Source organism: Rhodococcus baikonurensis, assembly GCF_040489275.1.
Classification (GTDB): domain Bacteria; phylum Actinomycetota; class Actinomycetes; order Mycobacteriales; family Mycobacteriaceae; genus Rhodococcus_F; species Rhodococcus_F baikonurensis.
On record NZ_JBEUOQ010000004.1, the window covers coordinates 1 to 113,481 of the forward strand.

Annotated in this window: 108 protein-coding genes, 3 pseudogenes and 1 riboswitch (1 of these 112 only partly in view); of the genes and pseudogenes, 68 read left to right on the top strand and 43 right to left on the bottom strand. The window is 62.6% G+C overall.

From position 1 onward, the window contains the following. Positions 1–753 (top strand): acetyl-CoA C-acyltransferase (locus ABWI03_RS10815; protein WP_353804323.1); only part of this gene is annotated, 753 nt, incomplete at its 5' end. A 71-nt stretch (positions 754–824) separates the two neighbouring features. On the opposite strand, the gene ABWI03_RS10820 is transcribed toward ABWI03_RS10815, so the two are convergent. After that, on the bottom strand, positions 825–1,040 hold the full coding sequence (locus tag ABWI03_RS10820) for a BldC family transcriptional regulator (RefSeq protein WP_095971307.1): 216 nt from the start codon (positions 1,038–1,040) through the stop codon (positions 825–827). Between the two features lie 111 nt (positions 1,041–1,151). Between ABWI03_RS10820 and ABWI03_RS10825 the strand changes: the two genes are divergently transcribed. Continuing rightward, positions 1,152–1,559, top strand: a complete 408-nt coding sequence (locus tag ABWI03_RS10825; RefSeq protein ID WP_296556560.1) for a RidA family protein — start codon at positions 1,152–1,154, stop codon at positions 1,557–1,559. A gap of 22 nt (positions 1,560–1,581) precedes the next feature. Here ABWI03_RS10825 and ABWI03_RS10830 read toward each other — a convergent pair whose 3' ends face one another. Next, positions 1,582–1,851 carry a DUF4235 domain-containing protein gene (locus ABWI03_RS10830; RefSeq protein ID WP_007734706.1) on the bottom strand — a complete coding sequence of 90 codons (270 nt, stop codon included), beginning with the start codon at positions 1,849–1,851 and terminating at the stop codon, positions 1,582–1,584. Between the two features lie 189 nt (positions 1,852–2,040). Between ABWI03_RS10830 and ABWI03_RS10835 the strand changes: the two genes are divergently transcribed. Next, on the top strand, positions 2,041–2,256 hold the full coding sequence (locus ABWI03_RS10835) for a hypothetical protein (RefSeq protein ID WP_095971309.1): 216 nt from the start codon (positions 2,041–2,043) through the stop codon (positions 2,254–2,256). Between the two features lie 7 nt (positions 2,257–2,263). On the opposite strand, the gene ABWI03_RS10840 is transcribed toward ABWI03_RS10835, so the two are convergent. The 4 genes from ABWI03_RS10840 to ABWI03_RS10855 form a co-directional block, all read right to left on the bottom strand. Next, the gene (locus ABWI03_RS10840; RefSeq protein ID WP_095971466.1) at positions 2,264–3,421 is read right to left on the bottom strand and encodes an AI-2E family transporter; all 1,158 of its coding nucleotides are present in this window, start codon (positions 3,419–3,421) and stop codon (positions 2,264–2,266) included. Between the two features lie 64 nt (positions 3,422–3,485). After that, on the bottom strand, positions 3,486–3,962 hold the full coding sequence (locus ABWI03_RS10845) for a hypothetical protein (RefSeq protein ID WP_003945539.1): 477 nt from the start codon (positions 3,960–3,962) through the stop codon (positions 3,486–3,488). A gap of 136 nt (positions 3,963–4,098) precedes the next feature. Beyond that, complete coding sequence (locus ABWI03_RS10850) at positions 4,099–4,254, bottom strand: DUF6131 family protein (RefSeq protein WP_003945564.1); 156 nt, start codon at positions 4,252–4,254, stop codon at positions 4,099–4,101. 164 nt (positions 4,255–4,418) lie between these two features. Then, entirely contained in the window at positions 4,419–4,820 is a 402-nt protein-coding gene (locus ABWI03_RS10855) for a nuclear transport factor 2 family protein (protein WP_095971467.1), read from the bottom strand. Positions 4,821–4,920: 100 nt separating this feature from the next. On the opposite strand from ABWI03_RS10855, the gene ABWI03_RS10860 reads away from it, so the two are divergent. Then, positions 4,921–6,276: a DUF1254 domain-containing protein gene (locus ABWI03_RS10860; protein WP_298779763.1), complete on the top strand. Its 1,356-nt coding sequence runs from the start codon at positions 4,921–4,923 to the stop codon at positions 6,274–6,276. A 52-nt stretch (positions 6,277–6,328) separates the two neighbouring features. Here ABWI03_RS10860 and ABWI03_RS10865 read toward each other — a convergent pair whose 3' ends face one another. Next, positions 6,329–7,120: an SDR family NAD(P)-dependent oxidoreductase gene (locus ABWI03_RS10865; protein WP_283384802.1), complete on the bottom strand. Its 792-nt coding sequence runs from the start codon at positions 7,118–7,120 to the stop codon at positions 6,329–6,331. Positions 7,121–7,598: 478 nt separating this feature from the next. Between ABWI03_RS10865 and ABWI03_RS10870 the strand changes: the two genes are divergently transcribed. From ABWI03_RS10870 to ABWI03_RS10890, 5 genes are all read left to right on the top strand, one after another. Next, the gene (locus ABWI03_RS10870) at positions 7,599–8,456 is read left to right on the top strand and encodes a siderophore-interacting protein (protein WP_298779701.1); all 858 of its coding nucleotides are present in this window, start codon (positions 7,599–7,601) and stop codon (positions 8,454–8,456) included. Between the two features lie 40 nt (positions 8,457–8,496). Next, a riboswitch (cobalamin riboswitch) is annotated at positions 8,497–8,677 on the top strand. A 58-nt stretch (positions 8,678–8,735) separates the two neighbouring features. Then, positions 8,736–9,749, top strand: a complete 1,014-nt coding sequence (locus ABWI03_RS10875; protein WP_166813304.1) for an ABC transporter substrate-binding protein — start codon at positions 8,736–8,738, stop codon at positions 9,747–9,749. Next, the gene (locus ABWI03_RS10880; RefSeq protein ID WP_095971314.1) at positions 9,750–10,502 is read left to right on the top strand and encodes a class I SAM-dependent methyltransferase; all 753 of its coding nucleotides are present in this window, start codon (positions 9,750–9,752) and stop codon (positions 10,500–10,502) included. After that, the gene (locus ABWI03_RS10885; protein WP_298779696.1) at positions 10,499–11,539 is read left to right on the top strand and encodes a FecCD family ABC transporter permease; all 1,041 of its coding nucleotides are present in this window, start codon (positions 10,499–10,501) and stop codon (positions 11,537–11,539) included. Before ABWI03_RS10880 ends, ABWI03_RS10885 begins: the two co-directional genes overlap by 4 nt. Further along, positions 11,536–12,309 carry an ABC transporter ATP-binding protein gene (locus ABWI03_RS10890; protein WP_298779693.1) on the top strand — a complete coding sequence of 258 codons (774 nt, stop codon included), beginning with the start codon at positions 11,536–11,538 and terminating at the stop codon, positions 12,307–12,309. The genes ABWI03_RS10885 and ABWI03_RS10890 overlap by 4 nt, the downstream gene beginning before the upstream one ends. 15 nt (positions 12,310–12,324) lie before the next feature. Here the strand turns inward: ABWI03_RS10890 and ABWI03_RS10895 are convergent, their stop codons facing one another. After that, positions 12,325–14,685, bottom strand: a complete 2,361-nt coding sequence (locus tag ABWI03_RS10895) for an arylsulfatase (protein WP_298779690.1) — start codon at positions 14,683–14,685, stop codon at positions 12,325–12,327. A 177-nt stretch (positions 14,686–14,862) separates the two neighbouring features. Between ABWI03_RS10895 and ABWI03_RS10900 the strand changes: the two genes are divergently transcribed. From ABWI03_RS10900 to ABWI03_RS10910, 3 genes are read left to right on the top strand one after another with little or no spacing between them, the layout of a single operon-like run. After that, a complete protein-coding gene (locus tag ABWI03_RS10900; protein ID WP_298779687.1) occupies positions 14,863–15,840 on the top strand; it encodes an HAD family hydrolase in 978 nt (325 codons plus the stop codon). A gap of 12 nt (positions 15,841–15,852) precedes the next feature. Next, positions 15,853–16,719: a hypothetical protein gene (locus tag ABWI03_RS10905; protein WP_298779684.1), complete on the top strand. Its 867-nt coding sequence runs from the start codon at positions 15,853–15,855 to the stop codon at positions 16,717–16,719. A gap of 55 nt (positions 16,720–16,774) precedes the next feature. After that, positions 16,775–17,188, top strand: a complete 414-nt coding sequence (locus tag ABWI03_RS10910; RefSeq protein WP_166813316.1) for a PPOX class F420-dependent oxidoreductase — start codon at positions 16,775–16,777, stop codon at positions 17,186–17,188. An 18-nt stretch (positions 17,189–17,206) separates the two neighbouring features. On the opposite strand, the gene ABWI03_RS10915 is transcribed toward ABWI03_RS10910, so the two are convergent. After that, entirely contained in the window at positions 17,207–18,583 is a 1,377-nt protein-coding gene (locus ABWI03_RS10915; RefSeq protein ID WP_298779679.1) for a WS/DGAT/MGAT family O-acyltransferase, read from the bottom strand. Between the two features lie 279 nt (positions 18,584–18,862). On the opposite strand from ABWI03_RS10915, the gene ABWI03_RS10920 reads away from it, so the two are divergent. After that, the gene (locus ABWI03_RS10920; RefSeq protein ID WP_298779676.1) at positions 18,863–19,735 is read left to right on the top strand and encodes a hypothetical protein; all 873 of its coding nucleotides are present in this window, start codon (positions 18,863–18,865) and stop codon (positions 19,733–19,735) included. Between the two features lie 12 nt (positions 19,736–19,747). Here the strand turns inward: ABWI03_RS10920 and ABWI03_RS10925 are convergent, their stop codons facing one another. After that, positions 19,748–20,206 carry a MarR family winged helix-turn-helix transcriptional regulator gene (locus ABWI03_RS10925; protein WP_206029898.1) on the bottom strand — a complete coding sequence of 153 codons (459 nt, stop codon included), beginning with the start codon at positions 20,204–20,206 and terminating at the stop codon, positions 19,748–19,750. Positions 20,207–20,269: 63 nt separating this feature from the next. On the opposite strand from ABWI03_RS10925, the gene ABWI03_RS10930 reads away from it, so the two are divergent. Next, entirely contained in the window at positions 20,270–21,148 is an 879-nt protein-coding gene (locus ABWI03_RS10930; RefSeq protein WP_298779670.1) for a haloalkane dehalogenase, read from the top strand. A 144-nt stretch (positions 21,149–21,292) separates the two neighbouring features. Then, positions 21,293–21,931, top strand: coding sequence for a PAS and ANTAR domain-containing protein (locus tag ABWI03_RS10935; RefSeq protein WP_166813324.1), 639 nt, complete (start codon positions 21,293–21,295; stop codon positions 21,929–21,931). Between the two features lie 156 nt (positions 21,932–22,087). Here the strand turns inward: ABWI03_RS10935 and ABWI03_RS10940 are convergent, their stop codons facing one another. Next, complete coding sequence (locus ABWI03_RS10940; protein WP_166813326.1) at positions 22,088–22,234, bottom strand: hypothetical protein; 147 nt, start codon at positions 22,232–22,234, stop codon at positions 22,088–22,090. A 179-nt stretch (positions 22,235–22,413) separates the two neighbouring features. Between ABWI03_RS10940 and ABWI03_RS10945 the strand changes: the two genes are divergently transcribed. From ABWI03_RS10945 to ABWI03_RS10960, 4 genes are all read left to right on the top strand, one after another. Further along, positions 22,414–23,601, top strand: coding sequence for a zinc-dependent alcohol dehydrogenase (locus ABWI03_RS10945; RefSeq protein WP_283377451.1), 1,188 nt, complete (start codon positions 22,414–22,416; stop codon positions 23,599–23,601). Positions 23,602–23,713: 112 nt separating this feature from the next. Next, entirely contained in the window at positions 23,714–24,241 is a 528-nt protein-coding gene (locus ABWI03_RS10950) for an SRPBCC family protein (protein WP_298779663.1), read from the top strand. Between the two features lie 51 nt (positions 24,242–24,292). Beyond that, on the top strand, positions 24,293–24,880 hold the full coding sequence (locus ABWI03_RS10955; protein WP_166813330.1) for a TetR/AcrR family transcriptional regulator: 588 nt from the start codon (positions 24,293–24,295) through the stop codon (positions 24,878–24,880). Further along, positions 24,877–25,647 (top strand): glucose 1-dehydrogenase, encoded by a 771-nt coding sequence (locus ABWI03_RS10960; protein WP_095971327.1) that lies wholly within the window; start codon positions 24,877–24,879, stop codon positions 25,645–25,647. The genes ABWI03_RS10955 and ABWI03_RS10960 overlap by 4 nt, the downstream gene beginning before the upstream one ends. 46 nt (positions 25,648–25,693) lie before the next feature. Here the strand turns inward: ABWI03_RS10960 and ABWI03_RS10965 are convergent, their stop codons facing one another. Both ABWI03_RS10965 and ABWI03_RS10970 read right to left on the bottom strand, forming a co-directional pair. Continuing rightward, positions 25,694–26,179, bottom strand: a complete 486-nt coding sequence (locus ABWI03_RS10965; RefSeq protein WP_200313501.1) for an RNA polymerase subunit sigma — start codon at positions 26,177–26,179, stop codon at positions 25,694–25,696. 51 nt (positions 26,180–26,230) lie between these two features. Continuing rightward, positions 26,231–26,575: a hypothetical protein gene (locus tag ABWI03_RS10970; RefSeq protein WP_298779657.1), complete on the bottom strand. Its 345-nt coding sequence runs from the start codon at positions 26,573–26,575 to the stop codon at positions 26,231–26,233. Between the two features lie 287 nt (positions 26,576–26,862). Between ABWI03_RS10970 and ABWI03_RS10975 the strand changes: the two genes are divergently transcribed. From ABWI03_RS10975 to ABWI03_RS10985, 3 genes and pseudogenes are all read left to right on the top strand, one after another. Continuing rightward, positions 26,863–27,750, top strand: a complete 888-nt coding sequence (locus tag ABWI03_RS10975; protein WP_283377446.1) for an SAM-dependent methyltransferase — start codon at positions 26,863–26,865, stop codon at positions 27,748–27,750. A 184-nt stretch (positions 27,751–27,934) separates the two neighbouring features. Further along, a pseudogene (locus tag ABWI03_RS10980) lies at positions 27,935–29,341 on the top strand (serine hydrolase). Between the two features lie 1,165 nt (positions 29,342–30,506). Next, entirely contained in the window at positions 30,507–31,685 is a 1,179-nt protein-coding gene (locus ABWI03_RS10985) for a carboxylate-amine ligase (protein WP_298779654.1), read from the top strand. Here the strand turns inward: ABWI03_RS10985 and ABWI03_RS10990 are convergent. Beyond that, positions 31,679–31,834, bottom strand: a complete 156-nt coding sequence (locus tag ABWI03_RS10990; RefSeq protein WP_095971469.1) for a DUF6131 family protein — start codon at positions 31,832–31,834, stop codon at positions 31,679–31,681. The genes ABWI03_RS10985 and ABWI03_RS10990 overlap by 7 nt on opposite strands. A 145-nt stretch (positions 31,835–31,979) precedes the next feature. Between ABWI03_RS10990 and ABWI03_RS10995 the strand changes: the two genes are divergently transcribed. From ABWI03_RS10995 to ABWI03_RS11005, 3 genes are all read left to right on the top strand, one after another. Continuing rightward, positions 31,980–32,183: a hypothetical protein gene (locus tag ABWI03_RS10995; protein WP_003945456.1), complete on the top strand. Its 204-nt coding sequence runs from the start codon at positions 31,980–31,982 to the stop codon at positions 32,181–32,183. Positions 32,184–32,260: 77 nt separating this feature from the next. Next, positions 32,261–33,343 (top strand): M48 family metallopeptidase, encoded by a 1,083-nt coding sequence (locus tag ABWI03_RS11000; protein ID WP_166813362.1) that lies wholly within the window; start codon positions 32,261–32,263, stop codon positions 33,341–33,343. 201 nt (positions 33,344–33,544) lie between these two features. Then, positions 33,545–34,579, top strand: coding sequence for a baeRF2 domain-containing protein (locus ABWI03_RS11005; RefSeq protein ID WP_298779647.1), 1,035 nt, complete (start codon positions 33,545–33,547; stop codon positions 34,577–34,579). Positions 34,580–34,617: 38 nt separating this feature from the next. Here the strand turns inward: ABWI03_RS11005 and ABWI03_RS11010 are convergent, their stop codons facing one another. Both ABWI03_RS11010 and ABWI03_RS11015 read right to left on the bottom strand, forming a co-directional pair. Continuing rightward, entirely contained in the window at positions 34,618–35,784 is a 1,167-nt protein-coding gene (locus ABWI03_RS11010) for a MinD/ParA family ATP-binding protein (protein WP_124568702.1), read from the bottom strand. Between the two features lie 309 nt (positions 35,785–36,093). After that, entirely contained in the window at positions 36,094–36,801 is a 708-nt protein-coding gene (locus ABWI03_RS11015; RefSeq protein WP_124568703.1) for a hypothetical protein, read from the bottom strand. Between the two features lie 218 nt (positions 36,802–37,019). On the opposite strand from ABWI03_RS11015, the gene ABWI03_RS11020 reads away from it, so the two are divergent. From ABWI03_RS11020 to ABWI03_RS11035, 4 genes are all read left to right on the top strand, one after another. Continuing rightward, complete coding sequence (locus tag ABWI03_RS11020; RefSeq protein ID WP_029254615.1) at positions 37,020–37,550, top strand: hypothetical protein; 531 nt, start codon at positions 37,020–37,022, stop codon at positions 37,548–37,550. A gap of 108 nt (positions 37,551–37,658) precedes the next feature. Continuing rightward, positions 37,659–39,089 carry a PepSY-associated TM helix domain-containing protein gene (locus ABWI03_RS11025; protein ID WP_298779642.1) on the top strand — a complete coding sequence of 477 codons (1,431 nt, stop codon included), beginning with the start codon at positions 37,659–37,661 and terminating at the stop codon, positions 39,087–39,089. Between the two features lie 24 nt (positions 39,090–39,113). Continuing rightward, positions 39,114–39,614, top strand: a complete 501-nt coding sequence (locus tag ABWI03_RS11030; RefSeq protein ID WP_019747182.1) for a copper chaperone PCu(A)C — start codon at positions 39,114–39,116, stop codon at positions 39,612–39,614. Further along, complete coding sequence (locus ABWI03_RS11035) at positions 39,607–40,824, top strand: Dyp-type peroxidase (protein WP_298779638.1); 1,218 nt, start codon at positions 39,607–39,609, stop codon at positions 40,822–40,824. Before ABWI03_RS11030 ends, ABWI03_RS11035 begins: the two co-directional genes overlap by 8 nt. Before the next feature lie 80 nt (positions 40,825–40,904). On the opposite strand, the gene ABWI03_RS11040 is transcribed toward ABWI03_RS11035, so the two are convergent. Both ABWI03_RS11040 and ABWI03_RS11045 read right to left on the bottom strand, forming a co-directional pair. Further along, positions 40,905–42,041 (bottom strand): GIY-YIG nuclease family protein, encoded by a 1,137-nt coding sequence (locus ABWI03_RS11040; protein ID WP_095971339.1) that lies wholly within the window; start codon positions 42,039–42,041, stop codon positions 40,905–40,907. A 45-nt stretch (positions 42,042–42,086) separates the two neighbouring features. Then, positions 42,087–42,674, bottom strand: a complete 588-nt coding sequence (locus ABWI03_RS11045) for a TetR family transcriptional regulator (protein ID WP_234036657.1) — start codon at positions 42,672–42,674, stop codon at positions 42,087–42,089. 178 nt (positions 42,675–42,852) lie between these two features. Here ABWI03_RS11045 and ABWI03_RS11050 point away from each other — a divergent pair, with 178 nt between their 5' ends. The 3 genes from ABWI03_RS11050 (at position 42,853) to ABWI03_RS11060 (ending at position 46,058) form a co-directional block, all read left to right on the top strand. Then, positions 42,853–44,418 (top strand): LVIVD repeat-containing protein, encoded by a 1,566-nt coding sequence (locus ABWI03_RS11050; protein ID WP_298779633.1) that lies wholly within the window; start codon positions 42,853–42,855, stop codon positions 44,416–44,418. After that, on the top strand, positions 44,415–45,071 hold the full coding sequence (locus ABWI03_RS11055; RefSeq protein WP_235171429.1) for a DUF305 domain-containing protein: 657 nt from the start codon (positions 44,415–44,417) through the stop codon (positions 45,069–45,071). Before ABWI03_RS11050 ends, ABWI03_RS11055 begins: the two co-directional genes overlap by 4 nt. A gap of 63 nt (positions 45,072–45,134) precedes the next feature. After that, positions 45,135–46,058 carry a DUF2797 domain-containing protein gene (locus ABWI03_RS11060; protein WP_298779628.1) on the top strand — a complete coding sequence of 308 codons (924 nt, stop codon included), beginning with the start codon at positions 45,135–45,137 and terminating at the stop codon, positions 46,056–46,058. Positions 46,059–46,065: 7 nt separating this feature from the next. Here the strand turns inward: ABWI03_RS11060 and ABWI03_RS11065 are convergent, their stop codons facing one another. Continuing rightward, entirely contained in the window at positions 46,066–46,536 is a 471-nt protein-coding gene (locus ABWI03_RS11065) for a hypothetical protein (protein ID WP_095971344.1), read from the bottom strand. 251 nt (positions 46,537–46,787) lie between these two features. Here ABWI03_RS11065 and ABWI03_RS11070 point away from each other — a divergent pair, with 251 nt between their 5' ends. The 3 genes and pseudogenes from ABWI03_RS11070 to ABWI03_RS11080 form a co-directional block, all read left to right on the top strand. Beyond that, a complete protein-coding gene (locus tag ABWI03_RS11070; RefSeq protein WP_095971345.1) occupies positions 46,788–47,609 on the top strand; it encodes a roadblock/LC7 domain-containing protein in 822 nt (273 codons plus the stop codon). A gap of 111 nt (positions 47,610–47,720) precedes the next feature. Next, a complete protein-coding gene (locus ABWI03_RS11075) occupies positions 47,721–48,086 on the top strand; it encodes a pyridoxamine 5'-phosphate oxidase family protein (protein WP_296555903.1) in 366 nt (121 codons plus the stop codon). 78 nt (positions 48,087–48,164) lie between these two features. Continuing rightward, positions 48,165–48,908, top strand: a pseudogene (locus ABWI03_RS11080) (HNH endonuclease family protein); the annotation flags it as partial. 16 nt (positions 48,909–48,924) lie between these two features. On the opposite strand, the gene ABWI03_RS11085 reads toward ABWI03_RS11080, so the two are convergent. The 4 genes from ABWI03_RS11085 to ABWI03_RS11100 form a co-directional block, all read right to left on the bottom strand. Beyond that, on the bottom strand, positions 48,925–49,095 hold the full coding sequence (locus ABWI03_RS11085) for a hypothetical protein (RefSeq protein ID WP_166811684.1): 171 nt from the start codon (positions 49,093–49,095) through the stop codon (positions 48,925–48,927). 343 nt (positions 49,096–49,438) lie between these two features. Beyond that, complete coding sequence (locus ABWI03_RS11090; protein ID WP_298779623.1) at positions 49,439–49,807, bottom strand: Rv1352/Rv1906c domain-containing protein; 369 nt, start codon at positions 49,805–49,807, stop codon at positions 49,439–49,441. Positions 49,808–50,095: 288 nt separating this feature from the next. Further along, complete coding sequence (locus tag ABWI03_RS11095) at positions 50,096–51,214, bottom strand: Ig-like domain-containing protein (RefSeq protein WP_298779620.1); 1,119 nt, start codon at positions 51,212–51,214, stop codon at positions 50,096–50,098. 55 nt (positions 51,215–51,269) lie between these two features. Further along, entirely contained in the window at positions 51,270–52,484 is a 1,215-nt protein-coding gene (locus ABWI03_RS11100) for an Ig-like domain-containing protein (RefSeq protein WP_298779617.1), read from the bottom strand. A 297-nt stretch (positions 52,485–52,781) separates the two neighbouring features. Between ABWI03_RS11100 and ABWI03_RS11105 the strand changes: the two genes are divergently transcribed. From ABWI03_RS11105 to ABWI03_RS11115, 3 genes are read left to right on the top strand one after another with little or no spacing between them, the layout of a single operon-like run. Next, complete coding sequence (locus ABWI03_RS11105) at positions 52,782–54,281, top strand: SulP family inorganic anion transporter (protein ID WP_298779760.1); 1,500 nt, start codon at positions 52,782–52,784, stop codon at positions 54,279–54,281. Between the two features lie 35 nt (positions 54,282–54,316). Next, on the top strand, positions 54,317–54,742 hold the full coding sequence (locus ABWI03_RS11110) for a MerR family transcriptional regulator (protein ID WP_298779614.1): 426 nt from the start codon (positions 54,317–54,319) through the stop codon (positions 54,740–54,742). 26 nt (positions 54,743–54,768) lie between these two features. Then, on the top strand, positions 54,769–55,389 hold the full coding sequence (locus tag ABWI03_RS11115; protein ID WP_003945756.1) for an L-threonylcarbamoyladenylate synthase: 621 nt from the start codon (positions 54,769–54,771) through the stop codon (positions 55,387–55,389). Positions 55,390–55,397: 8 nt separating this feature from the next. Here the strand turns inward: ABWI03_RS11115 and ABWI03_RS11120 are convergent, their stop codons facing one another. Beyond that, positions 55,398–56,357, bottom strand: coding sequence for a helix-turn-helix domain-containing protein (locus ABWI03_RS11120; RefSeq protein WP_298779610.1), 960 nt, complete (start codon positions 56,355–56,357; stop codon positions 55,398–55,400). Positions 56,358–56,520: 163 nt separating this feature from the next. Between ABWI03_RS11120 and ABWI03_RS11125 the strand changes: the two genes are divergently transcribed. Next, complete coding sequence (locus ABWI03_RS11125; protein WP_298779757.1) at positions 56,521–57,633, top strand: NDMA-dependent alcohol dehydrogenase; 1,113 nt, start codon at positions 56,521–56,523, stop codon at positions 57,631–57,633. Between the two features lie 115 nt (positions 57,634–57,748). On the opposite strand, the gene ABWI03_RS11130 is transcribed toward ABWI03_RS11125, so the two are convergent. The 3 genes from ABWI03_RS11130 to ABWI03_RS11140 all read right to left on the bottom strand — a co-directional run bounded on the left by ABWI03_RS11130 (position 57,749) and on the right by ABWI03_RS11140 (position 61,557). After that, the gene (locus ABWI03_RS11130; protein ID WP_298779607.1) at positions 57,749–59,662 is read right to left on the bottom strand and encodes an alkyl/aryl-sulfatase; all 1,914 of its coding nucleotides are present in this window, start codon (positions 59,660–59,662) and stop codon (positions 57,749–57,751) included. A 99-nt stretch (positions 59,663–59,761) separates the two neighbouring features. After that, positions 59,762–60,325, bottom strand: coding sequence for a TetR/AcrR family transcriptional regulator (locus ABWI03_RS11135; RefSeq protein WP_298779604.1), 564 nt, complete (start codon positions 60,323–60,325; stop codon positions 59,762–59,764). Beyond that, the gene (locus ABWI03_RS11140; RefSeq protein WP_298779601.1) at positions 60,322–61,557 is read right to left on the bottom strand and encodes a cytochrome P450; all 1,236 of its coding nucleotides are present in this window, start codon (positions 61,555–61,557) and stop codon (positions 60,322–60,324) included. Before ABWI03_RS11140 ends, ABWI03_RS11135 begins: the two co-directional genes overlap by 4 nt. Before the next feature lie 113 nt (positions 61,558–61,670). Between ABWI03_RS11140 and ABWI03_RS11145 the strand changes: the two genes are divergently transcribed. After that, positions 61,671–62,510, top strand: coding sequence for a glycosyltransferase family 92 protein (locus ABWI03_RS11145; protein ID WP_298779753.1), 840 nt, complete (start codon positions 61,671–61,673; stop codon positions 62,508–62,510). Between the two features lie 109 nt (positions 62,511–62,619). Here ABWI03_RS11145 and ABWI03_RS11150 read toward each other — a convergent pair whose 3' ends face one another. Continuing rightward, positions 62,620–62,775 (bottom strand): hypothetical protein, encoded by a 156-nt coding sequence (locus tag ABWI03_RS11150; protein ID WP_298779598.1) that lies wholly within the window; start codon positions 62,773–62,775, stop codon positions 62,620–62,622. Positions 62,776–62,980: 205 nt separating this feature from the next. Between ABWI03_RS11150 and ABWI03_RS11155 the strand changes: the two genes are divergently transcribed. Beyond that, a complete protein-coding gene (locus ABWI03_RS11155) occupies positions 62,981–63,742 on the top strand; it encodes an SDR family NAD(P)-dependent oxidoreductase (protein ID WP_298779595.1) in 762 nt (253 codons plus the stop codon). Here ABWI03_RS11155 and ABWI03_RS11160 read toward each other — a convergent pair. Next, the gene (locus tag ABWI03_RS11160; protein ID WP_185564881.1) at positions 63,724–63,861 is read right to left on the bottom strand and encodes a hypothetical protein; all 138 of its coding nucleotides are present in this window, start codon (positions 63,859–63,861) and stop codon (positions 63,724–63,726) included. The genes ABWI03_RS11155 and ABWI03_RS11160 overlap by 19 nt on opposite strands. Before the next feature lie 221 nt (positions 63,862–64,082). On the opposite strand from ABWI03_RS11160, the gene ABWI03_RS11165 reads away from it, so the two are divergent. Then, on the top strand, positions 64,083–65,027 hold the full coding sequence (locus ABWI03_RS11165) for an alpha/beta fold hydrolase (RefSeq protein WP_095971357.1): 945 nt from the start codon (positions 64,083–64,085) through the stop codon (positions 65,025–65,027). Here ABWI03_RS11165 and ABWI03_RS11170 read toward each other — a convergent pair. After that, the gene (locus ABWI03_RS11170; protein WP_298779592.1) at positions 65,017–66,021 is read right to left on the bottom strand and encodes an AsnC family transcriptional regulator; all 1,005 of its coding nucleotides are present in this window, start codon (positions 66,019–66,021) and stop codon (positions 65,017–65,019) included. The two genes, ABWI03_RS11165 and ABWI03_RS11170, sit on opposite strands and share 11 nt — an antisense overlap. A gap of 70 nt (positions 66,022–66,091) precedes the next feature. Here ABWI03_RS11170 and ABWI03_RS11175 point away from each other — a divergent pair, with 70 nt between their 5' ends. From ABWI03_RS11175 to ABWI03_RS11185, 3 genes are all read left to right on the top strand, one after another. After that, positions 66,092–67,249, top strand: a complete 1,158-nt coding sequence (locus ABWI03_RS11175; RefSeq protein ID WP_298779589.1) for an amidohydrolase — start codon at positions 66,092–66,094, stop codon at positions 67,247–67,249. 143 nt (positions 67,250–67,392) lie between these two features. Then, positions 67,393–68,166 carry a VOC family protein gene (locus ABWI03_RS11180; RefSeq protein WP_298779586.1) on the top strand — a complete coding sequence of 258 codons (774 nt, stop codon included), beginning with the start codon at positions 67,393–67,395 and terminating at the stop codon, positions 68,164–68,166. Positions 68,167–68,301: 135 nt separating this feature from the next. Further along, positions 68,302–69,456 carry an alkaline phosphatase family protein gene (locus ABWI03_RS11185; RefSeq protein WP_095971360.1) on the top strand — a complete coding sequence of 385 codons (1,155 nt, stop codon included), beginning with the start codon at positions 68,302–68,304 and terminating at the stop codon, positions 69,454–69,456. Here ABWI03_RS11185 and murJ read toward each other — a convergent pair. The 4 genes from murJ to ABWI03_RS11205 form a co-directional block, all read right to left on the bottom strand. Then, positions 69,442–71,070, bottom strand: a complete 1,629-nt coding sequence (gene murJ / locus ABWI03_RS11190) for a murein biosynthesis integral membrane protein MurJ (RefSeq protein ID WP_298779582.1) — start codon at positions 71,068–71,070, stop codon at positions 69,442–69,444. The genes ABWI03_RS11185 and murJ overlap by 15 nt on opposite strands. A 97-nt stretch (positions 71,071–71,167) precedes the next feature. After that, complete coding sequence (locus ABWI03_RS11195) at positions 71,168–72,196, bottom strand: beta-ketoacyl-ACP synthase III (protein ID WP_298779579.1); 1,029 nt, start codon at positions 72,194–72,196, stop codon at positions 71,168–71,170. A gap of 161 nt (positions 72,197–72,357) precedes the next feature. Continuing rightward, positions 72,358–72,999, bottom strand: coding sequence for a response regulator transcription factor (locus ABWI03_RS11200; RefSeq protein WP_050655523.1), 642 nt, complete (start codon positions 72,997–72,999; stop codon positions 72,358–72,360). Further along, complete coding sequence (locus ABWI03_RS11205) at positions 72,987–74,225, bottom strand: sensor histidine kinase (RefSeq protein ID WP_298779575.1); 1,239 nt, start codon at positions 74,223–74,225, stop codon at positions 72,987–72,989. The genes ABWI03_RS11200 and ABWI03_RS11205 overlap by 13 nt, the downstream gene beginning before the upstream one ends. A gap of 109 nt (positions 74,226–74,334) precedes the next feature. Between ABWI03_RS11205 and ABWI03_RS11210 the strand changes: the two genes are divergently transcribed. The 4 genes from ABWI03_RS11210 to ABWI03_RS11225 all read left to right on the top strand — a co-directional run bounded on the left by ABWI03_RS11210 (position 74,335) and on the right by ABWI03_RS11225 (position 80,179). Further along, positions 74,335–75,117: an ABC transporter ATP-binding protein gene (locus tag ABWI03_RS11210; RefSeq protein WP_019747152.1), complete on the top strand. Its 783-nt coding sequence runs from the start codon at positions 74,335–74,337 to the stop codon at positions 75,115–75,117. Continuing rightward, positions 75,117–77,600 (top strand): FtsX-like permease family protein, encoded by a 2,484-nt coding sequence (locus ABWI03_RS11215; protein ID WP_298779568.1) that lies wholly within the window; start codon positions 75,117–75,119, stop codon positions 77,598–77,600. Before ABWI03_RS11210 ends, ABWI03_RS11215 begins: the two co-directional genes overlap by 1 nt. 21 nt (positions 77,601–77,621) lie before the next feature. After that, positions 77,622–78,254, top strand: a complete 633-nt coding sequence (locus ABWI03_RS11220; protein ID WP_166811659.1) for a class I SAM-dependent methyltransferase — start codon at positions 77,622–77,624, stop codon at positions 78,252–78,254. 89 nt (positions 78,255–78,343) lie between these two features. Then, positions 78,344–80,179, top strand: a complete 1,836-nt coding sequence (locus tag ABWI03_RS11225; RefSeq protein ID WP_007734578.1) for an acyl-CoA dehydrogenase — start codon at positions 78,344–78,346, stop codon at positions 80,177–80,179. Between the two features lie 86 nt (positions 80,180–80,265). Here the strand turns inward: ABWI03_RS11225 and ABWI03_RS11230 are convergent, their stop codons facing one another. Then, a complete protein-coding gene (locus ABWI03_RS11230) occupies positions 80,266–80,898 on the bottom strand; it encodes a hypothetical protein (RefSeq protein ID WP_235171413.1) in 633 nt (210 codons plus the stop codon). Positions 80,899–81,077: 179 nt separating this feature from the next. On the opposite strand from ABWI03_RS11230, the gene ABWI03_RS11235 reads away from it, so the two are divergent. Both ABWI03_RS11235 and ABWI03_RS11240 read left to right on the top strand, forming a co-directional pair. Further along, positions 81,078–81,800 carry an ATP-binding cassette domain-containing protein gene (locus tag ABWI03_RS11235; RefSeq protein ID WP_353798732.1) on the top strand — a complete coding sequence of 241 codons (723 nt, stop codon included), beginning with the start codon at positions 81,078–81,080 and terminating at the stop codon, positions 81,798–81,800. A gap of 5 nt (positions 81,801–81,805) precedes the next feature. Then, complete coding sequence (locus ABWI03_RS11240; RefSeq protein ID WP_058039138.1) at positions 81,806–83,818, top strand: YhgE/Pip domain-containing protein; 2,013 nt, start codon at positions 81,806–81,808, stop codon at positions 83,816–83,818. On the opposite strand, the gene ABWI03_RS11245 is transcribed toward ABWI03_RS11240, so the two are convergent. Further along, complete coding sequence (locus ABWI03_RS11245; protein ID WP_298779552.1) at positions 83,815–84,393, bottom strand: nucleotidyltransferase family protein; 579 nt, start codon at positions 84,391–84,393, stop codon at positions 83,815–83,817. The two genes, ABWI03_RS11240 and ABWI03_RS11245, sit on opposite strands and share 4 nt — an antisense overlap. Before the next feature lie 65 nt (positions 84,394–84,458). Here ABWI03_RS11245 and ABWI03_RS11250 point away from each other — a divergent pair, with 65 nt between their 5' ends. The 3 genes from ABWI03_RS11250 to ABWI03_RS11260 all read left to right on the top strand — a co-directional run bounded on the left by ABWI03_RS11250 (position 84,459) and on the right by ABWI03_RS11260 (position 86,258). Beyond that, positions 84,459–84,704 (top strand): helix-turn-helix transcriptional regulator, encoded by a 246-nt coding sequence (locus ABWI03_RS11250; RefSeq protein WP_007734566.1) that lies wholly within the window; start codon positions 84,459–84,461, stop codon positions 84,702–84,704. Then, positions 84,701–85,189, top strand: coding sequence for a hypothetical protein (locus ABWI03_RS11255; protein WP_235171410.1), 489 nt, complete (start codon positions 84,701–84,703; stop codon positions 85,187–85,189). Before ABWI03_RS11250 ends, ABWI03_RS11255 begins: the two co-directional genes overlap by 4 nt. Positions 85,190–85,274: 85 nt before the next feature. Then, positions 85,275–86,258: an LLM class F420-dependent oxidoreductase gene (locus ABWI03_RS11260; RefSeq protein WP_235171409.1), complete on the top strand. Its 984-nt coding sequence runs from the start codon at positions 85,275–85,277 to the stop codon at positions 86,256–86,258. A 4-nt stretch (positions 86,259–86,262) separates the two neighbouring features. Here the strand turns inward: ABWI03_RS11260 and ABWI03_RS11265 are convergent, their stop codons facing one another. Both ABWI03_RS11265 and ABWI03_RS11270 read right to left on the bottom strand, forming a co-directional pair. Continuing rightward, positions 86,263–88,536: a VanW family protein gene (locus ABWI03_RS11265; protein ID WP_298779546.1), complete on the bottom strand. Its 2,274-nt coding sequence runs from the start codon at positions 88,534–88,536 to the stop codon at positions 86,263–86,265. Positions 88,537–88,830: 294 nt separating this feature from the next. Further along, positions 88,831–90,186, bottom strand: a complete 1,356-nt coding sequence (locus ABWI03_RS11270) for an acetyl-CoA C-acetyltransferase (protein WP_095971367.1) — start codon at positions 90,184–90,186, stop codon at positions 88,831–88,833. A 130-nt stretch (positions 90,187–90,316) separates the two neighbouring features. Here ABWI03_RS11270 and ABWI03_RS11275 point away from each other — a divergent pair, with 130 nt between their 5' ends. Next, positions 90,317–91,663: a 3-oxoacyl-ACP reductase gene (locus ABWI03_RS11275; RefSeq protein WP_298779542.1), complete on the top strand. Its 1,347-nt coding sequence runs from the start codon at positions 90,317–90,319 to the stop codon at positions 91,661–91,663. Next, positions 91,663–92,526, top strand: a complete 864-nt coding sequence (locus tag ABWI03_RS11280) for a MaoC/PaaZ C-terminal domain-containing protein (protein ID WP_200317995.1) — start codon at positions 91,663–91,665, stop codon at positions 92,524–92,526. The genes ABWI03_RS11275 and ABWI03_RS11280 overlap by 1 nt, the downstream gene beginning before the upstream one ends. Before the next feature lie 101 nt (positions 92,527–92,627). Here ABWI03_RS11280 and ABWI03_RS11285 read toward each other — a convergent pair whose 3' ends face one another. Further along, on the bottom strand, positions 92,628–93,227 hold the full coding sequence (locus tag ABWI03_RS11285; RefSeq protein ID WP_003945885.1) for a TetR/AcrR family transcriptional regulator: 600 nt from the start codon (positions 93,225–93,227) through the stop codon (positions 92,628–92,630). A gap of 72 nt (positions 93,228–93,299) precedes the next feature. Beyond that, entirely contained in the window at positions 93,300–94,478 is a 1,179-nt protein-coding gene (locus ABWI03_RS11290) for a glycoside hydrolase family 3 N-terminal domain-containing protein (protein WP_298779539.1), read from the bottom strand. 101 nt (positions 94,479–94,579) lie between these two features. Between ABWI03_RS11290 and ABWI03_RS11295 the strand changes: the two genes are divergently transcribed. From ABWI03_RS11295 to ABWI03_RS11310, 4 genes are all read left to right on the top strand, one after another. Beyond that, positions 94,580–95,047 carry a universal stress protein gene (locus tag ABWI03_RS11295; RefSeq protein WP_003945900.1) on the top strand — a complete coding sequence of 156 codons (468 nt, stop codon included), beginning with the start codon at positions 94,580–94,582 and terminating at the stop codon, positions 95,045–95,047. Positions 95,048–95,092: 45 nt separating this feature from the next. Then, positions 95,093–96,181 (top strand): isochorismate synthase, encoded by a 1,089-nt coding sequence (locus ABWI03_RS11300; RefSeq protein WP_298779537.1) that lies wholly within the window; start codon positions 95,093–95,095, stop codon positions 96,179–96,181. A gap of 129 nt (positions 96,182–96,310) precedes the next feature. Continuing rightward, positions 96,311–96,484: a DUF2613 domain-containing protein gene (locus tag ABWI03_RS11305; RefSeq protein ID WP_003945488.1), complete on the top strand. Its 174-nt coding sequence runs from the start codon at positions 96,311–96,313 to the stop codon at positions 96,482–96,484. 43 nt (positions 96,485–96,527) lie between these two features. Further along, a complete protein-coding gene (locus tag ABWI03_RS11310) occupies positions 96,528–100,862 on the top strand; it encodes an alpha-(1->3)-arabinofuranosyltransferase (protein WP_353798729.1) in 4,335 nt (1,444 codons plus the stop codon). Between the two features lie 23 nt (positions 100,863–100,885). On the opposite strand, the pseudogene ABWI03_RS11315 reads toward ABWI03_RS11310, so the two are convergent. After that, a pseudogene (locus ABWI03_RS11315) lies at positions 100,886–101,935 on the bottom strand (acyltransferase family protein); the annotation flags it as partial. A gap of 216 nt (positions 101,936–102,151) precedes the next feature. Between ABWI03_RS11315 and pgfA the strand changes: the two are divergent. Both pgfA and ABWI03_RS11325 read left to right on the top strand, forming a co-directional pair. Beyond that, the gene (gene pgfA, locus ABWI03_RS11320; RefSeq protein WP_095971372.1) at positions 102,152–103,285 is read left to right on the top strand and encodes a cell envelope lipid trafficking protein PgfA; all 1,134 of its coding nucleotides are present in this window, start codon (positions 102,152–102,154) and stop codon (positions 103,283–103,285) included. A gap of 171 nt (positions 103,286–103,456) precedes the next feature. Further along, positions 103,457–104,413, top strand: coding sequence for an ABC transporter substrate-binding protein (locus ABWI03_RS11325; protein ID WP_298779530.1), 957 nt, complete (start codon positions 103,457–103,459; stop codon positions 104,411–104,413). Here ABWI03_RS11325 and ABWI03_RS11330 read toward each other — a convergent pair. Beyond that, positions 104,394–105,620 carry a lipopolysaccharide biosynthesis protein gene (locus ABWI03_RS11330; protein ID WP_116057169.1) on the bottom strand — a complete coding sequence of 409 codons (1,227 nt, stop codon included), beginning with the start codon at positions 105,618–105,620 and terminating at the stop codon, positions 104,394–104,396. The two genes, ABWI03_RS11325 and ABWI03_RS11330, sit on opposite strands and share 20 nt — an antisense overlap. A gap of 33 nt (positions 105,621–105,653) precedes the next feature. On the opposite strand from ABWI03_RS11330, the gene ABWI03_RS11335 reads away from it, so the two are divergent. Further along, positions 105,654–107,393: an MmpA family trehalose lipid delivery protein gene (locus tag ABWI03_RS11335; RefSeq protein WP_298779512.1), complete on the top strand. Its 1,740-nt coding sequence runs from the start codon at positions 105,654–105,656 to the stop codon at positions 107,391–107,393. Here the strand turns inward: ABWI03_RS11335 and ABWI03_RS11340 are convergent. Next, complete coding sequence (locus ABWI03_RS11340; protein ID WP_063314955.1) at positions 107,340–108,554, bottom strand: glycosyltransferase family 4 protein; 1,215 nt, start codon at positions 108,552–108,554, stop codon at positions 107,340–107,342. The two genes, ABWI03_RS11335 and ABWI03_RS11340, sit on opposite strands and share 54 nt — an antisense overlap. A 173-nt stretch (positions 108,555–108,727) precedes the next feature. Here ABWI03_RS11340 and ABWI03_RS11345 point away from each other — a divergent pair, with 173 nt between their 5' ends. From ABWI03_RS11345 to ABWI03_RS11365, 5 genes are all read left to right on the top strand, one after another. Beyond that, positions 108,728–109,498: a class I SAM-dependent methyltransferase gene (locus ABWI03_RS11345; RefSeq protein ID WP_003945692.1), complete on the top strand. Its 771-nt coding sequence runs from the start codon at positions 108,728–108,730 to the stop codon at positions 109,496–109,498. A gap of 4 nt (positions 109,499–109,502) precedes the next feature. Continuing rightward, positions 109,503–110,390 carry an ROK family protein gene (locus ABWI03_RS11350; protein WP_298779489.1) on the top strand — a complete coding sequence of 296 codons (888 nt, stop codon included), beginning with the start codon at positions 109,503–109,505 and terminating at the stop codon, positions 110,388–110,390. 139 nt (positions 110,391–110,529) lie between these two features. After that, positions 110,530–111,717: a phosphotransferase family protein gene (locus ABWI03_RS11355; RefSeq protein WP_298779486.1), complete on the top strand. Its 1,188-nt coding sequence runs from the start codon at positions 110,530–110,532 to the stop codon at positions 111,715–111,717. A gap of 1 nt (position 111,718) precedes the next feature. After that, the gene (locus ABWI03_RS11360) at positions 111,719–112,888 is read left to right on the top strand and encodes an Rv3169 family protein (RefSeq protein ID WP_095971378.1); all 1,170 of its coding nucleotides are present in this window, start codon (positions 111,719–111,721) and stop codon (positions 112,886–112,888) included. Positions 112,889–112,892: 4 nt separating this feature from the next. Beyond that, on the top strand, positions 112,893–113,481 hold the 5' end (the start) of the coding sequence (locus tag ABWI03_RS11365) for an aldehyde dehydrogenase (RefSeq protein WP_003945530.1). Its footprint extends 857 nt past the window's final position; the window shows 589 of its 1,446 coding nt (coding positions 1–589); the start codon lies at positions 112,893–112,895; the stop codon falls past the right edge of the window.

Genomic DNA, 113,481 nt, shown 5'->3' on the forward strand with positions numbered 1-113,481 from the left:
CTCCACGACATCTTCACCGACCAGGCCATGGGCCTGCTCACCGAACAAGTCAACCAACAAGACTCCGCCCACATCACCCGCGAAGAACAGGACGCCTTCGCCGCCGCCTCACACCAGAACGCGGCCCGCGCCTGGAAAGACGGCTACTTCGACAACGAAGTCGTCCCCGTCTCCATCCCCCAACGCAAAGGCGAGCCGATCGTCTTCGCGCAGGACGAAGGCATCCGAGCCGACACCACCACCGAATCGCTCGGCAAGTTGCGCCCCGCGTTCAGCAAGGACGGCACCATCACCGCCGGCTCCGCCTCCCCGATCTCCGACGGCGCCGCCGCCGTGATCGTGATGAGCAAAACCAAAGCCGAAGAACTCGGCCTGACCTGGATCGCGGAAATCGGCGCCCACGGCGTCGTCGCCGGACCCGACTCCACCCTCCAGTCCCAACCCGCCCGCGCCATCGCCAAAGCCTGCGCCAAGGAAGGCATCGACCCCACCGACCTCGACCTCGTCGAAATCAACGAAGCATTCGCCGCCGTCGGAATCGCCTCCACCCGCGAACTCGGCCTCGACCCCGCCAAGGTCAACGTCAACGGCGGCGCCATCGCCGTCGGACACCCCCTCGGCATGTCCGGCGCCCGCATCGCCCTGCACCTCGCCCTCGAACTGCAACGCCGCGGCGGCGGCATCGGCGCAGCCGCACTCTGCGGCGGCGGCGGACAAGGCGACGCACTCATCATCCGCGTCCCCAAGGCGTAATCAGTTCCTGCTGACCAGATAGGTCGCCGAGCCCTCATCGTGCTCGGCGACCTGTCTGCTTCACGCCGGAGTCACGTCGGATCGAGTGTCGTCGAGCGGTTACGCAACAACTTCTCGATCTCCGACCGTCGGTATCTCCGATGTCCGCCAAGCGTTCTCAGCGTTCCGACTTTGCCCTCCCTCGCCCATCTCGATACCGTCGTCCGGTCGACGTGGAACAGTGCCGCAACCTGTTTGGTCGTCAGCCACTCGTCGACTGGTGCTGTGTGCTCTTCTTCTCGGCTCATTGACAGGCATTCGTAGCCGCAGCCCGGATGGACGGGTCCGATAACGAATTGGCTACCCCAGGTGCGCTGTGAAAGACTGGCTGCAAAACTTTACTATTCCTTGGGGAAACTATGTCGAAGTCGGTAACTCTGATCCGTTCCACATCGCTCTCTTCGGTCGCTGAATATGCTTATGCAGCAACGGCTCCCACCGAAGCCAGACTGATCTTCCTCGCAGGATCTTGCCCGTTGAACGAGGACGGCTCTACTGCCGCCGTCGGCGATTACGCGGGGCAAGCAGCCAAGGCCGTCGACAACCTGAGAACAGCTCTCTCGGACGCCGGCGCGTCGATCACCGATGTGATCAACACCCGCGTTCTGGTGGCGTCGAGCAGTCAAGAAGACCTCGTTGCGGCGTGGGAGGTAGTCCGCGACGCGTTCGGCGATCATGACGCCCCGAGCACTCTGATGGGCGTGACCGTTCTCGGCTACGACGATCAGTTGGTCGAGATCGAGGCAATCGCGGCCGTCGTCGACTGAACTCGAACCGAACCGGACGCTCCTACCGGGGATCTTCGTGAGCCAGCGCCTGGTAGCCCTTTGCCCCCGCACGATCGACTGCGGCTCGCACAACAGCGAATATGGCCCCCTGTAGGGCTGCGGCGATCAGGACTTCCTTGCTCGACCTGCTCAAGTCCTTCGGCTCGGGCGCATTCTTGTCGTCACCGATGCGCTTCCACACCTGCTGGAAGACGGCGCCGGCCAAAATGCCGCCGAGGACGCTCGTCGCCAGTGAGAGTGGCTTGTACATCGCTTTCGATACTGCGCTCATTGCGCGGATCCTCCATGGTTCGATTTCGTACCGCCTGAGCGGGCTGACCGACTCTCACTACCCCGCAGGCGAACTGCCGAAACATTGCACCGGCGCGCCGCGAAGTCGACTGTCGCACGTTATGTTCCACGGGTTTGCCACTTCGCGGGCCGGGTAGGATCGTCTTAGCGAAAGAAGGTTGTGTAAGTCATGGAAAACTACAGAATCGAACTACCGGACGGTACAACGGTGATGGAAGATTTCGTCTCGGATCGCGCCGCAATCGCATACGCGGTCGATCTGAATCACGGGTGCAGCGAGAAAGTATCGGTATTCCGTATCACCGACGAAGGGGAAACCATCCCGACTCGGATGTGCCCCAAGCCGAATCCTGGTTCGCGGCGTCGCGCGCGAAGCGCCCGATAGAGGCCGGTCAAGAAGCGTCGAGGCGGGGGAAGAGTGTTTCTCTTGCGAGCAGCAGCAGGGCCGCAGCAACCGGAATCGCCAGCAACGCACCGACAATACCGAGCAGCGCTCCGCCCAACAGAACCGCGACAACGGTCACCAGTGCCGGGACCGCCACTGTCTTCCCGATGATCTTCGGAACAAGCAGGTAGTCCTCGAGCAGGCGCAACGCGATGAAGAACGCAACTGTCGCCAATGCCGTTGGGACAGAGACTGTCAGGGATACCAAGGCGACGATGACCCCTGCGATCGTGGAACCGACTATCGGGATCAGATCGAGCAGGGCGACCAGCAGCGCCAGTATCAACGGGTACGGCACGTCGAAGATCAACAACCATGCGAAGGTACATCCTGCGGTGATCACGGAGATCAGAACATTGCCGAGGACGTACCCACCCACGCCTGCCAGTATCTGATCACCGATGGCGATTGCTCGTGGCCGCCGCGAATGTGGCACCAACCGATACAGATTCGTGCGGATTCGTGGATAGTCGATCAAGAAGTACGTGGTCAGTACAGCAACGATTCCGGCGTCGGCGACTGCGCTGAACACCGCCCGCCCGGCACCGAGCAAACCCGTTGCGAGCGCAGAACCCGAACCGTCCAGTTGCGTGGTGAGGTGCTGCTCGAGGTGATACTTCTCGTCGAGGTCGCTGACGATGGGATACCGGTCCCGAATGTGCGTCAGAAGTTCTGGAGCGTGCGATGCGAACTGACGCCCCTGCTCGACCAGCGGGGTGATCGCAGCAACGAGAAACAGCGCCAACATCACGGCAATCCCGAAAAGCACCACGGTGACCGCGATCCAGCGTCGGAAATTTCTCCGCTCCAGCCAGACGATCACCGGTTCTATGCCCACCGCGAGAAACAGGGCCACCACGATCAGGATCAGCATGCCTCGCGCCGCAAGCAGCACTTCGATCACCGCGTAAGTCACGGCAACTCCGGCAGCGGCGGTCAGACCGATGAAGAACGGTGAACGACGATCGAACCTCGGTCCGGGTTCACCCAGCGGCCGGACGGGCGTCGCCAATGCGGCGGCTTCGCGTTCGGCCACCGCCATCGGATCCGGAGCTTGGACTTCGCTTTCGGGGTCGGGTGACGTGTCCGCGGAATTGGGATCCATCCAAGCCACCTCACGATCCGCGCGACTTCCCGGCTCGAGGGTGAGTACCCGTGCCGTAGTCGGATCAACCTCGAGGCTTCTCCGCTCCACTTCGTGTCAGCGCGAGCCCGGTTCCCACAACTCCGATGATCGACACAGCGATGGCGATGCTCGGCCAGCCGTCACTCTGCCAGTAGACGTCGTCGAGAGTGATCAGTAACGCGGCCTCGTCGACGATGAGTCCGAGCGCAATGCCCAACGCGATGCCCATCCATGTTCGTGCGCGAGGGCTTCGGTCGACGAGTCCGAAGATCGCCACCCCCGCCAACAGGAGAATTCCCCACAAGTAGTGGTGCAGATGAGTGCCGCCGGCACTGATGTCGCCGACATCCCTGGTGTCGATCTGGATCAACCACGTCACCAGACGTGCTCCGCCGAACGTCAGCGTGAAGGCCACCCACGCCAACACCAAACCGCGACGTGATTCGTCAACTTGATTCCATCTGCGAGGGAATCTGAATCTCTCGGCAGATTTCTCTTCGTCATGATCTCGAGAAAGCATGCTTCATGTTTACCCGACGCCGAACAGAGTGATGATATCGGGTAGAGACACCGAAAAGCTATTGAAGAACGAAAAAGCGGTACTCGATCTCCGAAGAGACCAAGTACCGCCTTCTCAGCTACTCGCCCAGTATCGATCAATACCAGACTTTTCGTCCGCCCACTGCACGCCCGGTAGCACCGAGGATGGACAAAACTGCACCTACGACGACCAAGATGATGCCGACGGTGGTCAGAATACTCAACCCCGTGAAGAAGCCGATCAACGCCAGAATAATGCCGAGAACAATCATGTGAGAACCTCATCCGGTATGCGTATAAAAATGATCTACTCATCTGACGCTACTACAAAAACATCACATTCTATAAATCCGATAATTGACGTCGTAAATACTGAACTCGTATTACTACCCAATAGTCTCGACGTTAAAACATCAGCGTTTCTTCGCATTCTCGTTCACGGTTCCGCGTCCTCGATCTTCGCCTCGACCGCCGGCGTGATGTGGCTCAACACGCAGCGCCAGCGACCTTCTCGCCGGGCGAACACGTCGGTGGTCCACTCGTCGGCGTCGTACTGCCTGCCGTCGTAGTGCGCAGTATTGGTGATCCGTGTGGTGAACAGTGCAACGTCACCGAAGAAGCGCACGCGAGCGTTCCCGACACGGTCCATCGCCGAATGAGTCAGGTCGCCTGAGGCCACGAAGGCCAGAAACTCCGCTTTGGTCGAGACCCCCGATTCCGAAACGATGACCCAGTCGTCGGTCATGAAGTCGCCGATCCGTTCGGCGTCGTTCGAGCACATCGCGACGTTCCATTCGTCTGCGGTCGCTGTCAACGCCGCTTTCTCCTGATCCGACATGTCCACTCCCTCCCCGCCGTCACCCCTTGCGGGTGATGCCGCGACGACAGGGTTCCCGCAAGGTGGACCTCGAACCGACGTGAACGACGAGAGGGCACCGATGACCAGCACCACCCGCACCGAGCTTGCAGCTCAGGCGTACATCTACGGATTTCCCCTCGTTTTCAATCTCGACCAGGTCAATCGGTACGTTCACGACGGTGTCGGGGCAAACCCGGCCGCACCTTTCAACACCTTCAGCCACGCCCGCACGCTCGCCGGCCCGGCCGACACCTTCGTCACGATCAACAACGACACCGTGTACTCGATGGCGCAGATCGACCTCTCGGTCGGCCCCGTCGCGCTGCACGTCCCCGATACCGATGGCCGTTACTACGTCCTCCAATTCGTCGACGCCTGGACGAACAATTTCGCTTACGTCGGGCACCGTGCCACCGGCACCAAGAGCGGAGACTTCCTTCTCGTCCCGCCCACCTGGACCGGAACCCCGGCGGCCCAGACCACGGTGATCAGATTTCCCACGACTGTTGCATCGATCGTCGGCCGGTGGGCGTGCGGTGGCGACGACGACCTCCCCGCCGTGCACGCCTTGCAGGACGCCACCACCCTGACCGTCGTCGACTCCGCCGGGGCGCCGGCAGGTCTCCCGGTCCCCGACTCCGAAGTCAGCCAGGACCTCCTGTTCCTCGAGAAACTCCGCATCTGGTCGCAGGCCTTTGCGCCTGCACCGCGCGACCGAGAGCTGCAGGATTCGTTCTCGGCGATCGGAATCAACGAGCGCGGGCCCTCGCCCTACACCTCGCCGTCTGCCGACTCGCTGTCTGACGACGAGGCAGCCGCACTCGCCGACGGATTGAGGATCGGTGAGAAGAACTTGCTCGAGGCCCTCACCAAAGGCTCCAGTCCCGAAGTCAACGGATGGAAACTCACCTTCCACGCTTTCGACTACAACCTCGATTACTTCGAGGTCGGCGCAATCGACGATCCACAATTCAAAATCGCCGATCCCAGGTTGCGCATCGTCGAACGTGCCGCGGCGGCCAAGGGCGGGCTCTGGGGCAACCATCCCTACGAAGCGGCGTACATCATGACCTACGTCGACGATCAGAGAGAGCAACTGAACGGAAACCGCACCTACACAATCAGACTCGACCCCACTCCACCGGTGAGCGCGTTCTGGTCGTTGACGATGTACTCGGTGCCCGACTTCTTCCTCGTGGCAAACCCGGTCGACCGATACTCGATCGGCGACCGCACTCCAGGTGTCGTCCACGACCCCGACGGTGCGTTGACGATCACGATCAGCCACGAGGAGCCGAAAGATGCCACAGCGAAAGCGAACTGGCTCCCCTCCCCGCCCGGAGACTTCCGACCGGTCCTGAGAATGTACGAGCCTTCGCCCGCCGTACTCGATCAGTCCTACGTCGTCCCCGCTATCACTCGCTCGCGAGAATGACGGCTCGCGTCTGACGGCCTGCCCTGGGGCAGGCCGTCAGACGGACGCAGAATCAGGCGTGTGTGCCGCCGTCGACCCGGATCTCCGTGCCGGTGATGAAAGCACCATCCTCGGAAGCCAGCATCGCGATAACTCCCGCAACACTTTCCGGCCCCGCCATGGGGGCGCCGCCGGACTCCAGATCAGTGCTCAGAATCGGCGACAGCTTGCCGAAGAGCGACCAGTCGGTGTCCTCCGGCAGATACGACGCCGTTGTGTCGGTGATCCCGCTCTTCACACTGCCCGGAGCTACCGCGACGGCGCGCAGACCTTGCTTGCCGTATTCGAGAGCCAGTGCGTGAGTGAAGGACTGGATTCCTCCCTTACTTGCCGCATATGCGGCCATGTACGGGTGCGCGAAGGCTGCGGAGGTGGAGCTGAAATTCACCACTACTGCGTTGCCCGTGGCCAGGAGAGCTGGCAGTGCCTGACGAGTGACGAGGAAGGTGCCGGTCAAGTTCACGGAGATCACCTGATTCCACAAGTCCAGTGAGGTCTCGTGGGTGTGCCCGCCTCGCAGTATCCCGGCGGCGTTGACCAGTACATCCAATCCGCCGAGGTTCGAAATCGCCTGACCCACAACATCGATCACGGAATTCTCGTCTCCGATATCGACGACGACGGTGTCGAGACGACCCTCCGTCGAGGCATGTTCAGCCGACTTCCGGGTGTCTGCCAGACCCTTCTCGGAGATGTCGACAGCGACCACACGGCCACCTTCGGCGAGCAACCGCAGCGCGGTGGCCTGCCCGATTCCAGATCCTGCGCCGGTGACGAGAATACGACGACCTTCGAAACGATTCATTGCTGAGTACCTTTCACGAAAACGAGTTGGTTGGTAATCCAGGCTCGGCGGCGCCGACACACAACCACCCGACACAGAACTTCGGTACGGGAAAAGCGCAGCACGGCAACAGGTGTGGTGCTGCGAAGTCACGGCAAGGCGATGCCCGCCGCAGTGGCGAATGTCAGACGGATCCGGCCGGTACGGCCAATGTTCTTTCGATCCAGACGAGACCGGAGGGGCGGCGGTCGATCGCCTTACGCCCCCGTCGGAAAGTCGCTACGCCGAATCGGGCCGTGCGCAGTGCACGGCCGGAAGCGAGAGAACAGCGGCGTATGGACATCACGAGCACGGTAGCAGTGCGAGTACAAATCGCTCAAACGCGTTGTTCGCTGCGCCAGTTCATTCAGGTAATCAGATGTCACTTCTGGACAAATCTGTCGACTTAGGCAGTACTAACCTGATCGCATCTCGAAAACCCGATCCAGGAGCACAGTCGATGACACATGCAGACGCCACGAGCACAACAACTCCCCCGACGACCGTCCTACGCACCGCTGACCACAATCGCGGACTCAACGACGTTCGCGCGGTCGTAGAAGCACTGGAGCGACCGAGCGACCATCTGCTGCGGATCACGGCCCGTTTGACGGAGTCGACCGACGATCCGGCCTGGTCACGCCCGAACGTCACCGTACGCATGAATCTCGGGCCTTCCTTCGACGACGCTTCGCGCGTGTACACGGTGCGTTCCTACGATTCCGCCACCGGATCGATCGTCATCGACGTGGTCCTGCACGGACAGACCAGCCCGATGATGAGGTGGGCAGCGGCGTTGACCATCGGTGACACCTTCGGTCTCACCGGTCCGCGACCACACTTCTTGGTCCCCGACGTTCCAGGTCGACGGATCGCACTTTTTCTGGACGGCACCGCAATACCTGCGCTGTACTCGATCATCGAGCAGCTACCTACCGACGTGGTCGGAATCGGCTGGGTCACAACAGATGACGAGGTCGCATTCGACGAACTTCCCACCCTCCCCGGCCTGGAACTTCATCGCGTGAGCGCCGATCCCGCCGAGTCCGACGGCCCTCTGACAGCACGAGCACGCGAGCTCGCCGATCCCGAGAGTTACGTCGTGTGGGGAGCCGGTGAACGCAACGAGATGCGCTCAATCCGGAAGCACTTTCGATCGACCGTCGGACTCGACAAAGACGACGTCGCGATATTCGGATACTGGAAGCACGGCGTCAGCAACACCGAAATCGACCTCCGCCGGCGCGAGAACTACGAGCGCATCCTCGCCGACGGTGGAACCCTGACCGACATCGACGACCTGGCGATCGAGATCTGATCGCCCTCACCGGCCGACCTGACCGGTTGTGCACTGCGGTGATAAGTTCCTCTGTGCCAGCAGACCTCCACACAGGGGGTCAGGGAATCCGGTGTGAATCCGGAACTGACGCGCAGCGGTGAGGGTGACCGCCCGGGCTTACGCCACTGGATGAGAATCTGGGAAGGCGCTCGGGTGGAGTGATCTCGAGTCCGAATACCGGCTGGCAGCAGGGGCCAACAGGCGCCTGTTCACACGGTAACGGGCTCCGCGAACGAGCCCCTGCGAGAACGAGATTCCATGCGTCTGTCCACACTTCGCGTATCCGCCGCTGCCGTCGCGGCTCTGTTGGGTGCATCGTTGGTTGCCTGTTCCTCCGAAGACAGTGCTGCCGAACAATCCAACTCTTTCGAACAATCCGGCGCCACTGTTCAGAACTGTGGCCGAGACGTCACGGTGGAGCGACCGATCGAACGAGCGATCGCGGTAAATCAGCCTGCCGCCGAGATGCTGTTCGCGCTGGGAGTGCAGGACCGGATGGCCGGCTACGCCATGAGCGATGACGATGTCCTCCCCGAACTGCGTGAGGCGCGCGGTCAGGTCCAGGCCTTCGACACCGAGTTCCCGTCATTCGAGAGTGTCCTCGAACGCGAACCGGACATGGTTTACACGACTTTCAATTACACGTTCACTTCGGAGGGCATCGCCGACCGAACCAAGTTCACTGACCTCGGTGTCGCGACATATCAGTCACCCAGTGAGTGCACCGGCCAGGACGCAGAGCAGAACAAGGCTCTCACACTCGACGACCTGTATGACGAAATCGGGGACGTGGCAACACTGTTCGATGTCAAGGACAAAGGTGCCGAGCTGACCGAGAGTTTGAAGGATCGCGCGGCCACCGCCACGGCGTCACTGGGAGCCGAGAATGTGACACTGGCGTGGTGGTACGCCGCCACGAAGACCCCGTACTTCGCCGGGTGCTGCGGCGCACCGGGAATCATGACCGACGCGGTGGGCGCAAAGAACGCCTTCGACGACAACAAGCAGTACTGGCCCGAAATCGGTTGGGAGAGTGTGCTCGACCGGGACCCCACCGTGCTGGTGCTCGCTGATCTCGACCGCGGCGGAGACGGCGACAGTGCGGCGGCCAAGATCGCGTTCCTCGAATCGGACCCGGTAGCCAGCAAGCTCACCGCAGTGAAGAACAAGCGATACATCATCCTCGAAGGCACGACGATGGATCCCTCGATCCGCAACGTCGGTGGCATCGAACAACTCTCCGACGGCCTGCGCCGGTTGGGCGTGGTCTAGATGTCCACGGAAGTCAGCGAACTGGTGCGTCAATGGGACGACCAGCAGGCGGCATACATCGCCGATCGCGAGAAGCGCTTCGACGTGATTCTCGACGTTCTCGAATTGCAGTACGCGCACGCTCCGTTCACAGTCGTCGACCTGGCCTGCGGACCTGGTTCGTTGAGCGTCCGGATCCTCGAGAAGTTCGGGCACGCGAGCGTTGTGGGGATCGACTACGACCCGATGTTGCTGGAAGTCGCCCGCCAGTCGTCGACTCGTTTCGGCGACCGAATGCAGCTGGTCGACGCAGACCTGCTGAGTACCGATTGGCCGACTTCGGTGACTGCGCCGGTTCAGGCGATCGTGTCGACGACCGCGCTGCACTGGTTGCAACCGCAGCAGCTCGTCGAGGTGTACCGGCAGTGCCGCGAACTGCTGAGCCCCGACGGCGTTCTGCTCAACGGTGATCACTTTCGCTTCGACGGTCGCTCCCCTGTCATCGGACGGTGGGCGAAGGCGCACGACGAGCAGACACAACGCTCCGCTTTTGCTGCCGGGGCTCCCGAGTGGGACAGCTGGTGGGACGAGTTGCGGGCCACCCCCGGGATCGGGGCACTGACCGACGAGCGTGAGCGCAGATTCGCCGGTCGCGACGCCACCGCGCCCACCGCCGTCGATTTCCAATTGGCGGCGCTCGCGCAAGCAGGTTTCCGGGAGTCGGGTACGGTCTGGCAACTGTTCGACGACTACGTGGTCTACGGCGTGAGATGACGACAAGAGTTCGGCTGCGTGACAACCCGACTGCCGTCAGCCTGCTGTGGGTGATCGGTGTTGTCACGCTGGCCGGGTCGGCCGCCGTGGCGATCACGTTGGGGCCGGCGGGCCTGTCGGTCGGTGAGGTGACCTCGATCCTCGTCGGGCACCTCGGAGGTACCGCGGCGGACGTCACACCTATCCGCGACGGCATCGTGTGGGATCTCCGTCTGCCGCGTACTCTGCTCGCCGCGCTCTGCGGTGCCGGTCTCGGGTTGTGTGGAGCGATCATGCAGTCGCTGCTTCGCAATCCACTGGCCGATCCGTTTGTCCTCGGCATCTCGTCCGGCGCCTCGACCGGTGCCGTACTGATCGTGATCCTCGGAGTGGGGTCGGGAGTGATCGGCCTGTCGAGCGGCGCCTTCATCGGCGCGGTGATCTCCTTTGCCCTTGTGCTGCTGCTCGCCCACGCGGCCGGCGGCACGCCGGATCGGGTGATCCTGGCCGGTGTCGCCGCGACCCAACTGTTCTCCGCGCTCACCTCGTTCATCGTCATCACCTCGGCCGATCCCGAGCAGACCCGCGGCGTGATGTTCTGGCTCCTGGGCTCACTCGGTGGCGCCGACTGGCTCGACGTCGCGCTCTGCGCTGCGGTGGTCGCAGTCGGCCTCGTGGTCTGTCTGACTCACTCCCGCGCACTCGACGCCTTCGCCTTCGGTGAAGACGCGGCGGCGTCACTGGGAGTGAACGTGTGGCGGGTGCGCGTGACCCTTTTGTTGGCAACAGCTTTGATGACCGCGGTGATCGTGAGCGTCGCTGGCGCCATCGGCTTCGTGGGCCTCGTCCTCCCTCATGCGGCACGGGCCCTCGTCGGGTCGAACCACCGCCGACTCCTGCCCGCGTCTGCACTGATCGGCTCCATCTTCCTGGTCTGGGTCGACGCTGTGGCACGCACAGCCATTGCACCGCAGGAACTCCCGGCCGGCGTGGTGACCGCACTGGTCGGTGTGCCTGCGTTCGCCGTCATACTCTGGAGACGGAAGGCCAGGCCATGACACTCGAAGCAACCGGTGTCAGCTGGCGGGTCGGCGAGGCGCTCATAGTCGACGACCTCGACGTGTCCCCCATCGTCGGAAGCACGGTAGGACTCCTCGGCCCCAATGGCTCGGGTAAGTCGACACTGCTGAAACTGCTTGCCGGGCAGAACCGTCCGACGTCCGGTGTGGTGGCTCTGGACCGAACTCCGTTGCCTGACTGGAAACGCCGCGATGTCGCGCGCCGGATTGCCACCGTCGATCAGCACAGCAACACCGAGATCGACCTGACGGTAGCCGAGGTCGTCGAACTCGGACGCACACCGCATCGCGGACTATGGGGCGGGCAGTCGGATTCCGACCGCGACGCCGTCCGCGCTGCGATCGAACACACCGATCTCGGCGGCATGCTGGACCGTTCGTGGCACACGCTCTCGGGTGGGGAGCGCCAACGCGTCCAGATCGCGCGCGCCCTCGCTCAGGAACCTCACGAGCTGCTACTCGACGAGCCGACCAATCACCTGGACATCAACCACCAACTCGAATTGCTCGCGCTCGTGCGACGCCTGCCCACCACCACGATCATGGCTTTGCACGATCTGAATCTGGCCGCCATGTTCTGCGATTCGATAGTGATGCTGAACCGTGGATCCATCGTGGCCCACGGAAGCCCGACCGATGTCCTCACCGCCGACCTGATAGCCGAGGTCTACCAGGTCGACGCCGAGGTCCGCTTGGACGGCCCCGGCGGCATACCCACCGTGAGATACCTTCCACCCAGCTCGGATTAGACGCGCTCGGATCTGTCATTCACGCGAGAGCATCGCCACTGCTTCGCGTTCGAGGTCGACGTACGGTTCACCACTGACGTCGATCGCCACTCGGTTGAGCGTTCCACCGGTAAACGCCCAAGGTGACGTACCCGGGTAATCGTCGGTCACAGGCTCCCCGCTGTCACGGCCTGCGTTGAGCCCTTCGCCGCCGCCGATGCTGAACTTGCCTGGCTGAGTGCGGATTCTGCCCTCACCGACTTTCCGGTCGCCGTAGTAGAGACCGAGCACCCCGTGCGCAGTGCCCGGCGGGTCCTCACCTTCCTTCTCGAAAGTTGCTGCCAAGATCACGTTTTCGCCGATCGGAAGGTCTTCGGTGGCATCGATCTTCTGCTGTTCACTGCCGAGGAAGTTGTACACGTAATGCAGTCGGTTGTCCTTGACGTACAGCGAATGACCGCCGAACCTGCCGCCATGCGAGAACAGCACGCCGGCCGCACCCGGTTCGGCCAAGTCGACAACTGCTCCGATCGAAAAGGAACGATTACGAAGGTTGACGGCGACGGCCTCCGGTACCTCGGCTCCCCCTGGACGGTAGACGTACCGGTTGCGCGGCGGAGCGAGCTGGGGGCGAGGCGTGGTGAGGAGTTCGACACCGGACCGATCGTCCAGTGGCAGAGCTTGATTGGCACCGGCCTCGTGGAACCACAACCCCACGAGCTCGGCCAGCCTGCCGGGTTCTTCATCCGCAAGGTTCCGGAGCTCGGCTCGGTCGACCTCCGTGTGGTAGAGCTCCCAGGTGTCTTCCGAGAAATGGCCCCACCCGCTCAGAGTCGGGTGCGTGGTGACTGCCTTCCAGCCGTCATGCCAAATCCCTCGTCCTCCGAGCATCGAATAGAACTGGGTGTGCTTGGCGGTGGGGATGTTGCCGGCGTCGAAGCTGTACCGCATGCTCACGCCTTGGATCGGGTGCTGGGTGTATCCCTTCACCGTGTCGGGCAAGTCGACGCCGACGCAGTCGAGCAGAGTCGGGACGACGTCGATAGCGTGGTGGTACTGATCTCGAATCTCACCACGGGCGTCGATGCCTTCCGGCCACGAGATGATGCAGGGGTCGCAGGTTCCACCGTTGAACGAGTACCGCTTCCACATCTTGAATGGAGTGTTGAACGCCATCGCCCACCCGTTGGGGTAGTGATTGTATGTCTCGGTGCTGCCCAACTCGTCCAGCTTTGACAGGTTCTCGGCGAGGTCGTCGGGTACGCCGTTCGCAATCTTGTTCTCGTTGACGGATCCGTCGGGTCCGCCTTCACCGCTGGCACCGTTGTCGGAGACCACCACGATGATCGTGTTGTCGAGCTGCTCGATTTCTTCGAGGTATGCGAGCAGGCGTCCGATCTGATCGTCGCAGTGCGAGAGGAAGCCCGCGTACACCTCCGCCATCCGTGAGAACAGTCGTTGCTCGTCAGCGGAGAGAGTGTCCCATGGTCGAGTGAAATCCAGCGGCGGGAACGGTTCGCCGTCAGGTCCGGTGCGGGTGTCAGGAGTGCCTATCGGGTTGAGTGAGGGCAGAGTCGTGTCGTTCGGGACGAGTCCCATTTCCTTCTGCCTCGCCAGAATCTCATCACGCATGGCTTCGTACCCCGCGTCGAACCTTCCTGCGTAGCGATCGGCCCATTCGCGGGGCGCGTGATGTGGAGCGTGTGCGCACCCGGGGGCGTAGTAGAGAAATACCGGCCGTTCCGGAGCTATCGACTTCACGTCACCGATGTACTCGAGCGCCCGGTCTGTGATGTCGACACTGAAGTGGTATCCCTCTTCCGGCGTCGACGGCTGTTCGACGGGATGGTTGTCGTGAACGAGGTCGGGATACCACTGATTGGTCTCGGCACCGAGAAAGCCGTAGAACCGCTCGAATCCGCGACCGACCGGCCAATTCCGTTTTGTGGAAGCAAGATTCATCTCGTCTTCGGCGCAGAGGTGCCATTTCCCGACCATCGCGGTACTGAACCCCTGCTCGACCAGAACCTCGGCGAGCGTGGCACATTCGGGAGGGATGTGACCGTTCCCGCCGGGAAACCCGACCGCGCACTCACTGATGCAAGCCATTCCGTTGGTCGTGTGGTTCCGGCCGGTGAGCAGACACGATCGCGTCGGTGAGCACAGCGCTGTGGTGTGCCACTGCCCGTACCGCAATCCGTTGCCCGCGATGCGGTCGATGTTCGGCGTCTCGATCGGTCCCCCGTAGCAACCCAAGGCGCCGAATCCGACGTCGTCGAGAACGATGTAGAAAATGTTCGGCGTGCCGGCGGCAGCCTTCGGCTGCTCGTATGGGCTCCAGTCGGGAATCGAATCGCGAATATCGAGGTTGACGACGCCTTTGAATGCGTTGGCCATGACCTGGCTCCTTGTAGGTGATCTGAATGCCAGCCTCTACGGCCGCATGGTCAATCGCATACCCCGATTGTGCTCACCGAAGCGCTGTCGCCCGAAATGGGCGATGCCATCTTCGGCAGGAAGTCCGAGTATGAAAGTGCCGGGTCTGTCATCACCTCACTGGAAGCCAGAGACCACATGAACAATCACTTCGTCGAACCCTCCGACTCCGGTAGCCCTGACCCGCTTCCGAGCTGGCAGGACGGCACGTCGAAACAAGCCATCCTGCAATTCGTCGAACGCGCGACGACGGAGGGAAGTCCGGACGAAATCGCACCGGAAGACAGGATCGCGGTCTTCGACAACGACGGAACCCTGTGGTGTGAGAAACCGATGCCGATCCAGCTCGACTTCATCTTGCGCCGCCTCGTCGAGATGACCAACCAGGATCCGACTCTTCGCAACCGTCAACCGTGGCAGGCGGCGTTCGAACAGGACTACGCCTGGTTGAACGATGTGATCTCGAAGCACTATCGCGGCGACGACAGCGCACTGAAGGTGCTCGCGGCCGGTGTCCTGGCGGCATTCGCCGAAGTCACAGTCGACGAATTCGAGAACCACGCCGATACCTACCTGCGCACTGCTTCGCATCCCACTCTCGATCGCAAATATTTGCACTGCAGCTATTCGCCCATGGTGGAGTTGCTCGATTACCTTGCAGCCAAAGGATTCTCCAACTACATAGTGTCCGGCGGCGGACGCGACTTCATGCGGCCGATCAGCCAGGAGGTCTACGGCATCCCCCGAGATCGCGTCATCGGCAGCGGCGTGGCTCTGACGTGGAAGGACGACGGTCACAGCGGCACGATCCTTCGTCAGCCTCAAACGGATGTCGTCGACGACGGGCCGGCCAAGCCCGTCCAGATCTGGAACCGAATCGGTCGACGACCTGTTCTCGCGGCCGGAAACAGCAACGGTGACGTACCTATGTTGAAGTTCGCCGACCACCCGAACGTTCCCGCACTTCGCCTTCTCGTGCTCCATGACGATCCGGAACGCGAGTTCGACTACGTGGACGGGGCCGAGCACGCGCTCGACACCTCGCGCAGAAACGGGTGGACCGTGGTGAGTATCAGAAACGACTGGAAGACAGTCTTCGAACCACCCGCCGAATGACAGTATGGATACGTGACCCTCGATGATGTCGCCGACGAACTGTACGGCCTCGACCCCGGCGAGTTCGTCGAGGCGCGTACGAAGCATGCGAAGGCTGCGCGGGAGGGCAACGACCGCGCACTGGCCACGGCTATCGGAAAACTTCGAAAGCCGACCACCGTAGGCTGGTTGGTCAATCTCATTTCGCGCGATCTGCCTGAAGAGCTGGAAGCACTTCTCGCGCTTGGTGAATCGCTACGCGACGCCCAGCGACATCTCTCGGGCGCGGACCTGCGCAAACTGACGACACAGAGGCAGCAGGTGGTGCGCAGCCTCGCCCACAAATCCGGTGAGATCGCGGCCTCACGGGGAAAGAGTGTCGGTGAGGATGCATTACGTGATGTCGCGCAGACGCTCAATGCCGCCCTTGCCGACGAGGAGACCGCCGAGTTGGTCCGACTCGGACGAGTTGTGACCGCTGCCAGTTACAGCGGCTTCGGACCGGCGGGACTTGCTGTGGTGAAAGGGAAATCGCAGCAGCACGCCCCGAAGGAACCAGCAGAAGTGCCGCAGACTCCGAAGACGAAGACTCCGGATGTCGAGGCCGAACGTGCCAGGGTAGAAGCAGAATTGAAGGAAGCCAGGGCAGGCGTCGAGAAGGTCCGACGACGGGTCAAGGCCGAGACCGCCCAGTTCGAGGATGCCAGGTCGAAGCTGTCCGACCTCGACCGTCGCATCGAGGAACTCCGCGCCGATCTCGAACACGCAGAACAGGAACGACAGTTCGCCGAGAACACCGAGAAGGCTGCCGGCGTCGCGGTTCGGGAATCCGAGGAGGAACTTCGTGAGGCCGAGCGCCGGGTCGAAGAGGCAGAAGAGAGCCTCGACGAGATGGAATGAGTTGTACGTTCGGAGACCTTGACCTCTACAGCTGTTCAGGTTCTAGCGTGGTTTCATGACAATGACCCGTATCGAACTCGACTACCTGGCCACACAGACTCTCGGACGCCTGGCAACGGTTCAACCGAATGGAACGCTGCAAGTCAGTCCGGTCGGGTTCCACTACAACCCGGATGCAGCCACGATCGACATCAGCGGCTACAACATGACTGGCAGCCGTAAGTTTCGCAATGTCGCGGAGAACGGGCGGGTCGCCTTCGTCGTGGACGACATTGCATCTGTACACCCATGGCGGGTCAGGTGCGTCGAAATCCGCGGACGAGCAGAGGCTTTGGACGCTACGGCTGCTGCTGCGCACGGTCTCGACGCACCGATCATCCGTATCCACCCCGAACGCATCATCAGCTTCGGCCTGGACGACAAGGAGTTGGACGTCCACCAGTTGGTTGTGAACGGACGTGACGTCTGAATGCCCGAATGGAATCGATCAGCCTGCGGCGGCTTCGAGTTCACTCAGTGATTCCTCGAGGTGGCCCAGGAGTCGCTGCAGGTGCGGCACATTGCGGCGGCAGCTGACGAGCCCGAACTGCATGGTATCCGCATAGCCGATGACGGTGATGTTCATTGCCTGCCCGTCCAGCGGAATCGATGCCGGATAGCAACTCTCGAGCTTCGCACCGTTCCAGTATCGCGTCGTCGTCGGACCGGGGACGTTGGAAATCACCAGGTTGAACACCGGACGCCCAGTGATCAATCGGGAGGAACCAGGGATCAGCGGTAGCCCGAGACCGGCAACGTTCAACGCGCTCAACGCCGTGATCTGAAGGGGCGTCAGGCCTGACATCAGGGACTTGGCGCTACTCATCGAGTCGTGAATTCTCTGAAGTCGGGCCGCCGGATCCGCCAATTCGGTTGCCAGATCACACAACACCGCACCTACGGCATTGCCGGAAGCCTCACCCTCTTCGCCTTTACGAAGAGATACCGGCACCATCGCGATCAATGGCTTGTCCGGCAACGCATCCAGTTCGATCAGGTATCGCCGCAACGCGCCGGCGCACATTGCCAACACCGCATCGTTGAGAGTCACGTCTGCAACGCAGCTGACCTTGCGCAGGCGCTCGATCGGCCACGACTGCGCCGCGACACGCCTCGCTCCGGTGATCGGGACGTTGAAGATCGATTTCGGAGCAGCAAACGGCAACGGTGCGACGTGGTCCTTCACTGCCGAGGCAGCCGCGTTCACTATCGCTGGGCCCACCCCGACCACATCTTGCACGGTCTCGATCACGGAGCCCACCCGCCTTTGCAGGTCCAGCCCGCGATTGGCCCGGACCCGCACCGAAGAAGGTCGCTGCGCCCACGGAGGCATCGAATGTCGATCGAGCGGATCCGACGAGAGGCTGCGGTACCACGCCTGAACAGCAGACACACCATCCATGAGCGCATGGTGCGTCTTCATGTACACGGCAACTCGGCCGTCGGCGAGACCTTCGATCACGTACGCCTCCCACAGCGGCCGATGCCGATCGAGCAGCGTGCCGTGGAGCATCGAGGTCAACTCCAACAATTCGCGGACTCGACCCGGTTTGGGCAGTGCAAGCAACCGGACGTGATATTCGAGATCGACATCCTGGTCCTCCGTCCAACGCACCGGCGCGAAGTTCGACAAGAACTGCACCGGCTTGCGGCGGAACAGGGGGCGAATCGAGTCGACATCGGTGAGCGAACGGTAGAGCGACCTGGCGAATTCGCCGTCATCCCCCTCCGGCGGAACGAACAGAGACAGGCCACCGACGTGCATGGGGTGCTCCCGCGACTCCATCAGCAGGAACATCGAGTCGAGCGGCAGCATCAGCGTCATGTCGATCCGTTCTCTCGGGCAGCTGTCCGGAGTACCGATCAGCCGCTGTTCGACAAAGTTACTCGCCCTGACTTCGCACATTGGCGATTCGCGAGTTAGTGATGAGACACGGAGCACTGCAACAAATTTCAAAGCACATGACCACAGGTAGTAACGGAGCCGATCGCACTAATACTTTTGTCGGAATTTTTGCAAATTGTCTGTACATCCAAGTCACACGTGACTACCGTCACTTATCATCGCAAATCCGACTGGTCGGTTGCTTTCGAAGAGAAATACATGTCCAGACGTCCAACGTCGCGTGCGCTTTCCGGCGCGCTCGCCACCGCAACTGTGCTCGCCACCGTCACAGCAGCGGGAACCTTGTCAGCAGGTACTGCCGGAGCCGCCCCGGCAGCGGACATTCCATTCGGCGGTTGGAGCTCCTGTCCGATCGACAATCCCGAGACCAGCACCTGCATGGACGTCACAGTCACCGGCGGCAACATGAAGATCGGCAAGCTCTCGGTCGGCATTCCCGCGGGGGCGATGCGCATCGCAGGCGGAGTTGCCTACCGAGAAAATCCGGAGGCCGAATTCGGATTCGACCAAGTATTCATCCCGCCGAACGACAACAGTCGAGGGATCTACGCCGAACCCATCGAGATCCCAGGCGGCGCACTCGGAATCGATCTACCCTTCAACAATCTCTTCGGACTGAACAAGGCCTCGGCCACCGTCGAGTCGACGTCTGCACTTCCCACCGTGGATGCATTTCAGCTTGGCGTGAAGCTACCCGTCAAACTGAAGATCGCGAACCCTCTCCTCGGCGGCAAATGCTACCTGGGCTCGGACAACAACCCTGTCCAGCTCAACTTGGATGTGACCGAATACGGCGCCCTCGAAGAGGTTCCAGGATTCCCGGATACTGCAGTGGTTCGAAACACCGGGCACACCGGACAGCCCTTCACGGTCCCGACAGCGTCCGGGTGCGGCCCGTTCGGCGTTCTGAATCCAATCGTCAACTGGCGCGCCGGGCTTCCATCGTCCACCACGTCAAACTCCCTCACCACGACGAGCGACGTCTACAACATCGGCGCCGACAGCCTCAGGCCCCAGTCGGCCGGCTCACCTGAACCCGCCGCCGTCATCGCCGAACGTAACGCCAGGTAAGTAGTTCGGACTTCATTCATCTCCGGCTTCGGTGGCGTCGAGCAATGCACCGAGGGCGCGGTGAAGTTCGGCAAGCTCACGTCCACCGGCTTCCGTCAGCACGCGAGTATTCTCCGCATCCAATTCGCGGACAATGCCTTTGGCGAGCACGATGACTCGTCCTCCCTCGTCACTGAGATCGAGGCGAACGGCGCGCCCATCGCGGTCGTCGCGTTCGCTGACGACAAATCCCCCCTTCTCCAAAGCTCGCACGAGCTTGGATATGTAGATTCGCTGCAACCCTGTGTGCGTGGCGAGTTCCCGCTGGCTGGGCCTCTCCCCCACACTCACCAAACCGTGCAGGGACGCAAGCACCGAATACTGGGCGTGAGTCAACCCGAGATGCGCAATCGCTCTGTCAACCCCCGCCCGCCAGCGCAAGGCAAGATGCCACACCAGCGAGCCAGTCGTCCATGTTTCTCGATCTTGCATGCATATAGAGTACATGGCTACTATCTCAATATAGAGTATATGGAAACTATTTGAGGAGTCGCAATGGCCGCAATTTCCGTGCTCGACTCGACCATGGCTTACAACTCGTGCGGCGCAGGCACCCCCTTCGTGCTGATCCACGGGAACCCCACATCGTCACACTTGTGGCGAAAGATACTGCCAGACATAGGAAATCTCGGCCATGCACTCGCTCCGGACCTCATCGGCATGGGGGCTTCCGGCAAACCGGCCATCGACTACGGTTTCCTCGACTCCGCCCGCTACCTCGATGCATGGTTCGACGAGATGAAGATCGACGACGTCGTACTCGTCGGGCACGACTGGGGTGGAGCACTCGCTCTCGACTGGGCCGCCCGCCACCCCGATCGCGTCCGAGGTGTGGCCTTCTTCGAAACGATCCTCCGTCCGATGACCTGGGACGAACACTTCCCGGGAGACGCACGAGCGCGGGTTGAAGCGCTGAGGGCCCCGGGCACCGGCGAAACGAAGGTGCTCGACGAGAATTTCTTTCTCGAAATTGCGCTTCACAGAACAGTTCTCGGAGCTCTACCCGAAGCAGATGCTGACGCCTATCGCGCCCCTTACCCGTCACCCGAGAGTCGCCGACCCCTTCTAGCGTGGCCACGATCCTTCCCCATCGAAGGAACTCCCGCCGAAGTGACGGTACGCGTGTCGGCGTACAGCCAATGGCTTGCCACAAGCAGCGAGGTACCCAAACTCCTTCTCACCTTCAGCGGCCCAGCCGAACTGCTCATGATCGGACCGGACGAAGTCGCATGGTGCCGATCGAACATCACCAACCTCGAGGTGATTCAGTGCGGTCCCGCCGGGCATCTTGCCCCCGAGGATCAGCCAGGAGCAATCACCGCGGCGCTCACCGAATGGACACAGCGGCATCGTCTCAGCCCACGAATGACGTAAGACCGACACCGACACCGACCCGCACAGCTAGCGTCCAGACCTCGCTCCGAAATGTGGGACCGACACCACCTCCGCCGGATTTGTCCGATATAACTATCTGGCGAGTACGCCGGTTGGGACGAGGTCGAGAACGAGGGGGCGTGTGTGGTGAACGAGGACGGGTTGGGGCGGACTTCCGAATCGGGGGCTCCACACCGAGTGGGTGGGTTTCTCTATCACCGCAACGGCGACCGTTGGGAGTGGTCAGCCGAAGTTGCGCGAATTCACGGTTACGAACCAGACCAGGTAGCTCCGACGACGGAATTGATGCTCTCGCACAAACATCCGGACGATCGAAGACACGTTGCTCAGACACTGCATGCCATCCGCACTTCAGGCGGCCCGTTCAGCAGCCGACACCGCATCATCGACACTGCCGGAGACACTCACTCGGTAATCGTCGTCGGCGACAGCGTCGTGGACGAGTCAGGGGATGTGATCGGTAGCTCCGGCTTCTACATCGACGTCACCGAAACCCTCGACAGCACCGTGAAGGCATCCGTCGACGAACTGGTCAACGAAATCGCCACGTCTCGCGGAGTCATCGAGCAAGCCAAAGGCATGCTCATGGTGATCTACGGCATTTCAGCCGATCGTGCCTTCGATATTCTCGTGTGGCGTTCCCAAGAAACCAACGTGAAACTCAGGGATGTTGCCGAGCAGTTGATCGTTCGCGCCCTGGACGACTTCCGGGTCCCGACGCTTCTCCGTACCCGATTCGATCACTTGCTGCTGCAGGGTTGAATCACCAATGGGTTGAGGGATCTGCAGGGTCGAGGGATCTGCTTGAGGCGGTTCCCGTGGCTGGCTGCTCAACCTCGAGGAACCTCGCCCGCATTGATTCCGGGACGGTCCGATGCGGCCTATCCCCGTTGTTACCCAACACCGGGTAAAAGGAAACTACTCCTGGTCAGACTTTTTGTCGGAGGAGTCCTCGACCAGTTCAGGTGCTTGTTCTCGCGTTGCCATTCCGCCGTCGCCGCCCTTGTCCACGGGCCCTGGGTGCCCACCCTTGGGCGACTGGTCGTTGTCGTCTTTGTCGGTCATACGATTGTCCTCATCATCTCGTGGTCCAGGTCCTGGAGCCGGCGCAAAGACCGGGACCCAGCTCCATCTCAATCTAACGCGCTCAGGACTTCTCGCAACCCTCACCGATTTTGTTTGCATTTCAGTGCTTTCGGGCAGGTGAGTGCGAACAGCAGTTCCACGATGAGAGGTCGATTCCAGTGCGCGCAGTGACTTGGCAAGGCAAACGGAAAGTAAGCGTCGATACGGTTCCGGACCCCACGATCGTCGAACCCACCGACGCGATCATCAAGGTCACCACGACGAACATCTGCGGGTCCGATCTGCACCTGTACGAGACCTTGGGTGCGTTCATGAATGCGGGCGACATTCTCGGTCACGAACCGATGGGCATCGTCGAAGAAGTCGGGTCGGAGATCACGAACCTCGAGATAGGCGATCGCGTCGTGATCCCGTTCCAGATCTCGTGTGGCAACTGTTTCATGTGCGATTCGAGCCTCTACACACAGTGTGAGACGACTCAGGTCCGCGATCAGGGAACCGGCGCAGCGTTGTTCGGATTCTCCGAGCTGTACGGATCGGTGCCAGGTGGTCAGGCTGAATACCTACGAGTGCCGCAAGCACACTTCACACACATCAAAGTTCCCGAAGGTCCCGCGGATTCGCGCTTCGTCTACCTCTCCGACGTGCTGCCCACAGCCTGGCAGTCGGTCGAATACGCCGACATCCCGCCGGGTGGGTCCGTGACGATCCTCGGTCTCGGACCGATCGGTGACATGGCGGCTCGCATCGCCCACCACAAGGGATTTCGGGTAATCGGCGTGGACCGTGTACCCGAACGCCTTGCACGCCTTGCCGAACGTGGGATCGAAACCCTCAATCTCGACGACTACGGCAGCAAGATCGGCGACGCCGTCAGGGATGCGACGAACGGCCGTGGAACCGACTCGGTCATCGATGCTGTCGGCATGGAAGCGCACGGGTCTCCGATCGGAAAGCTCGCGCAGCAGTTCGTCGGACTACTCCCCGATGTTCTAGCCGCGCCTGCGATGCGTAACGCAGGAATCGATCGCCTCGGTGCTGTCTATTCAGCCATCGACATCGTTCGGCGCGGTGGAACCGTTTCTCTGATCGGTGTTTACGGCGGCATGGTTGACCCACTGCCGCTGATGACCATGTTCGACAAGCAGATTCAGCTCAGGATGGGCCAGGCGAATGTCAAGAAGTGGGTAGACGACATCATGCCCCTGCTCACTGACGACGACCCACTCGGCGTCGACAGCTTTTCCACTCATCAGCTGCCGCTCGATCAGGCGCCACACGCCTACGAGATCTTCCAGAAGAAACAGGAAGGAGCGGTCAAGATCCAACTGAAACCGCACCTGTAGTCCAACTCCGATCAGCTCGACGGGTTCATGCGCCGCTGCGCATCTTGTTCGCGAAACCACCGATCGTCATACTCACCTCACACACGCTCGACAGAAAGAAACTGAAACCGAAATGGCTCGCGTACTTACCGTCTCCGACAGCGTCGTCGTCAATGCCGACGCGCTCTCCCTCTACGAGCTCATCAGCGATCCCACTCGTATGGGTGCCTGGAGTCCCGAAAACTTGGGCGCGACCTTGCGAGGAGATCGCGAAAGCGCATTCCTGGGTATGGAGTTCGACGGACATAACAAACGTGGGCGCGCACAGTGGACCACGAGATGCACAGTCACCGCTGCCGACGCCGGAAAGCTCTTCGAGTTCCGCGTTCACAAGATAGGCCTCTCCACGCCGCGGATTCCTGCCGCCATCGCAACCTGGCAGTTCCGATTCTCGCCGGTGCCCGGCGGAACGCGAGTTACCGAAACGTGGACCGACGACAGGCGCGGCTGGCCGGACCTTGCGGCCGAGTTGTTCGACAAGGTTGCCACCGGTGGAAAGACGTTCGCCGACTTTCAGCGCGGCAACATCCGCAAGACGCTGCTGAACTTCAAGAGCGCCGTTGAGCAGGAATTATCCGGCGTCGAAGGCAGCACCGGCTGACCAACTACAACCGTATATGGCAGTTTCTGCCACTTTTGGTACAGTGCGGATATGGCAACAGCCCGCCGCACCGCACTACTTCTCCGCGTCTCGCAGAGTTGTGCTGCCGCTTTCGTCGAACGCGGCGACACTTCGACGACAATCGCCGAACTCGCCGAGCGTGCGGAAATCTCCGAGCGCACGTTCTACCGCTGCTTCGCCACCAAAGAGGAGAGCATCTGGCCGATGCTCGACGACGGCAACCGGAGCCTCGCCGCCGCACTCGGTGAGCAGCCACGCGATTCGGGACTTGCGCCGGCTGTCCGGAACGCCTTCGTCGCCTCGGTCGGCGAGTCTTTCGAGGCCATGACACGGTCACTGATGCCGATCATCTTCAGTGATGCTGCACTCCGGAGAGTCTGGGAGTCAGCGACTTTCGAGACGATGGAACTCATTCGCCCCGAAGTGGCCCGGCTGATCGATCGGCCGGAAACCTCGCTCGACACCACCGCAGCTGCGGGTCAGGCGACGCTCGCGGTGGTCGCAGCACTACGGGAAATGGCAGACCACCGAACCCCGGCGCCCGCGGCAATCAACCGTGCACTCGACGCGTTTTCGACGTCGTATCTCTCACATCCAACTGGTAAGGAACAATCATGACTCAGGATCTCTCCGGAAAAACCGTACTCGTCACCGGCGGCGCACGCGGCCTGGGTGAGGCGTTTGCGCGCGGCATCGTCGCGGGTAACGGCCGCGTCGTCATCGGCGACCTACTCGACGACGACGGTCGAGCAGTAGCCGAATCTCTCGGCGACGCAGCGCGTTACGTTCATCTCGACGTCACCGACCCAGGGTCGTGGAAGTCTGCCGTCGAGTTCACCGTGTCCGAGTTCGGCGCCATCAACGGTCTGGTCAACAACGCCGGGATCTCCGCGTCCGGCCAGACGGTCGCCGATGAGCCCCTCGAAACGTTCCAGCGGATCATCCAGATCAACCTCGTGTCCGTACACACCGGCATCCACACGGTGGTCCCGTTCATGAAGGCAGCAGGCGGCGGATCCATCGTGAACATCTCCTCGGCTGCCGGCCTGATGGGCATGGCTCTGACCAGCGGGTACGGCGCGGCCAAGTGGGGCGTGCGTGGACTGAGCAAGATCGCTGCCGTCGAACTCGGTCGCGACAAGATCCGAGTCAACTCGGTTCACCCCGGCATGGTCCTGACACCCATGACTGCACCGACGGGCATCAGCCTCGAAGAAGGCGCATTCCCCAACAATCCGTATCGACGCGTCGGCCGCCCGGAAGAGTTGGTCGGTGCGGTCACCTACCTGCTTTCCGACGATGCTTCGTACACAACAGGTTCCGAGATCGCCGTCGACGGGGGCTGGACTGCGGGACCGTCGATCGAGTACATCGCCGGCCAGTAACGCAGAGTTCTGTTCGCTCCTCGTCTTCTGACACACGCCGGGCACCTCATATCGGTGTCAATATTTCCCTGATTGCATTCGCGGAGGGCAACTTTCGCAGTCGCTGCAGCGCTCGATGCAGGTCGAGTGACACCTCGTCCGTCGTACGGGCAAGCGATGTTGCGGTCGCCTCGGTGCCGAGGCCGACGATCAGACGCAGAACCAGGACATCGCGTTCGACAACCGGAAGGGCCGTTGGCGATGCAAGCGGCCCGCCACTGAACCCGTCGGATGCCGCCCGGGCAATCGCGACGCTCGTTCTCGCATACAGCAACCGCAGGAAAGGCTGATTCAACTCCGATCCGTCGCGCACTGCCTCGAGAACGGCGAGGCACGAGGCATCCGCGGCGGAGTCGGAGACAGTCCGATCAAGCTCGGCGCGGCACCGCAGCACAACCATCGGACGAAACGCCGCGTACAAATCGGCCATGGCTTCATTGCTACCACTCCGTGCCGCGGCGGCCAACACCTCGAGCGCGCCTTCCTGCAACATGGGCTTACATTCTCTCTGTCTCGAAACGAAATTCGTCGTGCAGACGACCGATCAGCTGGAACCGAACAGTCCGGCAAAGGGGTTCACTGTCGGCACGGGTGCCGGACCTTGCCCGCCTTGCCATTGATTCTGGTTGCCCTGATTCCAGTCGTTGCCCTGATTCCAGTTATCACCCTGGTTCCAGCCGCCGTTTCCACCATGGTCCCAATCGTGCGAGTGATCGCCACCCTGATCTCCGTACCAACTGTTATCAGTCTGCGTTACATCATGATTCACCGTATCCGCCGAGGCCGGCGCGGCGAGCACGGCTATCGGTACCGTCAATACCGCACCCGTCACTGCGAGCTTGGCCCAGAAGTGCTTCTTACGTTGTTCCGGTGTGAATAGTCGAGCCATGATCGATCCCTTCTCCGAAGATTTCTCCAGACTCCCTCTGGCTGTCCCGAACGGGGCACACACCAGTGAAGTCCTGCATCCTGGCCGTCCACTGGCACTACCCTGGCAGATGCCTGGCAGGACTTACTTCAAACCGAACGCCTTGCACTACAGAATGTTCCGGCACTGACGCGCTGCTCGCACCGCGCCCCAGTTCCGACCGTTCCGTTCCAGGCGGCAAGCGGTCGCTCGGGCGTAAAGTCGAGAGAGTTCGGCTCAGTCACCTAGAGCGGAAGGACACCCAGGCAATGCGGAGCGATGGAGACACGTGGGACATCGTCAGTAGTGTCGGACTCACTGCGCTGGCAGTGGCGACGTTCCGCGCATTGGAAAGCACCCGCACGGACGCGATCATCGAGGACCAATTCGCATCGTGGTTCGTGGAAGCCGCAGCGGAGCCGCATTTCACAGCTCTTCTGAAAGATCCCGCGCTCCTCGACGACACCCCCTTCGGCGGTTTCATGGGGTTGCGAACCCGGTTCTTCGACGAATTCTTCTTGTCGTCAACCGAATCCGGAATCAAGCAGGCGGTAATCGTTGCGGCAGGGTTGGATTCGCGCGCCTATCGACTGGACTGGACCCCAGGATCGACAGTCTTCGAAGTAGATCAACCAAAGGTGCTGGAGTTCAAAGCCGAAGTGCTCACTGCGCGCGATGCCCAGCCGAAAATCGATCGACGCACAGTTCCTACCGATCTGCGCAACGATTGGCCGACTGCGCTCGAGAGCGCTGGTTTCGATCGGAACGACCCCACTGCCTGGTCGGCAGAAGGCCTGCTCGCGTACCTCCCCGGCGCTGCCCACGATGCATTGTTCGAGCGGATCGACGAACTCTCGGCGACCGGTAGTCGGTTGGCAGTGAACGACTTTCCGGCCGGTACGGACCCGAAGAAGCTGGCGGCCATCAGATCCAAGTACTTTGCGCAGAGTCCGTTCGGAGACCTGGACATTTCGCAACTGTTCTACAGCGACAAACGATCCGATCCGGGTCAGTGGTTGACTGAACACAATTGGACCGTCCGACGCTTCAACTCGGTCGAGTTGGCAGATCTGTATGATCGCCCGATTCCTGATCTCCCCGAAGAGATCGCCGCACTGTCGACGCAGCCCACTTTCCTGGCCGCAACCAAGAACTGAATCTCGCAGTCATCACGAAAGTTACTCGGGTCCAGCATTTCTCCCTATTGTCCAGCTTCAACATGCGTGTCACCACCACAAGGAGTTGACGGTACTCGAGGATGAACCGATTCAGTACTTCAGGCTGAGTATGTCCACACCTCAGACGGACGCGCGCCGAAGAGAACGCTGATGAAATGAATCCATGAAACTCGAACACACACGCAGGAAGAGTCGCCCGCTCACGCTGGTGGCACTTGCCTCCGCAGCGGTATTCGCCCTCGCTGCATGTACCTCCGGGTCCGATTCTGCACAAACCTCTGAGAACAGCACAACGAGCTCCGCCTCCGATACACCTGCGACAGTCACGATCCCCGACAGCTCCGTCGGCAAGCAGATCACCTGGCTTCTCGGTGCTTTCAACACGAGCACGCCATTGACCCAGGAAGAAATCGCCGAGCACTTCGGACCCACCGCACCCGTCGTCCTGACGCCTCCGGACTTCGACTCCATCCGAGCCGGACAGCCCTGGACACCAGTGAATTACACGGGAGGTGATACCGACGGCACCGTTTCCATCACCAGTGCCACCGGCGGCGCGTTCGACATCAACGTCGTCGTCGACGGCAACGGATTGGTCCTTGGAATGGCGATCACACCGGCCAAAGACGATCATGTGCCTGCCGCATCATGGCAAGAGCTCGAAACAGCTGTCAAAGCACTTCCCGCGCCGACGAACTTGACCGTCACCGAAGTCACCGGCGGAAAGAACGCCGAGGTCTTCGGCGTCGGCGACACCTCACCGCAGCCCACAGGGTCAACGATCAAGCTGTACGTTCTCGGCGCAGTTGCGACGGCTGTCGAGAACGGGACACTCTCCTGGGATCAGAAGCTCACCGTCACCGACGACCTCAAGTCGATGCCAGGCGGGACCATGCAGGACCTGCCGTCCGGAACCGAAGTCACGGTCCGGGAAACCGCCGGCTAGATGATCTCGATCAGCGACAACACCGCCACCGACATGCTGATCGCTGCTGTCGGGCGCGAGCGGGTCGAAGCCGAGTTCACCCCGATGGGCATGGCGGATCCTTCGCTCAATATTCCGCTGAAGCCGACCCGCGCACTGTTCCAACTCGGCTGGGGCAACGATGGCGCACAACGTCTCGCCTGGCGCGACGGAACCCCGGACGAGCGTCGAGCAATACTGGCGGCACTACCCGGCGGCCTGGTGGACATTCCTGTGTCAGCATTCACCACCCCCGCATGGCCTTTCGACATCGACTGGTTCGCCTCGCCCGCGGACCTGCGTGCCGCGCTGGTCTCGTTACAACAGATGGCGAAGACCGAGACCGGCGCACCGGTTCGAGACATACTGGCCGAGGATCCGGCGCTCAGTAAGGAGTCCGCGAAATGGTTCACCTACGGCGGATTCAAGGGCGGCAGCTCCATCGGCGTCCTTGCAGGTGCCTACTATGTCGAACACGAGGATCGCGCCTGGGTTGTCACCATGCAAACTCATGGTGACGAGGGTGCACTGGTTGCCGACCCGGCTCTGTACTTCGATCCGGTCGACGACGCGATGCTCTTGATCCAGAACGATGCGACCAGCTAGGAACTGATTGAGGTCGAGATTTCGCGGAAGTTCCCAACGTGGCTTGCAGCGGAACAAGGACCGCTGCGCATCCGGTGACATCCGGATGCGCAGCGGCTTCGGTAAGTCTTAGCCCGTTGGCGTCTTAGCCCGTCGGCTCAGTCTCGTCCGACGAGAATCCGTCGAAGAATGCGATGACCTTCTGGAGAAGTGCCGCGATGTCGAAATCTTCCAAGCTACCCATTGCGTTCGTCCTTTCGTTTAACACTGAGGATGAAACGTGCATCTTGCAATTCCCAATGTAAAGCATCAATGGGATTATTTCTCGACCATGCAGCACTTCTGCCACAAAAACTCCACACAGCAAGATACGAGCAAATTGCCACGAATAACAGCTCCCACCCGCAGCATTTCCAATATTCTGAAGCTGAGAAACTTCCCCAATTCGCCAATGGGTAAATCTTGAGAAAAATTTCCGGGCGCGTCGATTCCGATAGATATCCCTGGCGAAACTCTTCATTGAAGACGGCGAGGTTGGCGAAGTTTCCACACTGTTGACACGCAGTTTTGCCAGCCTCAAAGAGGCGCCACCCACATACATAGTGGACATTCGACTGTGATAACGAACCGGTAGCAACACGATCCCAGGCACTTTCTCCCAAATTCTGACGTTCACCCATAACCACTGCATATTTCCGCTGATGAAACGCAATACCAGTCCAAAAGTCCGATAACTTTACCGGATACTGTGCACGGGATTAACTGGTCACATATCCACTGCCGTTCCGAGTGCCCATTCTCACCGAAACCTCACATCTGAATGTTGGACGTTAGTTTAGATGGGTTCACATTCTCCGGGATCGGCGTGATAAATGCGGACTCCACGGATAAACCGAGACAGCCCCACCGCACTCCGACAGGACACGATCCGCGACTCGACGACGTGCGGGCGGGCAGGCTCACACGAGGGTGAAATAGGGGGTGAAACATGCCAGGAGGTCTCGTTTTTCCGAGTCCGACACAGTACGTTTTCCCAGGCACGCCAGTCCCCAGATTCACACGGTGTGCAAGGGCTCGTTGACGCTTACGAGATGTTGGCAAGACCGACCACAGGCCCCGTTCTCCCGACGAGAACGGGGCTTCCTCGTGTCGGTTTCCTCCGTCGACCGACCGGGTAGACGCGAGCATGAGCGCCACCAGCTCGACCGGATCCACCGCTGGCCGCTACGAATCGACGACCCCGACCGTCGGCGTCGAAGAAGAATTCATCCTCGTCGACCCGACATCGTGGTTGCCCTCCACCGACAATGCCGCGGTCGCGGAAACCGCGTCGACACTCGGTATGGATCTTCAGCTCGAATTGTCCCGGTGCCAGGTCGAGACCAACTCTCCGGTGTGCCAGAGCATCGGCGAACTCCGAACCCATTTGATCGACATGCGTCGGCGCGCAGCGAAAGCGGCCGAGTTGAACGGCTGCAGGCTGTTGGCCGTCGGCGCACCGCTTTCGGGGCCTTCGCGTTTCGAGATTAGCGATGCACCTCGTTACCGACAGATGGGTGAGCGCTTCGGCGCCCTCGCTGCCGAACAGAGCATCTGTGGTTGCCACATCCATGTTGGCGTCGCTGATCAAGCCGAAGCCGTGCAGGTCTGCAATCACGTGCGCATCTGGCTGCCCGCCTTGCTTGCTCTGAGCGCCAATTCTCGTGTCCACCAAGGATCCGACACAGAATTCGCGAGTTGGCGGGCGATCCAATGGTCCAGGTGGCCCGTCGCCGGGCCGCCGCCGTACTTCGAGAGCGCTGCAGACTTCGACACCGTGGTAGCGCGGATGGTGGATTGCGGCGTGATGCTCGACGAGCGGATGGCCTACTGGGACGTCCGTCCGTCGTGCCATCTACCGACCGTCGAGATCCGGGTTTGCGACGTTCAACCGACAGCAGACGATGCAGCGCTACTGGCAACACTTGGACGGGCTCTGGTGGCAACTGCGTTAGGCGCGATAGACCGGGGCATCGAGGCTCCGAACATTTCCCTCGAGAACCTTCGTCTCGCAACCTGGGTGTCCGCGAAGGAAGGGGTCCTGGGAACGTCGATCGATCCTGTTACCACACAAAGAATTTCGGCCACCGAACTGTTGCACCGACTCCTGATCCATGTCCGCGACTCACTCGACGAGACAGGCGAGTACGCGAGTGTGGAGTCGGCGCTGCGGAACAAATCGGTCACCGGCGGCGGCAGCGACTGGCAACAGCGAACGCTTCGCCAGGTCTGCCTTCGGGAACTGATCGCACGTGCCGTTCAACGCACCACCTCGATCGAGCCGGCACGCATGGATACACATGCGGAGCCGGCAACCGATCAGTAGTAATGCCGCCGACCGCCGACAGCGTGCCCGGCCGCGCCCAACGCGTACAGGATGATTCCGATCACCAGCAAGACGACACCAATCGTCCACAGGATCGGAATGTTCACCACGAAACCGATTATCAGCAGGATTACGCCGAGGATGATCATGACAAGCTCCTTCAGTGCGTTCACTCGGGCGGATACGCCCGCCTCGAGCCGCATACACCCCGGATACCCGTCGGCCGTGCGTTTCATACCCTCGCTGACCGGGTATTTCGCTGGGCACCATAATATTTGAAGAATCGAGCACGCCATGATGAGAATTGTGACTCTGATCGTTCTGATCTGGCTGATCGTCGGAGCCGTTGCGGCCGGCCAGCGCGGTTACTACAGCAGTTCGCCGACCAACTGTGCCGGCGTCGGGACCATCGCGCTCACCGTCATCGCGGGCCCGCTGAACTACTTCGGCGTAAATCCCAAAGTTACGGACTGCACGCTTCCTCAACCGACCGAGTGAACTGCCGATATGCAGCGCTAAACCGACTAGTCGTTACCCTGGAGGTGAGTCGACACACATCGAAGTGAGGGGCCACCATGACCACTGCGCCAGATCGCACCCGAATCGAGTTCCCGGACATCAGCTCGCGTGCGTGGGAACACCCTGCCGATCGGGCTGCATTGGTGACCCTCCGGACACTTCGGGGGTTCGACACCGTGCTGCGGACGCTGTCCGGCTTACTCCAGGAACGCCAGCATCGCCTCATGTATCTCGCTACATCCGTGCGGGTCGACGAACGCCAGTTCAGCGACCTGAACGATCTGCGACGCGATTGCGTCGACATTCTGCAGGCCGACGAGACACCAGAGTTGTTCGTCCTCCAAACCCCGATGGTCAATGCCTTCACCATCGGTATGGACAAGCCGTTCATGGTGGTCACGACCGGCCTGCTGGACGTGATGAACTACGAGGAGCAGCGGTTCATCATCGGCCACGAACTCGGCCATGCGCTGTCCGGCCATGCGGTCTACCGCACCATCCTGATGCATTTGATGCGACTGGCCGGAACCATCGGTTGGTTACCCGTCGGCGGGTGGGCACTGCGCGCGATCATCGCCGCCCTCATGGAATGGCAGCGCAAATCCGAACTGTCCGGCGATCGCGCCGGATTGCTGTGCGGGCAGGACGTCCACACCGCGATTCGCGTCCAGATGAAATTGGCGGGCGGATCGCGAGTCAGTGAAATCGACATCGACGCATTCCTCGCCCAGGCTGCCGAGTACGACGCCAGCGGCGACCTCCGGGACGGCGTACTCAAGCTCCTCAACATCGAACTGCTCTCGCATCCGTTCTCGGTACTTCGCGCCGCAGAACTCAAGAAATGGGTGGACAGCGGAGACTATGCCGCGATCCTGCGCGGAAACTACCCGCGGCGAGGAGAAGACGACGGAGCGAAGATCAGCGACGAGTTCAAGAATGCAGCCAAGAGCTACAAGCAGAACTTCGACGAGTCAGAGGACCCTCTGATCCGAATGGTGCGCGAGATCGGCAGCGGACTGGGCGGCGCGGTCGGCGCCGTCGGAAACGGCGTCGGCGACGTGGCGTCGGATATCAAGGAACGATTTACTCACTGGCGCAAGAGTTCCGACAGAACGAAGGGCACCGACGACGCCGAGTGAGCAGAATCGGGACCTGCCACCGAAGGCAGTCGGCGGCAGGTCCCGGGCTCTTGGCGTGAGAGTGATGCAGGCTTCCCTCTGCACCACCCTCACGTTCACAGACAGTACCAGCAGTCGAACAAACGTGCGAACTGAAAGCGGTCGTGTCGAATACCCGGTTGTCGGGTACGCGGCATAGGACCACTACAGAAGGGAGCCGACATGCATGCTGGGCGACTGAAGAAGGTCGGTTCGAGTGACGGCCCGTTTGCCTCCGTGTACTTCGAAGACGTCCGCAACCGGGAGGATGCGCGCGAGCGCTTCGAACTCGAATGGCGCTCGATGCGCAATCAACTCTCGAAACAGGGCGCGTCCGAAACGCTCATCGCACGACTGGACGAGGTGAAGGACAACCATCACGGAATCTCGGGACGCGCTGGGCGAGCGATAGTTGCCACACCCGAAGCAGTGCTGATCGACGATATTCTGCTCGAACCCGCCGGATCGACCATCGCAACCTTGGGCGAGCTGCCCTACTTGATTCCACTGATCGCACACGGATACGACACCGAGCCCTTCCTCATCGCCAAGGTCGACCACACCGGCGCGGACCTGTGCGTGCGCGATGCCCGCGGGCGTGACGTGTACGGCGAATCGGTCGACGGCGACGGCTTCCCGGTACACAAGGCGCACGTGGGCGGCCAGGAGCGGTACACCGACAGTCAAAGCCTCGTGGAGGAGAACATCCGGAAGAACCTGGCACAGGCTGCGGAGCGCGCGGCATCGCTCGCCCGCGAACACAAGGTCGCGCTGGTGGTCGTGATCGGAGAAGTACAGTCACGCAAAGCTTTTGCACAGCTCCTACCGTCGACGCTACGAGTGGTGGATGTCGAAAAGGGTTCACGTTCAGTGGGTTCGTCACCTGCTGAGGTGTCCAAGTCGATTCGTGAACTGATCGATACGCAGCGGCTGCGCAGGATGGACTCGGAAACCGAACGCTACGTCGCAGAGCAGGGACGGGACTCCGGTCTCTCCATCGACGGGACCGCGCGCGTCCTCGACGCTCTCGAACAGGGCAAGGTCGAGACACTGTTGCTCACCGATCCCGACGACAAGGAAGTCACCAGCGGAAAGTTGATCGGGCCCGCCGATCGCGTACTCCCCTACATCGCAATCGGGACCGGAACCGAACTGGTACAGATCGACGAACGCCTGGTTCTCGCCGACGGGTACGGCGCGATCCTCCGGCATCCCTGAACATCGGCAGCCTGATCGGATTCGGTGGATGAGCACCTTCAGCGAGAGGCGTGCTTGCCCACCGAGTCCGGAAATCCGTCGGCAATTGCTGCGACAAGTTCCAGATATGCCCGCGCAGTGCGCTTGTTCAGCAATTTCAAGTCGATCGGACCGCCCTCGCCGAGGTGATCGTCGTAGGGCAAGGTCTTGACCGCGCGCACTCCCCGCTGAGCGAAAACGTCTTCGAGTTGATCGAGGTCGAGCGAAGACGAACCCGGCCTCGTCGAATTGATCGCCACGACCGACCTGCTCACCAGGTCTGCGTAGCCATGCTTGGTCAGCCAACTGAGCGTTGCAGCAGCACTACGGGCACCGTCCTGTGCCGTCGGGCTGACGACAACCAACGCATCTGCTTCGTCGAGGATTCCGTACATGGCCGAGTGCATGATCCCTGTGCCGCAGTCGGTGATGACGATGTTGTAATGCACCTCGAGAATTCGCAGAGTATCGAGGTAGTCCTGTTCGTTGAACGACTCCGAGGTTTCCGGATCTGCTTCACTCGCAAGGATTTCGAGCCGGCTGTCGCCTTGAGACGTGTAGTAGCGAACATCGCTGTACGTGCGAATGTCGCCGTCGGCCAACAGATCACGAACGGTCAGATGATGTTCACGTCGTTCGCGATCCGCCAGGGTCCCCAGATCGGGGTTGGCGTCGATGGCCACGATGCGATCCCCACGGATCGACGCGAACGTCGAACCGACGGTCTTGGCCGCCGTGGTTTTTCCCACACCGCCCTTGAGCGAGATGAAGGCAATTTTGTACACACCGCGCACCGTGCGGTTGGCACGGCGCACGAGAGCTTGGTGCTCGAGTTCGGCAGCAGACTGCCCCGTGTTGATCCGCCCACCGGTGAGTTTGAACAACACACTGCCCAAACCGCGTTCAGGCGGACGCTTCGCTCGCTTGATGATGTCCAGGTCGTCGACGGACGTCATAGCCCTGGGCGTCGAGGTCCGAAAATCGGTCGGCTCTTCACGACGTTGCTGACGCATCCGCTGACTGGGCAACGGTTTTGCTGCGGGTTCGTCGAATTGCGGTGTGAAGGTGACGGTTCGAATCGACGTTGCGTAACCGTCGTCGGACGCGTCGAAAAGGCCGTCGCCCTGAGTTGTTCCGGAGTTGTTCCCCAAGACTCCGCCATTCGAACCGTTGTTATCGCTGCGCACCGTTTTCCTAGGTCGAGTTCGGAATCATTTCGGACATAGCCTCTCGGACGCTATCACTCTGGCGGGCTTGCCGTTCTCTGCTCAATACCGTCACGGCACAACAGACCGTTACACCCGCACTTCGATGACTTTGGTCCTCACACTGGTGCCATTCTCAGCAAATACGATCGTCGTAAGGATATGCGGCACAAATATCTTCATCGGTCGACAAAAGCGGCCTTCCGCAATGTCAGGGCAAATCCCTTGGTAACAAACGAAAAAAGGGAGGGTGATCGCGCAAGCGATCACCCTCCCTTCATGGACATGTGTTCAGCTGCTGCAGAATTCCGAGCTCCCGAGGCTCCCGAAAATCGTCGACAGATCCACACTTCCGAGCGAACTGCCTGTATCGCAGCCGTCGGCAGTAAGCGCGAAGTCGACACCGGTGACGTCAGCCGTACTCAGATTCACCGGAATTGAGGTTGGATCGGCGCCGCAACCGCTGCCGGGAATCACTTCGACGGAATAGCCATCCTTGGCCGGCTTGTACTGAAAGAAGTAGTCACCGGATCCATCCGTGGTTGTCGTCGCGATTTGTGTGCCCGCATCGAGCAGATTCAACGTCACGTCGGAAGCACCGACTCCATCGACGCCCGGACACCCGGTGACAGTTCCGAAGATGCTGAACACTTTCACCATCTCGAAGTCGATCCCGGTTGCGTCGGATGTCGTCAGATCCACCGGCGTGCCGTTGGGTACGGATCCGCATCCGGCGGGCGCGTAGGGACTGACGGTGTAATTGCCCGGAGGAACATTCGCGATCGTGTACGCGCCACCCGCCCCGACAGTGGCCGAGGAGATCTGCGTCGAACCGTCCCATACGACCATCCATATCCCGACCGGATCGCCAGAGTCGCTGCACGAGTTGACGAGGGTTCCCGACACCGAGCGTGTGACCGGGTCCGCCGAGGCCACCGAAGACAGGAAGAGACCGAACGCACCCACCAGGGCGAATATCGCAAAGAATCGACGCCTCATGAAACTCTCCTATGTGTTTGCCCTGCCGTCGACCCGTTGCCGGCGACCAGAGCCAAGTCAACACGGGAAAATGACCGTCATGTTTGTTTCGTCCACTCCTCGGCAAAGTTTGGCGAATCGGACAAATCGCCCTCTGACACGGTCGTCGGTCGGCGACCACAACGATCCCGACCGATCACCTACTAAGCCCGGTAGTAGGCGCCTGTATCCTTTCGCGTATGACGCCGGGTCCGAAAGATGTCGCGCAGCTGCGCGGCGCTTTTGTGGGCGGCACCTCCGGCGCGGTGTCGGTCGCAGCCCACGCCCTCGGTGGCGGCGGCATGGCCCCGTCCGAAAGCGCCGTGGTGTTGTTGATCCTCGCGTGCGCGAGCGTCGGCGCGGTGGTCACGTCCATCGACACCCGCAGATCCCCCGCGCTCTTGCTTGCCCTCATGCTCGCAGCGGGTCAGGCCATCGGCCACGCGACATTGACGATCGCTTCAGATCATCAACACGGCCTGCTCCTGTCGCTTCCGATGCTCGCAGCGCACATCGCTGCGGTCGGAGTGTGCGCAGTACTGATCCGCGGCGCAGAACGCGGGTACGTCGTGGCGGCGTCGACGGTAGCGGCCATCGTCGCGGTGCTCCTACGGCCGTGGGCGCCTGAACCATCGCCGTTCACTGCGCGCACTCGATACCGCGCCAAAGTTGTTCTGCGTCAACTTCTCACTTCCGGTTTGGGCACTCGCGGCCCGCCGGCTTTCGTGTAACTCACCTTCCCTTTCCTTTCACGCACGTGATTTCGTGCGCTACTTTGCTGTGCGCCTTTATTAACCGCCCGCGGTTAATAAAGGCGCACGGCGGGATCGAGTACACGCATGTCCGCACCCGAATTGGAGCGCGCACAGACGCGCGCGTCCAACGACAGTTCTCCCCCGAAGACGCAGGTTGGCGGCGCCAGACCACTGATACTGCGTCTGCATTTCTACGCCGGCATTCTCATCGGGCCGTTCATCCTCATCGCCGCGTTGAGCGGTGGCCTCTACGCGATGGCGCCCACCATCGAGAAGTTCGTCTACAGCGACTACCTCCAGACCGACACCACCGGACAGATCGCGTCTCTGAACGACCAGATCCGTTCCGCTCAGCAGTATCGACCTGACCTGACGGTCTCGGCAGTACGTCCGTCCCCTGCTGCCGGAACCACCACACGGGTCCTGTTCACCGATCCGTCACTGGGCGAATCGGAGAGGCTCGCGGTCTTCGTCGATCCGGTGCTCGCACAGCCGGTCGGCGAGTTGGCCGTGTACGGAAGCAGTGGTTCGCTGCCATTGCGCACCTGGATCTCCCAGCTGCATCGCCACCTTCATCTGGGCGAACCCGGCCGCCTCTACAGCGAATTGGCCGCGTCGTGGATGTGGGTGGTCGCACTCGGTGGCGTCTACCTGTGGTTCCGTCGATACCGCACCGCCAGGAACGCTCGTCTGCTCACGATCGACCGAGCGTCCACCGGACGAAGCCGGACCCTGAACTGGCACGGTGTCGTCGGCATCTGGATAGCAGTTGCATTGGTCTTCCTCTCGGCGACCGGCCTCACGTGGTCGACCTACGCCGGAGAGAACGTCAGCAATCTGAGAACTGCATTGAGTTGGACGACGCCCTCCGTCGTGAAAACTCTCGGCGACGCTCCCCCACCGGCGACAGGCGGGCACGAGGGCCACGACATGGCTCCCGCTGCCACCGGCACTCTGACCGATACCAACGTCGGACGCGTCGACACCGTCCTCGGAATCGCCAGATACAACGGGATCACCGGTCCGGTCGAAGTATCGATACCTGCCAATGCCGAGACAGCGTTCACCGTCGCCCAGACTCGTGAGCCCTGGGTGTACAGCAACAACACCATCGCCATCGACGGAGCGACACAAAAGGTCACCGACGAGTTGTGGTTCTCGGATTGGCCACTCGCAGCCAAACTTTCGGCCTGGGGAATCCAACTCCACATGGGCCTGCTGTTCGGCCTTGCCAACCAGATCGCACTCGCCGCACTGGCACTCGCGCTGGTCAGCGTGGTCATTCGGGGTTACATCATGTGGTGGCGCCGACGCCCCACCCGTGGCTCCGACTGGGCAGTCGGCCGGGCTCCTGCCCGCGGCGGAATCCGCAACCTCTCCCCGATCAGCCTCGTTGCGCTCGTCGCGATCACGGCGCTGGTCGGCTGGTTCGTTCCGCTACTCGGCATCAGCCTGCTCGCATTCCTGCTGATCGACGTATGCATTGCAGCGTTCAAACGCCGCGCCACTACCTGACAATCACGAATTACGGAGACACACATGACTGTTCGCACCAAGATATTCGCAGCTGTTGCATTGACCGCAGCTCTCGCGCTGACCGGCTGTTCTTCCAACTCCGACAAGGAAACCGAAGCTGCACAATCCATCACAGTTCAGGATCAATGGGTCAAGGCCGCGCCGGAAGGCATGAGTGCGGCGTTCGCCGAACTCGTCAACTCCAGTGACAAGGACGTACGCGTGGTCTCGGCCACCAGCCCCGCGTCGTCTCGACTCGAATTGCACGAAGTCGTGACCGGCGACGGCGGAACGATGACGATGCGCCCCAAGGACGGCGGTTTCCTGGTCCCTGCCAACGGTTCCGCCTCCCTTACCCCGGGCGGTGACCACCTGATGTTCATGGACCTGTCGGCGCCGCTGCTCCCGGGCGCCGAAACCGATCTCACCCTGATCTACGACGACGGCTCCAGCACCACGTTCACAGCTCAGATTCGCGACTTCTCCGGTAATCAGGAGAACTACGACCCGAATCACGGTGGCTGAGAACACGAACCCGCCCAGCCGAGCTCTCAGCCGGCGGCGCCTTCTCGGAGGAGGCGCCGCCGCGCTCGGCGTCGCGGGAATAACCTGGGGCGCAACCACAGTGGTCGAGCGCAGCGAACACGAGCAGCAAGCAGGCAAGCTCGTGGAACCGTTCTACGGAGTCCACCAAGCTGGGATCGCCACCACTCCACAAGCGCACGGCACGTTCATCGGGTTCGACCTCTTGCCTGGAACCGATCGAGCAGTCGTCGTCGGGATCATGAAGATGTGGTCCGAGGATGCGTCACGGCTGACCGCCGGCAGTCCGGCGTTGGCGGACACCGAACGGGAACTTGCCGTGGATCCGGCACGCTTGACGGTGACCGTCGGTTACGGCCCCGGCCTGTTCACCAAGCTGGGATTGCATTCACGTCAACCGGATTGGTTCGAGCCGTTGCCGAGCTACGCGATCGATCGACTCGACGAACGATGGGGCGGCTCGGATCTGCTACTGCAGATCTGCGGCGACGATCCGGTGACCATTGCTCACGCCGTTCGAGTGCTGACCAAGAATGTCCGATCACTGACGACAATCCGATGGACGCAGAAAGGATTCCGGAACGCACGTGGCACCACGCCCGAAGGAACCACGATGCGCAATCTCATGGGCCAAGTGGACGGGACGGTCAATCCGGCTCCGGGAACAGTGGATTTCGATTCACTGATCTGGCACGACGGGACCGGGCAGTCGTGGCTCGCGGGCGGAACCTCGTTGGTACTACGACGCATTCGCATGGAAATGGATACCTGGGACGAACTCGATCGCTCGGGACGCGAACTCACCATGGGGCGCACGTTGTCCAATGGCGCTCCGCTCAACGGAACCGACGAATTCGACGAAGCGGACTTCACTCTCACGGACAAGTTCGGTATTCCGGTGATCCCTCCGGGATCACACATCGCGCGAGCCCATCAGACGCACGAGAAGGAGCAGTTTTTCCGCCGGGCGTACAACTACGACGACGCACCCGAGAGCGGGCAGACCTCGAACTCGGGGTTGATCTTCGCCGCGTTCCAACGGGACATCGCCGAGCAATATCTGCCGGTCCAACAGCGGTTGAGTGACTTCGACGCACTCAACGAGTGGACGACGCCGATCGGTTCTGCGGTGTATCTCATTCCGCCGGGGTGCACCGAGAACGATTACCTCGGAAGCGGTTTGCTCGGCTGACAACACCGGGTAACGATATTGTGGGGGCGGGATCCGAACGGATCCCGCCCCCACAATGCCCTCTACCTGAAGCTGTTGCGTTACTTGGACTTACGAGGCCCCGGCATAACCGCACCCGGACGAGCGGTAGTCAACCTCGTGACCCAACCGCTGGCGGGCCACTTCTTCAGGCCGACGTTGTGCGGGGTGACCTCGGTTCCGACGTACTTGGCAGCAAGCTCGTCGTCGACGGTTCCGTTGAACCGCCACAGTTGGCTTCCGTCGGCATTGCGAGTGGAGACCTCCCATGACTGAGCGCGGAAGGCACCACGAATGATGCTGTCGGCAAAGACCAGAACGGGAATGCCGATCTCGGCACGGACAGCCGCACCGGCAGACCACTCGGCCCGTGCGAGTTCGTAAATCTCTTCCGGCGTTGCTCCCGGACGGGCGGAGGCCGGTACGTGGAGGACGATGCTCGGCGTCGGGAGTTCCGGCGCGGGATCGGCCGAGTATCGCAACGCGAGTTCCTCGACGCGGGTCGCACGGGCGTCCTTGTCCGAGGTATCGCCCGCGAGGTTGGTCAGGCCGTCTCCCGCGTCGGTAATCCGCAAGGCTTCCACGATGCCGCGGACGACCTCTCCGGTAGTGGCAGCCGAATCGGTGGCGGCGGAAACAGATCGGAGGAGTACGAAGTGCTCCACTGCCGAACCTGCGTCGTAGATTTCACGGATCCGAGCGATCTTGGCTGCCGTCACAGCAGCATTCGACTCGGCCGGGCCGTCCGCTCCTTCGAGATTCGCGAGTTCACCGAGCGCTTCGAACACCGGCGCGAACACCTGGTTTCCCGTGCCGTGCCCGACATGGAATACCTGGTCGTTACGTGGGTCACGCAACGCAAAGACATACTGCCCCAACCGCTTCCCGACCTTTTCGGTGAACGGCTGCGGAGCCGGCTTCCTGACGACGACCTCGGTGGACAGAGTGCGCATCACGGCCAGACGCAGTGCGTCGGGCACGCTGGCAGAACCGGCAGCACCGGAAAAGATTGCCGCCGAGGCAGCGCTGATCGAGGTGAACGTGCGGCCGACTTGCTTCTCGAGAGATGCAGAGACCGTACCGACCGCAGTCAGTTTTGCATCGAGGGTCCCGTCACCCTCGACAAGGAACTCCTTGATCAACGGAGCAACGAGCAGAGTGGAGCCGATAGCGCGAGGAACTGTCCAGACAATAGCCATGACACGAGCCTAGGCGATCACTTCGAGACGCGAGGCGAACGCGACTCAGCCCGCCGCTGTCGGCCCGGCCAGTCCCTGCACAAGTAGGTTCCAGGCCGCGTGCGCGACTTCTTTTCGTGAGCTCTCGGCGGTCCGTTCCATGATCGCGGCGAACATGGCGATCGCCAGGATCACGTCCTCGGCAGTGACGGACTCGCGTATCTTCCCAGCTCGACGCGCTTCGTCGAGGCGACCTTCGAGAAGATCGGTCAGGCGGGTGCCGGCCGAATTCAGTCGTGAATCGCCGAAGGAGACGGGCTTGATGACCTCCACGAACACGATCGAGGTGGTGATCTGGTCGACCAACAAACGAAAAAGATCGTCGAGAGTCGAATCCGGATCGGCAGCCAGATCTTGCAACTCGACGATGTTCTCGTCGAACACTGCGAGTGCCAGGCTTTCGCGAGTGGGAAAGTGCCGGTAGAGGCTGCCCTGGCCGACGCCGGCCGTACGGGCGATCAGGCTGAGCGGAGCAGCGAAACCCTGGGTGGCGAACACCTCGCGAGCTGCTGAGATGAGTGCCGCGCGATTGCGCGCCGCGTCTCTCGGCCCTCTGTTGAGAGATCCGCTATTGACGCGGCCAGACGATGTCACGCACACTACGATACCAACCGGACAGCATTGTCCGGTTGGTTGCGGCCCGACACCGGTTCACACCCCGACCCGACCGTCGTGAGCGCTCGAACCCGCGCCTGCCCTCCGTGCTGCCTGTCCGTGAGATACGTCTGCCCGTGAGATACGAAAGGCAATCCCGCACCGGGAGTTGGACTCGATGAAATCGTTCACGACCATCAGAACCAGATCTGCCATCGCGCTCGTCGCATTGATCACCATCCTTCCCGTGTGTGTCGCCGCGGCCGAACCAGCCCCCGCCCCCGGCTCGATCCTCGAATCCTCCGGTGTCGGTTCGAACGCGGCGAGTCGTGCGGAGTGCGGGCCTGGTTCGATGCCCGAGACCGGGTTGCAGGGTGATGTTCCGGCCGAGGACCGAAACAGCGGACGCAGCCGGGATGGTTACAGCTGCAACATGTCTCAGATCGGTGGCTACTCGGGTCGCGGCGGCGGGATCACATCCACCAACTTCGAACACTGCTCGTACGTCGGCAGCTTCTTCCCCGGGAACCTCCTCGGCCCCGCGCAAGGCGTCCAAGTTCTCGACGTGTCAGATCCTGCCAACCCCGCACTCACCGCCACTCTGACCGAACCGGCGATGCTGGCCGGAACGTGGGAGAGCCTCAAGGTCAACGCCACGCGAAAGCTGCTGGTGGGCACGGGCGTTCCGCTCTTGACCGGCGTCGGCCTGATGTCGGTCTACGACATATCCGACTGCGCGCACCCGAAACTGCTCAACCCCGGGCCGGGAACCGATCTGGGAATGCTGCTGCCCATCACCAATCACGAGGGTGGGTTCTCACCGGACGGGAACACCTACTGGTCTTCCGGCACCGCCCCCGGCGTGGTGAGCGCCGTCGATCTCACCGATCCCACCAACCCGCGTGTCATCTGGCAGGACCTCATCGGGTTGTCGACCCACGGATTCGGAATCAGTCCCGACGGAACCCGCATGTACCTGTCGAACAATCTCGGCGGAATACATGTTCTCGACATCAGTGAGGTTCAGCGCCGCGTCCCCAACCCTCGGGTGCGCCAACTGTCCCAGCTCTCGTGGACCGACGGGTGGGCCACCCAGCACAGCATTCCGGTGACGTACGACGGTTCGCCGTACCTGTTCACCGTCGACGAAGGCGGTTCAGGCGGAGTCAAATTGATCGACGTCTCCCATGACGACGAACCGTCGGTCGTCAATTCGGTGAAGCTCGAGATCAATCTGCCGGAGAATCAAGACGCTGCGCTGGCGTCCGCTGCCGGCGGATCGCTGTTCGCGTACGAATCTCACTACTGTTCGGCCGATCGCCCGGTCGACCCGACGGCGCTGGCATGCGGATGGATCTCGAGCGGAATTCGGGTCTTCGACATTCGAGATCCCTTCGATGTCCACGAAATTGCGTACTTCAACCCACCTGCTCGGACCGGCGACAATCTCCAACTCGCCAACTCGCCGCACGCTCTCGCATCGCTCATCGGGGTACCCATCCTCAGCACCCCGGCAATCGCGCAGTCGATCGCGCAGGGCCAGTTCGATCCCGGCCAAGCGCTGAGTTCGCGGTCGGGCATGCTCGCTCTCGGCGACATCTCGACCGATTGGTGCTTCTCCCCACCCGAATGGCGAGGTACCACATTGTGGGCGACGTGCGCCGACAACGGCTTTGTTGCCATGCAACTCGAAAACGGTGTCTACACACCACCCGCCGACCAGAAGACGACCGTGGGATCATGACGGTGCCACGATCGGTCAAAGCCGTCGCGCTCGTAGCTGCGGCACTGATGCTGCTCGTACTCGGCGCAGCACTACGTCCCCTGTTTGCACCCGAGAACCACACGCAGACAGCTGTTCTGAGCGAAACCGAAATCGGATTCGTACACGACATGGCGGCCCACCATCAACAGGCACTCTTCATTCTCGCGCGTCTGAGTCCTGATGTGGACCCGGCGGTAACGAGACTGGCCCAACAGATCGACGATGTTCAACGAACGGAAATCGGTGTCATGCTCGGTTGGCTGCGGTTGGCCGGTGTCCCGCCGAACAGTAGAACGCCGATGGCGTGGATGGAGGCGTCACCGAGCAGTGCGGGCGACTCTCATCATCACCCGGCAACGCCGGAAACAGAGGCCGACGCCATGCCGGGCATCGCTACGACGGAAGAACTCGAGAAACTGAGCGCCGCTCGCGGGTTCGACGCCGAGGTGCTGTTCCTTCAACTGATGGAACGCCACCACCGTGGCGGGATCGCCATGGCACAGGTGGCCGATACCCTGCTCGAGAGCGGGCCAGTGAAACAGTCCGCCCGCGACATGATCAACACGCAGAGTCAGGAGTCCGGGCTGATGACACTGATGCTCGGACAACGTGGGGCACAACCACTGCACTGACCCGCATGTGCACTGACTACCATGGGTGTCGACCTGTGAACTACAGAAAGAATCGACACTTCAATGACCCTGCTCGTTCGCGGAATCGAATGGTCGAACCCGACAGCACCGCGGATCCGATGCGTCGACGACACCACTTCCGCTACGACCTTCTTCACTCACGACTCGGTTCTGCGGTTTTCCGTCGACGAGAAGAAGGGCCGCCGCTGCCTCGGCTGGCGAGATCTCACCGCAGAAGGTCGAGGGCACTCGCCGTGTGACCGCGAGGCCACGGTCGTTGCCGGGCGCCAATGCGACCGGTGCCGAAATCGCGAGGGGTTCACCACAGTTCATCAGGCACACGTCAGCGGGGCGCACATTCATCCGAACGTACGCACCTACCTCGCACAACCACAATGGCTCTACGTGGACGTATTCGCCGGCGGTCAGATGAAGGTGGGGACGGCGTCCGAGTTTCGCAAACATCCGCGAGTCGCCGAACAGGGCGCGGTCTGCGCGTTGTTCGTCGCGCGGTCGACGGACGGTTACAGCATCCGTTCGCTCGAAGCCAGAGCGTCGGAAGAGTTCCACTTGAGTCAGGCCATACGTACGTCTCGGAAGATCGAGGCGTTGACGGGAACTCTTGATCGAGAAGAACTCCGAAAGTCGTTGCACCACTTCGTATCGTCGATCAGCGATGAGCTGAAGGACATCGGATCGGACATCGACGGCATCGAGATCCTGGAGGCTCCCGAAGAATGGCGGGCGCCGGCATGCGCCGACGTGGTCTTCGATGCCGCACCGTTGATCGCGTATCCGCACACTTTCGAGTCCGGGGAGCATTCCCTGTATCTGGAGGGCCTTGCCGGTTCGATCGCATCGATGCGGATCGACCCCGATCCTGAATCACCACGCTTTGTCGCGGACGTGTCCGGATTGGTCGGTCGAACCATCACCGTCGGCGAGTTCGAGTCCCCAGGCGTGGCGATTCAGGAATCGTTGTTCTGAAGGTTGGTCAGCAGCTTCCCGCAGTCGCTGCGGCGAATCCGCGAGTGACCTCGGCCTGCTCGTCGGCAGACAAGCTCGACCATTCGGGATAGGCCTGGATGGAGGTCAGCATGTCGTTTGCCAATGATTCACGCGTCATGCCCATTTCCTCGCCCGACTCGTCAATCGCCGGCTGGTATGCGTCGAGGTACCGGAGAACGTCGGAGCACGCCTGCGCGTAGGTCCGTGGCAGCGCCGAACTCACATTCGGGTCCGACGGGACCTCGGCCGGGACGCTCGAGTCGACGGGCGGTGCCTCGGTAGTCGATTCCGGCGACGTCGCCGGAGCCGCGGATGACGTCGTCGGCGTCGCAGTGGCGGTCGCCGAAGCGGAGGAAGTGAGTGTTCCGACCTCGGTCGGCTTGTCTCCGTCAGAACCGCAGGCAACCAGCGCCACCAGCGAGCAGGCACCGATGAACCCGGTGATCGTTTTCTTCATCCTTCAAGGATGCCAGAGGGCAGCCGGCGTTCGAACCGACCGGCGTCGCCGACTGGCCGGGATCGCCTGGGCGGCCCGTCGAATCCGAGCGCCTCGTCGGCCCGACTGCAGGATTGGACCGTATGCCCCGTCTGCCAACCCATGCTACCGTGATTTAACTGCAAAGTAACTATGGGCGGGATTGTCCGGTCTGCCGCGTTCATTCGGAACGCTCTGATCGGAAATAGTTCGTTTTTAAGGGGCTGGAACGAGTGGGACTTTTTCGTCGACGAGGTTCCCGGGAGGAAGACGACGATCGCGGGCAGAACCTCGATCGCAGCGACCCCGGGTACGCTGCCTGGTTCGCGAACGTCGCCGACGCGGGCAGTCAGCCGGTTCCGTACAAGCGGCCCCTGACCGCACCGGTCTATCCGCAACTCCACTCGCCGACACCGGACTACGAGACAGACACCGGATGGCCGCTCGACGCGCCCTCCGGAGACGGCTGGCTACCCGCAGACCGAATCGACGAATTCGAGTCGTCGTATGGCCGCTCATCTGCATCGAACGGAACGAACCCGCACATCTCACCAGCTGAACAGTTGCCGCCCGGCCCACCCCCGACGCCGCAACCGACGATTCCGCCTCGAAATGTACCGATGACTTCACCACCGAAGCATCACCTGGAGTCGCCCAGCGCGACTCGGCCCTACCAAGGAGAAGCAATGAGCAACATCGACAAAATCCTCGGCGAATTGATGCGCATCGACGGTGCCAGCGGTGCAGCCGTCGTCGACGCCGACAGCGGGATGGTTCTCGGTATGAGCGGCAACCCGTCGTTCAGCCTCGAATATGCCGGCGCCGGTAACTCCGAGGTTGTGCGAGCAAAGCTCCGCACGATGAGTAACTTGGGGATTACCGACACCCTGGAAGACATCCTGATCACCCTGAGCAACCAGTACCACCTCATTCGCGTCCTCGAGACGCCCGGACTTTCAACACTGTTCGTGTACCTCGTTTTGGACCGCGCACGTGCGAACTTGGCGCTGGCCCGCCACAAGCTGGGCGAGCAGACCCCCAAGATCGAGATCTGACGCGTCCACTCCACCCGAGAAGGCCCGGTCCTCACCCAACGGCGAGGACCGGGCCTTGTCCGTTCAGAACCGTCGATTGGTGAACGGCGCACCGACACCGATACTGGGACCGTGACTATCGCGGATACACCTTGCGTGTGGTTGACCACCCTCCGAAATGACGGCTCGCCGCACACGACTCCGGTGTGGTTCTTACTGCGTCGGAACACATTCTGGATACCGAGCGCAGAGCAGAATCGGAAGGTTCGGAACCTGCGGGACGATCCTCGGGTCTCGTTGGCCGTCGACGGATCCGCCGGCGATCCGTGGGTCGCACAGGGACTCGGGACAATTCATCACGACGTCGGCGAGTTCGGCGATCTCCTGAGACTTTTCGGCGAGAAGTACGCCGGCTGGGATGCCGCGGACGAGACTCCCGACGGCCCGCGGGTTCTCCTCTCGGTCCCGGTGACGCGGTGGCTCCTTCGACCGGACTGACAGACAGTGCCGGTTCGGCCCGAAATGTCGTGAATGACATACTTGTAGTTCATCTCTCGCAGAAATGGACTCTCACACATGGCACGCACGGCACATCACAGGCGCGGCATCACCGGCGTCACCATCGGCATTGCTGCCGTGATCGTGCTGGGAGGTTGCGCGAACTCCAACGCCGACGCGCCCGAAACATCTTCTCTCGGTTCAGGAATCGGATCCGGTGTCACGACGACGGCGGTGGCCGAAGCCTCGACGCCGTCTTCCGCTGCAGCTGAACTACTGGCGCAGATCCCGATCAAGGGACGCGCACCCAAGACCGGATACGACCGCGCGCTGTTCGGCACCGCTTGGACGGACGACGTCACCGTCGAGTTCGGTCACAACGGCTGCGACACACGCAATGACATTCTTCGCCGCGACCTCACCGACCTGACATTCAAGGACGGCTCCAAAAGCTGCTCGGTCCAAACCGGTACGCTCCGTGACCCGTACACGAACAAGACCATCGCCTTCACCCGCGGCCAGGACACGTCTTCGGCAGTGCAGATCGACCATGTAGTCGCACTCTCGGATGCCTGGCAGAAGGGCGCGCAGCAGCTGGACACCCAGACGCGAACAAATCTCGCGAACGACCCGCGAAACCTACGCGCTGTCGACGGACCCACCAACCAGAAGAAGTCGGATTCCGACGCAGCGTCGTGGCTGCCACCCAACAAGGCCTACCGCTGCCAGTACGTGACTGCTCAAGTGGAAGTGAAAGCCGCATACGGTTTGTGGGTCACCCAAGCCGAACACGACACCATCGCAGACATTCTCGCGACCTGCTGAACTCTTGCTTTGATCAGCGACCTTTGATCAGATACCGCACAATCGCCATTCCGAGCGCGAGGCCCACCACGGTGGCCAGCGCTGCAACCAGACCGTGACCGGTCAGTGCGACGAACGCGCCGGTGGTGACTGCGACGACCGCAATGATCCCCGCGTCCACTCTGCTTTGACCACGTTCAGGCATGGCACTCTCTCGTGCCGTCAGGTCCGTCCGCTCCCCTCGTAGCGGACGGACCCAGCGGCAAACTGTCGAAATACGCGAACTCCGGTGGCCTCACCGGGCTGACTTTGCGGGCGGTCCTGCGAGGCCGGCACGTCCCCCGGAGCCAACTCACATCGGTTCACGAAGTCCGTACCTTCGCAGAATATACCGATTGGTAGGTAATTACCGAGGGCTAAAGTCCCTGGTCATGGACTCATGCGACGAGTGGTCGGAAACTCGAGACGAACGAGCGTATCCGCGAGCCGAGCGTTTATCGAGATAGCGAGAACAGCCATAAGGCCGCCCGGACATGGAGCGGAGACGTCTAGGACCCGAAAAGTGATCCGAGATCCAATGATCCGATTGACGACACTCTCTTCCAATCAGCGCAATATGCGGTGGTGAAGCGAGAATCCGTCAAGAGAATCGTGACCGTCGCCGGTCCGAGGGTGCTTTCGAACTCGAGGACATTCACTTCACCGTCGCCGTCAACTTTTGCTCGGCCATAAATGCATGGCATGTCAGCCGATTCGGGTCCGGAGGTCGTGTAGGTCCCGGGCAACACCTCCCACGGCACGTCGAACAGCCCGTGACCGGGAATGTTTCCCGGCGCTGCTGAGGCCGTAGATGTCCCGATCATTGCCACACTGACAGCTACTACCGCAGTGGACGCGAGCAAACCAACCTTGCGCATTTTCCCTACCTTGTTCATACCTGAACCGCAGCGGCGAGTTCGAAGGCTTGTTGATGTAAGAACCCGCGGTTCGCGCAGTTCTTCAACTAACGGTAGTAAAAGGACACAAGTTTTGGTGAGCTACCTTTTGTGGTTCTGGCCCGGTTTCCGTGACGGAGACTCCCCTCGAGAAAAACAGGGAACGCCGGCGTTGCGGCTCTCGGCATGATTCGAACCTGTCATTCCAGTATTCGATCACACACCCGTATTCGAGCCGAAACGTCGACGCTCCCCTGCTGTTTGAGTGACTCAGCCCCCGAGTGAGCCTGTCGGAAGCTTCGAGAAGATGTCCCCGAGGCTTCCGGTTCCGCCCGGTGTTTCCGGATCCGTCGGATCCACCGGCTCCACGACGACGACACCAGGCACGGTGACGGTCACGGTCTTGTCCACGGACTCCGAGGCGCTGAACTTCTTGGTACCCAGAAACTTTGCGGTGATGCGATGTTCACCCTGGTCGCGGAACGGCCAGACCAGTTCTGCGTGACCATTCGAATCGACTGCGGCGCTGCCGATCTTCATTTCACCGTCGAAGAACTCGACTGTTCCCTCACCCGGATTCGGGTCGATACTCGCCGCGATCTTGACGTCTTCGCCGGTCAGTGCCTCGAGTGCAACGTCGACCGTCGTTTCGGTCTGGTTGGTCGAGAAGACCTCGGTAGTGGAAAGGGCGCCACGTCCGTCACCGGAGGCAACACAATACCCAGCTGCATTGGTCCACCGAGACTCACCGAAACTCATGCTCGTGTCTTTGATCTTGATAACCGGGCTCGCCGCCCCGGCGCGCAGGTGCGTCGTCGCGTTGCCCTCATCCAACCGAGCCGTGAGTGTCAATTCGACTGCCGGCAGGCGGAAGTCGGTGTTGGCCTTGACCTGCAGCCCTTCCTTGGGCTTGTTGTCGCTCGCGCTCGGCCCGTCGTTGACGGTCTTGTTGCCGGTGCCGGTAATTCGCAAATACTCACCGGCGGGGTTCACATTTCCATCTGCGCCGACACGGAGCAGCACCGCCGCTTCGCCGGTCAAGTTGGACGACGAATCACCGACGAGTGAGTACGAAATCAGTTCTGCACCTTGAGGAAGCGCGATGTCGTACTTGATACGACCGGTGTCCGAATCCGAACTACGCATGACGCCCGGATGGAGTTTCACGGTGAACTCTTCGCCGGGACGCACGGACCGGGGCGCCGTGACCTCCAGGTTGTCGGAGAACGACCAGTCCCAATCGGTGAAGCCGTCGACCCGGCACTTGTGTTCGACGGAAACTGTTCGCGTCACGGCATCTGAGGCCGCTGCCACCGGCGCGGACACAGCGAGGAGTCCGGCGGCGAGAGCTGGTACGACTGCGCAGGCAGCCAGGGTACGGGGGTTCATGTGTTGCCTTTCAGAAGAACTCGGGCATCGAGGGTGCGGTGAAGTAGGACCGTGATCACTTGCCGCCGAGCGAACCAGTCGGCAACTGAGGCAGAACGGACTCGAGGCTGCCGAAACCACCCGGGGTGCCCGGATCGGTCGGGTTGGGATCGACCGGACCTGTTGTATCGCCGGTCACCGTGAGAATGTGCGCCGCCGAGGTGTACGTCGCCTCGGCGCCGGTAGCGGTGAACACCGCAGTGACGGACTTGGTTCCAGCCTTACCGAAGGTCATATCCAGGCGGGCAATTCCGCGAACCACCGGTCGCGGCTCACCGACGGGCTTGCCGTCGACGATGAACTGCACTGTTCCCGTTGCGTTTTCCGGCGTGACGTGAGCGGCAAAGGACACCTTGGTGCCGGTAGCGGCGGTAGCCGGTCCTTCGAGCGTGGTCACGATGTCGGCTCCGGGTCCTGGATCAACAGGTCCCAGATCCCCGTCGATTCTCGTCGACGCCAATGCACCGGCGCCGGTGTTGAGGGGGCCGGTCTCACTGTCGCGAGGTGAGCAAGACGTGGGCGCCCAGATGGTTCCAGCGAGCCAGTGACTGACCTGAGGGAGGAAGGTCAAGAACGACTCCGGTCCACCGAACGTACCTGCAGCACCAGAAGTCCGGACATTGGTTTCGACTGCGCCGGAAGGCCCGGCCTTCACGGTGATTCTGATCTTCGGAAAGACGATGTTGGTCTCGGCTCCGGACTGAGCATTGATCGCAAGCCCGCCGTGCGCACCCGACGACGATGACGGGCTGTTGCCGATCGCTTCGTTCGCGCCGGACAACCGGAGTATCGGACCGTCCGCTGCGGGAGTGCCGTCTTCGTTCACGCGAATGACCGAAGCGGGTTTCCCGGCAACGACATTGCCCGGATCGGTGACTGTCGCGGAGACGAACTCCGCGTTGGCCGGAATCGGCAGATCGATCTTCAGACGCGAGATCTTCTTGACACTTGCGCCGCTCACATCGTTCGGGATCTGGACGCTACCCGGGTCCACGTCGATGTCGAAGACTTGACCTGGCGCCACGACAGAAGGAGCCGAAACCCGTACCGTGGCAGGCTTTCCGTCTGACGACGGACCGGAGAACGCACTCGGAACTGCGCGGCACGCGACCTGAAAGGTTGTCGACGTGGTTTCTGCAACGGGCGCCGCGGTCGCCGGAATCACGGCCACCGCAGTTCCACCGGCAAGGAGACCGGCGAGCAGCGCAGCGTTCAGTAAGCGTTTTGACATGATGTCCTCTCGGAACAACCTGATTGACGTTTGCCGCCGAACTGTAACGGAGTCACCGACCGAATTAGTCAGTTTTCGATCAACAAAACCCACACAGTAGGTAAACAATTGGTAAGAGTTACTGGCCGTCACAGCTGACCGCCCACATGAGCGTTTCCCATTCCGGGCATATATATGGCACGAAAGGCCTTGCAGCGTAGTCGAATTCAATGCCGTGTCGCACCGCGGCCGCACCTTCGTTCACACTCTACCCTTACGGGAGGGTAGGGTATGAGCACCTCGTCAGGACGGAATCTCATGGCAGTAACCATCACTTCATCCACCAACGACAATTCGGTACGGGCCGCTCTCCGGTCACCTCGCCGTCTCAAAACCGAAGTCTTGGCCGGACTTGTCGTTGCACTGGCGCTGATTCCCGAGGCGATATCATTCTCGATCATCGCCGGTGTCGACCCCCGTGTGGGCTTGTTCGCGTCATTCACGATGGCAGTGACCATCGCCGTCGTCGGCGGACGACCCGCCATGATCTCGGCGGCCACGGGCGCAGTCGCACTGGTCGTCGCTCCACTCACTCGCGAATACGGAATCGACTATCTGATTGCGACTGTCCTCCTGGCCGGCCTTCTACAGATCGTGTTGAGCCTCCTCGGCGTCGCGAAGTTGATGCGCTTCATTCCGCGCAGCGTCATGGTGGGATTCGTCAACGCACTGGCAATCTTGATCTTCATCGCTCAACTCCCCCACCTGATCGATGTTCCGTGGCTCGTCTACCCACTTCTGGCCGTCGCCCTCCTGATCCTCGTATTCCTGCCGAAACTCACGAACGCCGTCCCGGCTCCACTGGTGGCGATCGTGCTACTGACTACCGCCACAGTCGTTTTCGCTTTCGACGTTCCCGACGTCGGCGACGAGGGCGAACTTCCGTCGAGCCTGCCGACGCTACTGTTTCCCGACGTCCCTCTGAATACACACACACTGTCGATCATTGCTCCGTACGCATTGGCCATGGCGCTCGTCGGCCTTCTCGAATCGTTGATGACGGCCAAACTCGTCGACGACGTCACCGATACCCACTCGAACAAGACCCGCGAAGGGTGGGGTCAAGGCGTCGCCAACATCGTCACCGGTTTCTTCGGAGGCATGGGAGGGTGCGCGATGATCGGCCAGACCATGATCAACGTCAAGGTCTCCGGTGCTCGCACTCGGATCTCGACCTTCCTGGCGGGTGTGTTCCTGCTGATACTCGTGGTCGGCCTGGGTGACGTCGTGGCATTGATTCCCATGGCCGCATTGGTAGCCGTCATGATCATGGTCTCGGTCGGCACTTTCGATTGGCACAGCATCAATCCGAAGACCCTGCGCCGCATGCCGATCGGTGAGACGGTGGTCATGCTGGTCACCGTGGCCGTCACCGTCGCGACCCACAATCTCGCCTACGGCGTGATCGTCGGAGTGATCACCGCGATGGTGATCTTCGCGCGCCGCGTCGCGCACCTCACCGAAGTAATCGACGTCGCGCACCCGGACGCGGACACCCGCGTCTATGCGGTTCGAGGCGAGCTTTTCTTCGCGTCGAGCAACGATCTGATCTACCAGTTCGACTATGCCGGCGACCCGAAGAACGTTGTCATCGATTTGTCCGAGTCTCATATCTGGGACGCGTCAACCGTGGCAACTCTGGACGCCATCACCACCAAGTACGCGACCAGAGGCAAGAATGTCGAGATCGTGGGCCTCGACGGCGCCTCGGCCGAGCGCCATCTGCGCCTGTCCGGCCGCTTGGGTGACGGTCACTGAGAGGATGGAAGCCCAGCGCGACGAAAGTGGGAGTGATGTCTGAGACGGAACCCGCGGGCCAGGAGCAGAACATGCAGATCGGCCAGGTTGCCGAACGCACCGAACTGTCGATCAAGACGATCCGTCATTACGACGACGTCGGGCTGGTCACTCCGTCCGAGCGGAGCGCCGGAGGATTCCGCCTCTACACCGAGGCCGATGTCCAACGGCTACTGGTAATCCGACGAATGAAGCCGCTCGGATTCAGTCTCGAAGAAATGAGACAACTTCTCGATTCTCTGGCCGTGCTCGGCGATACAGCTTCGGACTCGTCAACACGAACCGCCGCAACCGAATTCGTCACCGCTTGCCATACCCGGGCGGAAGAAAGCTGCATACATTTACGCAAGCAACTCGCCTACGCCGAAGAGCTGACGGGATTGCTCGCCGACCACAGCCTGAACGGTGAACGGCGTTCGTGAACTGCGGTCTGAACTAAGCTGGGTTGATGGCCCGATACTTCGACGTTCACCCCGAAAACCCGCAGCCGCGCGCGATCAGCCAGATCGTCGAAATGCTGCGCAACGACGCGGTCATCGCCTATCCCACTGATTCCTGCTACGCCCTCGGCGCCCGAATGGACAATCACTCGGGCACCGATCGGATCCGCGAGATCCGTCACCTGCGGTCGGATCACCACTTCACGCTGGTCTGCGCCGACTTCGCGCAGCTGGGGCACTTCGTCCACGTCACCAACTCGGCGTTCCGCGCGGTGAAAGCGGCTACCCCGGGGCAATACACGTTCATCCTTCCCGCCACGAAGGAAGTTCCGCGACGGCTGGCACATGCCAAGAAGAAGACCGTCGGGGTGCGCATTCCCAGCCACCCGGTGGTGCGTGCACTTCTGCAGGAGTTGGGCGAACCGATCCTCTCCAGCACTCTTCTGCTACCCGGAGCCGAGGAACCGATGACGGACGGCTGGCAGATCAAGGAAGAACTCGACCACCAACTCGACGCCGTCATCGACTCGGGTGACTGCGGTACCGAACCGACCACGGTTGTCGACTATTCGTCCGGTGTTCCCGAGATCGTGCGCGTCGGCGCGGGAGATCCTTCCCGTTTCGAGTAGCCGCGACGTCAGCTCTGCATTTTCCGAGAGCGGAAGGCCGCCGGAGAAGTCCCGAACCGTTCTTTGAACAGTCGCGAGAAGTGGCTCGCGTCGGAGAAACACCATCGGGTTGCGATCGAGGTGATCGAGCCGTTCGTTCGGCGCAATTCCTCACGCGCCCTGGCCAAGCGCCGCGCCCGTACCGTCCCGTTGAACGTCTCGCCAGTTCGGCCGAAGACTCGCTGGACCGTCCGGGCCGAGACCGCGTGGGCGGCAGCAACAGCGGTCAACGACAACGACGGATCACTCAGGTGCCCGTCGATCCAGGCATCGATCGACAAGCGCAGAGCGACGGAACCGACAGCGTCGCCGGTTCCGATGGTTTGGCTCACCGCCCCGTCGAACAGTTCGAGGGTGGCATTTCTTGCCGCTGATATCGCAGATTCAGGAAGTTCGGCCAACGAATCGTCCAGCATCGACAGATAGGAAACCAACAACCGTACCGACGGTGAGTCCCGATTCAGTGCGCCGCCGAAAGCCGGCCACGCTCGACCAGAGACCTCTGCCAGAGCTGAGCGAGGAATCAGCAAATTGATCGAACGAATCGCCTCCAGCACCTCGAACTCGGCCTCATTGCGCGTATCCCACAGAACCACGTCACCAGCGCCCACGAGAATCGTTTCGCCTGCCCGTGTCAGCGCTTCGCGTCCTGAACGGATTGCGATCAGCACCACCCAGTCTTCCGTGGCGTCGGATACCTGAGTTGCTGTTCGCTTTCCTGAGCACGGATCACAACTGAGGTCGACGAGACCGAAGTCGTCCAGCGAGCGTCGCCTCACCGATGCGGTAAATCCCCCGCGTAGATCCGACCGGGATACCTGCACGTCGAGGGGAATGAATTCCTCCCGCAGACGGGACTCCCACCAGTGGCCACCCCCACCGAAAGGAATGCCGTCGGCAGCCTGCTGACCCGACCCGACGGTGACCATAACTCAGGTTATCGCATATTCACTTCAAGGGTCGGTGACACGGCGCGAAAACACCAGACCGTGGCGCGCAGATGCATGACCGAGGCCCTCGACGGGAGACAGCATGTGTCCAGGAGCAGACGAGAAGACCCTGCGCCGCGAAGCACGCTCGAAGGGAATGTCGATGAAGGCGAAGGCCGCAGTGCTGTGGGATCACAACACACCGTGGAGTGTCGAGGAGATCGAGCTCGCAGATCCGAAAGAACGAGAAGTCCTGATCAAAGTGGTTGCCAGCGGCATGTGCCACTCCGACGATCATGCTGTGACCGGCGATCTGGCAGTGCCACTCCCCGTGATCGGTGGCCACGAAGGCGCGGGCATAGTCGAGAAAATCGGCCCCGGCGTGCGAGACGTCGAGGTAGGCGATCACGTCGTCCTCTCGTTCATTCCCTCGTGTGGACGCTGCCGTTGGTGTGCAGTCGGGCAGAGCAACCTCTGCGACCTCGGCGCCATTCTGATGGCCGGCGCGCAGGTCGACGGAACATATCGCGCGGCAGCACGCGGGCACGACGTCGGAACCTTCTCGCTTCTGGGCACTTTCGGCAACTACACGGTTGTACCGGAAGCGTCGGTGGTGAAGATCAACAAATGGATTCCCCTGGAGAAGGCCTGCCTCGTCGGCTGCGGAGTCACCACCGGTTGGGGATCTGCCGTCAACACCGGAGAGGTCTCGCCCGGCGACTCCGTAGTCGTCGTCGGAATCGGCGGGATCGGCGGAAGTGCCATCCAGGGGGCGAAGATCGCGGGCGCGAGGCACATCGTGGCAGTCGACATCTCGCCGGACAAGAAGGCCATGGCCGAAACTCTCGGAGCGACACACTTTGCTTCGTCGATCGACGAAGCCATGACGCTGGTCAACGAATTGACCTGGGGCGTCATGGCTGACGTCGCGATCCTGACCGTCGGGGTGGCGAGCGGCGACATGATCCAGCCGATGGTCGGGCTGATCCGCAAGGGTGGCCGCGTAGTCCTGACAGCGGTCTCACCGATGGGTGCCACTGACACACAGTTGCACCTCGCCGAAATGACCCTGTTCCAAAAACAGCTCCGCGGAAGCCTGTTCGGCGAATGTAATCCTCGCGCCGACATCCCCCGCCTACTCAACCTCTACGAAGCCGGCCTCTTGAAGCTCGACGAAATGGTCACCACCGAGTACCGCCTCGAAGACATCAACCAGGGCTACGACGACCTGAAGTCGGGAAAGATCATGCGCGGAGTCATCATTCACGAACACTGATCATCGATCGGCGCACCTGTCACGGCGTGACTCTGCACACCTGTCACGGCGTGACTCTGCACACCTGTCACGGCGTGACTCTGCACACCTGTCACGGCGTGACTCTGCACACCTGTCACGGCGTGACGATATCGAACCACAGATCGAAGTCCTCCAGCAGCGAGATGAACGTCTCCAGTTCAGACTGGTCTCCCACAGCTTTTGCCGTTCCGGCCTTGATGGATTCGGTGAGCGAGGTCGTTCCCAGATAAACCTCGTTGAACACGGCACGGGTCAAGGTCAGAGTCAGGGCGGCCGAAGCGTCTGCCTTGTCCGTGTCGTAGTTCAGCACGCCGTTGCGCACTGTGACCAGGACGTTGTCCGCAGTGTCCGACAACACGAATCGCAACGACAGGTCGACGTCGGCAGCTTTGGGACCGTCGAGGCGAACTGCCCAGAAGTCCAGCATCTGCTCGAGTGGCATCACCGCGACAACGGCCGGGCCGGTGGGGTTGTTGGACGGCATCGGCGCCAGCGGATGCCGCAGTTCCATCGCTCCGACCAGGTAGAAGTTGCGCCACGTACCGTTCTCGGCTTGGTAGCCGAGTTGTTCGTACGTGTCCGCCAACAACTCTCGCGCTTTCTGGTTACTCGGATCGGCGAACACCAGATGGTTCACCAGCTCCGCTGCCCAGCGGTAGTCGCCGTCGTCGAACGCCTGCTTACCCTTGGTCAGAAGCGCGTCCGGCCCGCCGACGGCTTCGACGTAGCGTTTGCCGTTCTCCACCGGCGGATGAGGATTCAGGTGAGCGGGAACGCCGTCGAACCAACCGAGATAGAAGGTGTAGATCGCTTTGACGTTGTGGCTGAGCGAGCCGTAGTACCCGCGGTTGTACCACTGCTTTCCGATGGCGTCGGGAACCTCGATCTGGTCGGCAATCTCTACCGGTGTCAGCCCCTTGTTGGCAAGGCGCAACGTCTGGTCGTGGAGATACTTGTACAGGTCTGCCTGATCCGACATGAGCTTCAATATCTTGTCGTTGCCCCACGTAGGCCAATGATGCTGCGCGAAAATGATTTCGACGTCGGGGAACAGCTCCATCGCCAGGCGGACGTAGTGCGACCAGGCCTTGGCATCGCGAGTCTTGGCGCCGCGCAACGTGTACAGATTGTGCATCGTGTGCGTGACGTCCTCAGCTGAACCGAGCGCTTTGAAATCAGGCAGGTAGAACAGCATTTCGGACGGAGCTTCGGTTCCCGGAGCAAGCATGAAGGTCACTCGCACGCCGTCGATCACTTCTTCGTGTACCGGTTCGGTAATGATGTCGGTCGGCACGGCGAACGTCGACGTGCCGTGCGAGGTGGACAATCCGAGACCACCGGATACCTGCCCCTGTGGACCCGGGCGCAGGAACGATCCGTACATGTACATTCCGCGACGGGTCATCGCCGTGCCGGCAAGTACGTTCTCGGAAATCGCTTCCTCCGTGAAACTGTCCGGTGCATAGACTTTGACGGCACCGGACTCGATCTCTTCGTCGGTGACAAATCCTTTGACTCCGCCGAAGTGATCGCCGTGGGAGTGCGTGAAGATGATTGCCTTGACCGGAACTTTGGGGCGGTGCTGGTAGTACAGCTCCAGCGCAAGAGCGGCTGTTTCCGCGGACATCAGGGTGTCACCGATGATCAACCCGGTATCACCCTCGATGATCGTGGTGTTCGACAAGTCCTGTCCGATCACCTGGTACAGACGATCGGCGAGCTTGAAGAGACCGCCGCCCTTTCCCATCAAGGTGGCTTGGCGCCACAGACTCGGGTTGACGGTGTCCGGAGCGTCGCCGTCGGCGAATCCGTAAGCGTCGTACGAGAAGATGAACTGCCCTTTGTCACCCTTGACCAACCCACCGTCGATGAGCGGCGCCACCAGACCTCGTGAAATCAACTCGAAGTCGAGAGTGTCGTCGAAAGGGAGGTCACGGAGAACCTGGGCATTTGCCAGGCGAGTCGCTTCGGTTGCGGGCTTGGGGTCGAGTTCGGACGGTGTAGTCATCTTCTCTTACGCTCCTCGGGAACTCGCGGTGACCTGTGTCGGGATACCGGTTCATCCTCGATCCCCACGCAGGCTTCGCGCATCACCCGGAAGGGATGATCAGGTGGTCCGCCCAGCGATCAACAACGCAGCGACGAACTCACGGACCAACGTCCGCTCGTCGTTCTCGTCCGCCCCCGGCACCATGAGCAGCGAGAGGATCACTCGCACGATCCAGCGTGCGCGCGACGCTGCGTCTGCGCCGATTTCACCGAGCATCGCGACGCCCAGTCCGTTGATGACGTCGGATGAATTGGCAAGTTCACCGGCAAGACTCGCATCGCCCGGGGTGAACCATGCAGCCAGCGTCGGAGTGTTGCGCACCGCGGATACTGCAGTGAGCATTGCCGTTTCGAGACGTTCGCTCGGATCATCGATGGTCGCCACCGATTCCGCGATCGCAGTTCCCAACCTGCGCGCTTCGCGGTGAACGAACGCGATGTGAAGAGCCTGGCGATTCTCGAAATACCGATACAGGGTGGCCCGGGAACATCCTGCAGCAGAGGCTATCTCCGCCATACCGACAGCGTTGACGCCTTTCTCGACGAACAATTGTGCCGCGCTGTCGAGGATCTTCTCGGCTGCCGCCAAGGCGCGACCCTCACCGAGCCAGTCGTTGCTCACGGCCGAGTCACAGACATCGGAGCCGTGAGGGGACGGCGCACGTAGTTGCCCGGCGCGTACTGCATCGCGTCGATGTCGACATGGAAGTCGGGGATCCGGAAAAGCAACTCTTCCAACGCAACTCGTGCCTGCATTCGAGCTGCCGATGCTCCCAGACAATGGTGGGCGCCATGACTGAAAGTGAGAATTTTCTGCGGTCGACGCACGACGTTCAACTCCGCCGCGTCAGGTCCGTACTTGTCAGGATCACGATTGGCCGCACCGTACATGAGCAGAACTTTACGTCCCGCCGGAATCACTTTGCCACCCAAGGCCACATCTCTCGTCGTCGTTCGCGCCAAACCTTGGACAGGTGAGGTGAGTCGAAGCAGTTCTTCGACCGCGTCGGCAATCAATGCAGGATCATCCAGCAGGATCTGACGCTGGTCGAGCCGCTCGGTCAACATAGCCACCGATCCGCCCAACATTCCTGTTGTCGTGTCGTTTCCCCCGGCCACCATGGTGAAGGCGAAGCCGAGAATCGACAACAGGCCGGACATGTCGCCGTCTTCACCGAGTCCAGCGGCGAGTAGATGGGAAATCGTGTCGTCGCCCGGCTCGACCTTGCGGCGTTCGATCAGCGAAGCGAAGTACATCATCAACTCGCCGGTGGCGGCCTGCGCCGTCGTCGCTGCTGCGGCCACACCACCGGCCGAGTTGGCAGCAACAATGGCCTCGGTCCAGCCGTCGAACTGATCCCGGTCCGCTTCCGGCACACCCAGATAGTGCGCGACAACCATCGACGGCAACGGCTTGAAGAGCTCGACGACGATATCGCCGCTGCCTCGCGCTTTCAACGCCTCGACACGTTCGACGACAAAGTCGCGGACCATCGGCTCGACCGCCGAGACCTGACGCGGCGTGAAACCCTTCGACACCATGCGCCGGAACTCCGACTGCACGGGCGGATCCTGCATCACGAACGGCGGATTGTCCTGCATCCCGATCTGTTCGAGTTCACCGTAGACAGTGGTCAATCCCTTTGCCGACGAGTACGTCTCGTAATCACGAGCGGCGTTGTAGACGTCTTCGTGACGGGTGAGCACCCAGTAGTCGTCCTGCGGCGAGGCTTCCGGCACCACGTTGTGCACCGGGTCGTTCTCGCGCAATGCGTCGTACATGGCCCACGGTGAACGCCAGGACTCCCCGGCGGAAGGAACGAACCGTGGCGAATGTGACACAGAGGTTGTCATGACTCGACTATGAGACATATTGATAGATGTGTCAACGTTCGACGATGAATATTTCTGCGATCAATATCGAGTAACCCACCTCCACGCAGAGCACTATCGTGTGTCGAGTGATCATGGATCCGAAGAACCACCCGAACAGTTCTGACACCGGACGCCGCGCCGTGGTTGCGGTCCTACTCCCCCGCGAGCACCTCCCTTTCATCAGGGACTGGTGCCTGCACCACATCGAGCAGGGCTGGGAGGTTGTTCTCTACGACAACACCGGTTCCGTCGGGTCCACCCGCAAGACAAGCGCATTCAGTCTCAATCGCTGGCACGGCCGCAGCGAGGACAAAAGAGGCAACTCCTACGGCGCCTTCACACGATCGATGTCGGACACCGAAGTTCAGGTCGCATTCCGCAAAGAACTGCACGACCTTCCGGTGACGATCGTCGACTGGCAACCGCGCGACGCGGACGGCCGGATCGTGCACGGGCAGGTAGAGGCCTACGTCGACTACGTAGGTCGATACCGCGACACTGTCGAGTGGGCAGCATTCATCGACGCCGACGAATACCTCGAGCACGCACCAGGATTGAACTGGGAGGTTCTACTTGGCGGCGTTACTCGGGCGGGTTCGCACCGCGTCGTTCTCGATGCCCTGGTCTACGAATCCAGGTGGACGCGCGACGGGCAACTGCGAGACGTCGAGACATTGAAATGCCTTGGCCTGCAAAGCCACGGCTGCAAGAACATCGTGAGATTGTCGGAGATTCTGCGAGCAGACGTCCACTGGGCCTGGAAGACAACCGAACCCGACACCTTCGTGCGGCCGGACAGATCGCTCTACTACTTCCGCCACTATCGCGGCTCGGAAGCGACACTCGACTTCACGCTGGCGCCGAACTTCGGGCCTCAGGTCCACGAAGAAGGCGTGGATGTTCCGGCGACAATCGACCTATCACAAAAATGAATGTGCCTGCAAGGCACAGGTATTCAGATGGAGAAAAACCTCCGGCCCGCATCCATGAAGGCAATGCCTTCAGAATGCGGGCCGGAGGCGGTCAATCCGCTTCAGCGAATCACTTAGGCTGCGAGCTTCCTGCGCCACCGATTGCGCCGAGAAGACCAGCAACTGCGCCGATGCCGACGAGAACGCCGCCCAGGCCTGCAATGATCTTCTGGAAGTCGCCGAGAGTTGCGAGGTCCGTCTTGCTGCTGCCAGTGGTGAATGCCATGTCTAGCTCCTCATCATGGAATGTGTACGCGGTCCGCGCGCCCGGTATGTAACGGCGCTCACAATATACGTAAGACAGCCGAAATTTGAAGCGGTGCCGCTGAGTGGGACGTAACTCACATCTCATCCAGCGGGAACCCACGAGTAACAATGCGCGATTCGGACAACGCTTCGGGAACCGTTGAATGACGAGCAGGAGAACAGCAGTGGGCAAGTTGGATGGAAAAGTGGCCCTGATCACTGGCGCAGGGCAAGGTGTCGGTCAGGGAGTCGCGTTGGCACTCGCCAACGAAGGCGCTCACATCGCGGTCGCGGGTCGCACCGAATCGAAACTCGTCGTCACATGTAACGAGATCACCGAACGCGGCGGTCGTGCCGAGCCGGTGCTCATGGATATCGCCGACGCGGATTCCATCACCGCCGCCGTGGCGCGGACGGTGGAACTGTTCGGCGGCGTCGACATCCTGATCAACAACGCCAGCCTCAACCCACTCGGCAACATCCTCGACATCACTCCGGAGCGCCTTGCCGACGGATTGACTTCCGGTCCCGTCGCGACGCTGCGAACAATGCAAGCCTGCTACCCGTTCATGAAGGAGCGCGGCGGCGGGGCGATCATCAACATGGTCAGTTCCGTGGCCGTCCGCTGGGATGCTGCCGGCTACGGCGGATACGCGGCGGTGAAGGAGTCCGTCCGAGCCCTCAGTCGCGCGGCAGCGTGCGAATGGGGCGTCGACGGGATCCGCGTCAACGCGGTCGCTCCACACGCGTCGTCACCGGGGTTACAGCGTTGGGCAGATGCGCGTCCGGAAGAGGCTGCCGCTTTTGTTGCCGGGATTCCGCTCCGCAGGATCGGGGACTGCGAGACGGACATCGGCACCGCGGTGGCTTTCCTGGTCGGCCCGGATGCCGCTTATCTGACGGGAGCAACAATTCCGCTCGACGGCGGTCAGTCGCGCTGGGGCTGAGATGTGTCGTCGTCGAAGGCAAGCACCGCCGACTTGTCTTCGGCGATCGGGCGGCCGAAAACGAAACCGACCAGAACGGATGCCAAAACCAACGCGGTCAGCACTATGAGCCCGACCATCCACCACATGGTTTTCAGTATGCCCGAACAGCCATCGGCCGGGCATGCCACGGGTCCCTTGAAAAATCGCGAACCTTCCGCGAAAAGTGTTTGACATCAGTCGAATTCCGTTTCGGCCGTTTTGCGAATTTCGCGAAATTCCGTGATCGAGCGCACAGTTTCGAATCTCGAACTGCGACGAGAGCGTGACTGGAACCGCGCCTCGGTGCATCCTGACAGGTATGGAATCCGCTGTTTCGACCCAACTCGCCACCGGTAGCACCCTCACGCACCCGTGGGGCGGGACGAGCAACATCACCGATCTCGGTGGAGATGTTCACTGGATCGACTTCGGTGGCCCCAGCGGAGCGCCGCCCATCGTGCTCGTCCACGGGCTTGGCGGCTCGCACCTGAACTGGGTGCGGGTGGCACCGGCGCTGGCGGCGCGCACGCGCGTGTACGCACTGGACCTCGCCGGATTCGGACTCACTTCTGCCCGGGGGCGGCACACCGGCGTCGACGCCAACGCAGCACTCCTGAATCGTTTTCTCGACACAGTGGTCGGTGAACCCGCCGTCCTGTTCGGCAATTCCATGGGCGGAATGGTCTCGGCAATGTCGACCCATGCCAGTCCCGAATCGGTCGCCGGCCTGGTCCTGGTGGATCCGGCGCTCCCCCTGCCCGTCCAACTTCCCGACCTGACCGTCGCCGCACAATTTGCGCTCTACTCGATGCCGTACGTCGGAGAGCAGGTTCTCGGCTTCGGACGTCGGAAGATGTCAGACCGGCAGTTGGCCGCTCAGATGACCAGATTGTGTTTTGCCGATCCGACGCGAGCCGATCCCGCAGTCCTCGACGCGGGCGCCGCCTTGACGGCGATTCGCCGCAACGAACCCACCCAGGATGCAGAATTCCTCCAGGCAGCACGGTCATTGTTGATGACGCTCGCCCGTCCGGCTTCGTATCGAAAGACCCTGCGAGAGATCACGACTCCGACGCTCCTGATGCACGGCGACCGCGACCGGTTGGTCCCGGTCGAGGCTGCACGGGCAGCTGCTACCGCACATCCACACTGGACCACCATCATTCTCGGCGACACCGGCCACACCCCACAATTGGAGATTCCGGACGAGTTCACCCGTCATGCGCTCGCGTGGCTCGATCGCACGGGGCTGATCACGAGCTGACCCGTACCGGCACCACGCCCGTTGAACGGCCTTGCCGATCGAGCAAGTGCCCCATCAACTTCGGCGTATCGAGGACGATTCGGCGATCGACTATCTCCAATGACGGCGTACGTGCTGCGATGTCTGCTTCCACCGCGGCGGCACTCGACAGCGTCGGGAACCATCCGGCGAAGATGACGTTGGCCGGCCCGGCCACCGTCGCCACCAATCTGATGTCCGAGAGAGTTCGAAGTATGCGGGCGGAGTTCTCCGCGACGGAACTACGCGCGAAGTAGAGGGCATGAACCGGCCGACCACTCGCGAATCGTGCGACCTCGCAACGCAGAAGAGTGTGCTGCGACAGCGCGGTATTCAGGCGTCGACGAGCGGATGTCGCGCTGATTCCCAAGGCAGCGGCCAACTCGGTGATGGAAATACGAGGCTGCGCGCTCAAGACGTCGACGACTTCGGCGGTGCTCGCTTCGAGTGTGTACCGGCGTCCCAATTGCGGTGGCGTGATCCCGGATTCACGCAAACGTCGTACTCCGTCGGGTTCGAGAGCGCCGAGACGCCACCGACTCCCCTCGGTGAAAACGCGTGTCACAGGTAGGACGATGACGTCTGTGACGCCGGCCAGAGAGTAGAGGTCGTCGAGCACGTAGTGGGCCAGCGAATCGTGACCGGCGAAGAGGGCTTCCAGCATCACGTTGCATCTGCCCGAATGCACGTTGACGCTCAGGACGTGTGCGTGGGTGATCACCTCCGAGACGATCGCGGAGAGCCGGCCTGGTTCACATCGAAGTTCGACGAACGCAAGTACCGAGCTGGGATCGACCGCCGGATAAGCCGCTATCCACGCTGTGCCCGATTCGGTCAGTGCAGTCCATCGCCTCGCTGCCGTCACAGGGTCTATGCCGACCACCGACCCGATCAATGCCCACGGTGCCCGAGGTTGAACCTGCATGGCATGAATGATTCGCAGATCAATTTCGTCCAAGAGCGTCGAATCGTGCATGAGATAGCACGATAGTTGACTGATCCTGCAAACAGGACTGCAAATTCCAGTGCCGCCGCAGTCTCGAAAAATGACGACGAGCACACCTTTCAAAGAGCGCGCAGCCAAGCACCTCGACACCATCACAGACGCGGCGCTGGGCCTCAGCCACGTGATTCACGACGATCCCGAGCTTGCCTTCGCCGAGTACAACGCGTCGGCGGCCGTGGCAACGATCCTCGAGGATGCCGGCTTCACCGTCGAACGCGGTCCGGCCGGACTGCCGACGGCAGTGTCCGCCACCTACGGAAGCGGCGAGCTGGTGATCGGACTCTTCGCCGAGTACGACGCCTTGCCGGGAATCGGGCATGCCTGTGGGCACAACATCATCACATCGTCCGCGGTGACCGCGGGATTGTTGCTCGCGCCTCTGGCTGATGAACTGGGCATCACCGTGGCAGTATTCGGAACCCCGGCCGAAGAGGGCGGCGGCGGAAAAGTAGTGATGGTCGAGCATGGAACTTTCGATTTCCTGCACTGCGCGATGATGGTTCACCCCGGTGCCGCAGATCTGCGAGCACCGAACATGCTTGCCATCTCCCACCTGGACGTCACCTACACCGGTGTCTCCGCCCACGCGTCGTTCGCAGTGGGCGCCGTCAACGCCGCCGACGCGTTCACGGTCGCCCAGGTCGGGATCGGCTTACTGCGGCAACACCTTCCGAAGGACGTGCAGGTACACGGATATGTCAGCGACGCGGGCGTAGCACCCAACGTCATCCCGGGCAGTTCACACGGGGCCTACGCGGTTCGAGCCGACACACTCGACGGCGTAGTAGCCGTCAAGCCCAAGGTGGAACGCTGCTTCACCGCCGGAGCGACCGCAACCGGCTGCGAAGTGACCATCACGGAACCTTCACCGGCGTACGGCGAATCCCGGTGGGACGCGGACATGAGCGCGCTCTACCAGAGGAACAGCGAAGCGCTCGGACGCGTTTTCTTCGAGTACGACGGTCCCGCAGCGGGATCCACCGACATGGGCAACGTCTCGCATCGTATTCCGACGATCCACCCGATCATCGGGATCGAATGCAACGGCGCAAGCAACCATCAGGCAGAGTTCACCCCCTACTGCCGCGCGGAAACCGGCGACAAGGCAGTGCTGGACGGCGCCCTCGCGCTCGCGTGGACTGCAATCGACTGCGCGAGCGATCCCGCGCTCCGCGCACGGTTGCTGAACCACAGGTGAACGCGAAACGGTCAAATACTCCAAAGCTCTCGAGCCCTGGGAATGTGTCGAGGTACACGCGTAGCGTGAGATTCGTGCCTTCCTCGGCCAAGCATTTCCGCGTCCCTTGCTTGTGTATCCGTTTCGGTTAAGGAGAGTTTCAGATGCCCGCACGCACAGCGCTCGACGGAACACCCTGTTGGATCGACCTCACCAGTTCCGACACCGAGATTGCCAAATCCTTCTACACCGACGTGTTCGGTTGGCAGGCCGACTCCAACGACGACCCGCAGTACGGCGGTTACGCGATCTTCAGCAAAGACGGGCAGCCCATCGCCGGGCTCGGGCCCCAGCAGGAGGGAAACCCGTACGGCAACGTCTGGACCACCTACATCTCCTCTACTGATGCGGCGGCGTCGGCGTCCAAAGCCGAAGCTGCCGGCGGAATGATCATGATGCCGTCGATGCAGGTCGGCCCCCAGGGCAGCATGGCGATCGTGGGCGATCCGGCCGGTGCCGTCGTCGGTATCTGGCAGGCAGATCAGCACAATGGCTTCGGTCTGGTGGGCGAGGCCGGAGCGCCGGTCTGGCACGAGACTTTGTCCAAGAACTACGCCGCGGTCCTGCCGTTCTACACCGACGTGTTCGGCTGGACTTACGAGTCCATCGGCGACAGCGACGAGTTCCGGTATTCACAAGCCAAACAGGGCGACACCGTCGTCGCCGGTCTGATGGATGCCAGCTCATTCCTCCCGGCAGAAGTCCCGTCGTTCTGGCAGGTGTACTTCGGGGCGGACGACACCGATGCTGCCGTCGCCAAGGTCGTCGAATTCGGCGGCAGCGTATTGCGTGATCCCGAGGACACGCCCTTCGGCCGTCTCGCGTCGGTTGCCGATCCACTCGGTGCCAAGTTCCAGATCTCCACGATCATGGAATGAATCTCTGCGCAGAGGCCGCCCCGGTCCGCGGTCTCTGCGCGCCGATCATCTGGAATGTCCGGATCTGACCGCACAGATTTGAACACTCGCCCAGAAGGTATGCAGTTTTCTCTGTCCAACGCCTAATCTCATGGGATGCCCGCCCCCGCACCTCTCCTCGATGTGTACTCCCAGCCGACTCTGTCGACGCTTGCGCCGTCGGTACTCGCTTCTCTCGGAGTAGGCGGCGAAGCAAACCGTCTCGATCTGAATCCCAGCAAGAAGACCGTAATTCTGCTGGTAGACGGGATGGGCGCGAACTTGCTCGCCCGCAACGCCGAACACGCACCATTCCTGAACTCACTCGTCGGAACGCCGATACGGGCAGGTTTCCCCACGACGACGGCCACCAGCATCGTCTCGCTGGGGACCGGGCTGCCCTCGGGAGCGCACGGAATCACCGGCTACCAGTCCTACGTCGAAGAAGCCGATTCGGTGTTCAACTGGCTGGGTTGGCACAGCGCCGGCAAGAAGGAATCTCAGACCGACTCCATCGTTCCGGAGACCCTGCAGCCGCAGGCCACGACCTTCGATCGCGCCGCGGCCGCCGGAATCACCGTCACCACCGTCGTTCCGTCCAAGTTCGACGGCAGCGGCCTCACTCGGGCGGGGATGCGCGGTGCCCAGTTTGCCGGAATCCAGGCATACGGAGACCTCCTCGCTCGCACCGTGGCGGCGTCGAAATCTGCCGAACGGACGTTCACGTACTGCTACATCAGCGAGATCGACGCACTCGGCCACGTCTACGGACCCGAGTCCGAGCCGTGGATCTTCCAACTGATGCTTGTCGATCGACTGGTCGAACAACTCGCAGCCGCTCTCGGTCCGGACGTGAGATTGCTGGTGACGGCAGACCACGGAATGGTCGACGTGCTGGACGAGAACAAGATCGACTTCGACAACACCCCGATGCTGTCCAAAGACGTACTCGCCCTTGCCGGCGAGCCCCGGTGCCGGCACATCCACACCAGAGAAGGCGCTGCACAAGATGTTGCGGACCGCTGGCGCGCCGAACTGGGTGACCGCATGTGGATCGGGACCAGATCCGAGGGCATCGTCGCGGGATTGTTCGGGCCCGCAGTACATTCCGAGTATCACGGCCGGATCGGCGATGTCATCGCCATTGCTTCCGGAGACGTGGCGGTCGTTCGTCGATCGGTCGAATCGGGACTGTCCGGTCTCCGTGGACAGCACGGCGCCCTGACCCCGGACGAACTGCTGGTACCGCTCCTGTCCTCAGGACAGCAGTAGGGCTCGCGCCCGGCGAATCTCGGGAACGCCGACGACCTTGCATGCGCCCAACAGGACGACGACACCTACGGCCGCACCCGCCGACAATGAAATAGCAGCAGCAAGCCTGGGCTCGGGGATTCGGTTCTGAACCGCCACCACCAAAGCGAGCGCACAACCTCCTGCCAGAACTGCCGCTGTCGAAATTCTCCCGACGGTCGCCTGCACCCGACGGAATCCCAACAGCCCGTATCGCTTTCGAAGCAGGACGTGACCGAGCACCGCTCCGCACACGTAGGAGAACGAGCCGGCCGCACAGACGGCCAGGATCAGCGTTTCGTCACTCGCCGACAATGACGCAAGAAGAACGAGCGCCGTCTTTGCAACTACCATCACCACGGCTATCACCGCGGGAGTGCGGGTATTGTTGTCGGCGTAGAACACTCGTAGCTGAAGCATGACCATCGCAAAGGGCACCAACCCGAATGCACTGACTGCCACGGCCGTCCCGATCAACCGGGCACTACTGCCGTCGACCCGGCCGAAAAAGATCAGGGTGGTCAACGAGGGGCCGAACACCATGAGAGCCACCGTGACCGGAATCAACGCCACCACCGAATACCGGGCTCCCCGGCCGAGATCGGATACGACGCCGACGTCGTCACCCGCAGCAACCGACCTGGCGATCCGCGGCATCAGCACCGTCAACAACGACACACCGAGAATGCCGTACGCCACTTGAAACAGCAGATCCGCGTGCGTGTACATCGAGTAGACGTGACGGGAGAGAGTGACCTTCATCGTCACCCACACACCGATCTGGCCGGCAACGACGTACACAAGTACCCAGCCGAGCAACGGCGCCCCGACGCGCACCGGGCGCCACGTGTGCGGCACGACCCGCACGCGAAGGCGCCACCGAAACCCGTTGCGGTGCAGCGCTCGAGCAACGACGGCGGTTTGCGCCACGATCCCGAGCAGAGTGCCGATACCGATCACCAGAACCTGCGCGGTGGTCATCGACTCGGGAGTCAGAGCCACCGGTCCCGGGATACACAGGAAGACCGCGACCGTCACCAGAAGGACGACGTTGTTGATCACCGGTGCCCAGGCCGGCGCGCCGAACACCGATCGAACGCTGAGCACAGCCGTCATCATCGCCGTGACGCCGTAGAAGAAGATCTCCGGAAGAAGCAAGTACGCGAAGAGCGTCGTGAGCTCTCGTTGAGCCGGATCATCGATCACGGCCGAGACCAGAGGCGGCGCGCACACCACGGCCACTACCGTCACGAGCGCAAGAGCCAGCGCTCCGACGGTGAGAACGCGCTGCATCTGCTCTCGTTCGAGCGTCTGCCCACGGCTCCGTTGCCGCGTCAGATACGGAAGCAGGACGCTGGCGAGAATCCCGCCGAGGAGGAGCTGATAGACCATGTTCGGGAAGCTGTTGGCCGCGTTGTACGCATCACTGACCAGGGCGATGCCCAGGACCGCGGCAAGGGCAAGGGTGCGGACGAAGCCGGTGATCCGACTGACCGTGCTGGCGAGCGCCACTTGCCCGCCCATCTTCGCCAAGCTGCCGCCCGTCACACCATTACGTTCGGACTCCCGTTCGGACTCCCCCACGTTCTCGACCATCTCGCCAGAGTGCCACATCGCAGACGTTCGACGATCCGGACGGAAACGGAAGGGCGCCCCGAACCGTGGGTTCGAGGCGCCCTTCCGTAAGGAACAATCAGGCGGATTCTGCTCCAGCCAACGGCGGCATGACGACAACCTGACCGGCAAAGGACAGACCCGCACCGAAGGCGAGAAGCAATGCCTTGTCGCCCGGCTTGCACTGGCCGTCGCGCAGCATCTGCTCCATGGCGAGCGGGATCGAGGCCGCGGACGTGTTGCCCGTCTCGGCGATGTCGTTGGAGACGGGGAAGCCCTCGGGCAGCTTCATGCTGCGAGCGATGACCTCGTTGATGCGCTGGTTTGCCTGGTGCGGCACAAAAGCGTCGATGTCCTCGATGCCCAGCCCCGACTTCTCCAGGGTGCGAGTGGCGACCTTGCCCATCTCGAAGGCAGCCCAGCGGAACACCGCGGTACCGGCCATCTTGATCCACGGCCGAGGTCCGGTCGGGTGCTTGGTGTAGTCGAGCCAGCTGGGCTCCTGAACGATGGCGTCGGACTGGCTGCCGTCCGAACCCCACTCGACCGGGCCGATTCCGACGGTATCGCTCGGGCCGACGACAACTGCGCCTGCGCCGTCACCGAAGATGAAGCGAACGCTGCGATCGGTGGGCTCGGTGGCCTCGCTCATCAACTCGACGCCGACGACGAGTACGTGATCAACCGTTCCGCCGCGAACGAGGTCGCTGGCCACCGCGAGGGCGGTACAGAAACCGGCGCAGCCTGCCGCGACGTCGAACGCCGCCGGGCCCTTGATACCGAGTTCGTGGGCGACGATGGATGCGGCCTGGGGAGTCTGCAGGTCCCACGTCGACGTCGCGATGATCACGGCGCCGATCTGCTCGGGTGCAATGCCGCTGACGTCCAGTGCTTTACGGGCCGCGCTGATCGACATCGCGAGGATGCCTTCACCCTCGCCGGAGAACCGGCGCGACTTGATACCCGATCGCGTCTGGATCCACTCGTCGGTGGAATCGATCAGCTCGCAGATCTCGTCGTTGGTCACGACTCGCTCCGGGCGGTGAACGCCGAGCCCGAGAAGGACGGACTGCCGACCTCCGGCCACACTGGCAATCGGCTTACCCATTGATCGATCTCCTCGTTGGTTTCTGGTGATGACGCGCATTCGACATCACACGTTACGTACAGGACATAAGCCCCTGCCTCTCAGGTCACCGTTCGATCACGGCAACAACATGAGGCTGGCTCACATTACGCTTCGGTCAGGTATGTAGTCCAGGTCCACGATCAGGCGCGCAAATGAGCTAGAACTGCCAAAACACGACGATGCCCGCTTTCGGAAGCCGATAGGCCGAGTTTTGCGAAGATATTTCCTATGTGCTTGCTCACAGCAGTGTCGCTGACGACCAGTTTCCTGGCGATTTCCTGATTTCCCAGCCCCTCCGCCATCAAGCCGAGAACCTCGGACTCGCGTGGGGTCAGCGATCTGATCGGGTCGTCGGCGCGTCGACGGCTCATCAGTTGGGATACGACCTCGGGATCCATCACGGTTCCGCCGTCGACGACCCGGTTCAAGGCGTCGACGAACTCGGCCACCTTGCCGACGCGTTCCTTGAGCAGGTACCCGACCCCGCCGGCACCTCCTGCCAACAATTCACCGGCGTAGCGATCCTCGACATACGCGGAAAGGACCAGGACGGGAAAGCCCGGGCGAAGCTTGCGCACCTCGATCGCCGCTCGAAGTCCCTCGTTGGTGAAAGTAGGAGGCATCCGGACGTCGAGCACCGCGGCGTCAGGAGCGGTCTCCTCGAACACCGTGAGGAACTGTTCGGCGTCGGAGACGGCAGACACCTCGAAGCCCTCTCCACGGAGCAGCAGTGCCAGCCCCTCTCGCAGGAGAGCGTCGTCCTCGGCAATCAGAATCCGCACGGTAGTTCCACCCTCATCGTTGTCGGTCCACCCTCCGGGCTCTCCAATACTGCGGTTCCTTCGAAAGCCTCGACCCGGCGTCGGATACCCGCCACGCCGCCGCCCGGCCGTTCGTTCGCGCCGCCGTGACCGTCGTCGATCACGTCGATGAGCATCGTCTCACCCAACGAGTCGGTGGACGCCTCCGTCCTTGCCGTGACGGTGACGCTGCGCGCTCCGCTGTGCTTTGCGACGTTGGTCAAAGCCTCGGCGACGACGAAGTACGCAGCAGCCTCGACGGCGGCCGGGGCACGGCGGAGCTCCTCGATCTCGAGTACGCAGGGCACGGTGGAGCGCCCAGCAAGCGCCGAGATCGCACCCTCGAGGCCGAGTTCGTCGAGGATCGGCGGATAGATGTCGTGCACCAACGTCCGGAGTTCGCTCAACGCCTCGGTGGCCGCATCTTGGGCCCGATGCAGTTGTGGCAGAGCCTGGTCCGGGTTGATCTGCAACGATCGCTCGGCCATACCCAGCATCATCACCACGGCGACCAGTCGGTTCTGCGCGCCGTCGTGCAGATCGCGCTCGATCCGCTTGAGTTCGGCCGAATGCGCGTCGAGGGCCGCAGCGCGGCTGGCAGTCAGGGCGGTGACGCGCTTCGAGAGGTCCGAACGTGTGTCCGGTGCAAGCAAAGTCGTGGTCGACCAGCTGATCCACTTCGCCATCGCGGGGATCAACCACCACGCGATCAGGAAGTACAGGATGCCGATCAACGGCATTCCGGCAGCGCCCAGCCACGACGTCACGGGGTACGGATTGTTGACGGGTTCGCCCGCGGGCATCTGCTGCCAGTACAGCGGGACGGCAATCGCATTGAGTGCACCGAGTGGAAGAGCAATGGTCAGCATCGCCGCGACGAAAGCCCCCAGACCGTGAATCGACAACCAGGCCGCGTCGCGCCTCGTCGACTGATCGGTGAGGAATCGGCGCCAGTCCCCGAATGTCGGATTGCTTGGCATCGGTGGGTATCGCTGCAGAACAGGGCGTCCGGTGTACGCAGCTGTTCTCTTGCGGGCCAGACCCGCCCACCACCGGAGTACCCGCACGTACGACGGCAACAGCAACCAGCCGACGATCAGAATCGAGAGCGACAGCAGAATGAGACCGACCATCAGCAAGAACAGGGAGACCACGGCTGCCACACCCTCGACGAGCACGTACACCGCAGCCCTGATTCTCTTCTTCACTGCCCCAGCATGCCGCACCTGATGCCGCGATCCACTACAGCTGGCTACACCATTGATTCGGGACCCTGCTGGATGTCGACGAATGCCGAATCTCCATAGCGTTCATCCCATGAAGAATCGACACTCGGTCCTCGCCCCGCCGGCCCCTGGTGCCACGGCCGCCCGAACATCCGCCGTGCGACTCGAAGGCGTCAGCAAGATCTACGGCAACGGCCGCGGCGCCGTGACCGCCCTCGACAACATCAGCCTCACCTTGCCGCGCAGCACCTTCACCGCCGTGATGGGCCCGTCCGGATCGGGCAAGAGCACTTTCCTGCACTGCGCGGCGGGCCTGGACCGGCCGAGCAGCGGATCGGTGTGGCTGGGCGACACCGAGATCTCACAGCTGAAGCCGAAGGCCCGCAGCATCTTCCGTCGCGATCACATAGGTTTCGTCTTCCAGGCATACAACCTGCTCGGTGCTCTCGACGTCGAGCAGAACGTCACGCTCCCGCTACTGCTCGCCGGACGACGAGCCGACAAGCAGTACCTGACCTTCGTCCTCGAATCCGTCGGACTCGGATCGCACCGCAAGCGCAAACCCTCCGAACTGTCCGGAGGTCAGCAGCAACGCGTCGCCATCGCGCGCGCCCTCGTCACCCACCCCGACGCACTCTTTGCCGACGAGCCGACGGGCGCCCTCGACTCCCGCAGCGCCAAGCAGGTTCTGGAGTTGTTGCGCCGGACAGCCGCCGAGTTCGATCAGACCATCGTCATGGTCACGCACGACCCGGTGGCCGCGTCGTACGCCGATCGTGTGCTGTTCCTCGCCGACGGGAAACTGGTCGGGCACATCGACCGCCCGACGCCGCAGCAGATTGCCGAGCGCATGACACACCTCGGGGACTGGTGATGATGAAGGCGCACACTTTTGCGCATCTCAAAGCGCATCGCTCCGGATTCATCGCCGTGTTCGTCTCCGTATTCTGCGCGGCTCTCCTCACGTGCGGTTTGGGTGTCCTGCTGGAATCAGGAGTGCGAGGCGGAGTCTCACCACATCTCTACGCCGGTGCCGACGCCGTGGTCAGCGCGCCACAGGCACTCGAGGTCAAGGAGGACGCCGATCAGCCTTTTGCCGAGCGGGTTCTCCTCGACGGCGATACGGTCCGCAAACTCGATGCCCTCGATGTCACGGTGGTTCCCGACATCTCCGTCCCCGTCAGCACCGCCGAGGGCGTCGTACTCGACGCACATCCTTGGAACACAGCACAATTGGCGCCGTATTCGCTGACCGATGGTCGCGCTCCGCAGAGCCGAGACGAGGTGGTCGCGACTACGGGCGCCGCGCTCGGCGAGCGAATCACGCTGGCTCACGGCGCGATAGCGGACGAGTACACCGTCGTCGGCACAGCTGATTCGGCTTCGGTGCCGTCACCCGACCGTCCGGCACTCGTCTTCCTCGACGACGCAGAGGCCGAACGGCTGTGGCCGCACCAGAACTCTGTCACCGCAGTCGGATTGATCGCTCCCGAAGGCGTGGATGCTGCCGCTCTCGCCCGCGACGCACTCGCCGGAACCGGTGCGGAGGTCTCGACCGGCACCGCACGCGGAGGCATCGAGTTCCTCGACGCCGGAGCTGCGCGGACTCAGTTGATCGTGCTCTGTGCCACGTTTGCGGGTCTTGCATTGATGGTCAGCATGTTCGTCGTTTCCAGCACGTTGTCGCTCTCGATCAACGCCAGACGCCGAGAGTTCGCTCTGTTGCGGGCAATCGGGGCCACCACGCGACAAGTCCACGTCATGATCGGGCGTGAAGTGCTGCTAGTGGCGGCGGCTGCGGCTGCGCTCGGCGCGGTGCCCGGATTCCTACTCGCCCGATTCCTGGGTGCACAGTTTGCCGATGCAGGGGTCATGCCCACCGATTTCGCGCTGGCGTACAGCCCGCTTCCGGCGATCGCGGCTTTCCTGATCTGCGTACTCACTGCCCGCGCGGCAGCGGCGATCGCGGCACGACGACCGGCAAAGCTCGACCCCGTCGAAGCGCTTCGCGAATCCGAAAGCGGCCCGGCGAAACTGAGCCGCGGACGCATCGTCACCGGGCTGGTCTTCGGTGCCGCCGGTCTCGGCGCGTGCATCCTCCCCGCTTTCCTGCCCGGCAGCGTGGCAGCCGCTGGAGCCGGTTCGAGCGCACTGTTGTTGATCTTCTCGGTCGCGCTGCTCGGCCCGTTGTTGGTGCGCGGCATCATCAAGGTGATCGGCGGTCCACTGCGCCGTAGTGGGTCGGCGTCCAAAGTTCTCGCTGCCGCCAACGCAGAATCCAATTCGAGGCGGCTCTCGTCGGCGGTTGTTCCGTTGGCTCTCGCCATCGCCCTGGGCTCGGTGCAGTTCTTCAGCCAGAGCACCGTCGCCGCCGAGGCGACCAACCAGTCGATCAAGGGCGTCACCGCCGACCTGATCGTCGGCGCGCCGGCCGGTATCGCTCCCTCGCTCCTCGACTCGATCGCATCGGTGCCCGGAGTGAGTGCGGCAAACCCGGTAGTCCGCAGTCAAGTCCTGCCGGTACCCAGCGGTGAGAAAGGCGGCTCAGCCGACAGCGCGATCGCGGCCCAGGGCATCGACGCCGCCGGCGCCGACGCAACCCTCGATCTCGCGGTGACCGAGGGCGACCTCAGCGCTCTGACCGGCGATACCGTTGCCGTCAGCGAAGACGGGGCCTTCACACTCGGAGCCAAGGTCGGCCAGCGCGTCGACCTCTATCTGGGAGACGGAACACTGGTACATCCGATGGTCGTCGCGAAATATGGTCGCGGCCTCGGATTCGGGGACGTGACCATGCCGATCGAGACTTTGCGTCAGCACTCCACCGACGCTCTGATCGACACCGTTCTGGTTGCTGCCGAACCCGGACGGTCGGCCGAAGTCCAGCAGTCGTTGCTTTCGTTCCCCTCGATCGCCGCGCTGAACCAGGACCAGTTCGGGGCCGCAGGCGAAGATCAGCGTCGCATGCAGTCGTGGGTCAGCATCCTCGCCGTCCTGGTCCTGCTCGGTTATCTGGCGGTCGCCGTCGTGAATACCTTGGTCGCCGCCACTGCGGAGCGTTCCCGCGAGTTCGCGCTCCTTCAACTGGTGGGCTCGCGGACGAGGCAGGTCCGAGCGATGATGCGTATCGAGTCGTTGATGGTGGTGGGAATCGCCGTCGTGGTCGGATCACTGATCGCCCTGCCGCCTCTGATGGGTATCGCCGTAGCGGTGTCCGGGCAGCCGATCCCGGCGATTTCACCAGCGATCTACGGTGCCATCGTCGCCGTGACCGCTGTTCTGGGATTCGTCTCCATCGCGATCCCGACGCGCGCCGCCCTGCGCAAGAACCCGATGGACGGCGTCCGTAACAACTGAGTGGCACTACCGTCGTCATCTATGGATGCGGCCGCCTGGGACAAGAAGTACGAAGAAACCGAGCTCGTCTGGGGCGCTCCACCCAACGAACTGCTGGTGGAATACGCGACGGCCCTCCCCCACGGCCAGGCACTGGACCTGGCGTGCGGGGAGGGCCGTAACGCCTTGTGGCTCGCGACCCGCGGTTGGGAGGTCACCGGGATCGACTACTCGGCCGTCGCGATCGAGAAAGCCCGCACGATCGCGGCCCGCTCGCCCCGATCGGTTCTCGACCGGCTCGACTACCGGTGCGGCGACGTCACCGTCGCGGAGTACGCCTCCAGGAACGGGCAGGGATACGACTTGGCCCTGCTTCTTTACCTTCATCTGCCCGCACCACAACGCACCCTGGTTGTGAACCGTGCCATAAATTCTCTGAAACCTGACGGAATCCTCATGATTTTGGGTCACGACCGAAGCAACATCGACTACGGCGTCGGCGGACCGAAAGATCCCGAAATCCTTTACACACCAGAAGAATTGATGCAGGAGTTCCAAGGAAGGCTCGAGTTCGAGATCGCCGGAAATCCGCACAGACACACCGAAACGGGAATCGCGGTCGACGCGCTTGTCATCGGACGCAAATCCGGTGTTGGCAATGCAAAGAACGGCTAGTAACATGTATTAAGTTACCGACGAGTAATAAACTTCGGGCGGTACTAGGAGTGCTGGACCGCACCACCTCACTGGGAGAAGCAGAAGACATGGGCCATTACAAGAGCAACGTTCGGGACCTGGAGTTCAACCTCTTCGAGGTTCTCGGACTGGAGAAGCCACTGAGCGAAGGCGCTTGGGGCGACCTGGATGCCGACACTGTCCGCAACATGCTGGCAGAGGTCGCACGCCTGGCCGAGGGACCGCTTGGCGAATCTTTCGCCGATGCGGACCGCAACCCCCCTGTCTTCGATCCCGAGACGCACACCGTTGCACTTCCGGAATCCTTCAAGAAGTCGTTCAAGGCTCTGTGGGATGCCGAGTGGTACCGCATGGGACTGAGCGAAGAGGTCGGCGGCGTGCCGGTGCCCCGCTCCGTCGTGTGGGCCATCGGTGAGCTGATCCTGGGCGCACAGCCTGCAGCACACATGTACCAGGCCGGACCCGCCTTCGCGGACGTGCTGTTCAACAACGGCACCGAAGAGCAGAAGAAGTGGGCAGCCACCATCGTCGAACGCGGATGGGGCGCCACCATGGTCCTCACCGAGCCCGACGCCGGCTCCGACGTCGGTGCCGGACGCACCAAGGCAATCAAGCAGGACGACGGCTCCTGGCACATCGAGGGCGTCAAGCGCTTCATCACCTCGGCAGACTCGGACGACCTGTTCGAGAACATCTTCCACCTCGTTCTCGCTCGCCCCGAAGGCGCCGGACCCGGCACCAAGGGCCTGAGCCTGTTCTTCGTCCCGAAGACGCACTTCAACTTCGAGACCGAAGAGTTCGGCGAGCGCAACGGCGTCTTCGTCACCAACGTCGAACACAAGATGGGCCTGAAGGTCTCCGCCACATGTGAGGTCACCTTCGGCGGCCACGGCATCCCCGCACAGGGCTGGCTGGTCGGCGAGGTCCACAACGGCATCGCCCAGATGTTCGACGTCATCGAGCACGCTCGAATGATGGTCGGCACCAAGGCAATCGCCACCCTCTCGACCGGTTACCTCAACGCTCTCGACTACGCCAAGCAGCGTGTTCAGGGCGCAGACCTGACCCAGATGACCAACAAGGCAGCACCGCGCGTGACCATCACGCACCACCCCGACGTGCGTCGCAGCCTGGCAATGCAGAAGGCATACGCCGAGGGCCTGCGCGCGGTGTACCTCTACACCGCAGCACACCAGGACGAGGTTGTCGCCCAGCTCGTCTCGGGCGCAGACAAGGACACCGCGTTCCGCGTCAACGACCTGCTGCTCCCGATCGTCAAGGGCGTCGGCTCCGAGCGTGCGTACCAGTACCTGACGGACAGCCTGCAGACCCTCGGTGGCTCCGGCTTCCTGCAGGACTACCCGATCGAGCAGTACATCCGCGATTCCAAGATCGACTCGCTGTACGAAGGCACGACGGCCATCCAGGCTCAGGACTTCTTCTTCCGCAAGATCGCTCGTGACCGCGGCGTCGCGCTCGCTCACGTTGCGGGACAGATCAAGACCTTCATCGACAGCGAAGCCGGCAACGGTCGTCTGAAGGCGGAGCGCGCACTGCTCGCCACCGCACTCGAAGACGTCCAGGCCATGGCTGCCACGCTCACCGGCTTCCTCATGGGAGCTCAGGAGCAGCCCACCGAGCTGTACAAGGTCGGCCTCGGCTCCGTCCGCTTCCTGATGTCCGTCGGCGACCTGCTCATCGGCTGGCAGCTGCTCCGCCAGTCCGAGATTGCTCTCGCAGCACTCGACAACGGCGCTTCCGACAAGGACAAGGGCTTCTACGAGGGCAAGGTCGCCATCGCGTCCTTCTTCGCCAAGAACGTCCTGCCCGAGCTCACCGCTTCACGCGAGATCATCGCGAACACCGAGAACGACATCATGGAGATCGACGAAGCAGCATTCTGATTCGTTCCTGATTCATGAAAAGTGCCGGTCCCGAGAACGTTTCGGGGCCGGCATTTTCGGTTGTCGGCACTCGGTGGTGACTGGTGTCATCTGCGCTCGATGGTCGGGCAACTGATCTGCGCGGACAGTACCGACGTCGTCGGTTGCTCGCCCGGTCGTGCCGCCGTACCCGCCAGGGAAAGCGCCACGCGCCTGCGGTCCGGAGAACTGACTATTTCGACGGACTTGTCGTCGCCACCACCGAAGGACACGAACTGTCCGCTCTGATCCGAGAACTTCATGATCGCCGCTCCGTGCTGACCTGGTTCGGGATTCTCGTTCACGTAGACCTGCAACTGGAAATCACGTCCCGGATATTCGCCGCCGCCGTCGTATTCGTAGAAGGAACTGGTGTGCACCTCGTAGGCCCACTGACGGTGACCGGCGGGCAGCGAATCCGCCCAGTTGTGCTCGAAACACGTGACGGATCCAGGCAGCGAGACATTGGCTGCGCCGCTCCACCCACCGGACAGGGTGATGGCTCCGTATGGCGCTGCTTCGGACTCGTGCCGATCGGAGGGCAAGGGCGGCACCGTCAAGGGTCCGACATTGCGACCGGTGAACTCGAAAAGCCTTTCGCTCGACACGAACGGGGGCGACTCGCGCTCACCGGCACAGGAGACAACCGACAGGGTGGCCATGACCAGCACCGCGCACATCCCGCGTCTACGAACCGGCACCTCGACTCCCCCGTTCCGTTTCCAACAGAATACATACCGTTCGGTCTCCAAGTTGCCGGACGTGTCCGACACGTCCCATTCATGGGACAGCTCGCCCGCTACCGATGTGATTGGGTGAGCACGAACGTCCACTGAACCAGCACTCGGTTCTTTCGAAGGCCGAGTAGATCAACAGACAGGTGATCATCGTGGTCGCACCAGAGAACGCACAACCCGATTACGCCCCTGACCTGGCATTGACCGCCACGGACTTGGCGCTCGACGGCCCATGGGGGCCGGTGTTCGGACCCGTCAATCTTGAGATTCGTGCGGGCGGTGTGACCATCCTCGAAGGCTCGGCCGGTTCAGGACGTACGTCCTTACTTCTGACACTCAGCGGGCGAATGAAAGCCAGTTCCGGATCACTGTCCGTCTTCGGTCGAACGCGTCCCCGAGAGATCTTCGAGATCGCCGGGATCGCCGGGTTCGAGGACATCGACGAGCTTGCCGAGTCCGTCACCGTCCGCGATCTGATCACCGAACAAATTCGCTGGGATGCTCCCTGGTACAAACTCGTCGGACGCGCCGGAGACCGCGAACTCGAAGCGGTGTGCGCTCCCGTCTTCGGCGATCATCCGTTGCCTGCGCTCGGCCGATACGTCAGCGATCTCGGGGAACTCGAGGCGACCCTGCTGCGTATCGCCGTCGCGAACACGAAGAAGCCGGCCTTGCTGGTCGTCGACGATCTCGAACAGGTGCGGCGTGACTCCGAGCGCGCATATCTCGTCGAGCGACTGGTCGAGATGGGGAGCTACCAGACCATCATCGCGTCGACCGTCAACCCGCTACCCGACGGATCACCCATCGATGCCGTCACCCTGCTCCAAGAAGTCACCAATCCCGACCAAGAAGGGGCGAGGTAACCGCGATGCTCGCTGGAATGTCTCTCGGAACCGAACTCAAGCGGTTCTCCCGCGGCGCGATGCCCAGGATCGCACTCGTCACCATCATCTTGATGCCACTGCTGTACGGCGCGATGTACCTGTGGGCCTTCTGGAATCCGTTCGGTGAGGTCAACAAGGTCCCCGTCGCGCTGGTCAACACAGACCGCGGTGCGATGGTGCAGGGTCAGGAACTCAACGCGGGCGACGAGGTAAGCCAAGCGCTGCTCGATTCCGGTGAGCTCGATCTCCACCTGGTCTCACAGCAGGAAGCCGCTCAGGGAGTCTCGGACGGCACGTACTACTTCTCTCTCACCTTGCCTGAGAATTTCAGCGAGGCCGTTGCCTCCCCGACGACCAAGGACCCCCACAAAGCTCAGTTGCAGTTCACCTTCAACGACGTCAACAACTACCTCGGCACCATCATCGGCCAAAACGCCGCCCAGCAGGTCCTCAGTCAAGTCAGCGACAAGATCGGCGCGCAGTCCGTCGAGACGGTCCTGGTCGGATTGACCGACGCGGGTGCAGGTTTGAAGCAGGCCGCCGACGGAGCACTCCAGCTCTCGGCCGGAGTGAACACTGCCAACGCCGGAGCCGGCGAATTGGCGTCGGGCTCGAAAACGCTGGCCGACAACATGGTTACCGCACGTGACGGCGCAGCCACTCTTGCCGGCGGTACAGCGCAACTCTCGACCGGTATCAATACCGCCACGGACGGTGTCCTCGCACTGACCGACGGTTTGGGGCAGCTCGATCTCGGAGCCGTCCAACTGGGCGACGGCGCAAGCCAACTCAGTGGTGGCGTCACCCAGGTCGTCGACCAGCTGAGCGTCCTCGGGAACACACAAGCAGACGTCGCACAGCTGGTCGGTCAGGCAGTGGCCAGCCTTCGACTGAACCCGGATCCCGTCAGCCAACAGATCGCCAACGCCCTCGCGCCTGCCCAGGACATGCTGCGCACTCAGGGCTTCGGCGAAGCGACCATGGGTCAACTGGGCGAACTCAAGAGCGGCGCACAACAACTCGCTTACCAACTCGACGATCCCTCGAGCACCTTCCGCGCCGGGCTCAGCGCCGCGGCCAACGGCGGCGGTGAACTCCGCAACGGCCTGGTACAGCTGCGTGACGGCGGTCAGCAAGTCAACGACGGCGCTCAAACCCTCAGCAGTGGACTGGTTCAACTCACCGACGGCAGCGTCCAACTCTCCGATGGTGCAGCCAAACTCGCCGACGGAACCGAGCAACTCCGTGCCGGGTCTGCCGAACTCGCAACCAAACTCACCGAGGGCGCCGGCCAGGTTCCCAGTTGGACCGATCAGCAGCGAACAGCAACCGCTCAAACCCTCTCCAGTCCGGTCGAGCTGCAGGAGACATACGAGAACCGGGCAAGCACCTTCGGTACCGGTTTTGCTCCGTTCTTCCTGCCCCTCGCACTGTTCGTGGGCGGCATCATCACCTGGATGCTGCTCAAGCCGCTCCAGAACCGGCCTATCGCAAACGGACTCGGCGCGCTGCGAGTGGTCCTCGCCTCGTACTGGCCGGCCTTGCTCATCGGCATCTGCCAGGTGATCGTGATGTACCTGGTCGTGCACTTCGCCGTTGGCCTGCACCCCACGCACGCCCTCGGCACCGTCGGATTCCTGATGCTCATCACTGCCACGTATATGGCGTTGATCCAGGCGTTCAACGCCATCTTCGGAGTCTCCGTCGGACGCGTGATCACCCTGGCGTTCCTGATGCTGCAACTGGTTTCGGCCGGCGGCATCTATCCCGTCGAAACCACCGCGAAACCGTTCCAGATCATCCACCCGTTCGACCCCATGACCTACGCGGTGAACGGGCTTCGACAACTCACCGTCGGCGGCATCGACTCGAGGCTGTGGGTCTCGATCGCCGTCCTCGGCGGCCTTCTCGTCGCCTCACTCGGGGCCAGTTCACTTGCTGCACGCCGAAATCGGCAGTGGACCATGGACAGGTTGCATCCGCCGATCGAAGTCTAGGTGAGGGTCTCCGGCCAAGGCTCCACGGTCAGCGCAGGCCATTCCCTGCGCCACCGTGCCGCCTTGGCCTCGTACACCTCTCTCGGCGCCAGCACCGGGTTGGGACGGACGATCATGTCGAAAAGATCGTCGTATCCGTGCGGGGCATACACGTCTACAGTGCCGTCCGCAGACTTGGTGATCCCGAAACAGCAAGTTGTGGAAGCGAAGTGGTCGATAGCGTCGCGGCAACTGGTGAACGGAACGCCGGGAATCCCGAAATGCTGCTCGTACCACAGGTGCACGCGAGCTTCGTTGCGTACTTCGACATCGGCATCGACATCGGCGAACAGTTCTGCCGCCGAACGAATCACACGGTCCTCCGCGTCGTAGCTCAGATCGTCGGCGTCGAAATAGAAGAGGTCGTAGTCCTTGATCCCGGCGCCGAGGTCACGGCCGTCGATGTGATTCCAGACGGTTTGGAAGAGCCCACCCGCCGTCAGGTACCACTCCTGCAATCCCAGCTTCGGCGCCCGATCCACGATCGTTGCAACCACCGGATTGGCCAGGGCGATCTCGAGAAATCGTTCACGCATGCACTTCAGCCTCTCATATGACAAGCAAACTTGACATCTAGTGACAAGTATTCTTTACTTTTTGCATGACTGGAAAGGCTGGCGACAACAACGTGCGGGAGCACCGACGCCTCGCCGGCCTCACCCAGGCGCAACTGGCCACGGCAGGTCAGGTGAGCAGACAGAGCATCGTCTCCGTCGAACGCGGCGACTACGCACCGAGTGTCTACCTGGCACTTCGCCTGGCCCTGGCGCTGGGGACCACCGTCGAAGCGCTCTTCCCCTTACCCGAATCGGAACTCACCACAGAAATTCCAGAGGAGACGGCATGAGCACCATGATGAAGGCAATGCGGTTCGTCGGCGATCTGGACGACGACTTCTACAAGGACGAGCGTCAGCGCGACGTCTGGAACGAAGCCTCGGCGGTGGGACTCCAGAGTGTCTTCTGGGCAATATTCGTCAGCTCGGCGATTCTGCCCTGGGTCGCCGGCCGAACAGGGGCGTGGATCTCGCTCGCGCTGCTGATCGTTGCGTTGTTCGGCTCGTTGATCACGATCATCTATGCGAAGCGCCGCGACGTCGATGTCTACGTATTGTCCACCTACGGCCGCCCTCGCGTGGTGATCAGCATGGCGCTGTACCTCGTGGCCGCTGTCGGAATCATGGCCCGTCTCGAATTCGATTCGTACGAAGAATCGTCAACCTGGGTCGGCGCGCTGGTAGGCGCCATCATCGGCGGTGGCGTCGCAATCGCAATCGTCAAACTTCACCAGCAGCGCGCCAAGCGACGCGAAGCGGCCGAAGAACTTCTCTGAATTCCGGAAGTCTGCCCAGCACAACGGAATCCATAGAGTTGGTAAAATCGTGCCAGGTCAACCGATCGCGAGTAACGTCGAAACGGTGAGCACTCGCCTCGGATACCAGATGCCCAACTTCAGCTACGGCGGTCCGGTCAAGGACCTCTTCCCCACCGTCATAGCGCAGGCCCGCGAAGCCGAAGCCGCAGGCTTCGACACTGCATTCGTGATGGATCACTTCTACCAACTCCCCGGAATCGGAGCGCCGGACGCCCCGATGCTCGAGGCCTACTCGGCGCTCTCCGCGCTGGCGACGGCCACCGAGACCATCCAGTTGTCTGCACTGGTCACGGGAAACACCTACCGCAATCCGCCCATGCTCGCCAAGACCGTCACCACCCTCGACGTGGTGAGCGGCGGTCGGGCCATCCTGGGCATCGGCGCCGGTTGGTTCGAACTCGAACATAATTCGTTCGGATACGAGTTCGGCACGTTCACCGAGCGCTTCCAGAAACTCGACGAAGCACTGCAGATCATCGCCCCGATGCTCCGCGGTGAGCGCCCCACCTTCGACGGCAAGTGGTATCACGTCAAGGACGCCATCAACGAGCCTCGCGTCCGCGACGACCTGCCGATCCTGCTCGGCGGTGGCGGTGAGAAGAAGACGTTCGGCCTCGCCGCTCGGTTCGCGGATCACCTCAACATCATCTGCGACCCGTCGGAACTGCCCCGCAAGATGGAAGCACTTGCGGCGCGATGCGACGAAGCCGATCGTGATCCCGCAACCCTCGAAACCAGCTTCCTGACGTTCATGATGATCGACGAGGACGGCGACAAGGCTCGCGCGCATCAGCGAACGTTCCTCGCGGAGCGTGGTCTCGACATCACCACGGCGCCGGAAGACGTGGTCGCCAAGGCCACCGAACGTCATTTCGTCGGCAGCCCGGACGACGTAGCCGAGCAGGTCCAGACGCGCATCCTCGACCACGGCATCGACGGCGTCGTGATCAACCTGATCACCAACGGCGAAGAGCCGGGCATCGTCGACCTCGCGGGCCGCACCCTCGGCCCACTCGTCGGCAAGTAGTTCCCTACTCGCACTTCACGATCGGCACCGGGTCGTACTTGACGGTCCGGGTGTTCGAGGAAATCTCGGCGCCACTCGCGTGGTCGGTGATCACGCGAGTGTCGCTGACCGTGAACCCGGGCGCACCGCTCGAAGCCACACAGCCAGGCCCCTCCGGCAACGTCACGGTGTTCGGCGACGTCGGCGACGTACGCGGGCCTGTCGTCGACGTGACATCGACGGTTTTGGTTCCCCAGATCCGAACGGTGATGTTCGACGAGGTCGCAATCGTCTCGATCATCACGCCGGTCTTCGCCGGATTACGGAACTGCAAGTCGATCGCACCGTCGAAGATGGTCGCCTCACGCGCCTCGGGGTACCGCGAGATGTAGTAACTGTGCTCGGTGTGCGCGACGTCGTCCATGCCGGCGAAGTACGTCGCGTTGTAGAGCGTCGTCGCGAGCTGGCTGATTCCGCCGCCGACAGCTTTGTCCGGGCGACCGTTGTTGATGATTCCGGACTCGACGTATCCCTGAGCCGCACCGCGCGGGCCCGTGTACTCGTTGAGCGAGAACGTGTCCCCGGGCTTGATCACCGCCCCGTCGATCTCCGAAGCGGCCAGGCCGATATTCACACCAGACGCGTATTCGAAACCACCGGTGGTGAATTCGCCGATCACCTCGTTGATGCCGAGGGCCTCCGCGGCTTCGGTGGTCAACGCCGGCGGGACCGGACCGTACACGGCGGGTGTTGCCCGAGAAGCCGTGCTGCCCAACAGAACCGGAAGTTCCTTGACCGTGTCCGGCCAGTTGATCAGATCACCGACAACACCCGGCACAACCGACGGCTTGCCACCGGCGAAGGTGAACGACGCGTCCTTGGGTTGCACTTCCGTCGACACCAACTGCGGAGTCAGAATCTTGATCGCCGCATCCGTGTTGTACTGCGGAGTCAGCCCACCCGAGCCGTCCGGTGTGAAGGTCAGAACCTCACCGATCTGATCGACGCCGAGTGTCGCGACCTTGCCGTCACGGCCGTTGACCACGACGTCACCCGAGACAGCCGGAATGGCGACCTCTTGCAGTGCGCGATCGACACCAGCCTGAGTGACCGTCACCGGCACCTCGTCGACCGGAAGATCGACGACGCCACCATCGGACCATTCGGCGGCGAAGGTCGAACCCGCCTTCTGCGTTTCGAGGGCCTGGCCGGCGGCAGGTGAAACACCCGTCGCCTTCCCGTTCTCGAATACAACTGCGCCTTCGACGGGCGCACGATCACTGTTCGCCGCAAGCTGCGCCATGGAGGTGTCCAACGCTTGCTGGTCGACGGTCGACACCACGGGCACCTCGCGGGAGCCGAAGAACGACGTGATGCGGGTGATCGGGTTGATGGGCTGAGCGTTCACTCCGGAAAGCGTCGCCGACCAGTCGACGTCCACACCCGCAGATGCGGGAACGATCTCGGAGTCGACGCCGCCGGCATGTACCGCTACCGGTTCGACGAGCCTCGGGCCGAGTTGGGCGCGCAGCGTGGCCTCCGCGTCGGCGGGCGTGAGATCACCGATGTCCACCCCGGCGACCTGGGTGCCGCGTGGTGTCTTCCCGGATGAGGTGAAGATGTCCACTCCGTAGGCAATCGCTGCGACGGCAAAGATGGCGCCGACTGCTATCGCCGGTTTGACCCACTTGCGGGAAGACGTCGAAGCAGGCGCTTCCGGTTGTTGTTGTGGCACTGGTGGTGCAACTACCGCTGGTTCGCGGACAACGGGCTCGTACTGCTGCTGGATGGGTTCGAACTTCTGCGTGTCGTACTGCTGCACGAACTCGGGGCGCGGCGGCTTCGGGGGAACCACCACCGCCGGAGGCTCGAACTGCTCTGTCTGCTCGTCGATGGCTTCTGTCGCCGGAACCTCGTCGACCACTTCCGTCGGCGAGGCGTCGTCCACTGGGACGACGGGGATGACGGTGGTGACTTCGTTTGCCGATTCGTCGTCTGTCAGATCGTCTACCGCTTCGTCTTCGTCCGCTACTGCTGCGTCTGCCGCCTCTGCGGAATCGACTACGTCTGCGTCGACAGGCTGGGGAGATTCGAGTGATTCGGCCTCGACAACCGTCTCGGTGTCCTCAGCGGTCTGGGGCTCCTCGACCAAGTCGGTCTCTTCGACCGCCTGAGGTTCTTCGACCGCCTGAGGTTCTTCGACCGCCTGAGGTTCTTCGACCGACTCGAGTTCCTGTTCTGGGAGGGACGAGTCCTCGCTGTTCGTCTTCTCGACGGACGGACCCTCTTCGTCACTCACCTGTTGGCTCCTCGCTGCATCAACCGTCGCTGCGGCGCTCACCGACAACTCAATACAGGGTATCCGGACATACGAGAGCCCCGCGCTGCTGCCAGGTCGGGGGTCAGGCAGCAACACGGGGCTGTCATGAATATCGGTAGCTATTCTGCAGCGTTACACGCCTGCGCGAAAAAGTTTGCAAAGAGTTCGGGGATCCGGCCACCCCTCGTGGCCGGATCCCCGATTACGCATCCCCTCGCGACGATCACTGCAGGTGAGCGCAGTTTTCACTCGCGTGGGGAGATTGTGGAGCGGTTACCGCTCGATGATCGCCGTGACACCCTGGCCACCGGCCGCACAGATCGAGATCAGGCCGCGGCCCGAACCCTTTTCGGCGAGCATCTTGGCGAGGGAAGCGACGATACGTCCGCCGGTTGCTGCGAACGGATGACCTGCAGCCAAGGACGATCCGTTGACATTGAGCTTGCTTCGGTCGATCGAGCCCAGCGCGCCGTCGAGGCCGAGGCGTTCCTTGCAGTACTCGTCGGACTCGAAGGCCTGCAGGGTGGCGAGAACCACCGAAGCGAAGGCTTCATGGATCTCGTAGTAATCGAAGTCCTGCAAGGTGAGGCCGTTGCGGGCCAGCAAACGCGGGATCGCGTACGTGGGAGCCATGAGCAGCCCGTCCTTGCCGTGGACGTAGTCGACGGCAGCGGTTTCGGAATCGACGAGGTGCGCCAGAACCGGAAGATTGCGCTCGGCTGCCCACTCGTCGGTGGAGAGGAGCACTGCAGAAGCACCGTCGGTGAGCGGCGTCGAGTTGCCTGCCGTCATCGTCGCGTCGCCGAGCTTGGTACCGAAGACCGGCTTGAGCGTCGACAGCTTCTCGACGGTCGAACCGGGACGGAGGTTGTCGTCGCGGGTCAGGCCGAGGAACGGGGTGACGAGGTCGTCGAAGAAACCGCGGTCGTAGGCAGCCGCCATGTTCTTGTGGCTGGCAGCGGCAAGTTCGTCCTGGTCCTCGCGCTTGACGCCGAATTCCTTGGCGGTGATCGCAGCGTGGTCACCCATCGACTTGCCGGTGCGAGGCTCGCCGTTGCGCGGAATCTCGAGGCCGAGCATGCCCGCACGCACATTGCCGAGCAGCTTGATGCGGTCGCCCGTGGACTTCGCGCGGTTGAGGGAAAGCAGGAACTCGCGTGCCTGATCGTTGACGCCGATCGGAGCGTCGGACGTGGTGTCCGTACCGCCGCCGATGCCGGAATCGATGCGGCCGGCCGAAATGGCATCGCCGACGGCGATGATCGACTGCAGTCCCGTGCCACACGCCTGCTGAAGGTCGTACGCCGACGTGTACGGGCTCAGCGCGCTGCCGAGAACGGACTCGCGAATGAGATTGAAATCACGGCTGTGCTTGAGCACCGCACCGCCGACGACCATGCCGAGCTTCTCGCCTTGCAGATTGAATCGGCTCACCAGACCGTCGAGCGTCGCAGTGAACATGTCCTGGTTGGACGCCTGTGCGTACGCCTTGTCCGAGCGTGCGAACGGAATGCGATTTCCGCCGACGATCGCAACCGGACGGCGCTGACCTGCAGAATTTGCAGCGGCTGCGGCCGGTGCAGTGCGAGGTGCGGCGGGCTTTGCATTTGAACGGGCTTTGCTTGTCACTTGCGTCTCCAAGGATGGTGCGATTACCTGTTGAAGACTATTCTTACTCAGTAGTAAGTTACTTGTCTATCGCCGCATTCTTCCGATTGCCCGGTGAGAGACAACCCGAAACACAACAGAAGGTAGGACCGTGGCAGCCAGCAAGGGAGCTCCCGACCTCTATTCACAGTTCCTCTCGTCCGCCCCCGGCGCATTCATCGCGTCGAAGGCCGGCCTGCCCAGGCCCGAGAACCTGCGTCGCTACAAGGCAGGGGAACCCGCACTCGCCGGACCTGTCCTCATCGGCGGGAAGGGTCGGCTCGCAGAACCGCTTCGCGTACTGCTCTCCGACTACCCGGCAGCTCAGGCACACGACAGCAGCTTCGGCGGGCTCGTGTTCGACGCAACCGGAATCACTCAGGTCAGTGAGCTCGAGCAGCTGTTCGAGTTCTTCCAGCCCGTGATCCGCAACCTCGCACCGTCGGCTCGCGTCGTGGTTCTCGGCACGACGCCGGAAGAAACCTCGAGCGTCGACGAGCATGTCGCGCAGCGCGCTCTCGAAGGCTTCACTCGCAGCGTCGGCAAGGAGATCAAGCGCGGTTCCACCGCTCAGTTGGTCTACGTCTCCCCCAAGGCGTCCACCGGACTCTCCGGCGTGGAATCGACTCTGCGCTTCCTTCTTTCGGCCAAGTCCGCCTTCGTCGACGGCCAGGTCATCGTCGTCGGAGCTGAAGATTCCGTCGCGCCTGCAAGCTGGGACAAGCCGCTCGAAGGCAAGGTTGCCGTCGTCACCGGCGCGGCCCGCGGCATCGGTGCCACCATCGCCGAGGTGCTGGCCCGCGACGGCGCTCACGTCGTCTGCGCTGACATCCCGGCCGCCGGCGAAGCACTGTCCGAGACCGCGAACAAGGTCGGCGGCACGTCCCTCGCCCTCGACGTCACGGCAGCCGACGCAGCCGAAATCCTCGCAGCTCACCTCCTCGAGCGTCACGGCGGAGCGGACATCATCGTCCACAACGCCGGCATCACCCGCGACAAGACCCTCGCCAACATGGACGAGGGCCGCTGGAACATGGTCATGAACGTCAATCTTCTTGCACCGCAGAAGATCACCGAGCACCTCGTCGAGAAGGGTGCCCTCAAGGAAGGCGGCCGCGTCGTCGACGTCTCCTCCATCGCCGGCATCGCGGGCAACCGCGGCCAGACCAACTACGGCACCTCCAAGGCCGGCGTCATCGGCCTCGTACACGCCGAAGCTCCCGTCCTGGCGAAGAAGAACATCACCATCAACGCCGTCGCACCGGGCTTCATCGAGACCGCCATGACCGCCGCCATCCCCTTCGCCACCCGCGAAGCCGGCCGCCGCATGAGCTCGCTCCTGCAGGGCGGCGAGACCGTCGACGTAGCCGAGACCGTCGCATACTTCGCGAGCCCGGCCTCCAATGCCGTTACGGGACAGGTCGTTCGCGTCTGCGGCCAGAGCCTCCTGGGCGCATGATGGCGACAAAGACCGTCGCGCTCACCGAGCAGCCGAAGACCCTCGACATCTACTCCCGCGCGGTACTGGGATTGCTGCCGTGGAACAAGTCCAACTCTCGCTCGGTGCCACAGCAGACCTTCACCCTCACCGGACTGAAGGTCGACACCGACAATCTGGCGGCGTACTGCCGCGTGACCGGACTGCGGTTCGGCGACACTCTGCCGATCACGTATCCCTTCACCTTGGCCTTCCCGACGGTGATGAAGCTGATGGTGTCGAAGGACTTCCCCTTCGCCGCCGTCGGTTCCGTTCACGCCGAGAACGTCATCGAATCACTACGGCCCATCTCCGTCAGCGAACCGCTGGACCTCTCGGTGCATGCCGAGAACCTGCGTGAGCACCGCAAGGGTCTGCTGATCGACGTGATCACCGAAATTCGGGTGGGACGGGAACTGGTCTGGCGACAGACCTCGAGCTTCCTGAACCAGCAGAAGACCTCCCTGTCCGGCCAGCCCGGTCCGGAGCCCAAGGCAGACGAGGTCCCGCCGATGCCGATGAGCACCATCCGCGTCGACCAGACCACGATCAGCAAGTACGCCGCCGTCTCCGGCGACCGCAATCCGATACACGTCTCGTCTCTGGGCGCCAAGGCTTTCGGTTTCCCGAAGACCATTGCTCACGGAATGTGGAGTGCCGCGGCACTTCTGCGGACCGTCGAGGGGTCCGTCGCGGACAAGGTCACCTACAGCGTGCGTTTCGGCAAGCCGATTCTGCTGCCGGCGACGCTGAATGCCTACGCCGACCGCACCGACGACGGCTGGGATCTGTCGCTGCGTCACCCGAAGAAGGGTTACCCGCACGTCACTGCGACGCTGCGCTGACCTAAGTTTTGTCGGGTTTCCCACCCACCCCAATTGAGCGAACGTACCTTTCGGCGCCTTGGATGCGCTGAAAGGTACGTTCGCTCAGATTGGTTTGGGGGCTATTCGGACTTCTTCTTGCCCGAGAGACCGCGCCACGCGAGGGATTCGAGTAGGTCCGCGGCGGCGTCTACTTCGATTTCCCCACCCGCGACCCGGTCGGCTACCGCCTCACCGGCGCCGACGAGCGCGATGGCGATGATCCCGTAATCGTGCGCGGCATCAGGATCCTTGGTGCTGGACTCGAGCAGATGCGCGGTCAACTCGATCAACCGATCGCGGCTCGACTGCACGGTTCCCGCAAAAGCCTGCTGCCCGACGGCCTGACGGTAGAGCACCATCCATGACTTGCGGTTTGCGCCCACGAACCCGAGGAAGCCCTCGAGAGCGGCGCGCAATTGTTCACGCGGAGTCAGGTTCGGCGCGCCCGCGGGGGCGAGAGCTTCGAGGAAGCGGAGCCCTTCACGATGAATGCACGCCGCGAACAGTTCTTCCTTCGAGCCGTAGTACAGGTACAGCATCGGCTTCGAGATCTCGGCTTTGGCCGCGATGGTGTCCATCGAAGTTTCGTGAAATCCCCTGTCGGAGAACACGTCCACAGCCGCGTCGAGCATCTGCTGCTCACGCACTGCGCGTGGCAGTCGCTTGGTACCGCCGGCCATGCTTCCTCCAACCACAGGGTAAATGTCGATCTTACTCTACGGTAAGATTGTGCGTCGAATCCTGACTTCGACTCAGCAGGTCACGGCACCTTTGGCGGTGGCAACTGTGACGACGGCCTGATCGACCCGTGCCTGCGGAAGCTCACCCGACGCGACGGCCTGCTCGAGATGGTCGAGCACCCGCGGAACGTCATCAGTGGTCAGCCACAGTGCCTGATCGACACCTGCCACCAGCGCAGCCTGAACCGCGTCGGCAATATCGTATCGGTCGGTGATCGCCTGCATACCGCTGAGGTCGTCGGTGAATACCGGGCCGGTGAACGGCGCTGCGCCGTAACCCACTCCGTCGCGAAGCAACGCAACGGCGGCGGGGCTGATACTGGCAGGGGTACCGGGCTCGGTCAGACCGGGAACCTCGAGGTGCCCCATCATGACGCCGACTCCGGTTCCCGACAGCTCGCGAAAGGGAATCAAGTCCGACGCGATCAGATCCTGCAAGGGCGGCGTTGTCACTTCACCCCGGTGCGAGTCACCCGACGCGCTGCCATGCCCGGGAAAGTGCTTGATCACCGGGAAGATTCCGGCGTCGCGCATACCCTGCGCGTACGCACCGGCGTACGCAACCACGGTCTGGGGGTCGTCGGAGTACGAGCGGTCACCGATCACGGAGTCGTCGGGTTGGCTGCTGACGTCGACGTCGGGGGCGTAGTTGACGGTGATTCCGAGATCCTTCAACCCGCGTCCACGCTCGAGAGCCATCTGGTACGTCTGTTCCACTGTCATGGTCTGCGCTGTTTCCCTGGCCGACGGATCGGGCCCGAGGATGTCCGCGACGCGGGAAACTCGTCCACCTTCTTCGTCGATCGTCACCATCAACGGCAACTTCGACGCCGAAGCAACCTGCGGCACTTCGCGATTGGTGAGCATCGACTGATCGGTCCAACTTCCGACGAAGATACCGCCGATCTCCTCGTTCTGCACTATCGACAACGCGTCGTCGGTCCCGGTGACGCCGACGTTGAGCAGCTGGGCAAGTTTCTGACGCAGGGACAGTGAAGCCAGAAGGTCACTACCGCACGACGCGGCGACGGGTGCGGAGCTGGACGCCGCAGGCGTCGACGTGATCTCGGAGATGGTGCTGGTCGGGGCGCTCGAAACCGGATCGGCGGTCCCGTTTTCGCCCGAGCATCCCGCAACCAACCCTCCGCACAATGCAATGGTCGTCGCAGCCTTCAGAAACTTGATCCGCATACCTCGACCGTAACGGACCCGGTACCCATACACTCCCTCACGGGCACATCGGGACGGTAGCCTGGAAGAGAACCGATTCCCCCGCTGACGAGGAGGTCGTGATGCCACAAGGTCTGATGCTCATCGCGTACGACGGTTCCGACAACGCCAAGCGTGCAGTCGACTACGCGGGGCGTTTCCTCTCCGCCAATCGCGCTGTTCTCGTCACTGCCTGGGAGCCGATGGTTCGCCAGGCCGCTCGCATGTCCGGCCTGTCCGGGGTGATGCAACCGGAGTGGGTTCCCGACGACGACGTCGAGGACATCGCGTACACCGACGCCAAAGTCACCCTCGCCGAGGGCGTCGCACTGGCCGAGGCCGCGGGCCTGACCGTCGAAGGCAGGAGCGCCGAGTGCCGCTCCGCGATCTGGTCCGCAATCTGCGAAACCGCAGACGAATTGGACGTCGACATCATCGTGACCGGCACCCGCGGTACTACGGGTTTGCGGTCGCTCCTACAGAGCAGCGTCGCGGATCATGTTCTGCGTCACAGTCATCGGCCGGTGTTGATCGTCCCTCCGGGGAAGTGACCTTCGCGCATTCCTGATCCGGGGCCGACTAGTGTCGAAAGCACCATGGACGGTTTTGTTCTCTCGCGCCCCGATCACAGCGTGGTCACCCGCGGCGTACGACGCAGCTTCGACAGCTCCGACGCGGCCACCCACGCTCTGTCGGCAGGTACGACAAAGCTGATCGTCGGAGCGCTCCCCTTCGACCCGGCTGCCGCAACGGCGTTGTACGAACCTGCCGAGGCGACGATCGCGTCGCGGCCGTGGCAACCGGTCGATCCCCCGGCGCTGCCCACGACCAAGGTGGGCCGGGAGATCCCGTCGTCGTCGGAGCATCTTCGCCGGGTGGAAAAGTTGATCGGACGCCTCCGCAGCGGAGAAATCGACAAGGTGGTCGCGGCTCGCACTGTGGAACTTCGGACGCAGACTCCGATCTCCCCGACCGCGCTCGCCGCTCGCATGACGGCGCTCAATCCCGTCGCCAACACCTTTGCCGTCGACCTATCTGCTGCGGGAGCCGCATTCGAGGGCCACAGCCTGGTCGGCGCAACGCCTGAGGTATTGGTCAGTCGACGCGGGCGCGTCGTGACGTGTCGCCCGTTGGCCGGGACCACAAAGCGATCCGCCGACTCCGAACAAGACCGCGAGGCCGGCGAGAGCCTTCTGCGTTCGACGAAGAATCTGGCCGAGCACGCCTTCGTGACGTCGTGGATCCGCGAGGTCCTGCAACCGATGTGCAGTGATCTGTCGGTACCGGCAACTCCCGAACTGACCAACACTCACGAGGTCTGGCACTTGGCCAGCCCGATCCGCGGCACCCTGCGAAACGTCACCACTGCGCTCGACCTCGCCATCGCTCTGCATCCGACGCCCGCGCTGTGCGGAACACCCACCGATGCAGCACTGAAGGTCATCCGCGAAACCGAGGAACCGCGGCGTTTCTACGGCGGCGCCGTGGGATGGTGCGACGACGCCGGCGACGGTGATTGGGTGGTTGCCATCCGCTGCGCCGAGATCAGTGCAGACGGCCTCAGTGCCTGGGCCAGCGCGGGTGGCGGAATTGTCGCCGAATCGGATCCGCAGGACGAACTCGACGAGACGTCCACGAAACTGCGCACTCTGTTGACCGCGCTCGGTGCCGAAACCCTCGACTGACCAGCACGTCACGAGGGTAATCGTCCGGATTCTCGAGTGCGGGTGATACCTTGACCCGAGCAGTTCGTACGGGCCGGTAAGTCCGTCCGACCGCGAACGACCGACTAACGACCAATTGGGAGATCCGCGATGACGAAGTTCCTTGTCCCCGGTGTGGCCAGCGCTGTCATCGGTGCCGTTCTGGGTGCCGGCGTCATCTTCGGTGTCACGGCCGCCGCGTCGGACAACACTCGTCCCGAGATCGACCGCAGCGGAAACGCAGATTCTTCCGTGCTGAACCAGGTTGAGTACGGCAGCCGCTGAGAGCGCAGGCCTCGCGAGTTCCCGTTCTTCCGCCGACGCAGCGGTGTCTTCGGTAGACACCGCCCCGTCGGCAGAGCCCCTGTCGAAGCGGTGGCTGTTCGGCGCCTCCGTCGTAGCGTTTCTTCTCACCTTTCTGCAATCGCCGGGTCTGATCACCGCTGACACCAAGTACGACCTGACGCAGAATCCGTTCGGTTTTCTCGAACGCGCGTCGCATCAGTGGAGTAGTCAGGCCCCGCTCGGCCAGGTTCAGAACCAGGCCTATGGATATTTCTTTCCGCACGGGCCGTTCTTCGCGCTCGGCGAGTTGGCGAACGTTCCGCCGTGGATCACTCAGCGCGTCTGGTGGGCGCTGCTTCTGATCGCAGGTTTCTGGGGCATCATCCGAGTTGCCGAGGCTCTCGGTATCGGCAGCCGTAGTTCGCGCGTCATCGCAGCGGTTGCCTTTGTTCTTTCTCCCCGCGTGCTGACCACTCTCGGTTCGATTTCCTCGGAAACCCTGCCGATGATGTTGGCGCCGTGGGTGTTGTTGCCGGTGATTTTGGCCTTCGGCCCTGTGCGTGGAAAAGGAGTCCCTGGACTCCCTAACCGCTCACGGGGGTTGAGGCGGTTGGCCGCACAATCCGCGCTTGCCGTCGCCCTCATGGGTTCGATCAATGCCGTCGCCACCGCCGCAGCCTGCCTGGTCGCGATCATCTGGTGGCTCTCGCACAAACCCAACCGAACGTGGCTGACGTTCACCGCATGGTGGGCGCTGTTCGTCGCACTCGGCACTCTCTGGTGGATCGTGCCGCTACTGCTGCTCGGCAAGATCAGCCCACCGTTCCTGGACTACATCGAGTCCGCCGGTGTCACCACTCAATGGGCGTCGCTCGCCGAGATACTGCGCGGCACGGACAGTTGGACCCCGTTCGTCTCCCCCGAACGCATTGCCGGCGCCGTTCTGGTCACCCAGCCCGCAGCAGTTGTCGCCACCGGTCTGGTTGCCGCTGCCGGCCTCGCCGGGCTCTGCATGCGGTCCATGCCCGCTCGCGGCCGGCTGACGCTCATCCTGTTCGTCGGTATCACCGGTCTGGCCGCGGGGTACGTAGGTGAACTCAGCTCGCCGGTATCGGAGTCAGTGCGTCTGTTCCTCGACTCGGCGGGCGCTCCGCTGCGCAACGTCCACAAGCTCGAGCCGCTGGTCCGTCTACCGCTGGTGCTGGGACTCGCACACCTGCTGGCCAAAGTGCCGCTGCCGGGATCGGTTCCACTCGCCCGATGGCGGCGTGCGTTCGCCCATCCCGAGCGCGAACCGATGGTCGCACTGACCAGCCTGATCCTCGTTGCCCTCACCCTCTCGACGGCCTTGGCCTGGACGGGAAAGCTCGCTCCCCGCGGAGCGTATCCGGACGTCCCCTCGTACTGGAACGAAGCAGCACAGTGGCTCGAGGACAACACCTCCCCCGGATCGGAAGCCGAACGTGCCCTGGTCGTCCCGGGAGCGCCCTTCGGCAGCCAGGTCTGGGGTCTGACGCGTGACGAACCGCTTCAGGCGTTGGCGAGTACGCCGTGGGCGGTGCGTGACTCGGTCCCGCTGACCCCGCCCGGCGCCATCCGAGCGCTCGATTCGGTCCAACGTCTGATCGCCGACGGACGTCCGTCGGACGGCCTCGCGCAGACCTTGCTGGGGCAGGGCATCCACTATCTGGTGATGCGCAACGACCTCGACGGCGAAACGTCGCGCTCGGCCAGGCCGATACTCGTGCACCAGGCGGTCGAAGGCTCGCCGGGGATCGAGCGCGTCGCGCATTTCGGTGAAGACGACAGCCCCGAACCGATCGAAGGGCTGGTCGCGGACAGCGACCTGCGTCCCGGTTACCCGGCCATCGAGATCTTCGAGGTCACCGCACCTGACGGCACCCCGGCGGTCAGTGGACCGTACTCCGTCGACCTGAACCAGGTTCCGCGCGTTCAAGGCGGTCCGGAATCTGCTGTGCGCCTTCACGAAAACGGGCTGATCCCGGGGACCGGCCCGATGATTCTCGCCGCCGACGCCGAAGCTGCCGGACTGCCGGTCGATTCGGTCACCGTCACCGACACCCCACGCGATCGGGAAACCGATTTCGGTCAGGTCGACAACCACAGTTCCGCCCTGCGCACGCCCGACGACGCACGTCGTACCTACAATCTGGTGCCCGACTACCCGGTTGCGAACACGCCTCTCGTGGAAGGCCGCTGGAGTGGCGCCTCGATCACCGTTTCCAGCGCAGCCTCCGACGCCACCCAGCTGGGCGGCACCTCACCGTCGAGCAGTCCGGCATCGACGGTCGACGGCGATCCGGCCACCGGCTGGTTCAGCAACGGCATCGAGCGTGCACTGGGCCAGTGGTTGCAGATCGACTTCGACACACCGATTTCCAGTGGCCTGCTCCATCTGACCACCAGCGCCGCGGCGATCGGCGCTCCGGTCAAATGGCTCGAGGTCTCGACACCGAACGGCAGCACGGCGGTGAAGGTGGAGCGTCCCGGTGAGCCCATCACCGTCTCGATCCCGGGCGGCAACACTCCGTGGGTACGCGTCACGGCGACTCACACCGAAAACGGATCGCCTGGAACACAGTTCGGCATCAGCGAACTCTCCGTCGAAGACTTCTCCGATCGCAGCGCGCCGAAGTCCGTCCCGATCCGTTTCGACACAGTCATGCCGAGTACGCCGGCGGACGCATCCGTGAACGCTTGGAACCTGAGCCAGGAGTTCCCCGGCCGCAACGCGTGTGCCGACTCGACGGACCGCGTGCGGTGCAGCAATGCATTCATGGCCATACCCGAAGAGCCGAGCCGTTTCCAGCGCACGCTCACGGCGCCCGAAAACACAGTCGTTGCACCGACACTGACTGTCCGAGCGCGTCAGGGCAACGCCCTCGAAGATCTGCTTTCCGCCCCACGCCGAATCACGGCTTCGGGTTCCAGCGACATCGGCGACACACGCGGATCTGCCTTCGCTGCCACCGACGGCGACCCACGCACCACGTGGTCGGCGCCGCAGAGCACCACCGAACCGGGCGGCCCGAAACCGACTCTGACTCTCAACCTTCCCGAACCCACCCTGGTCACCGGCCTGGACATCACACGAGGACTTGGCACCCTGCCCTCGCTGCCGACCAGCGTCGCGGTGAACCTCGGCAACGGACCGCAGGTTCGAGAGCTGCCCGACCTCGAAGACGAAACGCCTCGAACCAGTCGAGTTACCCTCTCCCCCTACGTCACCGACAAGATCGTCCTCAGCGTCACCGATTGGGAACCGGTCCTCGATCAGACGGCACTCGGCTTCGCCCAGGCGCAGCCCACCGGCCTCGCCGAGGTCGGCGTCGTCGGCGCAGACGGGACACCGATCGCCGGTTCCGGCGTGCAGGGCACAGACTCATTCGACAACCGCACCGTCACCGTCCCCTGTGGTGACGGCCCGACCATTTCGGTTGCCGGACAGCAGTTCCCTACCTCGATCACAGCGACGGCGGCCCAACTTCGCACCGGCGCACCGGTCGAGGCACGTGTGTGCGACCTGGACGCGTCGGCAACTTTGCCGGCGGGACAGCCTGAAGTAGTCGTCGAACCGGGCCCCGCATTCTCGGTCGACAATCTCAACCTGACGGCTGTCGGTCCTTCAGCCGCGCAACGGAATACACCGCTCGAATCGACCGCGTGGACGGCGAATCACCGGGAACTCACCGTCACGAACTCGTCCACCGATCAGTTGATCGTCAATCCCGAGAGCACCAGCATCGGTTGGATCGCCACGGCGCCGGACGGTTCCAAGCTGACGCCGGTGGTCGTGAACGGTTGGCAGCAGGGCTGGATCGTGCCGGCAGGCACCGCGGGAACCGTCACCATCGACTTCCCCAGCGACCGTTGGTACCGTCTCGGCATCTTCGGCGGGCTCGTGTTGCTGATCCCGCTGCTGTTCGCAGCTCTTGTCCCCACCCGCCGAGAACCCAAGCCGCACATACCGCCCCGCCCGTGGCGCAGCGTCGCGGCAGGATGGGTGGGCGTGCTCGCGGCGGCCACCGTCATCGGCGGCGGAGTGGGAGCGGCGATCGCCGTCGTGTGCTCGATCCTCGGACTTGCCGCGCTGCGAATCTTCGGCCCGGCTCGGACCGCACGCATTCTGGTCGGCACTGCCGGCGTGGCCGCGATGATCGGCATCACGCTGCTCTCGACCGGACCGTGGCGGGCACCGGGCGGCTATGTGGGCGATTCGTTCGCGATTCAGTTCTCGACGTTGGTGGCCTTGGTCGTGACCGGGTTGGCCGCGTTGCCCTTTGCCGGTTCACCGATGTGGCGGCGCTTCTCCCACCGCGTCACCGCGACGCGCGCCGGTTCCTCCACCAAGGCGTAACTGGCCGAGGCCACAGCGACGCTCAGGACGACCGTGAGGGCCAGGACGTAGAAGAAGCTGCCCGAGAACGGAACTATGCCGAATACGGGGAACACAGCGTTCAGTACGGCCAGGTGCCAGATGAACAGGCCGTAGGACCAGCGTCCGATTGCCAGCGCCAAAGGACTGGCCAGGAACCGATGCTGCGATTGATCGCGCAGAACCAGTGGCGCGATCAACGAGAAGCTGATGATCGCACCGAGTGCAATCTTGATCGCGTACTGCCACGGCTCCGGCCGCACCAGACCTTCGGGCCCGGCCAGATCGGTGCACGAGAGAACGAAGGCGACAAAGGCAATGAGGGTCAGGAGTACCCGACGGTGCGCGAGGCGATGCACCCATGTCGACGGGCCCACTGCCAGCTCGGCCAGCACCATGCCGGCGCCGAACCACGGCAGGTAGCCCGGCAACCAGTTGTCGTGGTGGATGGCGTCCGGCGTCGGAATCGGAATGAATGCCCACGCCAGGGCCAGCACCGACACTCCGAGCAGAAGCGGTAGCCGGTACCGGGCAGTGCCGCCGCGCAACCGCACCATCAGATACGCGAACAGTGGCAACAGAACGTAGAACGCCACCTCGACCGACAGGCTCCACATCTGCGTGAGCCCCTCGGTGAGCGTCAACGGCACGAAGACCTGTGCCAACCCGAGATTCGCGAGCCACACCTGGTAGCCCCCACCGGCGCCGGGCAGGAACAGCAGGATCAGGACCACCGCCACCCAGTACGCCGGCAGGATGCGCGTCGCGCGGGAGATCCAGTACCGGACCGTCGGCTGCGGCTGCCCGATTCCACGGGCCTTTGCCGCGTGCGGACGCCACAGCAGAAATCCGGACAAAGCAAAGAACACCGCTACGGCGAGGTCGAGTCGGCCGAACGCCCGCCCGATCGCGCCGGATTGCGCTTCACCGGTCTGGAACGCGACATGGGTGACGAGGACGCCGAGCGCGGCCAATCCACGCATACCGTCCAAAGCCGGAACAAAGCCCCGAGCCTGTGGCGGGACCGTCTGAGAGGAATTCGTGGAACTGATCATCACGGATAAGTGTGCACCCCAGGCCGATTGAGGGAAACCACCAGGGACTCACAACAAAATGCCTGGCCAATTCATGCCCTCATGCGACAAACCGGGCCGGTGGACTGTTAGTGTTCTGCCACACATGGTGTCCATCGGGGGCCCCATGCGATCTGCGCAGCTCATATTGTGCCGGTTGGGGAACCTCGAAAGACTTAACGGGTTAGGAGTCACAGCATGGCGGAACGCTCAGGGCCGAGCCGGATACTTCCTTGCATTCTGGTGGGCCTCGGTGCCTTCCTTTTGGCCATCGCCATCCTCATTCCTACCTACACGGTAGGCAAGCTGGAGAAGACGCCACTCGACCTCGAGGTGACCACCGTCGCCACAGGCACCGGTAGCGTCCTCAACTCGGCGGCCCTCCTCGCCGGTAAGGCACAGGTCGACAACAACGTGCCGATCGTCGCTCAGCGCTACGTCACCACGCAGGACCCGTCGGACGCCGACATCATCACCGTCGAAGCCGGCCAGACGGTCCGTCGTACCGACAAGCAGGGCGATACCGGACTGCTGACCGCAACCCTGGACCGCGTCACACTCGATCGCGTCAGCTCGATGCCGACCAACGATCCGGTCGGAACCGTCCAGACCTCCAGCGACCAGCCCGCCGAAGAAGTTTCCCGCGACGGTCTGCAGTACAAGTTCCCGTTCAACACGGAACAGAAGAGCTACCCCTACTTCGACCTGAACGCTCGCGCCACGAAGGACATCGACTTCGTCGAAGAGACCGAGATCAACGGTCTGAAGGTGTACCACTTCCAGCAGACGATCGATCCCGTCGACCTGTCGAAGGTCGTCAACTCCCCCACCAACAAGCTGAGCCTGCCCGCCGACACCTGGGGCGTTCCCGGTGGCGCTACTCCGATCACGATGACGCGTTGGTACACCAACGTCCGTGACCTGTGGGTCGAGCCCAAGACCGGCGTTGTCGTCAAGGGCCAGGAACAGTTGCACCAGTACTACGGACGCAACAAGGATGCCGTCGACGTCGAGGTTCTCAAGGTCACGCTGCCCTTCGACGAAGCCACCATCGAGTACCAGGTCCAGCAGGCCCGTGACGGCATGGACAAGCTCTCGCTGTTCGGCCGCACCGTCCCGATCGTGGCAGGTGTCCTCGGTGTCATCGCACTGATCGCCGGTATCTTCCTCGGGATTCGCAGCGGCAAGGGCGGAACCCCGGCCCGCGCTGCACACGGCGGAACGAACCAGAATCCCAGCGGCCAGGGCTCGCCCGAGCCGGCTCCGGGTGAGCACGACTGGACCTCGGACGACACCCAGGTGATCCCGCGTCCGGATCTGCGCAAGGACTGATTCAGGCAGTAAGCAGAGCGCCCCTTCCACACGGAAGGGGCGCTCTGCTGCGTTTCGGGACTTTTGTTGCCGGATCGGCGTACGGATTGGCGCAACGGGTCGTTCCCTCCGCGTGGTCGCGGGCTTACCGTTTTCTGGAAGTCCAGACCACCCCCGAACACGAGGAGCCACATGCCCGCATCAACCGTTCTGGGTTCGCACATCTGTGTCAGCGATCTGACGCGACGGAGATTTGTTGTCGGCACGGCTGCATTCTCCGGGCTGTTCGCCGCCGGTTGCGCGAGGTCCGCCGGTACCGAGGGCGATTCGGCCGGGATGCGCACGGTCACGACCTCGCTCGGAACCTACGACATTCCGGTGACACCGAAACGCGTCGTCGCCATCGACTCCCGACTCGACCTCGAACCAGCCGTTGCGATGGGCCTGCCGGTCATCGCGTACAGCTTCGACGCCGCCGAGCCGTGGGTTCCGGCCGATCCCACGGCACAGGTGTTCGAGGCACCGGTCAACGTCGAGGCAATTCTCGCGCTGGAACCGGACCTGATCATCTGCACCGACATCGGTGAGGCCTCCGACATGTGGCCGCTACAGCAGTTGAGCCAGACAGCGCCTGTGCTTCCGATGGACTTCACGCGCCCGTGGCGCGAGAACATCGATCAGCTGGCGAGTTGGCTGAATCGCACCGAGAACCCCGACGTCCGTCAGGTCATCGGAGCGTACGAGGACAAGGCAGCCGGATTGAAGGAACGCCACGCCCCGAGCTTGGCGAGCAAGCAGATCGTGCTGCTGAACTACGTGAATCAGAAGGTCAACGGCGTCAACCGCAAGGGCATCTCCACACAGGTGGCCGAAGACCTCGGCGTCCAGCTCCAGTGGCCGGTCGAGGGACAGAAGGAGATCTCTACCGAAAACCTCGTGACTGCCCTCGACTCGGCCGACGGAATGATCGTCACCACCCCGCCCGGCGTGGATCCCGTCAGCCACGACCGCGCGATGTGGAACCGTATCCGCGCAGTACAAGGCGACAACGTCGTCTACACGGGTGGGAACATCAACTACGGATCCGTCTACACCGCGATGCGTACGCTCGACTACTTCGACGATTTGTTCACGCGTCTGGAGAACTGACGCCGGTGTGAGGTGCCGGCCGGGCGCGGTCGGCACTTCGCACTGCGGCGACGGACACCGCCAACGCCGTCGTCGACGCAACCACCACGGCGACGCCGATCAACTCTCCCGGCGTCTTCGCCCACACCAGCATCACCGTCGCCTCCACGGCCAGTCCTGCCCACGCCAGAACGGCCACTCGTGTGCGTTCTGACGCGATTGCGGACAGCAAAGCACCCTGGAGTACCGCCAGCGCTGCACCGTGCAGGGCGAAGGCCCACAGCATCGGAGCCACGGCGGCGTACGCGTCGCCCACGAGCATCGGCACCAGCGGGCCGGCAACCGCGGCCCCCAGAACCAGGACGGCGCCGATACCGACGAGCACCGCCAACGCCGAGCGAACCGCCTGCGCCGAGTGCGCCGGGTTCGCCATCTTCGGGTACAGCACGACGCCCACTGCCTGTGGCAGCCAGAACGCCACCTTCGTCGCGACGGCGCCGAGTGCGTAGACACCGGCGTCGTATTCGCTGAGAACGACACGGACGATCAGCAGGTCCAGCGAAGACAACGCGATCAGCGCGAGCTGAACCTGAGACGCCGCGAGCACGGAGACGACGCCGATACGCACCGGACGGTCCTCGCTCACCGAGACGGTTCGGTCGACCACTCGAACTATCGCCACCAGCAACGCAGTTCCGGCCGCGCCCGCGACCAATGCCGCGCCTGCTCCGCCGCCGAAAGCCAGAACGATCACTGCCGGAAGGACTTTCATCACCCCGGCCCCTGCCAGTACGGCGCTGAGAGTGCCGAATCGACCGTGTCCTTGCAACAACCCCTGCTCCGTGGCCAGCAGAACCAACATGGGCGCAGTCACCAATGCCGAGAACGACGCCACGATTCCGGTGTCGAGCAGCCACGCCATCGCCGGAGTGAGCGCCACCGCGAGGACGGCGACGATCGCGGTGCATCGATACCCCAACGACCGCAACGCATCTGTGCTCTTGCCACGCACCGCCTCGCGGGCGACCACCGTCTGCAACGCCAAAGCCGGAACCGCAAGTACCAACTGGGCGGCAAGCAGACTCGCGAACTCGCCGTAGCCGACCGGACCCAACCATCGGCTGGCCAACCATGCCAACAGGTACGACGCGACATTGGCCGTCATCGATCCCACCAAAACCATGCCGACCCCGGCCGCGGCGGCGCGATCGAGTGGTTGGCGAGGCATGGCAGTAATGATGCACCACGTATCGTGCGCGTCATGACAGTGCAAGCCGGATACCGCCGTTACCTGCCTGCGGCGTACAGCCTGGCGCTGGCACTGTTGATCCTCGGACCGCTGCTCGGCCCCGGCTACCTCCTGCTGCGCGACGCCGTCAGCACGCCGCGCTCGTACCTGACCGACTCCGCCCTCGGACTCACCGACGCCGCGGCCCGCGCCGTTCCCCAGGACGCACTGATCGCAGCGTTGAGCACCGTGATCGACGGCGGACTGGTGATCAAGTTCATCCTGCTCGTGGCGCTCTGGCTCGCCGGTTGGGGTGCGGCGCGCATGGTCGCCGTCCTGCTGCCGACGGCCGGTGTCGGTCCACAACTGGTCGCGTCGACGGTGATGCTCTGGAACCCCTACGTGGCCGAGCGCCTGTTACAAGGACATTGGAGCCTGCTGACCGGTTATGCCGCACTGCCGTGGATCGTGTGTGCCGGAATCGGAGTTCGCCGAGCCACGCCCGGGTCCTGGTGGGCGTTGGCCGCGTCACTGGCATACGCGGGTCTGACACCTACCGGCGCTCTGCTCGCTCTGACAGCCGCGCTGGTGGTGGTAGCCACCCCCGGAGGCCGAACCTCGGCCATGCGGCGTGTCTGCGGCGCTATCGGGCTGTTCCTCGTCGCCGCCTCGCCGTGGTTGGTCGCCACCTTCGTATCCGGAGCAGCAGGCGACGGTTCCGATCCAGCGGGAGTCGCCGCCTTTGCCGCCCGAGCAGAACCGGGACTCGCGACGCTCGGCAGCCTCGCCGGGCTCGGCGGTATCTGGAACTCGGCAGCGGTACCGTCCACGCGCACAACACTCTTCGCGTTGGTCGGAACAGTTCTTCTGCTTGTCGTGGTGTTTGCCGGTGTGCCCGCTCTATGGCGCCGACGCCGGAACCCCGTTGTCAGTGGACTCGGCGCGCTGGCCCTGTTCGCGGTGCTCGCTCCGACCCTGGGCGCTACTCCGTGGGGGCTCGACGTCGGCCGATGGTCGGTCGAGGTGTTCACCGGCGCCGGTCTACTGCGTGACGCGCAGAAGTGGGTCGCGCTGGCCGTCCCGTTCTACGCACTTGCTGCGGCCGCCGCGGTGATGTGGGCAGGAAATCGGTTCTCCCTCCCCCGCCCGGCATTCTCGGTTGCCGCCGTCGTGGTGACGATCGTGGTACTGCCGGATCTGGTGTGGGGTGTCGGCGGCGCGTTGAAGCCCGTGCACTACCCCGGTTCCTGGACCGTGGTGGCCGATCAACTGCGAGACGAAACCGGTGACGTTGCAGTGCTTCCCGCCGGAATGTTCCGCGCGTTCCCCTACAGCGGTGATGCGCCGGTACTCGACCCCGCACCACGCTTCCTACCCCTCGACGTGCTGCAGACCGGCCAACTGGTGGTTGCCGGTGGTGCTGTCGGTGGTGAAGGAACCCGGGCCACCCAGGTCGAGGACCTACTGCTGGCCGGCGGAAGTCCTACGCAGTTGGCCGATCTCGGAGTCGAATGGGTACTGATCGAGCGTGAGACACCAGGCCAACTCGGCAAGGCGGCAGCGACACTCGACGGATTGGAACAGGTCTTTGCCGACAACGATCTCGCGCTCTACCGGGTACCCGGAGATGTTGCCACGCAGGAAGCCTCGACCGGTGCCCGAACTGCCGTCATCGCTGCGCATCTCGCGTGGATACTGATGGGTGCGATCGCGCTGATCTCAGTCGGACTGAACCAGAACCGAATTCGACTCGCGAGGCGCGGCCAGTCCTGAGACCCACCGACCGTCCTTGTGCGCGGTCAGCACCTCGAGCACTCCGGTGCCGGTCTGCTCCCAGGAGAACTCGCCCGACCACACCCGAGCTTTCTCACCGAGCACCATGCGAAGTTCGTGGTCGCGGAGCAGAGTGCCGGCAGCCTGCGTCAGATCGGCGATGTCGCCGTCGCCGGCGTTCTCTCCCCCGACCAGAAGGCCCGTCACTCCGTCGACGATCGAATCGGTCAGACCCTTCGAACTGCGGTAACCGATCGTCGGAACACCGTGCTGCGCAGCCTCGATGACCGCCAGGCCCCACCCTTCCTTCCGCGAAGGCATGAGGTGGATCCACGATTGCGCCAGCAGTTCGTGTTTGCGAGCCTCGTCGACGTGGCCGTAGAACGAGACGGCGTCACCGATCCCCAACTCGGCGGCGCGATCGCGCAGGTTCTGCTCCCACCAACCACCACCGATGACGTCGAGATGGATGTCCGGAAGCGTCGGACGCAGGGCTGCGACGGCCTCGAGTGCGTCCTCGATCTGCTTGTGCGGCACCAGTCGTGAGAGAACCGAGATGGTGGGACGCTCGGCCCTGGTGATCGATCCACCCGCGTCGACGCCGACGGGGAGCCGATCGGCACCGTTACGCACCACGGCAATTCGTTCGCGCTCGACACCGAGGTCCACCAATTCTTCCGCTGAGGGAAGCGACACCGTCAGATACTGACTACGTCGATGGGTGCGCGGTGACAATCGCGATTCGACCCACCAGCCGATCCGGCCGACGAGCTTGCCTGCCACCGGCCACTGTTCGCGATGGCAGTGATGGACCAGAAGCGTGACCGGTGCACCCGCCACGGCCTTCGAGAAGAAGGGGATGCCGTTCTGGGTGTCGATCACCGCGTCGGGGCGGATGCCCTTGAGCGATCCGAAACCCAGACGTCCGGCGGCAATGGCGGCCAGAGCGCGGGGGTACACGCTGAAACGTCCACCGGCCCGGCTGATCGTGATGCCGTCTCGAACCTCCGACGCGGGCGCCCCGGGATACGACGCCGTCCGCAGCGTCACCTTGATACCGCGCTCGGCCAACTGGGATCCGACCTGCTCGAGGTAACGCTCGCTTCCACCGCCCTGGGGATGCCCGGTATCGCGCCAGCAGAGCAACAGAACCTCGCGCACGTGCGTTACTCCCTGAGTTGGTCGGTGGCCACCCCGGTTCGGGCGATCCTGCGGGATGCCCCGCCTGACCGGCCGGTAACCCTGCCGAACACCCTAACTGTTCGAGCGTCCGTATTGCCGCGCTCCTGACGGTGTTCGTGGACCTGGTGCCCCAGTGGCTAAAGTTGCTACCCGTGACCAAGCCCGCAGTGACCCGCATTTTCGGCCGACGGGCAACCCTGAAACGCTCGTTCGGCCTGCTCAGCGACTTCCGCCACGAGCAGTCCGCGCCCGACATCTTCTACGGCGCGCTCGCGCGCGACTCCGTCGAATTGATCTCGGACCTGCACGAAGGTCACACCGGGCGCTCCCTCGACGGTCTCACCGTCCTCGACGTGGGCGGCGGTCCGGGCTATTTCGCGGAGGTCTTCCAGGCCGCAGGTGCCCGCTACATTCCCGTCGAACCCGATCCGTCGGAGATGCATGCAGCAGGTCTGACGGTGGGCGGCGCGGTGCGCGGATCCGGTTTGGCACTGCCGTTCCTGGACTCGTCCGTGGACATCTGCTTCTCCTCCAACGTGGCCGAACACGTCAGCGAGCCCTGGCTGATGGCCGAGGAAATGCTGCGCGTGACCAAGCCCGGCGGCTTGATGGTTCTCTCGTACACCCTGTGGTGGGGTCCGTTCGGCGGCCACGAAACCGGACCGTGGCACGCGCTGGGCGGCGAGTACGCAGCCAAGCGGTACCTACGCAAGACCGGACGCGAACCGAAGAACAGATTCGGGGTGTCGTTGTTCAAAGTCGGCGCCACGGACGGCTTACGCTGGGCCCGTGGAACCAGCCAGGGCACGTTGCTCGCCGCGATCCCGCGCTACCACCCGTCGTGGGCGTGGTGGATGGTCCGAGTCCCCGGTCTGCGGGAGTTCCTGGTGAGCAACCTCGTCGTGGTTCTCGAAAAGCGATAGCGACATGCGCCTCGCAGTCGACATCGGTGGTACCAAGATGGCTGCCGGGGTCGTGTCCGAGGACGGCCGCGTTCCCGTGTTCGACAGCGTTCCGACGCCGCAGACCGACCCGTGGGGATCCTGTGCGGCGCTGCTCGAACGAGTCGCAGACGGCCGCGACGTCGACGGTGTGGGCATCGCGTGCGCCGGGCCGGTGGACACCGATGCCGGCGTCGTAGCTCCCATCAACATCTCCGAGTGGGCACAGGGATTCGAGCTGGTAGCGGGCGTCCGCAGCGTCTTTCCCGACGCCGGAACCGCCCTCGCCATGGACGGAGCCGCAGCGGCTTTGGCGGAGTTCCACCACGGCGCCGGACGCGGGACCCCGAACCTCCTGAGCCTGGTCGTCTCGACGGGAATCGGCGGCGGAATCGTTCTCGGCGGCGAGATTGCTCGGGGTCGCACGGGGAACGCCGGTCACATCGGCCACCTCGTCGTTCCAGGCTCTGCCGAACCGTGCAGCTGCGGGGGCGTCGGTTGCCTCGAGACGGTGGCCAGTGGGCCCGCCGCGGTGCGATGGGCTCGTAGCCAGGGATGGACGGGCACCACCGGCCGTCAGCTCGCCGAGAGCGCACACAGCGGGGACACGATCGCCGTGGACTCACTTCACCGCGCCGGCACGGCACTCGGTGGTGCCATCGCCTCGGCGGCCGCTCTCCTGGATGTGGACCTCGCGGTGATCGGCGGCGGTTTCGCCCAGTCGGGTACTCCGCTGTGGGAACCGATGCTCGACGCGGCTGCCCGACATGCCCGTTTGTCGTTCATTCAAGAGCTCCGGATCGTTCCCGCCGAGCTGGGTGGCGCCGGAACTCTGACCGGCGCGGGCCTGCTCTCGCTCACCGCCGTTATCTGACACGCGTTCTTCCCCGATAAATCCGCAGGGAGTCCCACTAAACGGGTGCCACCTGTTCCCAATTTCTGTAACGTGTTTTAGTGTTCTGACTCACACCGTTACGGGCATTGCACGTGACGCCTACGGGAAGGAGGTGACCGTGAGCCCAGACGCTTCCTCATCTGACGTTGCCTCGACCGCTTCTTCGACAGATGAAGCCGAGCATCACGCCCAGGTCGCCCGACCGAGCGATTCCCTCCGCGACACCGAAGACCTCCGTGAGCGCCTGGAACGGTGGATGGCCGGGAAGGTGCCGAGCGGATCCACCGTGACCGTCGCCGACGTCACCTTGCCCGCAGCCAACGGCATGTCCAGTGAAACCATTCTTTTCGACGCCACCTGGGACGGCGATCATCATCCCTTGGTCGCCCGGGTGGCGCCGACGGAATCGACCATGCCGGTGTTTCCGACGTACGACCTCGAATCCCAGTTCCGCACCATGGCTCAGGTGCGAAAGCATTCGGCGGTGCCCGTGCCTGCGGTGTACTGGTCAGAGTCCGATCCGGACGCGTTGGGTGCCCCGTTCTTCGTGATGGAACGAATCTCCGGCGACGTGCCGCCCGACGTCATGCCGTACAACTTCGGATCTTGGGTCACCGAAGCGTCCCCCGGGCAGCGAAATAGCCTCCAGCAGAACTCGGTCGGCGTCCTGGCTCAATTGCACGCCATCGACAAGCCTTGTGAGCGTTTCGACTTCCTCCGACTCCCGAATTCGGGAACGACTGCACGAGAAGCATTCACGGCGCACATCGCCGAGCAGCGCGCGTACTACGAGTGGGTGGTCTCCGACGGCGTCAGATCACCGCTCATCGAACGTGCCCTCGACTGGATCGAGGAGAACAATCCCGCGGACGATTCTCCGGCGGTGCTCTGTTGGGGCGACTCGCGCATCGGCAACGTCATGTACCAGGACTTCGCGCCGGTAGCCGTACTCGACTGGGAAATGGCAACTCTCGGCCCACGAGAGATGGATCTGGGCTGGATGGCATTCCTGCACAGGTTCTTCGAGGACATCGCCGGACTGGCCAACCTACCCGGTCTTCCCGACTTCCTTCGACTGCCGGATCTCGCGCAGACCTACGCCGAGATCACCGGCCACACCCCACACGATCTGGAGTTCTACGTTACCTACGCCGCACTGCGCCAGGCGGTGATCATGTGGCGAATCCAGGCCCGCGCCATAGCTTTCGGGCAGTCGCAGCGCCCCGAAGACCCTGACGACATGATCATGCACCGCGCTTCGCTCGCCTCGATGCTCGACGGTACCTACTGGGAGAGGTTGGCCTGACATGCTCTCACCGATGGACGACTATCCCGTTCACCAGATCGCCGAACCGATCCGTCACGTAGCCACCTCGGATCGAAACTTCTACGACCGCTACTACTTCAACTGCTACCCCACCGAATCCCCCGACGTGTTCCTCATCGTCGGACTCGGCCAGTACCCCAACCTCGGCGTCATGGACGCATTCGCAGTGCTTCGCCGCGGCGACGACCACATCGTTGCTCGCATGTCGAAGGCTCTGGGCACCGACCGTACCGACACCACCGTCGGACCTTTGCGCATCGAAGTGCTCGAAGGACTGCAGAAGCTCCGTGTCGTCCTCGAGCCGGGCAGCGACTACGATCTCTCCTTCGACATCACCTTCGATGCCACCATCCCGGCAGCGCTCGAGCCCAAGCACTTTCGCCGCCAACTCGAACGAGTCACGTTCGACACCTCACGCTTCCTGCAGACCGGAACCTGGACCGGATCGCTCACCGTCGACGGGGAGGAACTCGCGATCGACCCCACGACATGGCGGGGAAACCGCGACCGCTCGTGGGGCGTGCGACCGGTCGGAGAAGCCGAACCGCAGGGCAGACGCGCCGTCGACGGAATCCAGAACTTCTTCTGGATCTATGCGGTCATGCAGTTCGACGAGTTCACGATTTCGGTGATCATGCAGGAAGACGAACAGGGCAGGCGCATCGTCGAAGAAGCCATGCGGGTGTGGCCGGACGAAGCCAGGGACAACGAATGGCTCGGCCGGCCCGAACACGAGTTGACGTTCTGCCCCGACACCCGCGACGTCACCGGAGCGATCGTCACCTTCCACCGGCCGGGCGGTGAAGTCCTCACCGTCACCTGCGAACTGTTGCTGGCCAACTACATCGGAATCGGCACCGGCTACGGACTCGAACAGGACTGGCGTCACGGAATGTGGCAGGGCGAACTCGTCGTACAGGGACTGCGCCACAAGGTCCACGAGATCGAACCGTTCCAACGCATGTTCTCCCCCGTCGACAATCTCGCGTCCTTCACGCTCACCGAAGGCGCGAACACCCATACCGGCACCGGTCTCTTCGAGGTAGCCGCCATCGGACCGCACGAGAAATACGGATTCACCAGTTTCACCGACACCGCACAGGCAGACGACGCGTATGCCCTCGCGGCGACCGACAACACCGAGGAATGAATTGATGACTGACTACGACAAGCTCTACATCGGTGGAGCATGGGTGGCCCCGGCCACCGACCAGGTACTCGAAGTGTTCTCTCCCGCAACGGAGGAGCGCGTCGGCAGCTGTCCCATCGCAGCACCGGCAGACATCGACGCGGCCGTGTCCGCAGCCCGCGCGGCATTCGAGGGACCGTGGTCACGCACCACCCCCGCCGAGCGCGGCGCAATCCTCGCCAAGGCCGCCAAGCTGATCGAAGAGCGCAGCGCGGAGATCAACCAGCTCATCTCCAACGAGATGGGTCAGCCGCCCGCCATGGTCGGCATGATGCAGCAGACCCCGTCGATGGCGACGCTGGGCTACTACGCCGAACTGGCCGACAAGTTCGCGTGGGAAGAGAAGCGCACCGGCGCATTCGGGCAGACCAAGGTGACCCGTGAGCCCGTCGGCGTCGTCGCCGCCGTGCTGGCCTGGAACGTCCCGCTGTTCCTGGCGATCAACAAGCTGGCACCCGCACTGCTCGCCGGCTGCACCGTACTGCTCAAGCCCGCACCCGAATCCCCTCTCTCCGTCCACGTGATCGCCGAGATCTTCACCGAGGCAGGTGTTC

Excerpts from the sequence above, each read along its gene's own strand:
- ABWI03_RS10820 (WP_095971307.1), bottom strand. The coding sequence starts at position 1,040 with ATGAGCCGAGAAGAAGAGCACACAGCACCAGTCGACGAGTGGCTGACG.
- ABWI03_RS10825 (WP_296556560.1), top strand. The coding sequence starts at position 1,152 with ATGTCGAAGTCGGTAACTCTGATCCGTTCCACATCGCTCTCTTCGGTC.
- ABWI03_RS10830 (WP_007734706.1), bottom strand. The coding sequence starts at position 1,851 with ATGAGCGCAGTATCGAAAGCGATGTACAAGCCACTCTCACTGGCGACG.
- ABWI03_RS10835 (WP_095971309.1), top strand. The coding sequence starts at position 2,041 with ATGGAAAACTACAGAATCGAACTACCGGACGGTACAACGGTGATGGAA.
- ABWI03_RS10840 (WP_095971466.1), bottom strand. The coding sequence starts at position 3,421 with ATGGATCCCAATTCCGCGGACACGTCACCCGACCCCGAAAGCGAAGTC.
- ABWI03_RS10845 (WP_003945539.1), bottom strand. The coding sequence starts at position 3,962 with ATGCTTTCTCGAGATCATGACGAAGAGAAATCTGCCGAGAGATTCAGA.
- ABWI03_RS10850 (WP_003945564.1), bottom strand. The coding sequence starts at position 4,254 with ATGATTGTTCTCGGCATTATTCTGGCGTTGATCGGCTTCTTCACGGGG.
- ABWI03_RS10855 (WP_095971467.1), bottom strand. The coding sequence starts at position 4,820 with ATGTCGGATCAGGAGAAAGCGGCGTTGACAGCGACCGCAGACGAATGG.
- ABWI03_RS10860 (WP_298779763.1), top strand. The coding sequence starts at position 4,921 with ATGACCAGCACCACCCGCACCGAGCTTGCAGCTCAGGCGTACATCTAC.
- ABWI03_RS10865 (WP_283384802.1), bottom strand. The coding sequence starts at position 7,120 with ATGAATCGTTTCGAAGGTCGTCGTATTCTCGTCACCGGCGCAGGATCT.
- ABWI03_RS10870 (WP_298779701.1), top strand. The coding sequence starts at position 7,599 with ATGACACATGCAGACGCCACGAGCACAACAACTCCCCCGACGACCGTC.
- ABWI03_RS10875 (WP_166813304.1), top strand. The coding sequence starts at position 8,736 with ATGCGTCTGTCCACACTTCGCGTATCCGCCGCTGCCGTCGCGGCTCTG.
- ABWI03_RS10880 (WP_095971314.1), top strand. The coding sequence starts at position 9,750 with ATGTCCACGGAAGTCAGCGAACTGGTGCGTCAATGGGACGACCAGCAG.
- ABWI03_RS10885 (WP_298779696.1), top strand. The coding sequence starts at position 10,499 with ATGACGACAAGAGTTCGGCTGCGTGACAACCCGACTGCCGTCAGCCTG.
- ABWI03_RS10890 (WP_298779693.1), top strand. The coding sequence starts at position 11,536 with ATGACACTCGAAGCAACCGGTGTCAGCTGGCGGGTCGGCGAGGCGCTC.
- ABWI03_RS10895 (WP_298779690.1), bottom strand. The coding sequence starts at position 14,685 with ATGGCCAACGCATTCAAAGGCGTCGTCAACCTCGATATTCGCGATTCG.
- ABWI03_RS10900 (WP_298779687.1), top strand. The coding sequence starts at position 14,863 with ATGAACAATCACTTCGTCGAACCCTCCGACTCCGGTAGCCCTGACCCG.
- ABWI03_RS10910 (WP_166813316.1), top strand. The coding sequence starts at position 16,775 with ATGACAATGACCCGTATCGAACTCGACTACCTGGCCACACAGACTCTC.
- ABWI03_RS10915 (WP_298779679.1), bottom strand. The coding sequence starts at position 18,583 with ATGACGCTGATGCTGCCGCTCGACTCGATGTTCCTGCTGATGGAGTCG.
- ABWI03_RS10920 (WP_298779676.1), top strand. The coding sequence starts at position 18,863 with ATGTCCAGACGTCCAACGTCGCGTGCGCTTTCCGGCGCGCTCGCCACC.
- ABWI03_RS10925 (WP_206029898.1), bottom strand. The coding sequence starts at position 20,206 with ATGCAAGATCGAGAAACATGGACGACTGGCTCGCTGGTGTGGCATCTT.
- ABWI03_RS10930 (WP_298779670.1), top strand. The coding sequence starts at position 20,270 with ATGGCCGCAATTTCCGTGCTCGACTCGACCATGGCTTACAACTCGTGC.
- ABWI03_RS10940 (WP_166813326.1), bottom strand. The coding sequence starts at position 22,234 with ATGACCGACAAAGACGACAACGACCAGTCGCCCAAGGGTGGGCACCCA.
- ABWI03_RS10950 (WP_298779663.1), top strand. The coding sequence starts at position 23,714 with ATGGCTCGCGTACTTACCGTCTCCGACAGCGTCGTCGTCAATGCCGAC.
- ABWI03_RS10955 (WP_166813330.1), top strand. The coding sequence starts at position 24,293 with ATGGCAACAGCCCGCCGCACCGCACTACTTCTCCGCGTCTCGCAGAGT.
- ABWI03_RS10960 (WP_095971327.1), top strand. The coding sequence starts at position 24,877 with ATGACTCAGGATCTCTCCGGAAAAACCGTACTCGTCACCGGCGGCGCA.
- ABWI03_RS10965 (WP_200313501.1), bottom strand. The coding sequence starts at position 26,179 with ATGTTGCAGGAAGGCGCGCTCGAGGTGTTGGCCGCCGCGGCACGGAGT.
- ABWI03_RS10970 (WP_298779657.1), bottom strand. The coding sequence starts at position 26,575 with ATGGCTCGACTATTCACACCGGAACAACGTAAGAAGCACTTCTGGGCC.
- ABWI03_RS10975 (WP_283377446.1), top strand. The coding sequence starts at position 26,863 with ATGCGGAGCGATGGAGACACGTGGGACATCGTCAGTAGTGTCGGACTC.
- ABWI03_RS10985 (WP_298779654.1), top strand. The coding sequence starts at position 30,507 with ATGAGCGCCACCAGCTCGACCGGATCCACCGCTGGCCGCTACGAATCG.
- ABWI03_RS10990 (WP_095971469.1), bottom strand. The coding sequence starts at position 31,834 with ATGATCATCCTCGGCGTAATCCTGCTGATAATCGGTTTCGTGGTGAAC.
- ABWI03_RS10995 (WP_003945456.1), top strand. The coding sequence starts at position 31,980 with ATGATGAGAATTGTGACTCTGATCGTTCTGATCTGGCTGATCGTCGGA.
- ABWI03_RS11000 (WP_166813362.1), top strand. The coding sequence starts at position 32,261 with ATGACCACTGCGCCAGATCGCACCCGAATCGAGTTCCCGGACATCAGC.
- ABWI03_RS11005 (WP_298779647.1), top strand. The coding sequence starts at position 33,545 with ATGCATGCTGGGCGACTGAAGAAGGTCGGTTCGAGTGACGGCCCGTTT.
- ABWI03_RS11015 (WP_124568703.1), bottom strand. The coding sequence starts at position 36,801 with ATGAGGCGTCGATTCTTTGCGATATTCGCCCTGGTGGGTGCGTTCGGT.
- ABWI03_RS11020 (WP_029254615.1), top strand. The coding sequence starts at position 37,020 with ATGACGCCGGGTCCGAAAGATGTCGCGCAGCTGCGCGGCGCTTTTGTG.
- ABWI03_RS11025 (WP_298779642.1), top strand. The coding sequence starts at position 37,659 with ATGTCCGCACCCGAATTGGAGCGCGCACAGACGCGCGCGTCCAACGAC.
- ABWI03_RS11030 (WP_019747182.1), top strand. The coding sequence starts at position 39,114 with ATGACTGTTCGCACCAAGATATTCGCAGCTGTTGCATTGACCGCAGCT.
- ABWI03_RS11040 (WP_095971339.1), bottom strand. The coding sequence starts at position 42,041 with ATGGCTATTGTCTGGACAGTTCCTCGCGCTATCGGCTCCACTCTGCTC.
- ABWI03_RS11050 (WP_298779633.1), top strand. The coding sequence starts at position 42,853 with ATGAAATCGTTCACGACCATCAGAACCAGATCTGCCATCGCGCTCGTC.
- ABWI03_RS11055 (WP_235171429.1), top strand. The coding sequence starts at position 44,415 with ATGACGGTGCCACGATCGGTCAAAGCCGTCGCGCTCGTAGCTGCGGCA.
- ABWI03_RS11060 (WP_298779628.1), top strand. The coding sequence starts at position 45,135 with ATGACCCTGCTCGTTCGCGGAATCGAATGGTCGAACCCGACAGCACCG.
- ABWI03_RS11065 (WP_095971344.1), bottom strand. The coding sequence starts at position 46,536 with ATGAAGAAAACGATCACCGGGTTCATCGGTGCCTGCTCGCTGGTGGCG.
- ABWI03_RS11085 (WP_166811684.1), bottom strand. The coding sequence starts at position 49,095 with ATGCCTGAACGTGGTCAAAGCAGAGTGGACGCGGGGATCATTGCGGTC.
- ABWI03_RS11090 (WP_298779623.1), bottom strand. The coding sequence starts at position 49,807 with ATGCGCAAGGTTGGTTTGCTCGCGTCCACTGCGGTAGTAGCTGTCAGT.
- ABWI03_RS11095 (WP_298779620.1), bottom strand. The coding sequence starts at position 51,214 with ATGAACCCCCGTACCCTGGCTGCCTGCGCAGTCGTACCAGCTCTCGCC.
- ABWI03_RS11100 (WP_298779617.1), bottom strand. The coding sequence starts at position 52,484 with ATGTCAAAACGCTTACTGAACGCTGCGCTGCTCGCCGGTCTCCTTGCC.
- ABWI03_RS11105 (WP_298779760.1), top strand. The coding sequence starts at position 52,782 with ATGGCAGTAACCATCACTTCATCCACCAACGACAATTCGGTACGGGCC.
- ABWI03_RS11110 (WP_298779614.1), top strand. The coding sequence starts at position 54,317 with ATGTCTGAGACGGAACCCGCGGGCCAGGAGCAGAACATGCAGATCGGC.
- ABWI03_RS11115 (WP_003945756.1), top strand. The coding sequence starts at position 54,769 with ATGGCCCGATACTTCGACGTTCACCCCGAAAACCCGCAGCCGCGCGCG.
- ABWI03_RS11120 (WP_298779610.1), bottom strand. The coding sequence starts at position 56,357 with ATGGTCACCGTCGGGTCGGGTCAGCAGGCTGCCGACGGCATTCCTTTC.
- ABWI03_RS11125 (WP_298779757.1), top strand. The coding sequence starts at position 56,521 with ATGAAGGCGAAGGCCGCAGTGCTGTGGGATCACAACACACCGTGGAGT.
- ABWI03_RS11130 (WP_298779607.1), bottom strand. The coding sequence starts at position 59,662 with ATGACTACACCGTCCGAACTCGACCCCAAGCCCGCAACCGAAGCGACT.
- ABWI03_RS11140 (WP_298779601.1), bottom strand. The coding sequence starts at position 61,557 with ATGACAACCTCTGTGTCACATTCGCCACGGTTCGTTCCTTCCGCCGGG.
- ABWI03_RS11145 (WP_298779753.1), top strand. The coding sequence starts at position 61,671 with ATGGATCCGAAGAACCACCCGAACAGTTCTGACACCGGACGCCGCGCC.
- ABWI03_RS11150 (WP_298779598.1), bottom strand. The coding sequence starts at position 62,775 with ATGGCATTCACCACTGGCAGCAGCAAGACGGACCTCGCAACTCTCGGC.
- ABWI03_RS11160 (WP_185564881.1), bottom strand. The coding sequence starts at position 63,861 with ATGGTCGGGCTCATAGTGCTGACCGCGTTGGTTTTGGCATCCGTTCTG.
- ABWI03_RS11165 (WP_095971357.1), top strand. The coding sequence starts at position 64,083 with ATGGAATCCGCTGTTTCGACCCAACTCGCCACCGGTAGCACCCTCACG.
- ABWI03_RS11170 (WP_298779592.1), bottom strand. The coding sequence starts at position 66,021 with ATGCACGATTCGACGCTCTTGGACGAAATTGATCTGCGAATCATTCAT.
- ABWI03_RS11175 (WP_298779589.1), top strand. The coding sequence starts at position 66,092 with ATGACGACGAGCACACCTTTCAAAGAGCGCGCAGCCAAGCACCTCGAC.
- ABWI03_RS11180 (WP_298779586.1), top strand. The coding sequence starts at position 67,393 with ATGCCCGCACGCACAGCGCTCGACGGAACACCCTGTTGGATCGACCTC.
- ABWI03_RS11185 (WP_095971360.1), top strand. The coding sequence starts at position 68,302 with ATGCCCGCCCCCGCACCTCTCCTCGATGTGTACTCCCAGCCGACTCTG.
- murJ (WP_298779582.1), bottom strand. The coding sequence starts at position 71,070 with ATGGTCGAGAACGTGGGGGAGTCCGAACGGGAGTCCGAACGTAATGGT.
- ABWI03_RS11195 (WP_298779579.1), bottom strand. The coding sequence starts at position 72,196 with ATGGGTAAGCCGATTGCCAGTGTGGCCGGAGGTCGGCAGTCCGTCCTT.
- ABWI03_RS11210 (WP_019747152.1), top strand. The coding sequence starts at position 74,335 with ATGAAGAATCGACACTCGGTCCTCGCCCCGCCGGCCCCTGGTGCCACG.
- ABWI03_RS11215 (WP_298779568.1), top strand. The coding sequence starts at position 75,117 with ATGATGAAGGCGCACACTTTTGCGCATCTCAAAGCGCATCGCTCCGGA.
- ABWI03_RS11220 (WP_166811659.1), top strand. The coding sequence starts at position 77,622 with ATGGATGCGGCCGCCTGGGACAAGAAGTACGAAGAAACCGAGCTCGTC.
- ABWI03_RS11225 (WP_007734578.1), top strand. The coding sequence starts at position 78,344 with ATGGGCCATTACAAGAGCAACGTTCGGGACCTGGAGTTCAACCTCTTC.
- ABWI03_RS11240 (WP_058039138.1), top strand. The coding sequence starts at position 81,806 with ATGCTCGCTGGAATGTCTCTCGGAACCGAACTCAAGCGGTTCTCCCGC.
- ABWI03_RS11245 (WP_298779552.1), bottom strand. The coding sequence starts at position 84,393 with ATGCGTGAACGATTTCTCGAGATCGCCCTGGCCAATCCGGTGGTTGCA.
- ABWI03_RS11250 (WP_007734566.1), top strand. The coding sequence starts at position 84,459 with ATGACTGGAAAGGCTGGCGACAACAACGTGCGGGAGCACCGACGCCTC.
- ABWI03_RS11255 (WP_235171410.1), top strand. The coding sequence starts at position 84,701 with ATGAGCACCATGATGAAGGCAATGCGGTTCGTCGGCGATCTGGACGAC.
- ABWI03_RS11280 (WP_200317995.1), top strand. The coding sequence starts at position 91,663 with ATGGCGACAAAGACCGTCGCGCTCACCGAGCAGCCGAAGACCCTCGAC.
- ABWI03_RS11285 (WP_003945885.1), bottom strand. The coding sequence starts at position 93,227 with ATGGCCGGCGGTACCAAGCGACTGCCACGCGCAGTGCGTGAGCAGCAG.
- ABWI03_RS11290 (WP_298779539.1), bottom strand. The coding sequence starts at position 94,478 with ATGCGGATCAAGTTTCTGAAGGCTGCGACGACCATTGCATTGTGCGGA.
- ABWI03_RS11295 (WP_003945900.1), top strand. The coding sequence starts at position 94,580 with ATGCCACAAGGTCTGATGCTCATCGCGTACGACGGTTCCGACAACGCC.
- ABWI03_RS11300 (WP_298779537.1), top strand. The coding sequence starts at position 95,093 with ATGGACGGTTTTGTTCTCTCGCGCCCCGATCACAGCGTGGTCACCCGC.
- ABWI03_RS11305 (WP_003945488.1), top strand. The coding sequence starts at position 96,311 with ATGACGAAGTTCCTTGTCCCCGGTGTGGCCAGCGCTGTCATCGGTGCC.
- pgfA (WP_095971372.1), top strand. The coding sequence starts at position 102,152 with ATGGCGGAACGCTCAGGGCCGAGCCGGATACTTCCTTGCATTCTGGTG.
- ABWI03_RS11325 (WP_298779530.1), top strand. The coding sequence starts at position 103,457 with ATGCCCGCATCAACCGTTCTGGGTTCGCACATCTGTGTCAGCGATCTG.
- ABWI03_RS11330 (WP_116057169.1), bottom strand. The coding sequence starts at position 105,620 with ATGCCTCGCCAACCACTCGATCGCGCCGCCGCGGCCGGGGTCGGCATG.
- ABWI03_RS11335 (WP_298779512.1), top strand. The coding sequence starts at position 105,654 with ATGACAGTGCAAGCCGGATACCGCCGTTACCTGCCTGCGGCGTACAGC.
- ABWI03_RS11350 (WP_298779489.1), top strand. The coding sequence starts at position 109,503 with ATGCGCCTCGCAGTCGACATCGGTGGTACCAAGATGGCTGCCGGGGTC.
- ABWI03_RS11360 (WP_095971378.1), top strand. The coding sequence starts at position 111,719 with ATGCTCTCACCGATGGACGACTATCCCGTTCACCAGATCGCCGAACCG.